The sequence below is a fragment of the Bacteroides faecalis genome (genome assembly GCF_003865075.1).
GTDB lineage: Bacteria > Bacteroidota > Bacteroidia > Bacteroidales > Bacteroidaceae > Bacteroides > Bacteroides faecalis.
The window spans coordinates 288357-403699 of sequence record NZ_BHWB01000004.1 but is presented as its reverse complement, the minus strand read 5'-3'; the positions used below and the strand labels follow the sequence as shown (position 1 = coordinate 403699).

Annotated in this window: 104 protein-coding genes and 10 pseudogenes (2 of these 114 cut by a window edge); 72 read left to right on the top strand and 42 right to left on the bottom strand. The window is 42.8% G+C overall.

Translation table 11 applies throughout. The features are described 5' to 3' along the window. From EJF25_RS09725 to EJF25_RS09710, 4 genes are all read right to left on the bottom strand, one after another. On the bottom strand, nucleotides 1-82 hold the 5' end (the start) of the coding sequence (locus EJF25_RS09725) for a TatD family hydrolase (protein ID WP_125041034.1). It extends 698 nt beyond the left edge of the window; 82 of the gene's 780 nt are visible here — the first part of the coding sequence; it begins with the start codon at nucleotides 80-82; its stop codon lies off the left edge, out of view. A 2-nt stretch (nucleotides 83-84) separates the two neighbouring features. After that, complete coding sequence (locus EJF25_RS09720; RefSeq protein ID WP_125041033.1) at nucleotides 85-795, bottom strand: hypothetical protein; 711 nt, start codon at nucleotides 793-795, stop codon at nucleotides 85-87. Nucleotides 796-809: 14 nt separating this feature from the next. After that, nucleotides 810-1784 carry a polyprenyl synthetase family protein gene (locus tag EJF25_RS09715; protein ID WP_125041032.1) on the bottom strand — a complete coding sequence of 325 codons (975 nt, stop codon included), beginning with the start codon at nucleotides 1782-1784 and terminating at the stop codon, nucleotides 810-812. Nucleotides 1785-1857: 73 nt separating this feature from the next. Continuing rightward, nucleotides 1858-2553: an energy transducer TonB gene (locus EJF25_RS09710; protein ID WP_125041031.1), complete on the bottom strand. Its 696-nt coding sequence runs from the start codon at nucleotides 2551-2553 to the stop codon at nucleotides 1858-1860. Between the two features lie 47 nt (nucleotides 2554-2600). Between EJF25_RS09710 and cmk the strand changes: the two genes are divergently transcribed. The 3 genes from cmk (at nucleotide 2601) to pfkA (ending at nucleotide 5479) form a co-directional block, all read left to right on the top strand. Continuing rightward, nucleotides 2601-3464 (top strand): (d)CMP kinase, encoded by an 864-nt coding sequence (gene cmk / locus EJF25_RS09705; protein WP_370685716.1) that lies wholly within the window; start codon nucleotides 2601-2603, stop codon nucleotides 3462-3464. Between the two features lie 16 nt (nucleotides 3465-3480). Beyond that, on the top strand, nucleotides 3481-4350 hold the full coding sequence (locus EJF25_RS09700; protein ID WP_125041029.1) for a 4-hydroxy-3-methylbut-2-enyl diphosphate reductase: 870 nt from the start codon (nucleotides 3481-3483) through the stop codon (nucleotides 4348-4350). 148 nt (nucleotides 4351-4498) lie between these two features. Further along, a complete protein-coding gene (gene pfkA, locus EJF25_RS09695; RefSeq protein WP_125041028.1) occupies nucleotides 4499-5479 on the top strand; it encodes a 6-phosphofructokinase in 981 nt (326 codons plus the stop codon). A gap of 89 nt (nucleotides 5480-5568) precedes the next feature. Here pfkA and EJF25_RS09690 read toward each other — a convergent pair whose 3' ends face one another. The 3 genes from EJF25_RS09690 to EJF25_RS09680 all read right to left on the bottom strand — a co-directional run bounded on the left by EJF25_RS09690 (nucleotide 5569) and on the right by EJF25_RS09680 (nucleotide 8531). After that, a complete protein-coding gene (locus tag EJF25_RS09690) occupies nucleotides 5569-6426 on the bottom strand; it encodes an SDR family oxidoreductase (RefSeq protein ID WP_125041027.1) in 858 nt (285 codons plus the stop codon). Further along, the gene (locus EJF25_RS09685; protein ID WP_370685713.1) at nucleotides 6423-7673 is read right to left on the bottom strand and encodes an NADH:flavin oxidoreductase; all 1251 of its coding nucleotides are present in this window, start codon (nucleotides 7671-7673) and stop codon (nucleotides 6423-6425) included. The genes EJF25_RS09690 and EJF25_RS09685 overlap by 4 nt, the downstream gene beginning before the upstream one ends. A gap of 96 nt (nucleotides 7674-7769) precedes the next feature. Beyond that, nucleotides 7770-8531 carry a DUF1295 domain-containing protein gene (locus EJF25_RS09680; RefSeq protein WP_125041026.1) on the bottom strand — a complete coding sequence of 254 codons (762 nt, stop codon included), beginning with the start codon at nucleotides 8529-8531 and terminating at the stop codon, nucleotides 7770-7772. 229 nt (nucleotides 8532-8760) lie between these two features. On the opposite strand from EJF25_RS09680, the gene EJF25_RS09675 reads away from it, so the two are divergent. Beyond that, complete coding sequence (locus tag EJF25_RS09675) at nucleotides 8761-11724, top strand: family 43 glycosylhydrolase (protein WP_125041025.1); 2964 nt, start codon at nucleotides 8761-8763, stop codon at nucleotides 11722-11724. Between the two features lie 366 nt (nucleotides 11725-12090). Here EJF25_RS09675 and EJF25_RS09670 read toward each other — a convergent pair whose 3' ends face one another. Further along, on the bottom strand, nucleotides 12091-13080 hold the full coding sequence (locus EJF25_RS09670) for a 6-bladed beta-propeller (protein WP_125041024.1): 990 nt from the start codon (nucleotides 13078-13080) through the stop codon (nucleotides 12091-12093). 12 nt (nucleotides 13081-13092) lie between these two features. Beyond that, nucleotides 13093-13404 carry an NVEALA domain-containing protein gene (locus tag EJF25_RS09665; protein ID WP_125041023.1) on the bottom strand — a complete coding sequence of 104 codons (312 nt, stop codon included), beginning with the start codon at nucleotides 13402-13404 and terminating at the stop codon, nucleotides 13093-13095. Nucleotides 13405-13763: 359 nt separating this feature from the next. On the opposite strand from EJF25_RS09665, the gene EJF25_RS09660 reads away from it, so the two are divergent. Both EJF25_RS09660 and EJF25_RS09655 read left to right on the top strand, forming a co-directional pair. Beyond that, nucleotides 13764-14999, top strand: coding sequence for a site-specific integrase (locus EJF25_RS09660; RefSeq protein ID WP_004308432.1), 1236 nt, complete (start codon nucleotides 13764-13766; stop codon nucleotides 14997-14999). 12 nt (nucleotides 15000-15011) lie between these two features. Next, nucleotides 15012-15374: a virulence RhuM family protein gene (locus EJF25_RS09655; protein WP_004308431.1), complete on the top strand. Its 363-nt coding sequence runs from the start codon at nucleotides 15012-15014 to the stop codon at nucleotides 15372-15374. 78 nt (nucleotides 15375-15452) lie between these two features. Here the strand turns inward: EJF25_RS09655 and EJF25_RS09650 are convergent, their stop codons facing one another. Beyond that, nucleotides 15453-15758, bottom strand: a complete 306-nt coding sequence (locus tag EJF25_RS09650; protein ID WP_032567530.1) for a helix-turn-helix domain-containing protein — start codon at nucleotides 15756-15758, stop codon at nucleotides 15453-15455. Nucleotides 15759-15790: 32 nt separating this feature from the next. Further along, nucleotides 15791-16084 (bottom strand): helix-turn-helix domain-containing protein, encoded by a 294-nt coding sequence (locus EJF25_RS09645; RefSeq protein ID WP_008645702.1) that lies wholly within the window; start codon nucleotides 16082-16084, stop codon nucleotides 15791-15793. Nucleotides 16085-16294: 210 nt separating this feature from the next. Here EJF25_RS09645 and EJF25_RS09635 point away from each other — a divergent pair, with 210 nt between their 5' ends. The 15 genes and pseudogenes from EJF25_RS09635 (at nucleotide 16295) to EJF25_RS09560 (ending at nucleotide 42166) form a co-directional block, all read left to right on the top strand. Beyond that, the gene (locus EJF25_RS09635; protein WP_005830221.1) at nucleotides 16295-16654 is read left to right on the top strand and encodes a helix-turn-helix domain-containing protein; all 360 of its coding nucleotides are present in this window, start codon (nucleotides 16295-16297) and stop codon (nucleotides 16652-16654) included. 3 nt (nucleotides 16655-16657) lie between these two features. Next, a complete protein-coding gene (locus EJF25_RS09630) occupies nucleotides 16658-17008 on the top strand; it encodes a helix-turn-helix domain-containing protein (protein WP_004308425.1) in 351 nt (116 codons plus the stop codon). A gap of 20 nt (nucleotides 17009-17028) precedes the next feature. Beyond that, nucleotides 17029-18621 (top strand): DUF3945 domain-containing protein, encoded by a 1593-nt coding sequence (locus tag EJF25_RS09625; protein WP_125041022.1) that lies wholly within the window; start codon nucleotides 17029-17031, stop codon nucleotides 18619-18621. 54 nt (nucleotides 18622-18675) lie between these two features. After that, a complete protein-coding gene (locus tag EJF25_RS09620; RefSeq protein ID WP_125041021.1) occupies nucleotides 18676-20787 on the top strand; it encodes a type IA DNA topoisomerase in 2112 nt (703 codons plus the stop codon). A 168-nt stretch (nucleotides 20788-20955) separates the two neighbouring features. Then, the gene (locus EJF25_RS09615) at nucleotides 20956-21408 is read left to right on the top strand and encodes a DUF1896 domain-containing protein (RefSeq protein WP_005830224.1); all 453 of its coding nucleotides are present in this window, start codon (nucleotides 20956-20958) and stop codon (nucleotides 21406-21408) included. Further along, nucleotides 21398-26092 (top strand): annotated as a pseudogene (locus EJF25_RS09610) (helicase-like domain-containing protein); the annotation flags it as partial. The gene EJF25_RS09615 and the pseudogene EJF25_RS09610, both read left to right, overlap by 11 nt. A 677-nt stretch (nucleotides 26093-26769) precedes the next feature. Beyond that, nucleotides 26770-28437: a group II intron reverse transcriptase/maturase gene (gene ltrA, locus EJF25_RS09600; RefSeq protein WP_004323414.1), complete on the top strand. Its 1668-nt coding sequence runs from the start codon at nucleotides 26770-26772 to the stop codon at nucleotides 28435-28437. A gap of 103 nt (nucleotides 28438-28540) precedes the next feature. Beyond that, a pseudogene (locus tag EJF25_RS09595) lies at nucleotides 28541-29703 on the top strand (DNA methylase); the annotation flags it as partial. Nucleotides 29704-30359: 656 nt separating this feature from the next. After that, nucleotides 30360-32285 (top strand): tetracycline resistance ribosomal protection protein Tet(Q), encoded by a 1926-nt coding sequence (tet(Q), locus tag EJF25_RS09590; protein ID WP_004291466.1) that lies wholly within the window; start codon nucleotides 30360-30362, stop codon nucleotides 32283-32285. After that, entirely contained in the window at nucleotides 32285-34603 is a 2319-nt protein-coding gene (locus tag EJF25_RS09585) for a hybrid sensor histidine kinase/response regulator (protein WP_094582190.1), read from the top strand. The genes tet(Q) and EJF25_RS09585 overlap by 1 nt, the downstream gene beginning before the upstream one ends. Then, nucleotides 34596-35918, top strand: coding sequence for a sigma-54-dependent transcriptional regulator (locus EJF25_RS09580; RefSeq protein ID WP_004291471.1), 1323 nt, complete (start codon nucleotides 34596-34598; stop codon nucleotides 35916-35918). The genes EJF25_RS09585 and EJF25_RS09580 overlap by 8 nt, the downstream gene beginning before the upstream one ends. A gap of 279 nt (nucleotides 35919-36197) precedes the next feature. Next, nucleotides 36198-36620: a dihydrofolate reductase family protein gene (locus EJF25_RS09575; RefSeq protein WP_004291474.1), complete on the top strand. Its 423-nt coding sequence runs from the start codon at nucleotides 36198-36200 to the stop codon at nucleotides 36618-36620. Between the two features lie 238 nt (nucleotides 36621-36858). Continuing rightward, nucleotides 36859-37464, top strand: coding sequence for an RteC domain-containing protein (locus tag EJF25_RS09570; RefSeq protein WP_004304269.1), 606 nt, complete (start codon nucleotides 36859-36861; stop codon nucleotides 37462-37464). Between the two features lie 301 nt (nucleotides 37465-37765). Continuing rightward, nucleotides 37766-38896, top strand: coding sequence for an ATP-binding protein (locus tag EJF25_RS09565; RefSeq protein ID WP_004291480.1), 1131 nt, complete (start codon nucleotides 37766-37768; stop codon nucleotides 38894-38896). Between the two features lie 16 nt (nucleotides 38897-38912). Further along, nucleotides 38913-42166: pseudogene (locus EJF25_RS09560) on the top strand (P-loop NTPase fold protein). 131 nt (nucleotides 42167-42297) lie between these two features. On the opposite strand, the gene mobC reads toward EJF25_RS09560, so the two are convergent. From mobC to EJF25_RS25600, 4 genes are all read right to left on the bottom strand, one after another. Next, the gene (gene mobC / locus EJF25_RS09555; protein ID WP_004291482.1) at nucleotides 42298-44316 is read right to left on the bottom strand and encodes a conjugal transfer protein MobC; all 2019 of its coding nucleotides are present in this window, start codon (nucleotides 44314-44316) and stop codon (nucleotides 42298-42300) included. 30 nt (nucleotides 44317-44346) lie between these two features. Continuing rightward, nucleotides 44347-45594 (bottom strand): conjugal transfer protein MobB, encoded by a 1248-nt coding sequence (gene mobB / locus EJF25_RS09550; protein ID WP_004291483.1) that lies wholly within the window; start codon nucleotides 45592-45594, stop codon nucleotides 44347-44349. Next, entirely contained in the window at nucleotides 45573-46001 is a 429-nt protein-coding gene (gene mobA / locus EJF25_RS09545) for a conjugal transfer protein MobA (protein WP_004291488.1), read from the bottom strand. The genes mobB and mobA overlap by 22 nt, the downstream gene beginning before the upstream one ends. Before the next feature lie 381 nt (nucleotides 46002-46382). Further along, on the bottom strand, nucleotides 46383-46547 hold the full coding sequence (locus EJF25_RS25600) for a hypothetical protein (RefSeq protein WP_196029218.1): 165 nt from the start codon (nucleotides 46545-46547) through the stop codon (nucleotides 46383-46385). Here EJF25_RS25600 and EJF25_RS09530 point away from each other — a divergent pair. From EJF25_RS09530 to EJF25_RS26330, 21 genes and pseudogenes are all read left to right on the top strand, one after another. Next, nucleotides 46546-47472 (top strand): ParA family protein, encoded by a 927-nt coding sequence (locus EJF25_RS09530; protein WP_005783105.1) that lies wholly within the window; start codon nucleotides 46546-46548, stop codon nucleotides 47470-47472. The two genes, EJF25_RS25600 and EJF25_RS09530, sit on opposite strands and share 2 nt — an antisense overlap. A gap of 2 nt (nucleotides 47473-47474) precedes the next feature. Continuing rightward, nucleotides 47475-47915 carry a DUF3408 domain-containing protein gene (locus tag EJF25_RS09525; protein WP_004291503.1) on the top strand — a complete coding sequence of 147 codons (441 nt, stop codon included), beginning with the start codon at nucleotides 47475-47477 and terminating at the stop codon, nucleotides 47913-47915. Between the two features lie 2 nt (nucleotides 47916-47917). After that, complete coding sequence (locus EJF25_RS09520; protein ID WP_004291505.1) at nucleotides 47918-48271, top strand: DUF3408 domain-containing protein; 354 nt, start codon at nucleotides 47918-47920, stop codon at nucleotides 48269-48271. A 16-nt stretch (nucleotides 48272-48287) separates the two neighbouring features. Beyond that, entirely contained in the window at nucleotides 48288-49016 is a 729-nt protein-coding gene (locus tag EJF25_RS09515; RefSeq protein WP_004304280.1) for a hypothetical protein, read from the top strand. A 201-nt stretch (nucleotides 49017-49217) separates the two neighbouring features. After that, on the top strand, nucleotides 49218-49535 hold the full coding sequence (locus EJF25_RS09510; protein WP_002560983.1) for a DUF4134 domain-containing protein: 318 nt from the start codon (nucleotides 49218-49220) through the stop codon (nucleotides 49533-49535). Between the two features lie 10 nt (nucleotides 49536-49545). Then, nucleotides 49546-49878, top strand: coding sequence for a DUF4133 domain-containing protein (locus EJF25_RS09505; protein WP_004291514.1), 333 nt, complete (start codon nucleotides 49546-49548; stop codon nucleotides 49876-49878). Next, complete coding sequence (locus EJF25_RS09500; protein WP_004291515.1) at nucleotides 49875-52379, top strand: TraG family conjugative transposon ATPase; 2505 nt, start codon at nucleotides 49875-49877, stop codon at nucleotides 52377-52379. Before EJF25_RS09505 ends, EJF25_RS09500 begins: the two co-directional genes overlap by 4 nt. Before the next feature lie 40 nt (nucleotides 52380-52419). Continuing rightward, nucleotides 52420-52800 carry a DUF3876 domain-containing protein gene (locus tag EJF25_RS09495; protein WP_004291516.1) on the top strand — a complete coding sequence of 127 codons (381 nt, stop codon included), beginning with the start codon at nucleotides 52420-52422 and terminating at the stop codon, nucleotides 52798-52800. A 23-nt stretch (nucleotides 52801-52823) separates the two neighbouring features. Beyond that, nucleotides 52824-53036: pseudogene (locus tag EJF25_RS09490) on the top strand (DUF4141 domain-containing protein); the annotation flags it as partial. Between the two features lie 565 nt (nucleotides 53037-53601). Continuing rightward, nucleotides 53602-55407 (top strand): reverse transcriptase/maturase family protein, encoded by a 1806-nt coding sequence (locus tag EJF25_RS09485; RefSeq protein WP_025066979.1) that lies wholly within the window; start codon nucleotides 53602-53604, stop codon nucleotides 55405-55407. 115 nt (nucleotides 55408-55522) lie between these two features. Next, nucleotides 55523-55936, top strand: a pseudogene (locus tag EJF25_RS09480) (DUF4141 domain-containing protein); the annotation flags it as partial. Between the two features lie 3 nt (nucleotides 55937-55939). Further along, entirely contained in the window at nucleotides 55940-56944 is a 1005-nt protein-coding gene (gene traJ, locus EJF25_RS09475) for a conjugative transposon protein TraJ (RefSeq protein WP_004291518.1), read from the top strand. Between the two features lie 31 nt (nucleotides 56945-56975). Next, entirely contained in the window at nucleotides 56976-57599 is a 624-nt protein-coding gene (traK, locus tag EJF25_RS09470; protein WP_004291519.1) for a conjugative transposon protein TraK, read from the top strand. Between the two features lie 27 nt (nucleotides 57600-57626). Continuing rightward, complete coding sequence (locus EJF25_RS25075) at nucleotides 57627-57914, top strand: TraL conjugative transposon family protein (protein ID WP_018697145.1); 288 nt, start codon at nucleotides 57627-57629, stop codon at nucleotides 57912-57914. Then, a complete protein-coding gene (gene traM / locus EJF25_RS09465) occupies nucleotides 57895-59247 on the top strand; it encodes a conjugative transposon protein TraM (RefSeq protein WP_004291521.1) in 1353 nt (450 codons plus the stop codon). Before EJF25_RS25075 ends, traM begins: the two co-directional genes overlap by 20 nt. A gap of 34 nt (nucleotides 59248-59281) precedes the next feature. Further along, a complete protein-coding gene (gene traN, locus EJF25_RS09460) occupies nucleotides 59282-60268 on the top strand; it encodes a conjugative transposon protein TraN (RefSeq protein WP_004291522.1) in 987 nt (328 codons plus the stop codon). Nucleotides 60269-60270: 2 nt separating this feature from the next. Continuing rightward, the gene (locus EJF25_RS09455) at nucleotides 60271-60846 is read left to right on the top strand and encodes a conjugal transfer protein TraO (RefSeq protein ID WP_004291523.1); all 576 of its coding nucleotides are present in this window, start codon (nucleotides 60271-60273) and stop codon (nucleotides 60844-60846) included. A 7-nt stretch (nucleotides 60847-60853) separates the two neighbouring features. Further along, nucleotides 60854-61756 (top strand): DUF8464 domain-containing protein, encoded by a 903-nt coding sequence (locus EJF25_RS09450; protein WP_004291524.1) that lies wholly within the window; start codon nucleotides 60854-60856, stop codon nucleotides 61754-61756. Then, complete coding sequence (locus EJF25_RS09445) at nucleotides 61753-62256, top strand: DUF3872 domain-containing protein (RefSeq protein ID WP_004291525.1); 504 nt, start codon at nucleotides 61753-61755, stop codon at nucleotides 62254-62256. The genes EJF25_RS09450 and EJF25_RS09445 overlap by 4 nt, the downstream gene beginning before the upstream one ends. Further along, a complete protein-coding gene (locus EJF25_RS09440) occupies nucleotides 62253-62780 on the top strand; it encodes a glycoside hydrolase family protein (RefSeq protein ID WP_004291526.1) in 528 nt (175 codons plus the stop codon). Before EJF25_RS09445 ends, EJF25_RS09440 begins: the two co-directional genes overlap by 4 nt. Nucleotides 62781-62844: 64 nt before the next feature. Further along, the gene (locus EJF25_RS26330) at nucleotides 62845-63234 is read left to right on the top strand and encodes a hypothetical protein (protein WP_004291527.1); all 390 of its coding nucleotides are present in this window, start codon (nucleotides 62845-62847) and stop codon (nucleotides 63232-63234) included. Nucleotides 63235-63267: 33 nt separating this feature from the next. Here EJF25_RS26330 and EJF25_RS09430 read toward each other — a convergent pair whose 3' ends face one another. The 8 genes from EJF25_RS09430 to EJF25_RS09395 are packed head-to-tail and all read right to left on the bottom strand — an operon-like array spanning nucleotide 63268 to nucleotide 66613. Further along, a complete protein-coding gene (locus tag EJF25_RS09430; protein ID WP_004304290.1) occupies nucleotides 63268-63576 on the bottom strand; it encodes a hypothetical protein in 309 nt (102 codons plus the stop codon). A gap of 53 nt (nucleotides 63577-63629) precedes the next feature. After that, on the bottom strand, nucleotides 63630-63875 hold the full coding sequence (locus EJF25_RS09425) for a DUF6956 domain-containing protein (protein ID WP_004291529.1): 246 nt from the start codon (nucleotides 63873-63875) through the stop codon (nucleotides 63630-63632). After that, nucleotides 63872-64105 (bottom strand): DUF3873 domain-containing protein, encoded by a 234-nt coding sequence (locus tag EJF25_RS09420; RefSeq protein WP_004304291.1) that lies wholly within the window; start codon nucleotides 64103-64105, stop codon nucleotides 63872-63874. The genes EJF25_RS09425 and EJF25_RS09420 overlap by 4 nt, the downstream gene beginning before the upstream one ends. A gap of 19 nt (nucleotides 64106-64124) precedes the next feature. Beyond that, complete coding sequence (locus tag EJF25_RS09415) at nucleotides 64125-64382, bottom strand: DUF8466 domain-containing protein (RefSeq protein ID WP_004291531.1); 258 nt, start codon at nucleotides 64380-64382, stop codon at nucleotides 64125-64127. 24 nt (nucleotides 64383-64406) lie between these two features. Next, entirely contained in the window at nucleotides 64407-65738 is a 1332-nt protein-coding gene (locus tag EJF25_RS09410) for a PcfJ domain-containing protein (RefSeq protein ID WP_004291532.1), read from the bottom strand. Further along, a complete protein-coding gene (locus EJF25_RS09405) occupies nucleotides 65735-66151 on the bottom strand; it encodes a PcfK-like family protein (RefSeq protein ID WP_004291533.1) in 417 nt (138 codons plus the stop codon). Before EJF25_RS09405 ends, EJF25_RS09410 begins: the two co-directional genes overlap by 4 nt. A gap of 13 nt (nucleotides 66152-66164) precedes the next feature. Beyond that, nucleotides 66165-66386, bottom strand: a complete 222-nt coding sequence (locus EJF25_RS09400; protein ID WP_004291534.1) for a hypothetical protein — start codon at nucleotides 66384-66386, stop codon at nucleotides 66165-66167. 11 nt (nucleotides 66387-66397) lie between these two features. Beyond that, nucleotides 66398-66613 carry a hypothetical protein gene (locus EJF25_RS09395; RefSeq protein WP_125041020.1) on the bottom strand — a complete coding sequence of 72 codons (216 nt, stop codon included), beginning with the start codon at nucleotides 66611-66613 and terminating at the stop codon, nucleotides 66398-66400. 296 nt (nucleotides 66614-66909) lie between these two features. Here EJF25_RS09395 and EJF25_RS26755 point away from each other — a divergent pair, with 296 nt between their 5' ends. The 7 genes from EJF25_RS26755 (at nucleotide 66910) to EJF25_RS09350 (ending at nucleotide 73861) form a co-directional block, all read left to right on the top strand. Further along, the gene (locus EJF25_RS26755) at nucleotides 66910-67173 is read left to right on the top strand and encodes a hypothetical protein (protein ID WP_005653600.1); all 264 of its coding nucleotides are present in this window, start codon (nucleotides 66910-66912) and stop codon (nucleotides 67171-67173) included. 403 nt (nucleotides 67174-67576) lie between these two features. After that, nucleotides 67577-68089 carry a BamJ family beta-barrel-assembly machinery protein gene (gene bamJ, locus EJF25_RS09375; RefSeq protein WP_502697243.1) on the top strand — a complete coding sequence of 171 codons (513 nt, stop codon included), beginning with the start codon at nucleotides 67577-67579 and terminating at the stop codon, nucleotides 68087-68089. 399 nt (nucleotides 68090-68488) lie between these two features. Continuing rightward, on the top strand, nucleotides 68489-69562 hold the full coding sequence (locus EJF25_RS09370) for a disaccharide 3-dehydrogenase (protein ID WP_125041018.1): 1074 nt from the start codon (nucleotides 68489-68491) through the stop codon (nucleotides 69560-69562). Between the two features lie 22 nt (nucleotides 69563-69584). Beyond that, nucleotides 69585-71054: a glycoside 3-dehydrogenase gene (locus EJF25_RS09365; protein WP_200832894.1), complete on the top strand. Its 1470-nt coding sequence runs from the start codon at nucleotides 69585-69587 to the stop codon at nucleotides 71052-71054. 40 nt (nucleotides 71055-71094) lie between these two features. Beyond that, a complete protein-coding gene (locus tag EJF25_RS09360; protein ID WP_125041017.1) occupies nucleotides 71095-71967 on the top strand; it encodes a 3-keto-disaccharide hydrolase in 873 nt (290 codons plus the stop codon). A 99-nt stretch (nucleotides 71968-72066) separates the two neighbouring features. Beyond that, entirely contained in the window at nucleotides 72067-72894 is an 828-nt protein-coding gene (locus EJF25_RS09355) for a 3-keto-disaccharide hydrolase (RefSeq protein ID WP_125041016.1), read from the top strand. Between the two features lie 91 nt (nucleotides 72895-72985). After that, entirely contained in the window at nucleotides 72986-73861 is an 876-nt protein-coding gene (locus tag EJF25_RS09350) for a sugar phosphate isomerase/epimerase family protein (RefSeq protein ID WP_125041015.1), read from the top strand. 67 nt (nucleotides 73862-73928) lie between these two features. Here the strand turns inward: EJF25_RS09350 and EJF25_RS09345 are convergent, their stop codons facing one another. From EJF25_RS09345 to EJF25_RS09290, 11 genes and pseudogenes are all read right to left on the bottom strand, one after another. Continuing rightward, nucleotides 73929-74288 (bottom strand): DUF1622 domain-containing protein, encoded by a 360-nt coding sequence (locus EJF25_RS09345; RefSeq protein WP_125041014.1) that lies wholly within the window; start codon nucleotides 74286-74288, stop codon nucleotides 73929-73931. 91 nt (nucleotides 74289-74379) lie between these two features. After that, nucleotides 74380-74595 carry an XRE family transcriptional regulator gene (locus EJF25_RS25595; RefSeq protein ID WP_125041013.1) on the bottom strand — a complete coding sequence of 72 codons (216 nt, stop codon included), beginning with the start codon at nucleotides 74593-74595 and terminating at the stop codon, nucleotides 74380-74382. Nucleotides 74596-74784: 189 nt separating this feature from the next. Continuing rightward, complete coding sequence (locus EJF25_RS09335; protein ID WP_125041012.1) at nucleotides 74785-75882, bottom strand: helix-turn-helix transcriptional regulator; 1098 nt, start codon at nucleotides 75880-75882, stop codon at nucleotides 74785-74787. 390 nt (nucleotides 75883-76272) lie between these two features. Further along, on the bottom strand, nucleotides 76273-77925 hold the full coding sequence (locus EJF25_RS09330) for an InlB B-repeat-containing protein (RefSeq protein ID WP_125041011.1): 1653 nt from the start codon (nucleotides 77923-77925) through the stop codon (nucleotides 76273-76275). 413 nt (nucleotides 77926-78338) lie between these two features. Beyond that, a pseudogene (locus tag EJF25_RS26320) lies at nucleotides 78339-78717 on the bottom strand (RteC domain-containing protein). Then, nucleotides 78692-78907: pseudogene (locus EJF25_RS09320) on the bottom strand (hypothetical protein); the annotation flags it as partial. The pseudogenes EJF25_RS26320 and EJF25_RS09320, both read right to left, overlap by 26 nt. 193 nt (nucleotides 78908-79100) lie before the next feature. Next, on the bottom strand, nucleotides 79101-79442 hold the full coding sequence (locus EJF25_RS09315; protein ID WP_125041010.1) for a cupin domain-containing protein: 342 nt from the start codon (nucleotides 79440-79442) through the stop codon (nucleotides 79101-79103). A 13-nt stretch (nucleotides 79443-79455) separates the two neighbouring features. Next, on the bottom strand, nucleotides 79456-80421 hold the full coding sequence (locus tag EJF25_RS09310; protein WP_125041009.1) for a bifunctional helix-turn-helix transcriptional regulator/GNAT family N-acetyltransferase: 966 nt from the start codon (nucleotides 80419-80421) through the stop codon (nucleotides 79456-79458). 123 nt (nucleotides 80422-80544) lie between these two features. Next, nucleotides 80545-81472, bottom strand: a pseudogene (locus tag EJF25_RS24880) (phage integrase SAM-like domain-containing protein); the annotation flags it as partial. A 368-nt stretch (nucleotides 81473-81840) separates the two neighbouring features. Beyond that, nucleotides 81841-82851: a GGGtGRT protein gene (locus EJF25_RS09295; RefSeq protein ID WP_125041007.1), complete on the bottom strand. Its 1011-nt coding sequence runs from the start codon at nucleotides 82849-82851 to the stop codon at nucleotides 81841-81843. A gap of 18 nt (nucleotides 82852-82869) precedes the next feature. Further along, on the bottom strand, nucleotides 82870-83571 hold the full coding sequence (locus tag EJF25_RS09290; RefSeq protein ID WP_005677723.1) for an iron-sulfur cluster assembly scaffold protein: 702 nt from the start codon (nucleotides 83569-83571) through the stop codon (nucleotides 82870-82872). 236 nt (nucleotides 83572-83807) lie between these two features. On the opposite strand from EJF25_RS09290, the gene EJF25_RS09285 reads away from it, so the two are divergent. From EJF25_RS09285 to EJF25_RS09250, 9 genes are all read left to right on the top strand, one after another. Then, a complete protein-coding gene (locus EJF25_RS09285) occupies nucleotides 83808-84212 on the top strand; it encodes an HsmA family protein (RefSeq protein WP_125041006.1) in 405 nt (134 codons plus the stop codon). A 117-nt stretch (nucleotides 84213-84329) separates the two neighbouring features. Further along, a complete protein-coding gene (locus EJF25_RS09280) occupies nucleotides 84330-84830 on the top strand; it encodes a DMP19 family protein (RefSeq protein WP_125041005.1) in 501 nt (166 codons plus the stop codon). A gap of 84 nt (nucleotides 84831-84914) precedes the next feature. Continuing rightward, nucleotides 84915-85685, top strand: a complete 771-nt coding sequence (locus EJF25_RS09275) for a hypothetical protein (RefSeq protein WP_125041004.1) — start codon at nucleotides 84915-84917, stop codon at nucleotides 85683-85685. A gap of 26 nt (nucleotides 85686-85711) precedes the next feature. Then, the gene (locus EJF25_RS09270; RefSeq protein ID WP_125041003.1) at nucleotides 85712-86257 is read left to right on the top strand and encodes a Yip1 family protein; all 546 of its coding nucleotides are present in this window, start codon (nucleotides 85712-85714) and stop codon (nucleotides 86255-86257) included. A 9-nt stretch (nucleotides 86258-86266) separates the two neighbouring features. Next, the gene (gene smpB, locus EJF25_RS09265; RefSeq protein ID WP_073350254.1) at nucleotides 86267-86719 is read left to right on the top strand and encodes an SsrA-binding protein; all 453 of its coding nucleotides are present in this window, start codon (nucleotides 86267-86269) and stop codon (nucleotides 86717-86719) included. A gap of 91 nt (nucleotides 86720-86810) precedes the next feature. Beyond that, nucleotides 86811-89558 carry a methionine synthase gene (gene metH / locus EJF25_RS09260; protein WP_125041002.1) on the top strand — a complete coding sequence of 916 codons (2748 nt, stop codon included), beginning with the start codon at nucleotides 86811-86813 and terminating at the stop codon, nucleotides 89556-89558. Nucleotides 89559-89571: 13 nt separating this feature from the next. Next, complete coding sequence (locus EJF25_RS09255) at nucleotides 89572-90171, top strand: nitroreductase family protein (RefSeq protein ID WP_125041001.1); 600 nt, start codon at nucleotides 89572-89574, stop codon at nucleotides 90169-90171. 67 nt (nucleotides 90172-90238) lie between these two features. Then, nucleotides 90239-90364 carry a symporter small accessory protein gene (locus EJF25_RS25590; RefSeq protein ID WP_235016769.1) on the top strand — a complete coding sequence of 42 codons (126 nt, stop codon included), beginning with the start codon at nucleotides 90239-90241 and terminating at the stop codon, nucleotides 90362-90364. Beyond that, nucleotides 90361-91908: a sodium:solute symporter family protein gene (locus tag EJF25_RS09250; protein WP_125041000.1), complete on the top strand. Its 1548-nt coding sequence runs from the start codon at nucleotides 90361-90363 to the stop codon at nucleotides 91906-91908. The genes EJF25_RS25590 and EJF25_RS09250 overlap by 4 nt, the downstream gene beginning before the upstream one ends. 50 nt (nucleotides 91909-91958) lie before the next feature. Here EJF25_RS09250 and EJF25_RS09245 read toward each other — a convergent pair whose 3' ends face one another. Continuing rightward, nucleotides 91959-93371 (bottom strand): MltF family protein, encoded by a 1413-nt coding sequence (locus tag EJF25_RS09245; RefSeq protein ID WP_125040999.1) that lies wholly within the window; start codon nucleotides 93369-93371, stop codon nucleotides 91959-91961. Then, nucleotides 93371-93985 carry a uridine kinase gene (udk, locus tag EJF25_RS09240; protein WP_077154706.1) on the bottom strand — a complete coding sequence of 205 codons (615 nt, stop codon included), beginning with the start codon at nucleotides 93983-93985 and terminating at the stop codon, nucleotides 93371-93373. The genes EJF25_RS09245 and udk overlap by 1 nt, the downstream gene beginning before the upstream one ends. A 101-nt stretch (nucleotides 93986-94086) precedes the next feature. Between udk and EJF25_RS09235 the strand changes: the two genes are divergently transcribed. From EJF25_RS09235 to EJF25_RS09190, 11 genes and pseudogenes are all read left to right on the top strand, one after another. Next, nucleotides 94087-94386 (top strand): Dabb family protein, encoded by a 300-nt coding sequence (locus EJF25_RS09235; protein WP_025075882.1) that lies wholly within the window; start codon nucleotides 94087-94089, stop codon nucleotides 94384-94386. A 19-nt stretch (nucleotides 94387-94405) separates the two neighbouring features. Then, nucleotides 94406-94895 (top strand): annotated as a pseudogene (locus EJF25_RS26565) (protein-disulfide reductase DsbD domain-containing protein); the annotation flags it as partial. A gap of 116 nt (nucleotides 94896-95011) precedes the next feature. Beyond that, a pseudogene (locus EJF25_RS09230) lies at nucleotides 95012-96448 on the top strand (protein-disulfide reductase DsbD family protein); the annotation flags it as partial. A 323-nt stretch (nucleotides 96449-96771) separates the two neighbouring features. Next, entirely contained in the window at nucleotides 96772-97422 is a 651-nt protein-coding gene (locus EJF25_RS09225) for a DUF2490 domain-containing protein (protein WP_125041060.1), read from the top strand. A gap of 307 nt (nucleotides 97423-97729) precedes the next feature. Beyond that, complete coding sequence (locus EJF25_RS09220) at nucleotides 97730-99622, top strand: fimbrillin family protein (RefSeq protein WP_125040998.1); 1893 nt, start codon at nucleotides 97730-97732, stop codon at nucleotides 99620-99622. A 72-nt stretch (nucleotides 99623-99694) separates the two neighbouring features. Further along, nucleotides 99695-100186, top strand: coding sequence for a PaaI family thioesterase (locus tag EJF25_RS09215; RefSeq protein ID WP_125040997.1), 492 nt, complete (start codon nucleotides 99695-99697; stop codon nucleotides 100184-100186). A 246-nt stretch (nucleotides 100187-100432) separates the two neighbouring features. Continuing rightward, a complete protein-coding gene (gene hisG, locus EJF25_RS09210) occupies nucleotides 100433-101284 on the top strand; it encodes an ATP phosphoribosyltransferase (RefSeq protein WP_125040996.1) in 852 nt (283 codons plus the stop codon). A gap of 2 nt (nucleotides 101285-101286) precedes the next feature. Then, nucleotides 101287-102570, top strand: coding sequence for a histidinol dehydrogenase (hisD, locus tag EJF25_RS09205; protein ID WP_125040995.1), 1284 nt, complete (start codon nucleotides 101287-101289; stop codon nucleotides 102568-102570). A gap of 48 nt (nucleotides 102571-102618) precedes the next feature. Then, nucleotides 102619-103659, top strand: coding sequence for a histidinol-phosphate transaminase (gene hisC, locus EJF25_RS09200; RefSeq protein WP_125040994.1), 1041 nt, complete (start codon nucleotides 102619-102621; stop codon nucleotides 103657-103659). Nucleotides 103660-103662: 3 nt separating this feature from the next. Then, nucleotides 103663-104787, top strand: a complete 1125-nt coding sequence (gene hisB, locus EJF25_RS09195; RefSeq protein ID WP_125040993.1) for a bifunctional histidinol-phosphatase/imidazoleglycerol-phosphate dehydratase HisB — start codon at nucleotides 103663-103665, stop codon at nucleotides 104785-104787. A gap of 22 nt (nucleotides 104788-104809) precedes the next feature. Then, the gene (locus EJF25_RS09190; protein ID WP_125040992.1) at nucleotides 104810-105361 is read left to right on the top strand and encodes a tyrosine-protein phosphatase; all 552 of its coding nucleotides are present in this window, start codon (nucleotides 104810-104812) and stop codon (nucleotides 105359-105361) included. A 126-nt stretch (nucleotides 105362-105487) separates the two neighbouring features. On the opposite strand, the gene EJF25_RS09185 is transcribed toward EJF25_RS09190, so the two are convergent. After that, on the bottom strand, nucleotides 105488-107413 hold the full coding sequence (locus EJF25_RS09185) for an NAD(+) synthase (protein ID WP_125040991.1): 1926 nt from the start codon (nucleotides 107411-107413) through the stop codon (nucleotides 105488-105490). A 210-nt stretch (nucleotides 107414-107623) separates the two neighbouring features. Between EJF25_RS09185 and EJF25_RS09180 the strand changes: the two genes are divergently transcribed. The 3 genes from EJF25_RS09180 to EJF25_RS09170 all read left to right on the top strand — a co-directional run bounded on the left by EJF25_RS09180 (nucleotide 107624) and on the right by EJF25_RS09170 (nucleotide 109361). Continuing rightward, entirely contained in the window at nucleotides 107624-108034 is a 411-nt protein-coding gene (locus EJF25_RS09180) for a Fur family transcriptional regulator (RefSeq protein ID WP_125040990.1), read from the top strand. A 38-nt stretch (nucleotides 108035-108072) separates the two neighbouring features. Further along, nucleotides 108073-108630: an NADH peroxidase gene (locus EJF25_RS09175; protein ID WP_025074650.1), complete on the top strand. Its 558-nt coding sequence runs from the start codon at nucleotides 108073-108075 to the stop codon at nucleotides 108628-108630. A gap of 95 nt (nucleotides 108631-108725) precedes the next feature. After that, entirely contained in the window at nucleotides 108726-109361 is a 636-nt protein-coding gene (locus EJF25_RS09170; protein WP_125040989.1) for a SagB/ThcOx family dehydrogenase, read from the top strand. Nucleotides 109362-109450: 89 nt separating this feature from the next. On the opposite strand, the gene EJF25_RS09165 is transcribed toward EJF25_RS09170, so the two are convergent. From EJF25_RS09165 to EJF25_RS09145, 5 genes are all read right to left on the bottom strand, one after another. After that, a complete protein-coding gene (locus EJF25_RS09165; protein ID WP_125040504.1) occupies nucleotides 109451-111112 on the bottom strand; it encodes an IS1182 family transposase in 1662 nt (553 codons plus the stop codon). Between the two features lie 165 nt (nucleotides 111113-111277). Then, complete coding sequence (locus EJF25_RS09160; RefSeq protein WP_125040988.1) at nucleotides 111278-111742, bottom strand: thioredoxin family protein; 465 nt, start codon at nucleotides 111740-111742, stop codon at nucleotides 111278-111280. Nucleotides 111743-111760: 18 nt separating this feature from the next. Then, the gene (trxA, locus tag EJF25_RS09155) at nucleotides 111761-112060 is read right to left on the bottom strand and encodes a thioredoxin (protein ID WP_125040987.1); all 300 of its coding nucleotides are present in this window, start codon (nucleotides 112058-112060) and stop codon (nucleotides 111761-111763) included. A gap of 162 nt (nucleotides 112061-112222) precedes the next feature. Then, on the bottom strand, nucleotides 112223-114382 hold the full coding sequence (locus EJF25_RS09150; RefSeq protein ID WP_125040986.1) for a S46 family peptidase: 2160 nt from the start codon (nucleotides 114380-114382) through the stop codon (nucleotides 112223-112225). Beyond that, nucleotides 114383-115343, bottom strand: partial view of a S46 family peptidase gene (locus EJF25_RS09145; RefSeq protein WP_200832892.1) — the 3' end only. The gene runs 1199 nt beyond the window's last position; the window shows 961 of its 2160 coding nt (coding positions 1200-2160); its start codon lies beyond the right edge, outside the window; the stop codon is at nucleotides 114383-114385.

Sequence of the window (115343 nt, the reverse complement as noted above, 5' to 3'; positions counted from 1 at the left end):
CTTGTCGGGCACGTTCCATCACTTGTGGTAAATCTTTGGAAAATTCTTCTAAAAAAAGATGAGAATGAGTATCTATCAACATATTCAATCGTTTTTTCCTAACTTTATTTTTTCACCAGAACGGTAATAATATACTAAACCATAATCTCGACATTTCTCCAAACGATCTTCATTAGGCATTACTTCCTGAAATTTATTTTCTACCTGATTCCATATATCACGAATCAGTTCATCGGCACGATCCCTCATAGAAGCAAGTTCCTCTAAACTACGATTAGTCAATGCCTGATAAGCTTTTTGACGTTCATAACTATCTAAAAAGATATCATAATGTACTTTAACACGAGCAATAGTCGGATTATAAATAGGTATTCCTCCCTGGGATACCCTTCGTTGTTCACCATCAATAATTTTTCGTCCCCACTCCACCAATGCAACTTCACTCAACAAGTCTGGTACAACATTTGCCTCAGGCAACTCGTATAATTGTTTATTTCCCACTTTTATTTCATCACGAAGCACCGCCAAATTTAGTACTTGAATAAAATGAGAAATATACAATCGTGCCATTTTCACATTTCCCTGATGTTTACGACTAGCCCTAGACTGGTTCTCATAACATTGCATATAATAATTTTGAGCAGCTTCAAATTTCTGCAAAAAATTACGAGCATCAAATAAAGTTTTCAAAGTAATAGCCAAATCACGTACATTATATACATCGCCCTTTCCGACCGCTGCTTTCAGCGCCCGAACCCTAGCTTGATCGGTATTTGGTAATCGTCTATAAGGCATCTCTTAAAACTCAGTTATATTTCACGATACATCAGTAATTTCACTAAATTTTTTAATTCTTTCTTCTTTTCTTCGGTAACTCCAACAGCTTCCAAGCTTTTCATTGCAAGCGTATAATATTCGCGCATTTTATTTTCACATATACCACGAATATTAAGTTCATTGTAGAGCGTAGTTACCGCATTAATTTTTTCATCGGGCTCATAAGCTTCAACATCCAACCATTGCTTCAACTCCTTATGCTGTTTTTCGTCAGCACGTTCCAACGCTTTTATCAGCATATATGTTTTCTTGTTACAAAGAATATCTCCACCTATTTTTTTCCCGAACACTTCCGGATTCCCATATACATCTAATAAATCATCCTGTAATTGAAATGCGACTCCCATCTGCATTCCAAAATTATATAAATTCGTAGCATCTTCTGCAGGCGCTCCTGCCAAAACAGCACCAATTTTAAGACTAGCAGCAAGCAATACAGCTGTTTTCAACCGGATCATTTCTATATATTCACTTTCTGTAACATCACTTCTCGATTCAAAATCCATATCTAACTGTTGTCCTTCACAAATTTCAAGTGCAGTCAGACTAAACAAATCCATTACTTCTTTTAAATACGAAGGTGCAGAAGCACTCATATATTGATAAGCCAATACCAACATAGCATCTCCCGACAAAATTGCACTATTATCATTCCAGACTTTATGTACAGTAGGTTTACCTCTACGTACATCTGCACGATCCATTACGTCATCATGCAACAGCGTATAATTATGATATACCTCAATCCCCGTAGCCGGATCATAAATTGAAGAAACGTCCTCACGATATAAATTATATGCCATCAACATCAATACCGGACGTATCCGCTTCCCTCCTAGAGAAAGGACATACTCTACCGGTGCATAAAGTCCTTTCGGACTCCGAGCGAATTGAATCTCAGAAATACGACTATTTATTTTATCAAGTAATTGAGAAGCTGTAAACATGATAGTAACAAAGATTTAGTGAATAAAAAGAGGCTGCCGAAAGCAGCCTCTTCATTTTATGATAGGATACAAATTATGTCAATCTAAACGCTACAGGAACAGTAAACTTAACGCGAACTGGTTTACCACGCTGTTTACCTGGTGTCCATTTTGGCATGGTATTGATCACACGAATAGCTTCCTTATCCAAATATGGATCTACACTACGTACAACTTGTGCATCTACAATACTACCATCCTTATTCACCACAAACTGTACAATAACACGGCCTTGTGTACCTTGTTCCTGTGCAATTACCGGATACTTAATGTTTTTATTCAAATATTGCATCAAAGCAGCAGTTCCACCCGGGAATTCTGGCATTTGTTCTACAACTTCAAAGATAGTCTGCTCCTCTGGTTCTGTTTCAACAACTTGTACCGGCACATACGTTACATTTGTCTTTGCTTGTGTAGGGAGATTATCTTCGGTAAGAATATCTGTTGATTCTTCAACATCTGAATTATCATCAACAATTTCCAACGTTTCAGCAACTTTCGGAGCTTCAGCGGGTGGCGGAGTATTCGGCTCTGGAGGGGTTTCTGTAATAGGAATAATTTCCTCCTCAAATACGACTTCAGTTACAGCTTGAGCGACATCGATTTTCACGTCACGTTTAGTCCATTCGAACGCTACGAACATGAAAGCCAATACGATCACGTAACCGATGAGCAACCAGGTAGACTTCTTGCCTTCCAGGTCTGCTTTGGGTGATTTTTTAACTTCCATAAGTTTAATTAATATAATTGATTAAAAAAAGTGTCTGCTAAAGGTTTCTGGGCAAATATAGCACATTTTCAAATAACCATCCCTCTCTTCCTATCTTTTTATCCAGCTTTTTAACTTTTTTAATTTTTCCAGCATCCCACTTTAATGCTTTTATAAGCAATTGTTGGGTTATTATTCAAAATTACCTGTATCTTTGGCGAACTAAATTAGAAGAATTTATCAAGATGAAAAAGATAACTATCGCAATTGACGGATTTTCCTCTTGCGGAAAAAGTACGATGGCCAAGGATCTTGCTAAAGAGGTGGGCTACATTTACATTGACAGCGGTGCAATGTATCGTGCAGTCACTCTATATAGTATAGAAAATGGAATCTTCAATGGAAATGCCATTGATACAGAGAAATTGAAACAAGATATTAAAAATATCCGGATTTCCTTTAAGCTGAACTCCGAAACAGGACGCCCGGATACTCATCTCAATGGGGTAAATGTAGAAAGCAAAATCCGTTCAATGGAAGTTTCATCTAAAGTTAGTCCAATCAGTGCCCTCGACTTTGTACGCGAGGCAATGGTTGCCCAGCAACAAGTTATGGGAAAAGAAAAAGGGATTGTAATGGATGGACGTGATATTGGTACTACTGTTTTTCCTGATGCTGAATTAAAAATCTTTGTTACAGCTTCACCGGAAATCCGTGCACAACGACGTTACGATGAGTTGAAAGCCAAAGGACAAGAAGCCAGTTTCGATGAGATTTTGGAAAACGTCAAGCAACGGGATTATATTGATCAACATCGTGCAGTGAGTCCGTTACGTAAAGCAGAAGATGCGTTATTATTGGATAATACAAATCTGACCATCGAACAACAGAAAAAATGGTTATTTGAACAGTTCAACAAAGTCACCGGATAGCTTATACATTAAATATATGATTAAGGTAGAAATCGATGAAGGTTCCGGATTCTGCTTTGGTGTAGTTACAGCCATCAATAAAGCAGAGGAAGAACTAACCAAAGGCGAGACTCTCTATTGTCTGGGAGATATTGTACATAATAGTAAGGAGGTGGAACGTCTCAAAGAAATGGGACTAATCACCATCAATCATGATGAATTCAAGCAATTACGAAATGCAAAAGTATTACTTCGTGCACATGGAGAGCCACCTGAAACTTATATGATCGCTCGCGAAAATAATATAGAAATTATTGATGCCACCTGCCCGGTAGTTTTACGCCTACAAAAACGTATCAAACAAGGTTTTCTGGAAGACAACCAGAAAGAGAAGCAGATCGTCATTTATGGGAAAAACGGACACGCTGAAGTATTGGGATTAGTGGGACAAACCGATGGTCAGGCTATTGTTATTGAGAAAGCAGAAGAAGTCAAAAAGCTGGATTTCAGTAAGAGTATCCGTCTTTTTTCACAGACAACAAAGTCGCTGGATGAATTTCAGGAAATTGTAGAATACATCAAACAGCATATTTCCTCTGAAGCCACCTTTGAGTATTATGATACCATTTGCCGTCAGGTTGCAAACCGAATGCCTAAGCTTCGGGAGTTCGCAGCTTCACATGACTTAATATTCTTTGTAAGTGGGAAAAAAAGTTCGAATGGAAAGATGTTGTTCGAAGAATGCTTAAAAGTGAATCCAAACTCCCATTTAATAGATAGCCAGGAAGAAATTGACGCTTCTTTGCTTAAAGATGTAACATCTATCGGTGTATGCGGAGCGACTTCCACTCCCAAATGGCTAATGGAAAAAATATCACGCTATATTCAAACACAAATTAAAGAATAGGTAACTCATCAGCAAAGAATAAATTGATTGAAGAAGAGTGTGATTTGAACAATTTTAATATTTTCTTCATATGAAAACGAAGTTCTAAAATAACGTTTTCAACTTTTTATTGTACTTTTGTCGCAGCAAATTAAATAAAAAGATTGTTATGGGAACAGTTAAGTGTATAGGCATATTAACCTCTGGGGGGGATGCTCCCGGAATGAACGCTGCTATTCGTGCGGTAACACGTGCAGCCATTTATAATGGATTACAAGTTAAAGGTATATATAGAGGCTACAAAGGTCTAGTTACAGGAGAGATCAAAGAGTTCAAAAGTCAGAATGTTAGTAACATCATCCAACTTGGTGGAACTATCCTGAAAACTGCACGTTGTCAAGAGTTCACTACACCTGAAGGGCGACAACTTGCTTATGACAACATGAAAAGAGAAGGAATCGACGCTTTGGTTGTTATCGGTGGTGACGGTTCTTTGACAGGTGCACGTATTTTTGCACAGGAATTTGATGTACCTTGTATCGGATTACCCGGTACAATTGACAATGACCTTTATGGTACTGATACTACGATCGGATATGATACAGCCCTGAATACAATATTAGATGCAGTAGACAAAATCCGTGATACTGCTACTTCACATGAACGTCTGTTCTTCGTTGAAGTAATGGGACGTGATGCCGGTTTTCTTGCATTAAATGGTGCAATCGCATCAGGAGCAGAAGCTGCTATTATCCCAGAATTCAGTACAGAAGTAGACCAATTGGAAGAATTCATAAAAAATGGATTCCGTAAATCAAAGAATAGTAGTATCGTGTTGGTGGCAGAAAGTGAACTCACCGGAGGTGCCATGCATTTCGCAGAACGCGTGAAGAACGAATATCCTCAATACGACGTACGCGTAACTATTTTAGGTCACTTACAACGAGGTGGTAGTCCAACAGCACACGATCGTATTTTAGCAAGTCGCTTAGGTGCGGCTGCCATTGATGCCATTATGGAAGATCAACGTAATGTTATGATTGGTATCGAACATGATGAAATCGTCTACGTACCCTTCAGCAAAGCTATCAAAAACGACAAGCCAATTAAAAAAGATCTTGTCAATGTATTAAAAGAACTCTCTATCTAAACGAGAAACAAGAATATATAACGAACGGCAAACGTCTGTAAAAACAGATTGTTTGCCGTTCGTTATTATCATTCAGTCTCCGCCAAAGATTAATACTTGTTCAGCCAACGTTGTAATAGATGCTCCGTTTCCTCCCAAAGTTGTTTCTTTTGCATATGTCGGATATATTTCTCAGACAATACTTTCCGACGGCTGCTAGCATAAAGCTGTCCAGTCACACCTGCTTCCTTCGCATTCAGCAACAATCCAATGGCTGTTTCCGCTCCTTGCCGAGGTGTACGGATAAACGGTCGGAATAAAATATCCGTCAAAGGGTCAAACCATTGATGCATGGTTATAATATTCGTAGAAACAATTCCAGGGTCAGCTGCATTCACAGTAATCTCTTTGTCTTTTAGACGGTCAGAAAGTTCAAGAGTAAATAACATCAAAGCCAGCTTTGTGTTACTGTAAACAGGAATTCTGAAAAAACGTCCTTTCTTCCCTCTCAAATAGAAATCCGGAAAATCAAGATGTCCGATAGCATATGTACAGGAAACCATATTGACAATACGTGCCCCTGGCACTAATATGGGTAGCAGTTTATGCGTGAGCAGGAAGGGTCCTAAATAATTAACGCTAACTGTACGTTCGAAACCATCAGTAGTAATATGAAGCCCCGTTTCCATTGTACCTGCATTATTCATCAACAATGAAACAGACAAATTGCGTTTTATCACTTCATTAGCAAAAGAAATGACCGAGTCCATAGAAGACAAATCAATAGCTAATACTTCTAAATGTGGATTTCCTGTTTCCTTAACTAGTTGTTGACGGATCCCTTCAGCCTTCTTAGGCTGATAACAAGCCATCAATACATGATAACCAGCTTCAGCAACAGCACGAGTAATTTCTGTCCCCATTCCCCCATCAGCACCGGTAATAATTGCCCATCTTACTTCCTTCATTGTTTCTCTAATTTTTCGATCTCCTTTTGTAAACAAAGGGGCAGTTTTTCTTTCAAATGTTGATGACAAGCCATTTCGATAGTATACATCCGTCCGATACAATAGTTACTGTGTCCACAAGTACAACGTGCTAACTCTTCTTGTCTCATCCGATTTACAAATCCCGGTTCATTCAATAATGCACGTGCCATTTGTACTGCATCAAATCCTAAATCCAGTACTTCTTCTATTTTTTCCCGGGAAACCAGACCACCCACATAAATTAATGAAGCATCCGGCAATGCTTCACGAAACTTCAAAGCATCTTCAAGAAAATAAGCTTCTTTAAAAGGAACAGTAGGTATCATCCATTTACCAAACATTCGAACGCCATATTTTAACCACCAACAATCCATATAATAAGACATAGAACGAATCGGCATTGCTCCTCGCATAACATACATCGGTGCCTTACTAACAAAACCTCCACTTAACACCAAAGCATGAGCCCCCAATTCCAATAAACGCTTAGCTACCGGAATCGTTTCATCCAATTCCATTCCTCCCTTAAATCCATCCCGCATATTCATTTTGACGATGACTGCCATATCATTACTTGCCACCTTCATCACTTCACCCATTACCAGATCCATAAATCGCATTCGATTTTCCAACGAACCGCCATACTCATCTTTTCTATGATTTGTAGATGGAGAAAGAAACTGACTGATCAAATACCCGTGACCAGCATGTACTTCGACTGCATCAAACCCAGCTTCTCTAGCCAAGTTCACGGCCTGTCCATATGCTTTAGCCATTTCAAGCAGTTCCTCTTTCTTCATTCCCCGCACAAAAGTAGGAGAATAAAGATTGAAACCGGAACAGGCTGATATCGGAGTTACTCCACAAATCTTTTTATGAGACATATTGCCACAATGTCCTATTTGGATTCCGGCAGCAGCGCCTTCAGCATGAATGGCATCCGTCACTTCTCGTAAACCGGGAATAATTTCCGGACGTAACCATAACTGACGATCGAATGAAAGCCCACTTTGTGTCACAGCAGCATAAGCAACTGTTGTCATTGCAACCCCTCCCGCAGCTACCGAACGATGATAATCAAGTAACATTTGAGAAGGAGCATTTCCCGGACACATACTTTCAAAAGCTGCCGAACGAATGGTACGATTTCGTAAAGTAAGAGGCCCGATTGTGACTGGAGAAAAAAGTAATTTCCGTTGTTCTTTCATATTATTAGTCGACTTCATAGATTCTTATTTACAGAAATTTAAGTGCAATATTCGCTAAAATTATTTATATGAACAAGCTTTTCAGTATTAAAATCAGATAGAATCAAGGGCAACTTAATACAGATACGGGAATACTCGTTTCCTTCGTCCAACCTTCTCTCCAAATTCTTCCCGATAACGGTGCCAGATAGCATTAGCTCGGGGAACAAGATTAGCAATTGTCCACCAAAAGAAAACAAGTCCGGAAAGGGAACAAGTCAATACGGCCCAACCTAACCATTCCACAATTTCACCAAAATAATTAGCAGAAGTAATATAACGATACATTCCTTTCTGAGGTAAATAATGACGTGTATCACCGGGTTTACGCAAATGACGAATCACATAATCGGCATGCCAATTCACAAACATTCCTGTAAAGAAAAGAAGTGTACCTACTATAAACCAAGGGGTAGAAAACCAATCAGATTGATACATATCTTTCGGAGCAAGATAAAAAATCCATTCTCCTTGCATATAACCATTCAACAAATTAAAAAGTATTCCCATTGACATGATAGCCAACGGCATTTTACTCTTTCCATTCAACAAGAAAGGAAATACAAAGGCGCGCTGAAAATAATGAGTTTGAAAGAATAGAAAAAATGTTAGAACGACCGGATCAAAACGACGTTCCGAATGTATCCACATCCAACACATCACTATAAAGACAGGGGCTTCCATAAATACCCAAGCCAACTTATTGGAAATAGCTACTCCCCACGAATTCGTACGGAACATTCCATACCCGGCTTTTACAAAGTAAAGTGCGATAAAAACGATCAAAGCAATCAGGCTCATACTACCCAAAAAGCAATAAAAAGAATCTATATTCATAGTAAACTTATTTTCAACATGCAAATATAATAAAATCACTGCAATATGCCAGAGCTTATATGAAATAAGAAGCAAGTATTATTCTTCATATCAAGACTATCATTTTTTTGGCAAACTTAAAACTATTAACTAATTTTGGCGTCATAAATAACTCTTTGATAGTAAATTCTTACTACGGAACAACACAACAATAAATTCGACTATTTTCGAAAACAACAGTACTAATAATATGAAGAAAAGAAAAAACAAAGATCTTGTAACAAGAATACTGGCTATCGCGTTAATGATATGCATCTCTTTAATGAACGGACAAGTTTCGGCAAAAGATATAAAAGGCAACTCCCCCACTCCTTTCTTAGAATTATCTTTTGATGAAACAGATGGATATATTGCACATAATAGCGGAAGCTCCGGAAAAAGACTAAATGCTCAGGTGAACGGAGGAACCATCACATGGGTACCGGGATTATTTAAAGGAGCATCCCAATTCAGTAATAACGGGTACTTCAAATTACCGGACGGGATAATGGAAAATATCACAAACTTCACTTTATCCGTATGGGTCTATATCAATGATCAGGTTCCTAATCAAACCGTATGCACATTTGCCAACGGAACGGAACAATACCTCATTTTAACCACTCAAAGAGGAAATGAAGAAAATGGAGTATCGTTAGTCATGACCAAAAAACATAGCGACCAAGAAGGACATACCAACAAAGAAGAAAGAATCTCATACACCAAACAAAAAGATAAATTATCTGCAAACGCATGGCATCATCTGGCTTTTACTCTGGAAGGTAACACCGGAATACTTTATGTAGATGGAGTTAAAGCAGAAGTAAAAAATGATTTTACTACTAATCCTTCTGTATTAGGGCACACCACAGATAACTATATCGGTAAACCAACTTGGCCCGATCCATACTTCAACGGAATGATGGACGATTTCAGAATATATGACTGTGCTTTAACCGAAAAACAAATCTCGGAACTTTCTTCAGCAGCAGACCCTTTATTAGTACAAGAGGATAAAGAGAAACTTTCATTAGGTGACTTATCAGCAGTAACTTCTGATATACTTCTTCCATTAGTAGGAGAAAGTGGAAGTAAAATCTCATGGAGTTCAAATAAGACTGAATATATAGGCAATCAAGGAACAGTTCACCGTCCGGATGCAGGGAGCAGTGATAAAAAGGTAATTCTTACAGCAACTTTACAAAAAGGAAAAACTTTATTAAAGAAGAATTTCACAGCCACAATAAAGGATATCTCCACAGCACCCGAAGACTTAAATGTATTCTCTATGCAAACGGGGAATCCTACCGTACCAGCATATCTGGCAGATGCATCCTTTTATTACGACCCAAAAACTGATTTATTCTATGCTTATGGTACGAATGATGGGGCCGGAGGAGGTAATGTTTACCCGACACAAGTATGGTATTCGAAAGACTGTAAGACATGGAAAAACAAACCTATAACTTTTCCTAAATCGTGGACTGATTATGCAGGTACAACTGCCGTATGGGCTCCCAGTATTGAATACAATCCCGATACGCGAAAATATTATCTGATGTATAGCATTGCGTCACATACTTTTGTTGGTATGTCCGATCATCCGTTGGGACCATGGGAAGACGCAAATAGCATTGCACCCGGAAAAATGCTCTTCCAAGGATACGATGGACAGTTTTTTATAGACGATGACCATACGATGTATATCACCACAGACTCATGGCATTTTAAGATCATGAAACTAAAGTTTGATAAAGTAGGGAAAATATACATCGATAATGAGGACCCCAAATATGAGCAAACAGCTTCCAACAAATTTATCGGAACCTACAAATATCATCAAGTCGATGAAATTAAGAATGCTTTCGAAGCATCCTACATCTATAAGAAGAATGATTTATACTACTTAATGTGGTCTTTCAATGGAAGTGAAAACTACAATGTAAGATATGCAGTATCAGAACACATAACGGGTCCCTATCGGGAGATCAACCAGTCAATGACTATTCCTATCTTGCAACGTGATGACACCAATCAGATCTTAGGCTCGGGACATCATTCAATGTTTGATTATAACGGACGTACATTTATTGCTTACCACCGACAACACTATCCTTTTGTCGATAGCAAACGGCAAACATGTATCGAGGAAGTATTTTTCAACACTGATGGAAGCATACAAAAGATTAAACCTACACACAAAGGAGTGACAGTAGTAAATACAAAGAAAGATTCTCGTAAAAACATAGCATTAGGCAAACAAACCAAAGTGTCATCTGCCAGAGAATATGACAGCTCAGCTTTTTCCGGTCGTTACCGTACCAATGACATTTCATTCCGTTATTCCGGTAACTTTGCTGTTGATGAGAATTACGGTACACATTGGGATGCTGGAATCGATGTCAAGAATCCATGGATCATCGTAGATTTGGGAAGTAACTGTCGGATAGATGAAATAGAAACTATTTTTGAATTTACAAGCCGTACTTATAAATACAAGATCGAATATTTACAGCAAGAAGAAGCAAGTAATCTGGATATTGCATCAGAGAGTAAAGCTTGGAAAGTTTTTGTAGACAGAACTATGAACGGAGTACCTCAATCTCCTGTCACAGATACTCTCCCAAATAAGTCCTCCGTACAAGGGCGATTCGTTCGTCTGACCATTCTCGATGGTATAAATATTCCGGAAACGGCAGACGGAATCGATCTCATCAATGCTAAGAATGCATTGAGTATCTTTGAATTAAAGATTTTCGGAGAAGACAAAGCAGATGATATTAACCGCACTCTTGAAGCTGAGAACTTCCATAATCTCTATGGATTAACCCTCGAAAAATGTACTCCTGATGGGCTGGATATTTGCAAAGGAGGAAACAACGATTATCTCCTATACGAAAACATCAATTTGGGAAATGGAGCTACTACTTTTTCAGCAAAAGTAGCTTCAGGAACAAAGGGAGGAGAACTTGAGATTTATCTTGATTCCATGCTTAGCAAACCTATTGGTATTTTAAAGATAAAGAATACAGGTGGAGAACAAAAATGGACTATTCAATCCACCGGATTAAGTAAAAACGCAAAAGGTTCTCATAAGAAGCTTTATCTAGTATTCAAAGGAAAGGCACAAGAGGATAATCTTTTTAAATTAGATTGGTTTAAATTTGAAAAATAAAGTAATTCAAAGAAATAAGACAAGCACAAATTATGATTTTGACTCCATTTAGATAGTCAGGAAATTTAGTAAATAAAGAATTCAACTGCTTTACAATAAAGATGTTGGATTCTTTGTATATTAACTAATACAGGAAACATAAAAACAATACAACTAGCACTTCAAATATAAAATTCTAATCATCTATTTTTATCCACCCTGATTTTATCAGAACCGCTTTTATCATTTCAAACTATTGCAACTTTAATCATCTATAGATAGACATTTTTGAATAAAACCTTTTAGTTCTTTTTTATCTTGTGATACTTCAAATATATATGTATCTTTTATTATCAATTCATTATCAACAATCAACATTATAGAATACTAGAAAAGTTTATTAATCTTATATATTTCCATAGCACACTGCTCATAATTCATTGCATAAATATAGTTTTTATTAGCACAAATTGTATTATATATTTTACCAGGTAAATGACAAACATAAAATGGAGTTAAATCCGAGTTTAAAATTAAGATAGTATTTACTCTATATCCTTTTTCCCAAGTAGCACACAACAGATACAATTTACCTTCATCCCAATAAGCATCACATAAATATGTGAAAAAGCTTCTAGGAGACGTACTCTTCTGTTTTATATAAGATAAATTATCTTTAATAATACCAATATCTGACAAATCGCATGAAGCAAGTAGTTTGTTTTTACGCAAATCATATTTTTCTACAACAGGATAACTTGGACATATAGCATACAAACAATCTTTACCTTTTACTAAATGACGCTGATTACGTAATATATTCATATCTGCATATTCTGTCATAGAAAATACATCTCCACAAAATTGTATATCATTATTATTCACACGATCCCAATTTCTTGCCGTCTTAACATAACATGAACTATCCGTCACCGTTGTTGCATAAACAGTATCATTATCTATAAAGAAACGGAACTCATTACATGTTGGGACTGACACAGATTCTATAAATCCTTTCCCATCATAAAGTTTCAAAGCCATTGCACCAGCATCTGAGATATAAACAGTGTCTTTATATACATAAAATCCTGTTGGTGACACCACTTCTTTAGGACCTTCTCCGAATTTACCAACAGTATAGAAAATATCTCTATCAATATCTAAAACAGCAACATCAGCCCTTGACGGATCAAACATATAAAGTTTATTTTTTTCAAAGAACAAGCATGATATTCCCTTAAAAAATGTTGAATCAGGATAAGTAGTAAAAGAAGAAAACAAAGAACATTTCAGCTCTTCAATATTCATTTCTTCTTTACAAGATATGATATTAAACACAGTCAAAATAACACAAATATATAATATTGACGTTCTCATTCCTTATTTTATTTAGCAATACGTTTTTAAGCCGTCACATTCAACCCACCGTTTTTCTTTAATTATAATAGTACCACTCTTATCAATTCCTCGGTGACATTTTACAGTTCCAGTACAACTAATATCCCCATCTCTCTGACCTGCTGAATTTATACAATCATAACTAATAGAACACGACCGAGTTTCAGTTTCAGGGTTTCCTAAAGCCTCAATATTTACTAAATCCATTAAACTAAAATGAGAATTAGTTGAATTTGTGTTATAATAAGCCCATGAATATACACTAACAACACAAATAGCCAATAATACATTAATTGTTTTCATAATCTTAAATTTTAAGATAAAAATTGCATCACAAAGTTACTACAAAAAAGTGAAATGCGGAAGAATATGGTAATGGATTTGATTTACAGGGGTTTCATTTACGCTGCCAATTATTCCGAGAGCCATTACAATCCACGCCGAAGCCAAATCAAGACGGAGCTACGTTACTTGTTCGTAACCACGCCCAATAGGTGACGAAATGGACACGAATAACGAAACAAGGCTTTAAGGATTAGTGAGTTACTGACAACTCACGCAAAAAATCCGGTAACGAAAAAAGATTGCGCCGTTCTTCCGCAATTTGCGTATCAGAGGAGGGCTCTTCACCAACTAATTTTGAACAAAAAAAATTAAGGACGATGAAGAGTACATTTTCAGTTATTTACTACCTCAAACGTCAGGTAGTGAAAAAAGACGGGACGGTTCCCGTCATGGGACGCATCACGGTGGACGGCAGCCAGACGCAATTCAGTTGCAAACTGACCATCGATCCCAAGTTGTGGGACACCAAAGGGGGACGTGTCACGGGCAGAAGCACGGCGGCACTCGAAACGAACCGCATGCTTGACAAGATGCGGGTGCGCATCAACAAGCACTATCAGGAAATCATGGAGCGTGACAATTTCGTCACGGCAGAGAAGGTGAAGAACGCCTTTCTCGGACTGGAACACCGCTATCACACGCTGATGCAGGTGTTCCAGCAACACAACGAGGACTATGCCAAGCAGGTGGAAGCAGGCATGAAAGCCAAAGGCACGCTTTTGAAGTACAAGACCGTTTACAAGCACCTGCAAGAGTTTCTCAACATCCGTTACCACGTGAAGGACATCGCGTTGAAAGAGCTTACCCCCGCTTTCATTTCCGACTTCGAGATGTTTCTGCGCACGGACAAACACTGCTGCACCAATACCGTGTGGCTGTATGTATGCCCACTTCGGACGATGGTGTTTATCGCCATCAACAACGAATGGCTCACACGCGACCCGTTCAGGGAGTATGAAATCAAGAAGGAGGAAACGACACGCAGTTTCCTGACCAAAGACGAAATCCGCCTGCTGATGGAAGGTAAACTGAAGAACGCCAAACAGGAACTATACCGCGACCTCTACCTGTTCTGCGCCTTCACGGGCTTGTCATTCGCCGATATGCGCAATTTGACGGAAGAGAACATCCGCACCTACTTCGATGAACACGAGTGGATAAACATCAACCGCCAGAAGACGGGCGTGGTGTCTAACATCCGCCTGCTTGACATTGCGAAACAAATCATCGACAAATACCGCGGGCTGTGCGAAAACGGCAGGATTTTCCCTGTTCCCCACTACAACACGTGCCTTGCCGGAATCCGTGCCGTCGCCAAGCGTTGCGGCATCACCAAGCATATCACGTGGCATCAGAGCCGCCATACGGCAGCCACGACGGTGTTCCTCTCCAACGGTGTACCCATCGAAACAGTCAGTTCCATGCTGGGACACAAGAGTATAAAGACAACGCAGATATACGCGAAGATAACCAAAGAGAAGCTCAACCAAGACATGGAGAACCTTGCCGCAAGATTGAACCAAATAGAGGAATTTGCAGGATGTACCATCTAAAACAGAGACGCCATGAAACGTGACATAATCATTATAGAGGACAAGACGGTCAGCGTAACCGGTAACGAGGTATGGATGACCGCCGGGGAAATCGCCGAAGAGTTCCATGCCACCGTCCCGGCAGTGAACGCCGCCATCAAAGCCGTCCGCAAGTCGGACGTGCTGAACGACTACGAGGTATGCCGCTACATACAGCTTGAAAACGGCCTGTACGCGGATGTTTACTCGCTTGAAATCATCATTCCAGTAGCCTTCCGGCTGAATACCTACTATACACACGTGTTCCGCATGTGGCTGGTGGAAAAGGCACTCTCAAAGGAAAAGAGGCAGGCATACGTGATGTTCATACAGAACGGGAAAACCGGATATTGCTGAACACGCATACAGATAACGAAAAAGGAAACGGACAACGCCATCGGGTGCCGTCCGTTTCCTTTTTTTCATGCAACCGCCTTATTCCTGCGGCTTGAGGTAATTCGCCTCCAACAGTTCACGCAGTCCCGATTCGGGATAAAGCACCTTACCTGCCAGAAGGATAAAGGGCAGCATCCTGTTGTTGCGATACTCCTGCAAGGTGCGGCGGCTTACCCGGAGCATTTCCGCCACCTCCTTGTCCGTCAGGTAATGTTCCCCGTCCAGTGGCGGACGGTAACTTTCCAAAAATGCGGAGAGCCATTTGGAGCCTTTGAGCATATTCTGTATCGCGGTGGCAACCGGCTCGTCCTCCATTGTGAAAACCTCGTTGTTCTCGTTCATCATAACATCGGATTAAGTGGTTAATAAAAACAGAGTCATTTTCCATCGGGATAGATCGTGCCGATAAGCGGAATCAGCCGCCTGACCTCCTCCGGCCTGTAATAGAACCTGCGGTTTATCTGCGAGTAGCCGATAAGCCGCCTGTCACGCAATGACTGCAACGTGCGCGGGCTGATTCTCAACTGCCCGCAGACCTCCTCGCCCGTGAGCCACCTTTCCAGCCGCCCGCCGTCGCTTTTGCGCCTGAGGGCGGCGACTTTCTCCGAGAGGGCGTTGAATGACGCCAGCATCATCTCGAAGGTCTTTTTCTCGATAGATACGATTTCCATATACCAAAACATTTAATGATTTACCGCAAAGGTAACGCAGTCGCCTTGAATGCGTGCCGTTTTCCGCTATACGGCAGCTTGTTGCGCCGGTTGTCCGGGTTACGGAGTCACTTTCAAAGAAAATCTTACGTGAGTCACGTAATGAGTTGTTAAAGCCCCTTTTGTTTATTGCCGAATTTTGCCGCAGAGAAACAAAAGAAAGGACAAAATATGAAAGTGATAACGATTGAAAGTTCCGCCTTCACCGCCCTGACGGAACAGATAGCCGAGATAGCGGTCTATGTGCGTGCCGTTTCCGGTGAAAGGAAGGGAGAGTCTTCCGACATGCTGCTCACCACCCGCGAGGCGGCGCACCTGCTGAACGTGAGTACCCGTACCCTCCAACGTATGCGCAGCGAACAGCGCATCGGCTATATCGTGCTGCGCGGCAAATGCCGCTACCGCCGGTCGGAAATAGACCGCCTGCTCGCAGACTGCACCGTGGCAGAAGATGCAGCGACACTGACGGAACTGAAACGCAACCACACGCTGCGCACGGGCGGCGGCAAACCCAAAGGAAGGAGGACATAAGATATGGAACTGCTTACACGAAACAATTTTGAGGACTGGATGCAGAAGCTGATGGAACGGCTCGACCGTCAGGACGAGCTGCTGCTCTCCCTGCGACCGTCCGGCAAAGCCCCGAACCCGATGGAAAGTATCAGGATGTTCGACAACCAAGACCTCTGCATGCTGCTCCAGATAAGCAAGCGTACCCTGCAGCGCTACCGCAGCATCGGTGCATTGCCCTACAAGACGCTCGGCAAAAAGACCTATTACAGCGAGGAGGACGTACTGACATTCCTCTCCGAACACGTAAAGGATTTCCGCAAGGAAGATATAGCCTTCTACAAGGCGCGTATCCATAATTTCTTTAATAAATAACCCATTAAAACATTTTTCAAATGGCAAAGAAAACAACAGAAAAAGACGTGCTGATAGTCCGCGACGAGAAGACGGGCGAGATCAGTGTGGTAGCCGGGCTTAATGCCGACGGCTCACCCAAGCGTACCCCCGCAAAGGCGGAGAACGCACAGAGTTTCCTGCAATTCGACCGCCACGGCGACGTGCTGGACAACTTCTTCAAAAACTTCTTCCGGCAGTGCAAGGAACCCAGCCGCTTCGGTTTCTACCGTTTCGCGGCAGACCAAGCCGACAAACTGATGGAGGTGATGAAAGATCTGCTGAAAGACCCCGAAGCCAACAAAGAACTGCTTGCGCCCCACAAGGTGGACACTTCCGGCTACGAAAAGCAGGTAAAGGAAGAACAGACCGCCGGGATGCCGGAACAAAAACAGGAAGGACAACCCAAAGAAACCCAAAAACAGGAAGAAATGGAAAAGAAGCAGGAACAGAATCAGGAAAGCCCGCAACAACAGGCGCAGGGAAGACGTGGCTACCAACCCATTGACGAGAGCAAAATCAACTGGCAGGAGCTGGAAGAGAAATGGGGCGTGAAACGTGACGACCTTGAAAAGTCCGGTGATCTGAACAAGATGCTCAACTACGGCAAGTCCGATTTGGTGAAAGTGTCGCCCAAGTTCGGCGGCGAGGCTTTTGAACTGGATGCCCGCCTTTCCTTCAAGAAGGACGGTGAAGGCAATGTCAGCCTCGTGCCGCACTTCATCCGCAAGGAGCAGAAACTCGACGAGTACAAGGAACACAAGTTCTCCGACGAAGACCGTAAGAACCTGCGTGAAACGGGCAATCTCGGCAGGGTCGTGGACATCGTGGACAAGGAAACGGGTGAAATCATCCCCTCGTTCATCAGCATAGACCGCAAGACGAATGAAATCACGGACATTCCTGCAAACAAGGTGCGCATACCGGAGCGCATCGGCAAGACGGAAATCACCAAGCAGGAACAGGATATGCTGCGTGCCGGGCTGCCCGTGCGCGACAAACTTATTGAGCGCAACGACGGCAGGAAATTCGTCACCACTCTTCAAGTGAATGTAGAGCAGCGAGGCGTGGAGTTCGTACCGGGAACCGGCAGGTCGCCCCGTACTGCCCAGACGCAGGAAGCCAAGAACAATCCCACACAAGGACAGGCTCAGAGCATGGAAAATTCCGCAGCTCCACAGAAAGAGCAACGCCGCAACACGTGGACGAACGCAGACGGCAGCATCCGCCCCATCAGCAAATGGAACGGCGTGAACTTCACCGACCAGCAGAAAGCCGATTACGCAGCGGGTAAGGCGATAAAGCTGGAGAACGTGACAGACAAACAGGGTTTCCATGCCACGATGTATATCAAGTTCAACCCGGAGAAGGGTCGTCCTTATCGCTACGACACCAATCCTGACAACGCACAGAAGGTAGCCCCCTCCAACGAAAGCCGCACACAGGTGGCGGTGAACAGCGAGGGCAAGACCAACGAGGCGACCAAGAACCTGAAAGAGCCGTTGCAGAAGGGACAGACCGCTCCGAAAGACGACAAACAGCAAAAGCAGCAGGAGAAGCCTCAGAAGAGAAACAATAAGGGCATGAAGATGTAACATCCCGTGTCCGCCACTAAATCCAAAGTAATAATTCATAAAAAAGTAATTAGCATGAAGACAATCATTGCAGAAAAGCCATCCGTGGCACGTGAAATTGCCCGCATCGTGGGCGCGACAAAAAGAGAGGAAGGGTATTTCGAGGGAGGCGGCTATGCCGTGACATGGGCATTCGGACACCTTGTCCAGCTTGCCATGCCCGACGGTTACGGCATACGCGGCTTCGTCCGTGACAACCTGCCCGTCATTCCCGAAACCTTCACGCTCATTCCCCGTCAGGAAAAGACAGAGAAGAGTTACAAACCCGACAGCGGCGTGGTGTTGCAGATAAAAATCATCAGCCGCCTGTTCAACGGCAGCGAACAGATCATCGTGGCGACCGATGCCGGTCGCGAGGGCGAACTTATCTTCCGATACCTCTACCATTACATAGGATGCGCCACCCCTTTCGTGCGCCTCTGGATAAGCTCGCTTACCGACAAGGCCATCCGCGATGGACTGCGCAACCTCGAAGCGGGGAGCAAGTATGACAACCTCTACCTCGCCGCCAAAGCGCGGAGCGAATCCGACTGGCTCGTGGGCATCAACGGCACGCAGGCTCTCTCCATCGCCGCCGGACACGGCACGTATTCCGTCGGACGGGTACAGACACCCACGCTGGCGATGGTGTGCGCACGCTACTGGGAAAACCGCCGCTTCACGGTGGAACCTTTCTGGCAACTCCATATTGCCGCTGACGGAGGCGATGGTGATACCGTGAAATTCTCTTCCACCGGGAAATGGAAGGAGATGGAGCCTGCCACAGTCTTATATAATAAGGTAAAGGAAACAGGCACAGCCACCGTCACGAAAGCCGAACGCAAGGAGAAGACGGAGGAAACACCGCTCCTGTACGACCTGACCACGCTCCAGAAGGAAGCCAACGCCAAGCATGGCTTCACGGCGGAACAGACGCTTGAAATCGCGCAGAAGCTCTACGAGAAGAAGCTCATCACCTATCCGCGAACCGGAAGCCGCTACATTCCCGAAGACGTGTTCGCGGAAATCCCCAAGCTGCTTGCCTTCATCGGCAGCCTGCCCGAATGGAATGGCAAGTTGCAGCCGAAAGCCGTGCCGACACGCCGCAGCCTGGACGGCGGCAAGGTGACAGACCACCATGCCCTGCTCGTCACGGGCGAGAAGCCGCTGTTCCTCTCCAAAGAGGACAGCACCGTCTATCACATGATAGCCGGGCGCATGCTTGAGGCTTTCTCCGAAAAATGCGTCAAGGACACTGCCACCGTCACGGCAGAGTGTGCCGGAGTGGAGTTCGTGGCAAAAGGCAGCATCATCAGGCAAGCCGGATGGCGTGCCGTCTATGGCAAGGAGAATGGAGAAGAGAACAACAGCCAAGAGGAAACCGCCGCCATTCCCTGTTGGCAGGAAGGCGACACGCTGGCACTGAAAGCCGCCTCCATCACGGAGGGAAAGACCAAACCCAAGCCGCTGCATACCGAAGCCACCCTGCTGTCCGCGATGGAAACGGCTGGCAAGGAGATAGAGGACGACGCATTGCGGCAGGCTATGAAGGATTGCGGCATCGGCACGCCCGCCACCCGTGCGTCCATCATCGAAACGCTTTTCAAGCGCGGCTATATGGAACGCTGCAAGAAGTCGCTTGTCCCCACCGAAAAAGGGCTTGCCCTCTACTCGGTCGTGAAGGCGATGCGTATTGCCGATGTCGCCATGACGGGCGAATGGGAAAAGGAATTGGCACGCATCGAGCGTGGGGAACTGCCCGCCGATGACTTCCGCAGGAAGATTGAGGCATATACACGGGAAATTACCTCCGAACTGCTGTCGTGCGACAAGCTGTTCGCCCGCAGGGATTCCGGCTGCAAGTGTCCCAAGTGCGGAGCGGGGACGATGCAGTTTTACGGCAAGGTCGTCCGCTGCGACAACGCGGAGTGCGGTCTGCCCGTGTTCCGCCTGAAAGCAAACCGCACCCTCTCTGATGATGAAATCAAAAACCTGCTCACCGACGGACACACGAAACTGCTCAAAGGATTCAAGAGCAAGCAGGGCAAGAGTTTTGATGCCGTAGTCGCCTTTGACGGGGACTATAACACGGTTTTCGTGTTCCCAGAAAGGAAAAGTAAAGCGACCTCTGCGAAAAGAAGAAAATAAATGTTTAACTTTGCCACTGGTTCAGAGTAATGAATTGTTCTTCGATACCGGATTACACTCATACTTTGGATTTAGTGGTGGCACTCGGAGGGATACCGGGTGCCTTTTTCTTCTCGTTTTCCAACGATTATCCCTATCATCATTATCAATCCACTAAATTCCAAAGAAATGAACAACAAGAAGAAAAACGAGGGTCGGACCGACTTTTCCTATTACGGTCTGTACCTGCTGGACTACCTCACCACGAACAAGTTCGAACAGGCAGCCGATGAAGCCTTCATCCGAGAAAGAACCGACCGTGCCGCCGAAGCGTATGAACGGGCAAGGCTCGAAGGCTATCCTGCCGACGGGGCGCAGGAACTGGCGATGAAGGTGCTGACGGAGGGCCTTCGCTACTCCAGGCACGCCATCCTGCGCGAAGTCGTGGAGAACGAATTTGCGGGTGAAGTACCGGGAGAAAAATGTGAAGCCTTTACCCAGAAGCTGCTGCCGCTTGTCGGAAACGTATTCTCCATCTATGACCTCTCGGACGACAATTTCGCCCTGTCGCCCGAATATGACCTGCTCTACACGGAGCTGACGGGAGCCGTCATCCTCTATATCGAAGAGTATGGCGTTTAACCGCAAACAGAGGCTGCGGGACAACATCGAGGCGATACGGACGGCATTCCTCCTTGACAGGGAACAGCGCACACCCACCGCACGCGAACGGCTCTTGTTAGAGCGTTATTGCGGTTTCGGGGGACTGAAGAGCATACTCAACCCTGCAAGGGAACTGACGGATGCCGTCCACTGGGCGAAGTCCGACCTCGAACTGTTTGCCCCTACCGTGGAACTGCACAGGTTGCTGCGGGAGAACACAAAAGACGAGACGGAGTACAAACGGTATATGGATGCCATGAAGCAGTCCGTGCTGACCGCCTTCTATACCCCGCCGGAGATAACCGGGACCATCGCGGACGTGCTGCATGAACACGGCATCCGTCCCGACCGGGTGCTGGAGCCGTCGGCAGGTGTCGGTGCATTCGTGGACGCCGTGCTGGAGAACAGACCGGACGCGGACATCATGGCTTTTGAGAAAGACCTGATGACGGGCAAGATACTGAAGCACCTGCATCCCGGACAGAAAGTAAGGGTACAGGGCTTCGAGAAGATAGAAAAGCCGTTCATGAACCATTTTGATTTGGCTGTCTCCAATATACCGTTTGGCGATGTGGCGGTGTTCGACCCGGAATTTTCGGGCAGCAAGGATCCTGCAAGGCACTCGGCGGCACGGACGATACACAATTACTTTTTCCTGAAAAGCCTTGACGCGGTGCGTGAAGGCGGAATCGTGGCGTTCATCACCTCGCAGGGGGTACTGGATGCCCCGACCAACGCGCCCATACGCGAGTATATGATGAACCATACCAATCTGGTGGGCGTAGCCCGCCTGCCGAACAACCTCTTTACGGATAACGCGGGAACGGAGGTGGGCAGCGACCTGATTATCCTGCAAAAGAACAGCGGAAAGAATGGTGAACTGTATTACAACGAAAAACTCTTCGTGCAGACCGAACAGACCCCTATCGGCACTTCCGTAAATGGGTATGTATGGAGCATCGGCTCGCTTTCACACACGGATTTGATCAGAAGTACCGACCCGTACGGGAAACCAGCCTATAAACTCCTGCACCGTGGGGACATCGCACAACTGGCGGAAGACTTGCGGGAGCATCTGAAAATAGAACTGCAACAACTTGACAGGAAACTGTATGAGAAACACAGCCTGCATCCGACAAAGGAGGAAAGCACGGCTGCGGAAGTGCAACCTGCTCCGAAAACAGAAAAGGTATCACCTTCTGTAATAGCCCCCGTTTCTGTAATTGAGCCTGTCAAGGGAGTGGAGAAGCCGCAGGCACAGCCCATAGAGGAAAAGCCGGAGATTGAGCCGCGCCAACCCAACCATTCGTCAGCCGTGCAGCTTACCCTGCTCGACCTTTGGGGTATGCCCATAGAGGAACCGGCAAAAAAGAAAAAGGCAGCGAAAAAGGAAAGCAAGCCGAAGCCTATGCCGTCCACGCCTAAACCGCAGGTCAAAGTTACTCCACCCGTTGAAGCCGCCAAGCCGGTAAACGGTAATAAGGAAGAAAAGCCGGAAAATGCCGAAAAGCCAAACGACCCGGACGACATTTACGCCACTCTGGATTGGGAAACCAATCCTCCCATCAACGGCTTCTATGAGACAATGATGAGTCTGACAGCGGAACGGCGCAAGGCCCTACGGCTTGAGGCAGAACGGCACAGGCAGGAACAACTGAAAAAGATGGGTATCAAAGACACGTTGAACCCTGCTTTTGCGCCTTCTTCGGACAATATGGATAAAAAGCCGGAACAAACGGAAGAAATAAAGCAACCTGAAACACCGGCAGAAGTTGTGCCTACTTCCGAAACGGTTGCCACTTCCCTGTTCCCGGAATTTGAAACGGAAAAGCCGAAAAAAGAAGCCCTCGACCTTACGCCGCGTCCCTATCACCGCACGCCGGAAATGCACCTGCGTGAAGGGTCGCTGGTGGCAAACAGGGCACGCGACATCGGTTATCTGAAGGACATTACTCCCTACGGTGCAACCTTCCAGCCGCTTGGACTAACCGGTTATCAGAAAGAGAAAGCGTTGCTGTATGTATCGCTCCGTGACGCATACGAGCGGTTGTACCGCTATGAATCGAACAGACGTGAGGAAAATGTACCTTGGCGTGAACACCTGAACACCTGTTACGACGAGTTTGTCATGCGTTATGGCAACCTCAACGCCAAACAGAACGTGAAACTGGTGATGATGGACGCCGGAGGGCGCGACATCCTTTCGCTGGAACGTGCGGAGGACGGCAAGTTCGTCAAAGCGGACATCTTCGACCGTCCCGTTTCCTTCTCGGTGGAGAACCATGCCAACGTCGGTTCTCCGGAAGAAGCCTTGTCTGCATCGCTCAACAAGTATGGTACGGTCAATCTCAACTATATGCGGGGGATAACAGACAGTACGGAAGAGGAGCTTCTCAATGCCCTCAAGGGGCGTATCTTCTACAATCCGCTCGTAACCGGTTACGAGATTAAAGACCGCTTCATCGCGGGAAACGTGATAGAGAAGGCGGAGCGTATAGAGGCATGGATGGAAAATAATCTGGAAAGCGAAAGATTGCCGGAAGTGAAACAGGCTTTGGAGGCTTTGAAGGAAGCCGAGCCGCAGCGTATCGCCTTTGAAGACCTCGACTTCAACTTCGGTGAACGCTGGATTCCCACGGGCGTGTATGCCGCCTACATGAGCCATCTTTTCGACACGGACGTGAAAATCGCCTATTCCGCCAACATGGACGAGTTTTCCGTGGCGTGCGGCTACCGCACCATGAAGATCACGGACGAGTTTCTGGTAAAGGGCTATTACCGGAACTATGACGGTATGCACCTGTTGAAACACGCTTTGCACAACACCTGTCCCGACATGATGAAAAGTATTGGCAAAGATGAGAACGGCAACGACATCAAGGTGCGTGACAGCGAGGGCATACAGCTCGCCAACGCCAAGATTGACGAAATCCGCAACGGGTTCTCGGAATGGTTGGAAGAGCAGTCGCCGCAGTTCAAGGAACGGCTCGTGACAATGTATAACCGCAAGTTCAACTGTTTCGTGCGCCCGAAGTATGACGGTTCGCACCAGACGTTTCCCGACCTCAATCTGAAAGGATTGGCAAGCCGGGGTATTCAAAGCGTTTATCCGTCGCAGAAGGATTGCGTCTGGATGATAAAACAGAATGGCGGCGGAATATGCGACCATGAAGTCGGAACAGGTAAAACACTGATAATGTGTATTGCAGCGCATGAAATGAAGCGTCTGAACTTGGCGCACAAGCCGATGATTATTGGTCTGAAAGCCAATGTCGCGGAGATTGCCGCCACTTATCAAGCTGCCTATCCGAATGCCCGCATCCTCTACGCTTCGGAAAAGGATTTCTCGACCGCCAACCGTGTGCGTTTCTTCAACAACATCAAAAACAATGACTATGATTGCGTCATCATGTCGCATGACCAGTTCGGCAAGATACCGCAGTCACCGGAGTTGCAGCAACGCATCCTGCAAGCGGAGCTTGACACGGTGGAGGAAAACCTCGAAGTCTTACGGCAGCAAGGCAAGAACGTGTCGCGGGCGATGCTGAAAGGATTGGAGAAGCGCAAGCACAACCTTGTGGCGAAGTTAGAGAAAGTGGAACACGCCATCAAGTCGCGCACAGATGACGTGGTGGACTTCAAACAGATGGGCATCGACCACATTTTCATAGACGAGAGCCACCAATTCAAGAACTTGACTTTCAACACCCGGCATGACCGTGTGGCGGGGTTGGGAAACTCGGAGGGGAGCCAGAAAGCCCTGAATATGCTTTTTGCCATACGAACTATACAGGAGCGTACGGGCAAAGACTTAGGGGCTACGTTCCTTTCGGGCACGACTATTTCCAACAGTCTGACGGAATTGTACCTGCTCTTTAAGTACCTGCGCCCGAAGGAACTGGAACGGCAGGACATCCGCTGTTTCGACGCATGGGCGGCTATCTTCGCCAAGAAGACGACCGACTTCGAGTTCAACGTGACAAACAACGTGGTGCAGAAGGAGCGTTTCCGCTACTTCATCAAAGTGCCGGAGCTTGCCGCCTTTTACAACGAAATCACCGACTACCGCACGGCGGAGGACGTGGGTGTGGATCGTCCGCACAAGAACGAGATACTGCACCACATACCGCCTACACCCGACCAAGAGTATTTCATCAAACAACTGATGGAATTTGCCAAGACAGGTGACGCGACGTTGTTGGGCAGGTTGCCGCTGTCTGAAACGGAAGAGAAGGCTAAGATGCTCATCGCTACCGACTACGCGCGGAAGATGGCTTTGGATATGCGCATGATAGACCCCAATTACGAAGACCACTCCGACAACAAGGCGAGCCACTGCGCCAAAATGATAGCGGAGTATTACCACAAATACGATGCGCACAAAGGAACGCAGTTCGTGTTCTCCGACTTGGGTACATATCAGCCGGGGGAAGGATGGAACGTGTACAGCGAGATAAAACGCAAGTTGGTGGAGGATTACGGCATACCGGCAAGTGAGGTGCGCTTCATTCAGGAGTGTAAGACGGATAAGGCTCGTAAGGCGGTGATAGATGCCATGAACGCAGGGACAGTGCGAGTGCTGTTCGGCTCCACAAGTATGCTCGGAACGGGCGTGAATGCGCAGAAAAGATGCGTCGCCATCCATCACCTTGATACACCGTGGGTGCGACATGAAGTCGCATAGATAATTGTTGGAATGATACTTACGGGTATCAGCTTTAACCCGCTGTTCCGTCAGCGGTAGCCTACCGACCGATGCACCTTAATGTTGTATTAAGCGGTCGGGACGAAGTACACTTTCGCAAGACAAGACAGAACCGTGAGGGGAAGTCAAGTACGGTTAGTATCATACCGTAGAGTGGCGAGGCTGGATAGTATGGTTAGCGCAAGCGAACTGTTAGTAAACTTCGTAATGTCACGAAAGAGTGTAAGATACTGGCACACTCTACCCAAAAGGGAAGCGGTCGGTTAATCCTCTCCATGGTAGGATTACACGGATATAAGCACCGCCGGAGGATGAGACAGAACCTAACCTATCCGTTAGTTATCTATGTGGAACATGGTAAGCCTGTATATCTCCTGTCATGTAAAAATGACAGGTAAGCTGACAGCAATGAAAGCCGAATGGTGTGCAGGTATAAGATAACAGAAAAAGCGAATGCCGTTCTGTAATGGAGCGGATACGGATTGAACCGACATCACGGGCTGATGTGGGCGACATCATCCGACACGAAAGTGGGCAGACTTCTGTGACGACATTAGGTAGGCAATCAAACCGAATGTTGTCAAATGGTGATTCTTTACAATTAACTTTTAGAACTTTCAAAAGGAGGAAAGCAAATGAACGAAAACAAGACATCGTGTGCGCCTGCTGACAATCAGCAAACACTTTGGGACAGAATAGACTGGACTAAAGCGGAGTTGGCTGTCAGAAAGCTACAAGCACGAATTGTAAAGGCTCAGAAGGAAGGCAGATACAACAAGGTGAAAGCCTTGCAGTGGACGCTGACCCACTCTTTTTACGCAAAAGCCTTAGCCGTAAAGAGAGTTACTTCTAACGGAGGTGGCAACACCCCCGGAGTGGACATGGAAACATGGGAGAAACCCGAAGCAAAAACACAAGCGATAAGCGAACTCAAACGCAGAGGCTACCAGCCGAAGCCATTGAGAAGAGTCCACATCAAAAAGAGTAATGGCAAACTGCGACCGTTGGGAATACCGACAATGAAAGACAGAGCCATGCAAGCACTCTACCTTATGGCATTAGAACCAGTGTCGGAAACAACAGCCGACTCACGTTCATACGGTTTCCGCAAGGAACGCCGCTGTATGGACGCGGTAATGCAATGCCATAACATTCTCCGAAAAGGCTATTCTCCCGAATGGATTCTGGAGGGTGACATAAAGGGGTGCTTCGACCATATCAGCCATGAATGGCTGCTTGCCAACATCCCTATGGACAAGGCAATACTCCGAAAATGGTTGAAATGCGGCTATATCTTCAACAAACAGATGTTCCCGACAGAGGAGGGAACGCCACAAGGTGGCATTATCTCTCCCACGCTTGCCAATATGACATTGGACGGATTGCAGAAAGTCCTTGCAGAGAAATATAAACGAGTTAGAATCAAAGGTAAGTTATATTCGCCAATGGTGAATCTTGTCCGTTACGCTGATGACTTTATAATTACCTGCGAGAACCGTGAAACACTTGAAAAGGAAATCAAGCCATTGGTAGCCGACTTTATGTCTGAAAGAGGTCTGACCTTATCAGAAGAAAAGACGGTGATAACCAATATCCGTGACGGTTTCGATTTTCTCGGTTTCAACATCCGCAAATTCGGCAATGAAATATTGACCAAGCCGACCAAGAAAGCCGAAAAACGCTTTATGGAGAATATCCGTAAGGTGACAAAAGGTCATAAGGGTTGCAAGCAGGAATCATTAATCAGGATGTTGAATGCTAAAATTCGAGGATGGGGAGCATATTATCAGCATGGGGCGACACGTGATTCTTTTCACAGAATCGACCATCAGATATTTCTCGCCTTGTGGCAATGGGCTAAACGCCGTCATTCCAAGAAAGGGAAACAGTGGATAAAAGACCGCTATTGGCACAATATCCGAGGGAACAGCTGGACTTTTGCGGCTAAGTTCAAGAAATCAAACGGCAAAGAAGACCAACTTACCTTGTTGAAACTGGCATCTTCGTTTCCTTTTCTGCAATATACGCAGATAAAGGGGGACATGAATCCGTTTGACGCAGACTGCCGCCTGTACTTCAATAAAAGAATGAAGTCAAAGATGCTTGTGACGCTGAAAGGACGTAAATCCCTGCTTTACCTATGGGAAAAGCAAGGTCGGAAATGTCCGATATGTGGTGAACCGATTGACACGCATAAGGCATGGAATGTAATGCCGACCGTACAAGACGGACGGAAATGCAATCTGTTGGTTCATGATGAATGTTTCAAATTATCCCGTAAAAACAATGGAAACAAGAAGTAGGATGAGCCGGTCTCTGCACACGAACAGAGACTTTGAAAAGCTTGAGCCGTATGAGGGGAAACCCTCACGTACGGTTCTGAGGGGGGAAGAGGGCAGTAATGCCCTTGACCTACCCGATCGACCGTCCGACTTGCAACAGCGTGACGGACGCGGAGTTAGGGCAGGTAATGAGATTGCCAAACATTTCGCCGGGAACAACGTGGATGTAATCATCTACGCGGTGGAGAAGTCACTGGACAGCTACAAGTTCAACCTCCTGCACTGCAAGCAGACTTTCATAAGCCAGCTCAAAAGCGGTGCGATGGGTGCGCGTACCATCGACGAGGGGCAATGGACGAAAAATCGGGCATGAATTTCTCGGAATACATGGCGTTGCTCTCCGGCAATACCGACCTGTTGGACAAGGCGAAACTGGAAAAGCGGATCGCATCGCTCGAAGGGGAACGCAAGTCGTTCAACAAGGGCAAGCGTGATTCGGAGTTCAAGCTGGAGTCAAAGACCGGCGAGTTGCGCAACAACACGGCTTTCATAGATGCCATGACGGAGGACTGGAACCGCTTCCTGTCGGTGGTGCAGACCGACAAGGAGGGCAACCGCCTTAATATAATAAAGGTGGACGGAGTGGATTCCGCCGATGAGAAGGTCATCGGAAAGCGTTTGCAGGAGATAGCCAAGAATGCCACGACCGGAGGGTTGTACACGCAGGTCGGTGAACTTTACGGTTTTCCGATAAAGGTGGTGAGCGAAAGGATACTCAAAGAGGGATTGGAGTTCACCGACAACCGCTTCGTGGTCGAGGGGAACTACAAGTACACCTACAACAACGGGCATCTGGCGATGGCTGACCCGTTGGCCGCCGCCCGCAACTTCCTCAACGCGATGGAGAGGATACCCTCCATCATCGACCAGTACAAGGCGAAGAACGAGGTGCTGGAGATGGAGATACCGCAGTTACAGGAGATAGCGGGTAAGGTGTGGAAGAAGGAGGACGAGCTGAAGCAGTTGAAGTCCGAACTTGCCGCCCTTGACCGAAAAATTCAGCTGGAGCTTGCGCCACCCACGCCCGAAGTCGCAGAAAAGGAGAATGAAGGGCAACAGCTCAAGCCGGAAGCGGAAGATGTGAGGAACAGGCAGGCGCAATATCCCGAAAATGCACCGCCGCAGATACGCAGTCCGGCGGATAGTATCGTTGCCAACCATGTCATAATCGGGCGTCCGGGACTGTATGCCAAGGAGGAAACCCGGTCCAAAGGATTGAAAATATAACCTAAGGAATTTTATCTGAAGTATTAATAAGGGCTATCCCAAAAGGTCTAAAAGTAAATTTTATCCTTTCTGCAAGTATCTATAGGATGGCAACTGCATTTTTTTCTTTTTGGGCAGCCCTTATTAAAATTTATTCTTATTTTAGGTTATATACATTCATGTCCATTTATGTAAAAAATTCCTGCTGACCTTGTTTATGTCTTGTCAGTCACCATTTGCAAAACCATATTTGACCCTCAAAGAGGCTGAATTTGATAAGTAACTTGCTACATACTCATAATAAGGAGCTAAATAGAACACGAATGGGAAATACACAAATGCTAAACTAAAGAAGATATTGGCCAAAATAAACGCTATACCGAGAGAGAAACTTGATTTTTCAACTTCCTAAAACGGTGTTGTTCAAACATTTCTACTTATTTGTACTTGCCAGTTGAACCTACGCTTCCCTAATAAAATGTCTATGGTAAAAAGTTAAAAAATCCTCCCACTTTTGTTAGATATATTTTTTGTGTAATTTTGTAATCGTTATGCGGCAGTAATAATATACATATTAATACGAGTTAGTAATCCTGTAGTTCTCATATGCTACGAGGAGGTATTAAAAGGTGCGTTTCGACAATGCATCTACTGTAGTATATTATTGCTTAATCCAAATGAATATTATAAATTTAGGAATTCTTGCTCACATTGATGCAGGAAAAACTTCCGTAACCGAGAATCTGCTGTTTGCCAGTGGAGCAACGGAAAAGTGCGGCCGTGTGGATAATGGTGACACCATAACGGACTCTATGGATATAGAGAAACGTAGAGGAATTACTGTCCGGGCTTCTACGACATCTATTATCTGGAATGGAGTGAAATGCAATATCATTGACACTCCGGGACACATGGATTTTATTGCGGAAGTGGAGCGGACATTCAAAATGCTTGATGGAGCAGTCCTCATCTTATCCGCAAAGGAAGGCATACAAGCGCAGACAAAGTTGCTGTTCAGTACTTTACAAAAGCTGCAAATCCCGACAATTATATTTATCAATAAGATTGACCGTGCCGGTGTGAATTTGGAGCGTTTGTATATGGATATAAAAACAAATCTGTCGCAAGATGTCCTGTTTATGCAAACTGTTGTCGATGGATCGGTTTATCCGGTTTGCTCCCAAACATATATAAAGGAAGAATACAAAGAATTTGTATGCAACCATGACGACGATATATTAGAACGATATTTGGCGGATAGCGAAATTTCACCGGCTGATTATTGGAATACGATAATCGCTCTTGTGGCAAAAGCCAAAGTCTATCCGGTGCTACATGGATCAGCAATGTTCAATATCGGTATCAATGAGTTGTTGGACGCCATTTCTTCTTTTATACTTCCTCCGGCATCAGTCTCAAACAGACTTTCAGCTTATCTCTATAAGATAGAGCATGACCCCAAAGGGCATAAAAGAAGTTTTCTTAAAATAATTGACGGAAGTCTGAGACTTCGAGACGTTGTAAGAATCAACGATTCGGAAAAATTCATCAAGATTAAAAATCTAAAGACTATTTATCAGGGCAGAGAGATAAATGTTGATGAAGTGGGTGCCAATGATATCGCGATTGTAGAAGATATAGAAGATTTTCGAATCGGAGATTATTTAGGTGCTAAACCTTGTTTGATTCAAGGATTATCTCATCAGCATCCCGCTCTCAAATCCTCCGTCCGGCCAAATAAGCCCGAAGAGAGAAGCAAGGTGATATCCGCTCTGAATACATTGTGGATTGAAGACCCGTCTTTGTCCTTTTCCATAAACTCATATAGTGATGAATTGGAAATCTCGTTATATGGTTTGACCCAAAAGGAAATCATACAGACATTGCTGGAAGAACGATTTTCCGTAAAGGTCCATTTTGATGAGATCAAGACTATCTACAAAGAACGACCTATAAAAAAGGTCAATAAGATTATTCAGATCGAAGTACCACCCAACCCTTACTGGGCCACAATAGGGCTGACTCTTGAACCCTTACCGTTAGGGGCAGGGTTGCAAATCGAAAGTGACATCTCCTATGGTTATCTGAACCATTCTTTTCAAAATGCCGTTTTTGAAGGGATTCGTATGTCTTGCCAATCTGGTTTACATGGATGGGAAGTGACAGATCTGAAAGTAACTTTTACTCAAGCCGAGTATTATAGCCCGGTAAGTACACCTGCTGATTTCAGACAGCTGACCCCTTATGTCTTCAGGCTGGCTTTGCAACAGTCAGGTGTGGACATTCTCGAACCGATGCTCTGTTTTGAGTTGCAGATACCCCAAGTAGCGAGTTCCAAAGCTATTACAGATTTGCAAAAACTGATGTCTGAGATTGAAGACATCAGTTGTAATAATGAGTGGTGTCATATTAAAGGGAAAGTTCCATTAAATACAAGTAAAGACTATGCCTCAGAAGTAAGTTCGTACACTAAGGGCTTAGGCATTTTTATGGTTAAGCCATGTGGGTATCAAATAACAAAAGACGGTTATTCTGATAATATCCGCATGAACGAAAAAGATAAACTTTTATTCATGTTCCAAAAATCAATGTCATTAAAATAATGGAGCGGTCAGGAAATTTCTATAAGGCAATACGGTTGGGATATATACTTATCTCCATTCTTATCGGATGTATGGCATATAATAGCCTCTATGAATGGCAGGAGATAGAAGCATTAGAACTTGGCAATAAAAAAATAGACGAGCTCCGAAAAGAAATAAACAATATCAATATTCAAATGATAAAATTTTCTCTATTGGGTGAAACAATACTGGAATGGAACGATAAAGATATCGAGCATTACCATGCACGGCGTATGGCAATGGACAGTATGCTCTGCCGTTTCAAGGCCACCTATCCAGCAGAGCGCATCGATAGTGTGCGCAGTCTTTTAGAGGATAAGGAACGACAGATGTTCCAGATAGTCCGGTTAATGGATGAACAACAATCTATTAACAAGAAGATAGCCAATCAAATTCCGGTTATTGTACAGAAAAGTGTGCAGGAACAGTCCAAAAAGCCAAAACGAAAAGGTTTCTTAGGCATATTCGGCAAAAAAAAGGAAGTAACTCCAGCAGTATCAACCACTATCCTTCATTCGGTCAATAGAAACGTAATCAGCGAACAGAAAGTGCAGGATCGCCAATTGTCGGAAGAAGCCGACAGCCTTGCAGCTCGTAATGCAGAACTTAACAGACAACTGCAAGAATTGATTTGCCAAATAGAAGAAAAGGTACAAACCGAACTGCAAAGCCGGGAAAACGAAATAGTTGCCATGCGTGAAAAGTCATTTATGCAAGTAGGCGGTTTAATGGGATTCGTTCTTCTATTGTTGTTAATTTCCTACATCATCATACATCGTGATGCAAAAAGCATTAAACAATACAAGCACAAGACAACTGATTTGATAAGGCAACTGGAACAATCCGTACAACGGAACGAGGCACTGATAACGTCAAGGAAGAAGGCGGTACATACTATCACCCATGAACTGCGCACACCGCTGACAGCAATAACAGGCTATGCCGGACTGATACGGAAAGAACAGTGTGAGGATAAGTCCGGGCAGTATATCCAAAACATACTGCAATCCTCCGACCGTATGCGGGATATGCTTAACACTTTGCTTGACTTCTTCCGCCTGGACAACGGCAAGGAACAGCCCCGTCTGTCACCCTGCCGGATTTCAGCAATCACGCACACACTTGAAACGGAGTTCATGCCTGTTGCCGTGAACAAAGGGCTGTCCTTGTCCGTGAAGACTGGACACGATGCCATTGTATTGACCGACAAAGAGCGAATAATACAAATCGGGAATAACCTGCTGTCAAACGCTGTCAAGTTCACAGAAGAAGGCGGTGTTTCTTTGATTACTGAATATGATAATGGAGTTCTGACACTGGTCGTTGAAGATACAGGTACAGGCATGACAGAAGAGGAACAGAAACAAGCGTTCGGTGCGTTTGAACGTCTATCAAATGCCGCCGCAAAGGAGGGTTTCGGGCTTGGGCTTGCCATAATGCGTAATATTGTGTCGATGCTTGGCGGAACAATCCGTTTAGACAGCAAGAAAGGGAAAGGCAGTCGTTTCACAGTTGAAATTTCTATGCAGGAAGCTGAAGAACAGCTTGGATATACAAGCAATACACCTGTTTATCATAACAATAAATTCCATGATGTTGTCGCCATTGACAATGATGAGGTATTACTTCTGATGCTGAAAGAGATGTATTCCCAAGAAGGAATACACTGCGACACTTGCACCGATGCTGCGGCACTGATGGAAATGATACGCCAGAAAGAATACAGCCTGTTGCTGACAGACTTGAATATGCCCGATATAAACGGTTTCGAATTGCTGGAACTGTTGCGTTCGTCCAACGTGGGCAATTCACCAACAATCCCGGTGGTTGTGGCAACCGCTTCGGGCAGTTGTAACAAAGGGGAACTATTGGCAAAAGGCTTTGCCGGATGCCTGTTCAAACCGTTCTCCATATCGGAACTGATGGAGGTTTCCGACAGGTGTGCCATAAAAGCGACACCGGACGGGAAACCGGACTTTTCCGCCTTATTGTCCTATGGCAATGAAGCCGTCATGCTGGAAAAGTTGATAACTGAAACAGAAAAGGAAATGCAGGCGGTACGGGATGCAGCAAAAGAAAAAGACCTGCAAAAGCTGGATTCCCTGATCCACCACCTGCGCAGTTCGTGGGAGGTGCTCCGTGCCGACCAACCGCTGAATGTACTTTACGGATTGCTTCGTGGCGATGCTCTCCCGGATGGTGAAGCGTTAAGCCATGCCGTGACTGCCGTGCTGGATAAGGGAGTGGAAATAATACGGTTGGCAGAAGAGGAAAGGAGAAAATACGAAGATGAATAAGACAAAAATAATTGTGGTGGAAGACAACATCGTGTATTGCGAATATGTCTGCAATATGCTGTCACGGGAGGGCTACCGCAATATGAAGGCTTACCACCTCTCAACCGCGAAGAAACATCTGCAACAGGCAACAGATAATGATATCGTGGTTGCCGACCTGCGTCTGCCTGACGGCAGTGGCATAGACCTTTTGTGCTGGATGCGAAAGGAGGGAAAGATGCAGCCCTTCATCATTATGACCGACTACGCCGAAGTTAATACCGCCGTGGAAAGCATGAAACTCGGCTCGATAGACTATATTCCCAAACAGCTTGTGGAGGATAAACTTGTCCCCCTGATCCGTTCCATACTGAAAGAACGTCAGGCAGGACAACGCCGTATGCCTATATTCGCCCGTGAAGGTTCCGCCTTTCAGAAAATCATGCACCGCATAAGGCTGGTAGCCGCCACCGATATGAGCGTGATGATATTTGGTGAGAACGGCACGGGCAAGGAGCATATTGCCCACCTGTTGCATGACAAGAGCAAACGTGCAGGCAAGCCATTTGTGGCGGTGGACTGCGGTTCACTCTCCAAAGAGCTTGCACCGTCGGCTTTCTTCGGACACGTCAAAGGTGCATTTACAGGTGCGGACAATGCCAAGAAAGGATATTTCCATGAGGCGGAAGGCGGCACGTTGTTTCTGGACGAGGTAGGAAACCTCGCGTTGGAAACCCAACAGATGTTGCTCCGTGCCATACAGGAGAGGCGGTATCGCCCGGTCGGAGACAAGGCAGACCGGAATTTCAATGTCCGCATCATCGCTGCTACCAATGAAGATTTGGAGGTATCGGTGAATGAAAAGCGTTTTCGGCAGGATCTTCTGTACCGCCTGCACGACTTCGGGATAACCGTTCCTCCGTTGCGTGACTGTCAAGAAGACATTATGCCGCTGGCAGAGTTCTTCCGTGATATGGCAAACAGAGAGCTGGAGTGTAGCGTGAGCGGGTTCAGTTCCGAAGCACGTAAAGCGTTGCTGACACACGCATGGCCGGGCAACGTGCGGGAACTTCGGCAGAAAGTTATGGGTGCTGTATTGCAGGCGCAGGAAGGTGTTGTCATGAAAGAGCATCTGGAACTTGCCGTGACGAAACCGACCTCTACTGTCAGCTTCGCCTTGCGCAATGACGCGGAGGATAAGGAGCGGATATTGCGTGCGTTGAAACAGGCAAACGGCAACCGGAGTGTCGCCGCAGAACTGCTCGGCATAGGCAGGACAACACTATACAGCAAACTTGAAGAGTATGGACTTAAATATAAATTCAAGCAATCATAGCCCGTAATTCACTGAATTTGGCTATCTTTGCATAACATTTGAGAAAAACGGCGATTGGCAGGAGCTTTTCGCCGCCAACATATAGGATAAGACCGCAAGGCGTTTCAAGCGAAAATCTGGTAAATTGGAACTACGGAGACGATTGCGTGATGCTTATGCTATGCTTACGCATAGCGTGCATTCACGTACTCTCCGTAAAGGCTTTACCAGAGCCATCGCTTGAAGGTAGTGTGAATTGCACGCTACTTTTTTACCCTTGCCTAACGAAAGGAAACGATTATGGGTAAAGTTCAGATTCTCGCCGTACTGACGATGGACGGATGTCTTTCTTCAGAGTTATATGATAAAGCACATCAGGATTTGTGCCTTGACCGTTGCGGTCTTGATGAAATCAGGAAGAAAGCCTTTTACCGTGTGACACCGGACTATTCCATTTCAATGCTGCACGAATGGAGAAAAGACTGCACAAACATCCGTTACCTCGCGGAAGCCACACCGGACACGGCAGACTATATAAACGGACTGCTGCGGATGCACGCTGTGGATGAAATCATACTATACACCGTTCCTTTCATATCCGGAAGCGGACGACATTTTTTTAAGTCGGCTCTGCCAGAGCAACACTGGACGCTTTCCTCTTTGAAAAGCTATCCCAACGGTGTATGTCGCATTATCTATATCCTTGATAAAAAAGCAAGATAGCCAAAATGTGCGGCAAGCATACATTTCTATTTTCAGGAATAGAATAAATGTTCCGATTACAAACAATTTAAGTCGGAGATAATTTGTCCTTGTGAAAAAATACTGAATTTTATACCTCTGAAATCCAGCACTTTGTAAAATTGAGTGTTGGATTTTTTATTTTCTGCCGCGTTTTTTGCCAATTATATTCATGTGCGCACGCAGAAAACAAAGTGTAATTTTCAAAATTGACAGAACCATGAATTATTTCTTGCTGGCGGAAACCGACTTTTTCCGCCTGATAAACGAAGCCGGCGACTGCAATATGGAAACGGCATACACGGCTTTCGCCACCCAAGTGATCGAACTGTGCAACGGCGGCATGGACATGAACCTTACCGTCATCGCGCTTGCCTACATCGAAATCGAGTTGCAGCACCATCCCGTACGTAATCTGTCAGAAGAAAAAAGAGAGATTGCCGCCTACGTCAGCAAGGCTCTGTCTTTCGTAAGAAAGATGCAGAAATTCCTTGCCACGCCCCAAGTGCCACCACTAATATCCGCCAACAACGCAACAGAAACCACCGCCAGCCTTCTTCAATGGACGGGCAATGCCATCGACCTCGTGGAACTTATCTACGGCATAGACGTGATGGGCTGCATCAACAACGGCAATATGCCGCTCAAACAGCTCGCCCCACTTCTCTATAAGATATTCGGGGTTGATTCTAAAGACTGCTACCGCTTCTACACTGATATCAAACGCCGGAAGAACGAAAGCCGCACCTATTTCATTGACAGGATGCAGGAAAAACTGAACGAGAGAATGTTGCGTGATGAGGAGTTGGAGCGGATGAGAAAATAAAAAAATATCCATTACATATGAGAAGACAGGAATACTCGTATCCTGTCTTTTTATTTTCATTTAATTATATATTAATTAGCACAATATATGTGAGTTTTTCATTCCTATAAGGACAAATTTCAGAAACGTATGTCTGGTAAATTATTGAGTCATCATAGTATGAACATATATCATTACTAAAAACAATGAAACAACTTCCATAAGATTGTGGTTGTAAAAATCGCCATTTAATAGCCCGTTTTTTTTGTAAAATTCGCCAATTAAAAAAATATGATTATCTTTGCATTATATTTTATAAGGTATGGAAACAGTAAATAGAATACTTCAAGAGAAGATTACAGCACGAATCGCGCCCAATAAAGCAGTACTGATTTTTGGTGCTCGCCGTGTTGGTAAAACGGTAATGATGCGTAAAATTGTGGACAACTATTCAGGTAGGACGATGATGCTCAACGGCGAAGACTACGACACATTAGCACTATTGGAGAATCGCTCAATAGCCAATTATCGGCATTTATTGGATGGTATTGATTTGCTGGCTATTGATGAGGCACAGAACATACCACAAATCGGTAGTATTCTGAAGTTGATAGTTGATGAAATACCGGGAATAAGTGTCTTGGCAAGTGGTTCTTCGTCATTCGATTTGCTGAATAAGACTGGTGAACCGTTGGTCGGCCGCAGTACGCAATTTCTCCTTACACCATTCTCGCAACGGGAAATCGCACAGACGGAAACGGCACTTGAAACCCGCCAGAACCTCGAAGCGCGCTTGATTTACGGTTCCTATCCCGAAGTAGTAATGATGGAGAACTATGAACGTAAAACAGACTACCTACGTGATATTGTCGGTGCATACCTGCTTAAAGATATCTTAGCAATTGACGGCTTAAAAAATTCGAGCAAGATGCGCGATCTACTGCGATTGATAGCTTTTCAGTTGGGCAGCGAAGTTTCTTACGAAGAGTTAGGTAAACAACTCGGCATGAGCAAGACGACCGTTGAAAAATACCTCGACCTATTGGAAAAGGTCTTCGTTATCTATCGTCTGGGGGCTTATTCGCGTAACCTACGCAAGGAGGTTACAAAAGCTGGCAAGTGGTACTTCTACGACAACGGCATTCGCAATGCCATTATCGGGGCTTTCTCACCGCTGGCCATTCGGCAGGATGTCGGTGCGCTGTGGGAGAACTACATCATCGGAGAGCGGCGCAAAGCGAACTTCAATGAGGGACTGCACAGGGAGTTCTATTTCTGGCGCACCTACGACAAACAGGAAATCGACCTGATTGAGGAGAGTGCCGACAGTCTTACCGCCTTGGAGTTCAAGTGGGGAAATAAAATGCCGGCCGCACCGAAAGCCTTCCAAGAAGCCTATCCCTATGCCGAGTTTCATGTGGTAAATCGGGAGAATTATTTGGAGTTCGTATAATCAATAAATTACGTATATGGAAACAAAACTACAATCCAAACAGCAATATCCGCGGTTTATCCAAAATAAACCGTGTGGTATTGACAAATTCGATGGAGGTTCGCAAGAAAGGTTGGCAAAAACTATTGCTCGCCATTTTTGTCAGAATGATTCATTGGATGAGGAATGTACTTTACCTCGAATTATCGGCATCGAAGGTATTTGGGGATCTGGAAAATCCAACGTGGTTAAAATGTTGGAACGTGAATTATCAGACGACTATTACTTTTTTGAGTATGACGCATGGGGACATCAAGAGGACTTGCAACGCCGCTCTATATTGGAATTGCTTACAAGCAAACTTATTGATGATGGTATCCTATCTGGAAATGCAACAATAAAAGTCAAAGGTGGAGGTACGAAAACCGTATCATGGTCTGAAAAGCTGAAATATTTATTAGCCCGTAAAACGGAGACCGTAACCGAAAAATATCCCCTTATCAGTAATGGTATGGTTGCGGCATTTTTGGTTGCAGTTTTAACTCCGATATTTACATTTATTGCGTATGCAGTAAAACCTACACCCACAACATGGTGGTTTTCTTTATTGTCTATTATCATAGCTGCACTGCCAGTTCTTATTGCATTGTGCGTTTGGAAATGGGCATATAGCAAAGATCATAAATATGGATGGAGTTATATGTTAGCTATTTATCAAGATAAAGTCGAAAAGGACGTTTGCTATGAGACTTTGAGCGAAGACGAACCAACGGTTTACGAGTTCAAAACATGGATGCAAGACATTTCTGATTTTATCAAGGAAAAAGGACAACGTAAATTAGTCCTTGTTTTTGACAACATGGATCGTCTCCCCGCTGAAAAAGTAAAAGAATTATGGTCTTCTATCCATACGTTCTTCGCCGATAGCGGTTTTGAAAATGTTTGGGCTGTTATTCCTTTCGATGAAACACATTTAGCTTGTGCATTCGGAGATGAGACCGACGAACAAACGAAACAACTGACCAAGTATTTTATCAATAAAACTTTCCCTATTGTTTATCGTGTTGCTCCTCCTGTTATTACCGACTATCGAAGTATATTCAACAAACTGTTTGTTGAAGCATTTGGAGAAACAGAAAATGAAGCGAAAGAAACTATAAATCGGATATTCAGATTGGTAAATCCTAATGCCAATGTTAGGGAAATTATATCATATATCAATGAGATGGTCGCTCTTAAACAAGAGTGGTGTAACGAAATTTTGATGATAAACATAGCATTGTTCTGTTTGAAGAAGACGGATATTCTGGCAAATCCAGTAGAACAAATATTGTCCGGCGACTATCTGAATGGCATTCAAACAATAATTAACAATGATCTGCAAACACAACGCGAAATTGCAGCTTTGGTATATGGTGTCGATGTTGAAGATGCTCGACAAATTCCATTGAAAAAATATATTGAAGGCTGCATCAACGGAGAAGAAGACCACGACATAAATCAATATGCAGAGACTAATAAACAATTTGACACTGTATTAGAAGAAGTTATACAATGTATGGACAATGCGCTTATCGATAAGATTATACATTGTTTGCATAAATTAACTCGAAAGAGCGATGTTATTCTGCGTGTATGGCAAAGAATAGCACAATTGAAATTAAAAGAATCCATAGAGAAGCAGGTGTTCCCTGTCGAATACCAAGAACTGCTGTTGCATTTAGACACGGAAAGCCAAAACCATGTGATTGCTCAATTATATAAGAAGATAGTTCGGTTCAATGACTTCAATGGCGGCGACTATTTCAAAACGTTAGATGCAATAGACAGGTTTATTGCGCAAAATAAGTTGGCGTGCGATTTTACGTCATTGATTGAAGCAAAAACAGTCAAGCCAAATACATTTATCGATTATATTCAAGCTGCAAATGCAACAGATGCTGCCTATCGGGATAACGCGACAACTAAAGCATATAAATATTATCAAGTAGCAACAAATTCGGAGGCGCTCGATAATTATTTGGCAAACTTACTACCCGATAATTTCGACCATGCAGATATTGTAAAACGTTAAAAGATAATTCTACCTATACGTTTCCAACGCTTTTGCAAGCGATCACGAATTGCATTGATGAACAGAATGTAAATAAAGATAATATAGGGGCTATATTTACAACCTATCGTTTATTGGCATCTGACGAAGAAAGACCTTTACCTGTAACGTTAGATTCAACCTACATAAATCAGTTGCATTCTGAATTAGAAACTGATGGCCGAAACATTAAAGAGTCTGGATATTACGATTTAGTCGCCATGCAATTGGCACATGGTCATTCCGTTTCCTTAATAGAGGGTGGAGATATAAAATATGTTGCAGAACTCATGGACTATTATGTGGATCATGGAGACTTATTAGTAAATAGTGTGGGATGGAATATACCGCTATTAAATGAAACACTACAATACATGGTAAATCATAAACTTGGCTATAAATTATTGCTCTCAGACATATTGCCCCAATTTGAAGATATTAAGAACAGAATAGGTGTAACGGATGAGGTATTTATCGAGCATTTAGCAGAGTGGAATACCGATTTGGATAAGTATATCACTAAGAACAATATTAAAGATGTAATTCCTGACGCATCTTTTTACGATTTGACCACTAAAATAAGCAATGTCCTGACCGATCATATCAATAAAATAGCGTTCGAAGCGTTGTCTGAAATAAGTGTTGATACATTATACGCCCAAAGAACAGCACATACATCATATTATTGGTTTGTCGCAATAAAACATTTACTGGCTAAAATCAAATCCTTGCCAGATAACTTGACTGAATTTGGCAAAAAGATTCTGATGGATATTGCTTCTGGAACTCAAAGTTTGAATCCTTTCCCTAATTGTTTCAAGAATATAGTTGAAAGATTGGATAAACGAAAAATTAAATCGACAGTTACCGATATAAGAAATGATTTCTGCATCGGTAAAAAGACTATCAATGCAATAAAGTTTCAATTTTTCGAAACATGGCTTAGATCGCATGGTAATTTGAAAAGTCAAGCTGGAGACGTTATTGATAAAATAGTGAAACCTGTAATTTCCGATGGGGCATGCCGTTCATTGATTCTGCAAAACAAAGATTTTTATATGGATTTAATAAATACAGCAGGGGATGATGCTTATGAATTGAAAAAGAGTCTCCGAAACCTCATACAAAAAGATTCAGATCCGCAATTGGTTAAATTTGTCAATTCGATAGATTCAGTACCTGAGGTTGAAACCGCGTAAGTATTTGTCTAACAAGTCCGAATTTTACGATTTTACCCGTCAGAACTGAAGTGCCCCCCAAAAAAATTGTATCCAACTTTTGGGGGTCACTTCAAACTTCGATAGGGATAATTTTCAATTTTGGGGACTTGTTAGACAGTCTCATTATCTGGTAGCAGTTTACACAGCACCGGATCGTTTTTGATACGCTCCAGTTCCTCCTGCACAATCTGCTTCACCTCTTCCTTGATGCGCCGGTAGTTCGCCTGCACCGTTTCCTTCATGCGGTCGTTGCCGTCCTCGTCCGTGAAGTTTGTAATGACGGGAATTTTCTTGTAGGCACTTTCTTCCCGTTTCACCTTTTCGGCATCCACCACAATCTCGCAATGAAAAATCTTCTGCTCGATACGCTCGTTGAAGTTGTCGGATACAGAACCGACAAACATTCCCTGCGTAAGCCCGGAAATCTTACTCGGTGGAATGAGCGCGTCCATCTGCGTGTTGATGGAGGTGGAAACATCCTGCCGGTTGATGGAGATGGACTGCCGTTTCTGCAACACCTTACCGAACCGCTCGGAGAGCGTCTTGGCTGTTTCCCCCACCACCTGACCGGAGAAAATATTGCCGACAGTGTTCATCACCACTTTCGCCTCTTTGTCCCCGTAGTCACGCACTAACTGGCTGAAATCCTGAAAGCCCAGACACACGGCAACCTTGTTGCTTCGGGCGGTAGCTATAAGATTGTCCAACCCTTTGAAGTATATTGTGGGCAACTCGTCGATGATGACCGATGACTTCAGCATCCCCTTCTTGTTGATGAGCTTCACGATACGGGAATTATACAGACCGAGTGCCGCACCGTAGATATTCTGACGGTCGGGATTGTTACCCACGCAGAGGATTTTCGGCTCTTCGGGATTGTTGATGTCCAGCGTAAACTCGCTGTCTGACATCACCCAGTAGAGCTGCGGTGAAATCATCCTCGAAAGCGGGATTTTTGCCGACGCTATCTGACCCATGAGCTGCTCCGCAGCCCCTCCAAGCCACGCATCCATGAACGGCGAAAGGTAGTTCTCCAGCTCCGGATAAGAGGTCAGTATCGGAAATATATCCTCGTAACGGCGGTTCAGAAACTCGATAGCATGGGGAAACGTGCAAAACTTCCCGTTCTGATAGATTTTGAGATACCAGATAATACTGGCAAACAGAATGATAGGTGACTCCACGAAGAAGTCGCCCTGCTTTTGCACCCACGTTTTATTGAGGTTGAGCATTATTGTGTAGGCACTCTCATAGGCATCCGTAATATCTTCCATAAAATCCGGGTGAATGGGATTGCACCGATGAGAGCGTCGCGGGTCGTCGAAGTTGATCACATAGAACTTCGGCTTTACCTTGTAGCCGTCCGGGTGGTTCAGCAAATGGTTGTAGGCAATAGTAGATAGGTCGGGATACTTGAAATCGTAGATGTATTGACTAAAGCCCTTTTCAATCTGTTGCTTGATAAAATTGTTTACCACGGCATAGGACTTGCCGCTGCCCGGCGTACCCAACACGATGGACGCACGGAAGGGATTAACTACATTGATCCAACCGTTGTTCCAGCGTTTCCTGTAATAGAAACGTGTCGGCAGATTGACCGAATACTCGCTTTCGATAAGCCTCGTTTCCTGCATGAAACTCTCGTTCTCGTTGTTGAAAACATCCTCCATCAAATTGTGTTTCAACAGGCGGCTCATCCACAGACCACCCATCAACAGGCAGACATAGCCCGTTCCAATGGTAAGGACATACAGTCCCGTCACCGCTTCAAGCGGCAGCGGCAGGGGCAGCAACCACCAGTTCAGGAAAAACAGCACGAACCCGACGGCAAATGCTGTCCAGATTCTCCCCCAAGTGATTTTCTCACCCTTGACACCCTTCGTACCCAGACAGGACAAGGCAAGCAAAAGGACGGAAAACAGCTTCGTGTAGAGAATGGAATGGAACAGCCCCGCCGTGCGGTCGAAGTTCAGAAGGATTTTGTCCACCACGCCGATGTTCACGCCCCACAGCCGGATGGCTTCGTAGCAGAACCAGTACACGTTCATGACCACTAAAATGATACTCACGGCACGCAGAAAATCCATGATTTTCGCCAATGCCCTCAAATCGTCTTCTTGTTGTGACATACATTGATTTTTTAATTGTTGATACTCTGATTACATACCCAAGCCCTTGCGTTTTTTCTTCTTTTTGCGCTTCATCGCCCGGATGAAAGCCTCTTCCTCGGCATCTACCGCCGGACCTTCGGGAGTGAGCAAGCCCATACCGCCCGATATATCTTCACTGTCGTAGGCGGTCTGCCCGTGTGCCTTGTCCGCAGCATCCACAGGGATGGATAGCGGTATCGGCGGTTGTCCGGCGTATGGCAGGGTGAAGTGTTCCTGCAAGGCATTCGCCGAAAGCTCCTTACCCATGCGCGAACCGTTCAGCACGCATCCCGTGCGGTGGTCGATGAAGGTAGCCCCATAGATGCGCCCTTCCTCTGTGTAGCGCAGTACGGTGTCGATGCCCTTCTCTTTGAGTTGGGATACAAATTTGTCCTTGTCATAAGTGCCTTGCAGCACGGAAAGGACGGTGCGTTTCGTCATGTCTGCCAGTTTCCTATCCTTGATTTCCGATTTGGAACGGACAAACTTCTTCTGTACGGCTTCATAGCCTGCGGACTTCCCGAAAAGCGAGGATTTGAACGGGTTGCCCACCTTGTTACCCTTGTCGTCCGTGACGGAATAGACCAGCCCGTGATACTCCCGTCCGCGCACGTTGCCCCTCGCTTCCTCCACCGTCATATTATATAAGGAAAGGAGCGCACGGTATTCGCCCATCGTCTGGAAACGGTACTGCCCATTCAGAGCCTTCACGGTGTTGCCTACCTGCTTCTTCACATCACCTGCCGATGCGGCCACCTTGCGCAACGGATTATCCAATCTCTGATTTTTACGTTCTGCCGGATGCAATCCGTACTTCTGTTCCAGTTCCCTGCGGATACGGTCGCTGCGGCGGTAGAGAAAATCCCGGTTGAGCCTTTTCCCGTTCTCGTCCACGTTGACCGTCACGATGTGCAGGTGGTGGCGGTCGATGTCCTCGTGCTTGAATACAAGATAAGGCTGGTTTCCGAAACCGAGTTTTTCCAGATACTCGCGGGCGATATTCTGCAACTCAATATCGGTCAGCACATCCTCCGGGTGCGGGTTGAGAGAGATATGCACCACCGGCTTCTCGATCTTCATCTGCGGTGGCAGGAAGGTGAGAAAACCCTCCATCGCCTTGCCTATGTCCACCGTTCCCGAACCGTCATTGTAGATGCGGTTGGTGGTGAGAAGCCGCCCCTGCGCCTCGTTAATCTTCTCCCCGTTGTAGGCAATCGCGCCGTACAACGAACTTCCTACACTGATTTTTGCGACCATTTTGCCTCCATTTCCCTTGAAAGTTCCACAATCCGGCGGCTCAGTTTCACGAGTTCGACGGTGTGTTGCTCTAATTTGTAGAGCAACGCCATCGCCTTTTTCTCTGAAAAATGCAGCCTCAGTTCCTTCACGACTTGGTTGTAATTCGTACCCACGGCACGGAATTGTGCATGAAAATCCGACAGTTTGGTGTAATAGTCCACCAACGTCTTGTCCACCTTCAGCACCTTGAACGGTTGCCCGAAGAAGTGCGCTTTGAGGAAAACAGACCGTGCATAGACACCCGATTTTCCGAACATGGCGAGGAAACGGTTGTGTTCCTCCTCGTTGAAACGGACGGTGTACCGGTACACCGCCGGATCAAGTTTGGGATTTCTCCCTGATTTGCTTTTCCTTTTCTCTTTCATATTACTTTGGATTTAGCGGATTGACGGCATAAGCCGCCGCTTCGGATTACAGCACCGCAGTTCTGAAAGGCTTCCCGACTTCGGAGGGAAAGCCCGCCCCCTGCAAGGGCAAGTGCTTTTCGTGGCTGCTCAAAATATTTTGAGCGGCTGAAAAGACATCTTGCTATGTTCAGGTGAACATAAAAATCCGTCAGGGGACGGATTGGGAAAATACCTTTCAGGACTCCGGGCCGCGCGTCATCGGCGAACCCTGCTGTCCGGGTGCAAAGTTACGCCCTTAAAGCGGTATCGGACAGATGCTTGACCCGGTCAATGACTGCCAACCGGCGCAACGTGCCGCCACTTGCCGGAGAAGTGATACAGGTTCCAAAATATACTTGTTTATTTGCAGCATGATTCAAGAAACGAACGATTTGAAGATATGATAAACGGAACATTCAAATACCCGGAAATCCGCTTCTTCGGATACTTGCCGAAACGGATACCCGAACCGTCGGAAACCCGGTTCTCCGACAATTCGGTGACGTATGGATTCAATGACTTCATGACGCAATGTCGTCAATCACCATTTGTCCGACGCACCGCTTCACCACAGAACCGGATACGCGACGACCCGCCTGCGTGTGTAGTCACGGAAGCGGATGGTGCGACAGCCAAATCCGTATGGAAACAGAAAAACAAATCATCAACAATTAAAATAAATGGAACTATGAGTAAGGAAATCTTCGTTGCATTCGCAACACAGAAAGGTGGCATCGGCAAATCCACTGTCACGGCACTTGCCGCCAGCTACCTGCACAACGTGAAAGGCTACAATGTCGCCGTCGTGGACTGCGACGACCCGCAGCACAGCATCCACGGGCTGCGCGAACACGAAATGGGGCTTATCGACAGCAGCACCTACTTCAAGGCTCTCGCTTGCGACCATTTCCGCCGGATCAAAAAGAACGCCTACACCATCGTCAAAAGCAATGCGGTGAACGCCCTCGACGATGCCGAGAGGATGATTGCCACTGAGGACGTGAAACCCGACGTGGTGTTCTTCGACATGCCCGGCACACTCCGAAGCAACGGCGTGATAAAGACGCTCTCGCAGATGGACTACATTTTCACTCCGCTGAGTGCCGACCGCTTTGTCGTGGAGAGTACCCTGAAATTCGTCACGATGTTCCGCGACAGGCTGATGACTACCGGACAGGCGAAAACAAAGGGGCTGCATCTGTTCTGGACGATGGTGGACGGCAGGGAGAGGAACGACTTGTACGGCATCTACGAGGAAGTGATAGCCGAAATGGGCTTTCCGGTACTTTCCACCCGCTTGCCCGACAGCAAGAAGTTCCGCCGTGACCTTTCGGAAGAGCGCAAGAGCGTTTTCCGCTCCACCATCTTCCCGATGGACACGGCACTGCTGAAAGGGAGTGGCATCCGGGAGTTTTCCGAAGAGATAAGCGACATCATCAGACCGCAGTGAGCATGGGCAGCAGGAAAGTGAACACGGAAGGCATCGACGAGGAACTGCTGTTAGCCTCCATCGGGCGGCGCACACAGGACGGGACACTGCGCCCCGCACAGGAAGTACCCGCAGCTGCACCGACCGAAGAGGACACCGCCGCACCGGAACCATCTCCTGTGCAACCCGTAACACGGGAAAAAGCGCAGAGGGAAAGTGGACGCCGGAAAAGGCAGGACGAGGACTACAACGAGCTATTCCTGCGCCGCAACGAGATAAAGACCCGCCAATGTGTCTATATCAGCCGTGACGTCCACGGCAAGATCCTCAGAATCGTGAACGACATCGCCGGAGGGGAAATCTCAGTAGGCGGATATGTGGATACCGTGCTGCGCCAGCATCTGGAACAGCACAAGGAGAGAATCAACGAACTGTACAAGAAACAACGTGAAGATCTGATTTGAAAATGGAAAAAGAAATGACACCGAATGAAAAAAGACCACAGCAAGACTGCGGAGGTATGTTTACCCAAGTGCAGGCGAGTGTGGAAATACTGTCGCCTGTCCCGGTAAGCGGCAAATGCAGTGAGAAGGACTATGAACGCCTGTTCATCCGCGACCCGGAAGTAAAGGCACGTGAGGGGAAGATGGCGTATGTGCGCCCGGAGTACCACGAGCGTATCATGCGTATCACCCGTGTAATCGGGCATGACCGGCTTACGCTGTCCGCTTACATCGACCATGTGCTGACGCACCACTTCAACCAGTGCGAAGATGCGATAAAGAGCCTTTATGCCCGAAATTACAATTCAGTATTCTAACCAAAAACGGAAGGATATGAATTACACAATCAGCATGACAGACATTCTGCTGGCGGTATCGGTCGGCTGCAACCTCTGGTTCCTGTTCCTGCTCCTTTACGAGCGCATCATGGACACGCGGATTGTCCGCTTCTTCAAGGGCATTGTCGGATTATGGCGGTCACTGGACGGGAATGAGGCTAAACGCATAGCGGCACACGAGGAAGTCCCTGCGGAAAAGGCGGACATCATCGGCAAGAGCCGTTTCAGGATGGCATCCACCCGGACAACCGCTGCCATACCGACGCAAGAAGCCGCCACTATTGAAAAAGGCATTGAGCTGTCGGAGGAAGAGGCTACTTTTGACGACGGAAAAACGGGAAACGCATCCCGCCCGGCACAAGTCCCGGAGGAAAAACTCGATGAGACCTTCACGAGCATACCGCCGGAGGAACTGGGATACGGGGACGACGAACCGGAAGAGGACGCCTCGGACACGCCACGGGCTTCGGGCAGCAGCTTTGACGAGATTGACGACGCCTGCAAGACCGCCAAAAACCCGGACGCGACACAGGCGGAACGTGAAAAGGCGGCTAAGGTGTTCACCGACATGGAGGGCACGGAGTTGTACGAGAAAATGATGGAAGGCTCTTCGGAGATAGGCATCCGCATCAAGGGGCTTATCGAGATTCGGCTGAAGAAATCTGAAAAGGAGTTCGTCGTGCCGGACAACATCGAGGAGTTCGACATTCGCAACTATGTATGACAACAATAAAAGAAATGAACATGAAAGAATGACATCAACCCACGCGGCGAGGAAACGCAAGGCGCATCCCCATCCGCAACGGACACGCCCACGTCCGTGGAAACAAACGGGCATCCACTAAAACCAAAGTAAAGAAACAAAGTATCAACCGCCCGACAAAGGACCATCCACCCTTTTGACGGCAAAAAACAAGAACAGTTTATGAACAAGAACATCTTGAAAAACAGAAAAGCAATCCTCTCCGCGGCACTTGTCATCGCCGCAACCGCCTCCGCTTTCGCGCAGGGAAACGGCATCGCGGGCATCAACGAAGCCACCTCTATGGTGAGTTCTTATTTCGACCCCGGAACTAAACTGATATACGCCATCGGTGCAGTCGTCGGGCTTATCGGGGGCGTAAAAGTGTACGGCAAGTTTTCATCGGGCGACCCCGACACCAGCAAGACAGCCGCCTCGTGGTTCGGCGCGTGCATCTTCCTGATTGTTGCCGCCACCATCCTGCGCTCATTCTTCCTTTAATAAATAATGTATGGCTGAATACCCAATCAACAAGGGTATCGGCCGTCCGGTAGAGTTCAAGGGCTTGAAGGCACAGTACCTCTTCATCTTCTGCGGAGGTCTGCTGGCTCTCTTCGTCCTGTTCGTCATCCTCTACATGGTCGGTATCGACCAGTGGATATGTATCGGCTTCGGCGCGGCATCGTCCTCCCTCCTTGTATGGCAGACCTTCGCGCTGAACGCCCGGTACGGTGAACACGGGCTGATGAAATTAGGAGCGGCACGGAGCCATCCCCGATACCTTATCAACCGGCGGCGGATAACCCGTCTGTTCAAACGACAACGAAAGGAAGAAAGACAATGAGGAATACATCGAAAATGACAACACTGGAAAACAGGTTCCCACTTTTAGCGGTGGAGCATGGCTGCATCATCTCAAAGGACGCCGACATCACGGTGGCTTTCGAGGTGGAACTACCGGAACTTTACACCGTGACGGGTGCGGAGTACGAGGCGATACACAGTTGCTGGTGCAAGGCTATCAAGGTGCTGCCGGACTACTCCGTCGTCCACAAACAGGACTGGTTCATCAAGGAACGCTACAAACCGGAGCTTCAGAAGGACGACATGAGCTTTTTAAGCCGCTCTTTCGAGCGTCACTTCAACGAGCGTCCGTACCTGAAACACACCTGCTACCTCTACCTGACCAAGACAACAAAGGAGCGTAACCGGATGCAGAGCAATTTCAGCACGCTGTGCCGGGGACATATCATCCCGAAGGAGCTGGACAGGGAAACCACGACCAAGTTCTTGGAAGCCTGCGAACAGTTCGAGCGCATCATGAACGACAGCGGGCTTGTCAGGCTGCGCCGCCTCTCCACCGATGAGATTGTGGGTACTGAGGGAAAGACGGGACTTATTGAACGCTACTTCTCGCTCATGCCGGAAGGTGACACCACCTTGCAGGACATCGAGCTTTCGGCAAGGGAGATGCGCATCGGCGACAACCGCCTGTGTCTGCACACCCTCTCCGACGCGGAAGACCTGCCGGGCAAGGTGGCTACCGACACCCGTTACGAGAAGCTCTCCACCGACCGGAGTGACTGCCGACTGTCATTCGCCTCCCCGGTGGGGCTTCTGCTCTCCTGCAACCATATCTACAACCAGTATGTGCTGATAGACAACAGTGAGGAAACCTTGCAGAAGTTCGAGAAGTCCGCCCGTAACATGCAGTCGCTATCTCGCTATTCAAGGAGCAACAGCATCAACCGCGAGTGGATAGACCAATACCTGAACGAAGCCCATTCCTACGGACTGACCTCGGTACGGGCACACTTCAACGTCATGGCGTGGAGCGACGATGCGGAGGAACTGAAGCATATCAAGAACGACGTGGGCAGCCAGTTGGCAAGCATGGAATGCGTGCCGCGCCACAACACCATCGACTGCCCGACACTCTACTGGGCGGCGATACCCGGCAATGCGGCGGACTTCCCGGCGGAAGAGAGTTTCCACACCTTCATCGAACAGGCGGTGTGCCTGTTCACAGAGGAAACCAACTACCGCAGCTCGCTCTCGCCCTTCGGCATCAAGATGGTGGACAGGCTCACGGGAAAACCGCTGCACCTTGACATCTCCGACCTGCCCATGAAGCGAGGTATCACGACCAACCGCAACAAGTTCGTGCTGGGTCCTTCGGGCAGCGGCAAGTCTTTCTTCATGAACCACCTCGTGCGCCAATATTATGAGCAAGGCGCACATGTGGTATTGGTGGACACGGGAAACTCCTATCAGGGCTTGTGCGGCATGATCCGACGCAAGACAGGCGGAGCGGACGGTGTGTATTTCACCTACACGGAAGATAAGCCCATCAGCTTCAACCCGTTCTACACCGACGATTACATCTTCGACGTGGAGAAGAAGGACAGCATCAAGACCCTGTTGCTGACGCTCTGGAAGTCGGAGGACGACAAGGTGACAAAGACGGAGAGCGGCGAGCTGGGCAGTGCCGTGAGTGCCTATATTGAGCGCATCCAATCCGACCGTAGCATCGTGCCGTCGTTCAACACCTTCTACGAGTATATGCGTGACGACTACCGCAAGGAACTGGCACAGCGTGACATCAAGGTGGAGAAGTCCGACTTCAACATCGACAACATGCTCACCACCATGCGGCAGTATTACCGGGGCGGGCGTTACGATTTCCTGCTCAACTCCACGGAGAACATCGACCTGCTCGGCAAGCGGTTCATCGTCTTCGAGATAGATTCGATTAAAGAAAACCGCGAACTGTTCCCCGTCGTGACCATCATCATCATGGAAGCCTTCATCAACAAGATGCGGCGGCTGAAAGGCGTGCGGAAACAGCTTATCGTGGAAGAGGCTTGGAAGGCCCTCTCATCGGCGAACATGGCTGAATATCTGCGCTATATGTATAAGACGGTCAGAAAATATTACGGCGAGGCAATCGTGGTGACGCAGGAGGTGGACGACATTATCAGTTCTCCGGTGGTCAAAGAGAGCATTATCAACAACTCGGATTGTAAAATCCTGCTTGACCAAAGGAAATATATGAACAAGTTCGACCAGATACAGGCGTTGCTCGGACTGACGGAAAAGGAGAAGTCGCAGATACTCTCCATCAACATGGCGAACAACCCTTCACGGCTCTACAAGGAGGTGTGGATAGGCTTGGGCGGCACGCAGTCGGCGGTCTATGCCACGGAGGTCAGCGCGGAAGAGTATCTGGCGTACACCACCGAGGAAACGGAAAAAGTGGAGGTTTACCGTCTGGCGGAGAAGCTGGGCGACGACATCGAAGCCGCCATCCGGCAGCTTGCCGAAAGGCGGAGAAACAAGGAATAACTAAAAAACAGAATGTATCAACCAAAAAAGAAAAACGCGTATGAATTTACCAAAAGTGAAAATGCTGCAAGTCAGCAAGTGCCTTATCGGATTGGCGGTCATGATGCTGCAATCCTGCGACGTGGCCGACAACCGCCGCGACATGCTGTGCGGGAACTGGGAGAGCGTGGAGGGAAAACCTGACGTGCTTATCTACAAGGAGGGCGAAGCCTACAAAGTGACGGTGTTCCGTCGTAGCGGTCTGCGCCGCAAGCTCAAGCCGGAAACCTATCTCTTGCAGGAGGAGAACGGCAACCTGTTCATGAACACCGGCTTCCGCATCGACGTGTCCTACAACGAGGCCACGGATGTGCTGACTTTCTCGCCAAACGGGGACTATGTGCGGGTGAAGCCGCAGCCGGGACATCCGACCGAAGAATAACAACCACTAAAATCCAAAGTAACATGAGAACAAGAATAACAATGATTATCTGCCTGTGCCTGCTTTTCGCGGGCAGGGCAAGCGCACAGTGGGTCGTAAGCGATCCGGGCAATCTAGCGCAGGGCATCATCAATGCCTCCAAAAACATCATCCATACCTCCAAGACCGCCACGAACATGGTGAGCAACTTTCAGGAGACGGTGAAAATCTATCAGCAGGGCAAGAAGTATTACGATGGTGCGCCCGTATAGGCGATATAATAAATATAGCATTGGCAAGCTATTAGGTAAGTGTTCCAATATTTACCTATCATCACCAGCTTATCTGCCCACGAAAGGACGGCAGGGAGTATAGCACGCTGGAAAGCCATAAGTCAATTAGTTATCAAATTGCAACTGAATGGTGAGATGAAACAGATAGATACGAGGATAAAATCCAAACTGATTGAATGATAGTCCAAGTGAACCCAGTATGTTTTATAGTGAAAGATAACTTAACTCGCTATACCGTAATACCTCTGTTGCGAGCGTCGTGTAGTAGAGGCAGGAACAAATTACGGCACAACCGCAGTAAGCGGTAACGGGCGGAAGTCATATCCGATAATCTATCATAGCCATGTTATTATATCGTAAACGGGGATTGCCTAAATCGGAACGCCGCAAGGCTATTAGGTACAGACCTATGAAAATCCGACAAGGCAACGGAGCTTCCGTAGTAGTCTGAGCAGGGGAAAGCCCTGTACATGGCGAAGGGAAGCAGCTAATAATTTTAATGCAAATAACGGAAAATGTGAGAGACATTATGAGAAGTCCAGAGTATGTATTAAACAGTCTAACGGAACACAGTGAAAATTTGAATTACAAGTTCGAACGCTTGTACCGTATCTTTTTCAATGAGGAAATGTATTACGTTGCCTACCAACGCATATATGCGAAACCGGGCAATATGACAGCAGGTGCAGATGGGAAAACCATTGACCAAATGAGCCTGAACCGAATTGAACAACTGATAACATCGTTGAAAGATGAGAGTTATCAGCCCCAACCCTCAAAACGGGTGTATATCCCAAAGAAAAATGGGAAAATGCGTCCATTAGGTGTACCAGCTTTTAACGATAAATTATTGCAGGAAGTGGTCAGAATGATATTGGAAGCCATCTATGAAAGACAGTTTGAAAAAACGTCGCATGGCTTCCGACCCCTAAGAAGCTGCCACACTGCCTTGTCTGATATTCAGAAGACATTTTCGGGCGTGAAATGGTTCGTAGAAGGTGATATTAAGGGATTTTTCGACAATATCAATCATGAGATACTGATAGGTATTCTGAAAGAACGTATCGCTGACGAAAGATTTATTCGCTTGATTAGAAAATTTCTGAATGCAGGATATATCGAAGACTGGAACTTTCATAACTCCTACAGCGGAACACCGCAAGGCGGAATTGTCAGCCCTATCTTGGCAAACATATACCTTGATAAGTTGGATAAATTCATGAAGGAATACACTGAAAAATTTGATAAGGGGAAAGAACGGAAAAGAACCAAACAGGCAGTATCACTTGAAGGCAAACGACACCGTATTCTGAAAAAGTTGAAAGTGGTAAAAGACAAAAATGAAAGGTCAGAATTGATAAGACAATATAAGGCTTATCAAAAAGAAGGTTTGCAGTATTCTGATGGTGACGAAATGGATATGAACTACAGAAAACTCAAATACGTGAGATATGCGGATGATTTTCTAATTGGAATCATTGGCAGTAAACAAGATGCTATCATCATCAAAGAGGACATAAAGAACTTCCTCTATGAAAAGTTGGCTCTTACACTGTCCGATGAGAAAACACTTATCACCCATGCTGAAAACGCTGCAAAATTTCTCGGATATGAGATTTTTGTAAGGAAATCCAATGACACCAAAAGAAGCAAATACGGAGTACTAAGACGTGTCTTCAATAAGAGGATACAATTGGCACTTGGAAAGGATACGTTTAAGAAAAAGTTGCTCGAATATCGTGTTTTAGAAATAAAGATACACAACGGCAAGGAGTATTGGAAAGCAAAATCCCGTCCCAAACTTTCAAACAACAATGACTTTGAGATACTTGACAGGTACAACAAGGAAATAAAGGGCATTTACAATTACTATTGTTTGGCTAATAATTGTAGTAGTCTGTCAAAACTTGGGTATATCATGAAATATAGTATGTACAAAACATTTGCGCAGAAATATCGGACAACGATGTCGCAAATCCGAAAAAAGTACACCAAGAATGGACTTTTTTCAGTTAGATACTATTTAAAGAACGGTACTGCCAAAGACTTGACCTTTTATCATGGTGGGTTCAAAAAGAAAAATCCAATGAACATTAAGGATTTAGACAACTTGCCCAAATTCACATATCATCCTACAAACACAAGTCTTATAGATAGGCTGAAAGCGGAAAAATGTGAATTATGTGGAGTAGTCGATAAGTTAGTGATGCACCATGTGAGAAAATTAAAAAATCTTCAAGGGAAAACTACCTGCGAAAAACAAATGATGGCTCGCAAACGAAAGACTATTGCCATATGTGGTAAGTGTTACAAAAAACTCAGTAACAATGAATAGATTGATATTATTAGTAGAAAGCCGGATACGCGGAGACGTGTACGTCCGGTTTGGGGGCGAGCTTCCGAAAACCCACCGTAGTAATACGGCAGGGCGTTGGATGCTTAGCCTACCCCTCAAATCGGTGAACAATCTGGTCAAGGACGCCCGCAAGGTGCAGCAGACCATCCTGATGGTGGGCGACATCACAGACATCTATGTGAACAGTTTCCAACGGATGCTCCGTGACGGGAATTTCAGACCCGAAGAGCTTTCCGCAATCGCTTTCGGCTACACGAAACTGCTGGAGGAAAGCAACGAAGTGTTGACGGAACTCAGGAACGTGGTGAACATCACCACGCTCTCCATGACCGACAAGGAGCGCATGGACGTGGTGGAACGCTGCCACTCGAAGATGAAGCGTTACCGCAACCTCGTGAGCTACTACACGAACAAGAACATCTCCGTGAGTTACCTGCGTGCGAAAAAGAAGAACGACCTCGACCGCATCATGGGGCTGTACGGGAACATGAACGAAAGATACTGGTAGCCTATGAAGTTCGACAACCTTCATCAGATTTTACGTTCACTTTATGAGCAGATGATGCCGCTGTGTGGGGACATGGCTGGTGTGGCGAAAGGCATCGCCGGGCTGGGTGCGCTGTTCTACGTCGCCTACCGGGTATGGCAGTCGCTGGCGAGAGCTGAACCGATAGACGTATTCCCGATGCTCCGTCCTTTTGCCATCGGTCTGTGCATCATGTTCTTCCCGACTGTGGTGCTGGGCACGATAAACAGCATCCTCTCACCCGTCGTACAGGGCACGGCAAAGATGCTGGAGGCGGAAACGCTGGACATGAACCGATACCGGGAGCAGAAGGACAAACTGGAATACGAGGCGATGGTACGCAACCCCGAAACCGCCTACCTCGTGTCCAACGAGGAATTTGACAAGCAACTGGAGGAACTCGGCTGGTCGCCCTCCGACATGGTGACGATGGCGGGAATGTATATCGACCGGGGAATGTACAACATGAAGAAGAGCATCCGCGACTTCTTCCGCGAGATACTCGAACTGCTGTTCCAAGCCGCCGCCCTCGTGATAGACACCGTCCGCACCTTCTTTCTCGTGGTGCTGGCGATTCTCGGTCCGATAGCCTTCGCCCTGTCGGTATGGGACGGTTTCCAAAACACGCTCACGCAGTGGATATGCCGCTATATACAGGTCTATCTGTGGCTACCGGTATCGGACATGTTCAGCACCATACTGGCGAAGATACAGGTTCTGATGCTGCAAAACGACATCGAGCGGATGCAGGCAGACCCGAACTTCTCGCTGGATTCGAGCGACGGGGTGTATATCGTATTCCTCTGCATCGGCATCATCGGCTACTTTACCATTCCCACCGTTGCGGGCTGGATTATCCAAGCCGGAGGCATGGGCGGTTACGGTCGCAACGTGAACCAGATGGCGGGACGAGCCGGAAGCATGGCGGGCAGCGTGGCGGGTGCAGCCGCAGGAAACGCAGTCGGACGTGTCGGCAAATTGCTGAAATAATCAATGTGCAATCATAAATTGGAAAATATAAATGGAATTCAAATCACTTAGAAACATCGAATCGTCGTTCAGGCAGATACGCCTGTTCGGTATCGTCTTCCTCTCGCTGTGCGCCGTGGTGACGGTGTGGAGCGTGTGGAACTCCTACCGTTTCGCAGAGAAGCAACGGGAGAAAATCTATGTGCTGGACAACGGCAAGAGCCTGATGCTCGCCTTGTCTCAGGATTTGTCGCAGAACCGCCCGGCGGAGGCACGGGAACATGTGCGCCGTTTCCACGAGATGTTCTTCACGCTATCACCTGAAAAAAGCGCGATTGAACACAACGTGAAACGTGCCTTGCTGCTGGCGGACAAGAGCGTGTACCACTATTATTCGGACTTCGCGGAGAAGGGGTACTACAACCGCATCATCGCCGGGAACATCAACCAAGTGCTGAAGGTGGACAGCGTGGTGTGCGACTTCAACGCCTATCCCTACCGTGCCGTGACCTACGCCACACAGAAAATCATCCGGCAGAGCAACGTCACCGAGCGCAGCCTCGTGACCACCTGCCGCCTGCTGAACGCATCGCGGTCGGATGACAACCCGAACGGTTTTACCATCGAGGGTTTCACCATCATTGAGAACAAGGATTTACAGACTATCAAACGGTAACAGGACATGAAAAGTATCAGAAAATCAATGTGGGGCATGTATTGGAAACTCCACGACAAACGGAAACGCTTGGCGGCAAGTCTCAAAGGGTATCTGGACGGCTTGCCGCCGGAAACACGCCGCCGCATCGTGCTGGGGATGTTCGCCGCCTTCGCGGTGCTTGCCCTTTACACCTTCGGCAGAGCCGTCTATGACATCGGCAGGAACGACGGCTCACATATGGAAACGGGACACGCCGGACGGGTGGAACTGCCGACCCCGGCGGAAACAGGCAATCACTTAACACCTTATTTATATGGAACAGACAAAGAATGAACCGACGAAAGAGAACAAAGCTGCTCCCGAAACGGGGAAACCGAAAAAGGAGCGCGAACCGCTGACAGAGGCGCAACGGCTGAAACGGCAGAAGATGATCGTGCTGCCCGCTATGGTGTTGGTGTTCATCGGGGCGATGTGGCTGATATTCGCCCCGTCCTCCGGCAAGGAGCAACCGCCGGGAACGGACGGATACAACACCGAGATGCCCGACGCTGACAAGGCGAACCGGCAGATTATCGGCGACAAGCTGAAAGCCTACGAGCATGGGGAGATGGAAGAGCGTCAGGAGAGCCGCAACCGTGCCATCGGGCAGCTGGGCGACATGTTCGACCGCGAGATAGCGGGAACGGAGAACGGAGTGGACTTCGACCTCGCCAATCCGGGCGGCAAGGAAGAAAGGGCAAAGCCAGCCACGCCGCAGACCATCCAGTCCTCCGCAGCCGCCTACCGTGACCTGAACGCCACGCTCGGAAACTTCTACGACCAGCCGAAAAACGACAATGCGGAGATGGACGAATTGTTGGAGCGCATCGCATCGCTGGAGTCGGAACTGGAAAGCGAGAGGGGCAAGGCTTCCTCTATGGACGAGCAGGTGGCTCTTATGGAGAAGTCCTACGAGCTGGCGGCAAAGTACATGGGCGGTCAGAACGGAGGACAGCCATCGGCGGAACAGAGGGCAGAGCCAACTACCGTGCAGAAAGGGAAGAAGAACAAGGCAATGCCTATCAGACAGGTGGAGCATCAAGTAGTTTCTTCACTCTCACAGCCTATGAGTAACGCGGAGTTTGTCGCCGCCTTATCGCAGGAACGCAACCGGGGTTTCAACACGGCTGTCGGCACGGCGGAGGTATTGGACAGGAACACCATACCGGCGTGCGTGCATGGGGCGCAGAGCGTGACGGACGGGCAGACGGTAAGGCTGCGCCTGCTGGAGCCTATGGCGGTGGCAGGCAGGACAATACCCCGGGGTGCGGTGGTGGTCGGCACGGGCAAGATACAGGGTGAGCGGCTCGACATCGAGATTACCTCGCTGGAATACGACGGCACGATTATCCCCGTGGAGCTTGCGGTCTATGACACGGACGGACAGCCCGGCATCTTCATCCCGAACTCGATGGAGATGAACGCCGTCCGGGAGGTCGCCGCCAACATGGGCGGCTCGCTGGGAAGCAGCATCAACATCTCCACCAATGCCGGGGCGCAGCTCGCCTCCGACTTGGGCAAGGGGCTGATACAAGGCACGAGCCAGTACATCGCCAAAAAGATGCGAACCGTCAAGGTGCATCTGAAAGCCGGGTACAGGGTCATGCTTTACCAAGAAAAATATTGAAAACAATAAAAATTACCACTAAAATCCAAAAGTAATGAGAAAAGTAATCATCATGTTTGCCCTCGCTATGGGCATCATAACTGCCAACGCGCAGGAGAATGTAACCGTTGAAACGACCAACGGAAGTGAACAACCGACCTTGACGAAGGAGGTCTATCCGCAGAAGGAGGCGGACGGCGACCTATATCACGGGCTGTCACGCAAGCTGACCTTCGACCGCATGATACCGCCGCACGGTCTGGAAGTGACCTACGACAAGACCGTCCACGTCATTTTTCCGGCGGAGGTGCGCTATGTCGATTTAGGCTCGCCCGACCTGATTGCCGGGAAAGCCGACGGAGCGGAGAACATCATCCGTGTGAAGGCTACCGTAAGGAATTTTCCCAACGAAACGAATATGTCCGTCATCACGGAGGACGGCAGTTTCTACACCTTCAACGTGAAGTACGCCGCCGAACCGCTGTTGCTCAACGTGGAGATGTGCGACTTCATCCATGACGGCAGCACGGTGAACCGCCCGAACAACGCGCAGGAAATCTATCTGAAAGAGCTGGGCAGCGAAAGCCCGATGCTGGTGCGCCTTATCATGAAGTCCATCCACAAACAGAACAAGCGCGAGGTGAAGCATATCGGCTGCAAGCGTTTCGGCATCCAATACCTGTTGAAAGGCATCTACACGCACAACGGCTTGCTTTATTTCCACACGGAGATAAAGAACCAGAGCAACGTGCCTTTCGATGTGGACTACATCACTTGGAAAATCGTGGACAAGAAGGTTGCGAAGCGTACTGCCGTGCAGGAGCAGATTATTCTGCCGCTCCGCGCGCAGAACTACGCCACCCTCGTGCCGGGCAAAAAGAGCGAGCGCACGGTCTTCACGATGGCGAAGTTCACCATCCCCGATGACAAGTGCCTCGTGGTGGAATTGAACGAGAAGAACGGCGGCCGTCACCAGTCCTTCGTGATTGAGAACGAGGATTTGGTACGCGCGGGTACCATCAACGAACTTCAAGTACGCTGACCATGAGAAAGTACATCGCAATAATCATCGCGTCGCTTGCCCTTTTTACAGGGCAGGCGCACGCCCAGCGGTGTCTGCCGAAGATGCAGGGCATCGAGGTGAGGGCGGACATGGCGGACGGCTTCAATCTCGGCGGCAAGGACGGCGGGTACAGCTTCGGGGCGGCTCTCTCCACCTACACGAAGAAGGGGAACAAGTGGGTGTTCGGTGGCGAATACCTGTTGAAGAACAATCCCTACAAGGACACCAAGATACCCGTGGCGCAGTTCACGGCGGAGGGCGGCTATTACTTCAAGATACTGTCGGACGCCCGAAAGATTGTTTTCGTCTATGCCGGGGCTTCGGCTCTCGCCGGATATGAGGCGGTAAATTGGGGGAAGAAGGTGCTGCATGACGGCTCCACGCTGCACGACCGGGACGCCTTCATCTACGGCGGTGCGCTGACGCTCGATGTGGAGTGTTACGTGGCAGACCGTATCGCCCTGCTTGCCAACCTGCGGGAGCGTTGCCTTTGGGGTGGCGACACACGGAAGTTCCACACGCAGTTCGGGGTCGGTATCAAGTTCATCATCAACTGACACGGGCATGGAAAGGACGGAAATAGATGCTGTCAGAAGGATGCCGCTTGCGGATTTTCTCGCACGGCTGGGGCATGAGCCTGTCAGAAGGAGCGGTAACGAGCTGTGGTATCTTGCCCCGTACAGGGGCGAGCGCACATCCTCTTTCCGTGTGAACGTGGCGAAACAGCTCTGGTACGACTTCGGTTTGGGCAAGGGCGGCGACATCTTCACGCTTGCCGGGGAGTTTCTGCAAAGCGATGACTTCATGAAGCAAGCGAAGTTCATAGCGGAAGCCGCCAATATGACGGTTGCCGGATGGGAAAAGCCCGTCTATCTCTCGAAGCCGACCGAATCCGTTTTTGAGGATGTGGAGGTCGCTCCGCTGCTCCGCTCACTGCTGACGGAGTATTTAGAGGAACGGGGCATCCCTTACGCCATCGCATCCCGTCACTGCTGCCGCTTGAACTACGGTGTGCGTGGGAAACGGTATTTTGCCGTTGGCTTTCCGAACATGGCAGGTGGCTATGAAGTCAGAAGCCGATATTTCAAGGGTTGCATACCTCCGAAGTCTGTATCACTGGTAAAGGCGAATGACATCCCGGCTGACGAGTGCCTCGTGTTCGAGGGCTTCATGGACTTTCTCTCTGCCGTGACGCTTGGTGTAACCGGTAACGCTGACTGTCTTGTGCTGAACTCAGTCGCCAACGTGGAGAAGGCGGCGGGATTGCTGGACGGATACGGGCGCATCGGCTGCTTCCTCGACCGTGACGAAGCCGGACGGCGGACGCTTGCCGCACTTACCATGCGATACGGGGAACGTGTCACCGACCGTTCCTCCCTCTATGACGGTTGCAAGGACTTGAACGAGTACCTGCAACTGACAACGAAAAAACAGAAAAACAACCATCTAAAAATCGAAGAACAATGAACATACTGAACAACAGAAACAAGAGAACATCAATATTCAAGGCAGTGGCGTTATGCCTGATAGCCGCCATGTCATTCACCCTCGTGTCATGTGACGATGACATGGACATCCAGCAGTCCTATCCCTTCACGGTGGAGGTCATGCCCGTGCCGAACAAGGTAGTAAAGGGGCAGACAGTGGAAATCCGCTGTGAACTGAAAAAGGAGGGCGACTTTTCGGGTACGCTCTATACCATCCGCTATTTCCAGTTCGAGGGGGAAGGCTCGCTCAAAATGGATAACGGCATCACCTTCCTGCCTAACGACCGCTACCTGCTGGAGAACGAAAAATTCCGCCTGTACTACACGGCGGCGGGTGATGAGGCGCATAATTTCATCGTGGTGGTGGAGGATAACTTTAGCAACTCCTACGAACTGGAATTTGACTTCAACAACAGGAATGTAAAGGACGACGATCTTACCATCGTTCCCATCGGCAACTTCAGCCCCTTGTTGAAATGATGCGTGTATTCATGACAATGCTCTGTTCACTTCTGACGGTCTGTTCTGTGTCCGCGCAGATCAGCCGCCAAGAGGGAACGGACGGGCAGGCGGCAATCTACCGACTGCCGCTTATGGAACGTGCTTTTTTATGCTGCCGCTACTTTGAAGGCTGGCACTCAGAAAAACACTACCCATACGTCGGTTGGGGTCACAAACTTTTGCCAAACGAGAAGTATTCGGCACGAACCATGACAAAACGGGATGCGGATGAACTTTTGCGGAAAGACCTGCGCAAATTTGTCGCCATGTTCCGTAAATTCGGGGTTGATTCGATTTTGCTTGGCACGTTAGCTTACAATGTGGGACCGGCGAAGCTGTTAGGCAGCAAAACAATCCCCAAAAGCACCTTAATCAAGAAGCTGGAAGCTGGTGACAGGAACATCTACCGTGAGTATATAGCCTTCTGCAACTACAAAGGAAAACGCCACGCCATGCTGCTCAAACGGAGAAAGGCGGAGTTTGCGCTGTTGTATATCCCATAAAAGGACTGACAAAACTGGCAAAAGACGTGCCATATTTAACTTGGCACGTCTTTTGCTCTATCACTTGATAGATTATCGTAGGATTTTCTCGTTAATTGACATCGTTGAGCCATTTTTGCCTATCGGTTTCCAAATAACACTTCAAGTTGTAAGTGTTGTGAGAGCAATACAAAACATAGTTATTAACCATAAAAAGTATAGCGAAATTATGAAGAAAGTATTTAGGAAAATTCAGAAAGGAACAACAAAAATGATTGAACGTATCAAATCGTTGGGGGAAATGGAGACGAAGCAGAAATGTGTAGTTCAACGGTTCGAGATTATCATTCCCCTCCACCAAAAAATAACGACCCAATATATAGCCTCCGCAAGTTTTACTTGCGGATTTTTTAGTTATCGCAGATTGGACAAAGGTTTCTTTGCTACTTTCTTTGTCCGCCATCATGCTCACTGAAAGAAAGTAGGGCGGCTCTCGCCGCCCCGCCACTCAAAAGCGTGTGTAAAGTCCCGTCACCATCGTGAACATTTCCTCCAGCATATCAAAATAGATACCCTCGTGTACGGCAATGTCCTTTGTCTTGCACTCAAAGGTCTTTTTGCTGAACGTCCTGCGGTAGAAGCGCATATTGTAGAGGTCTGCCCCTTCGTCATAGATGATGTCAAGGCGGTTGGCACTTGTTTTGTTCCTTGCAAGGCTCATCCGTAAGCCGTTGCCCATATCTATGAAATCACGGCTACCTGTCATGGCGGTGAAGCGTTTTCCGCCTATCTGCTGTAATATCGTCTTGGCTATCATATCTTTTGTTTTTAGGGTTTTAAGTATTGGCGGTGCGGACACCGCCATCCCGTTCAAAATTCTCGCATTTCGGAAATGGGGGTCTGCCGTTGTAGCCACTCTTTCACACATTCCATATTGTACTCGCTCGTGATGACTGCCGTATGGCTGTCGGTGGCGGTGAAACGTGTGCTTTCGTAATCATCTATCCACCCCTTGAGGGTGTCCGTTCCCCACGCTCCGGTATCGTCAAAGATACCGTCCAATGCCGTGATAGGTTCGCTGAACTTGACTATCAGCGTTTGATAGGTCGTGTTCATAGTCTGTCCTCCTTTCCCTTCTTTGCGTTCAGCCACTTGTCCCGTGCGGCTCGGCACTCGTCCAACGTGGGTTTGACACAAGAGAACAATTCTCTGTCTATGGGGTGGCGGTAGTCGTACTGCACAAGTGTCCGCCTGCGTCTTCCGATACCCGATTGGAAACGCTCGTATTTCTCCGTACCTGCTTCCGCGCAGGTGCTTACTCCGTTGATGGTCATTCGTGTTGTCATAATGTTGCTTTTTAGATGGTTAAAAATGTACTGACAGAACTCTGTTCTTCATCACCATTTCGGGGTTGCTTGTGTAGCGTTGGTGCAGGTAGAAATGGTGTGAGCCGAAGCCGTAAAGGAAAAACTTGTCAAGTTCGTGCTTCTCGGCAAACTCCTTTACGCTCTTTCTCAATTCCCCCTCACTCGTTGTGAGAGTGAGGAGGTTCACAAATTCAAGGAACATCGTGGGGATTGCATCATCCCACACACAAATCATACTTTCAATTCTTACTTCCATATCAATGTTGTTTTAGGGGTTATGCTATGCCGCTTTCATCCGCTCACGGATAAGGTTGGCGTTCTTGTTCACAAGGTCTATGATGCGCTCGTGATATTCGGTGTCCTGGTTGTGCTTGCCGTGGCACTGCACCACTTCGAGGGTTCGCAAGTCCACCTCTACGGTTTCAATAATCTCATCGCCAATCCTTGCCGATAGTATGAGGGTGTCGGCTTTCTTGTAGTATCCACTGCCAAACACGCAGATGCCCTGCGTCTTGCCCTCGTTGTAATACTCGTCTATGCTTTCAAGCACCTTGACGATTATTTCCTCGTCCGTGATTACCAAGCCGAAGAATTTGGATTTGTTGGCGATGAAATCCTCCGCATCTTTCTTTCGTTGGAGTTGTCGCTGTTGCTCACGCTCACGCCTTTCAATCTCCCAACGGCGTTGCTCTGCGGCTCTTTCCTTCTCGTGTATGGCTTCAATTTTTCGGGTTGCGTTGTCGTGTGCCGCCATGAAATCTTCGGGACAGATGTTCTTCGGGTTACGGAGGTCTTGACCGAGTTTTTTGAGCATACGCAGATAGTCGCACCACATTGAGAGGTTGTCTATCTGATACTTGTGACGCTTGGCAATCAGATATGATGCCCAACATTCATCGGCAGTACGGGTATTGAAAAGAAAGTGTTTCATGACCTCAATCTCACCGCCTTTCATAAGGGTTTCAATTCTTGGGTCTGAAAGCAAGGCTTTGAAAAGACGCACGGGGGAGATGCCGTGGAAATCGCCCTTGAAGCCGTTACGTCTGAGTTGGGGCAATATCCTCATCTTTGGATATGCACAGCTTCTTGCCACCACATCATCGTATAGGCTGTTGTGCGGTCTTACCTCCATATCGCTGCCTAATGCCCACACATCGCAATAGCAGAAAAGGAAGCCACGGAGCAACGCCATGTCCGTAACCTTGCCGTCGGGTGAAATCCAACGCTGCACGACCTCGTGGCAGTAGAAACGCATCGGTTCGCCTTTCCTGCTCTCGCATCTGACCTGCGCCACGCGGATTACCTGATACCCTTTGCAGGTGGTTATCACGCTGAAATTCTGCGTTTCCTTGTAGATGCGTCTGCGTGTGTCCTGCACTTTGAGTTCGGCATGGCATTTGGGGCAGGTGCAGCCTTCAAGGGTGTCGCATAGTCCGCTGTCGCTGTGCCACTCGTGACCGCAGTCGGAACAGGTGATGTTCCCTTTCTTGGTGCGGTAGCCGATATGCTCAACGCAGTGGCGGTATGCCCAATCTATTTGTGTCGCTGATATGGGGCGAAGGTTGGCGGAAAGTCTTGCCACCTCTTTCTGTATCTTGGTCTTCGGTTTCATAAGCCTAAATCAAATAATGAGGGTTGGGGTTGGTTTTCTTTTCTCGCTGACGGTCTGTGGCGGTTCTGCAACTTGCGGAGTTCCTCCTCTTGGTATTTGCGGACAGCGTTCTGACGTGCCTCCGCCTTTTCCTCTGCCGTGAGTTTCACAACGTGGTTCACAACCACTTGGCAGTCCATCGGTTTGCCCACCTCTATCTCGTTTTCCTCATAGTAGTGGATGGCTTGCCCGAATATCTCTCCGTCCGTGAAACCGTTGCAACCGCTTTTCTGCACATAGTTCAGAATGTGGGTCACGCACTCGTCCATGTTCTTGGCAGGGTTGCGGTACTTCTTTGCAAATAGCGCATCTTCCTCCGCACGCTGTTCCAAGTACATATATATCGTTCTCTTGAAATGGTCTGTTCCTTTCATATCGCTGTCATTTTTAGATTATCTGTTTCAGTATCTCTCTCCAATAGGTCGGCTCTACCTCGCTGAGAAGGAAGTCCATGAAATCCCTCCGTGCGTCCTTGTTCAGTTCGTGGTACAATCTTCGGAAAGTTTCAAAATTGCCGTTGATGTACGTTTCCACCATATACACGAAGATGTTGTCCACCTCGTAATATCTGCACTGCTGCGCTGCCGTCTTGCTGTTTCTTTTTGCCATGTCGGTAAGGGTTAAAGGGTGAATAACCAAAGGATGAAGCCAAAGAAGGCAATGGTGGAAAGGATAACCACGATTACACCTATCGCCACTCGGAACACTCCGTTTACAATCTCTCTGATGATGCCCCAAAGGATGCCGAACACCCCGAAGGCGGTGCGCATCATCAAGCCGCATATCGCCAACCCGATGTGTTGCGCCATTTGTCTGAAATTTGCCGTTGCCGTCATATCTTCGCTGTTTTTGATTTTTTTGTTTTTAATGCGGATTCAAGAGCTGAGGGAGTTGAGTTTCAAACTATCTTATCTGCCTCTCGTTTATCCGACATTTTTTTTATGCGTCTTTCTGTCGCATCGGTCGTTTTCGTTTCGGGTGCTTGAAAAGGTAGGGATTAGGGAATGCAAGGTTTTTCGGTCAAAATACTACCCGCAGGGCTGGAGATTTTTACCGAAAACAGGAGGCTTGACCTTGCTTTCCCGTCCAATCCCGGAATTACCTTTGCGCCCAGAACGAAAATGACTGACTGATGCGGCTTACTGAAAGGCGCAAAATGGAGGTAAACGAAAACAGAGGCAGATTGTGTAGAAAAAAACTTCAGGGGAAAATCCGTAAAAAAAAGAATCACCAAAAGGAAAAAGACATCACCGGAAGCGTGAAAAGGGCAAACCACAACAAAGGAAGTATGATTGTTTCCGATCCGACGGAACTTGTTCAGCCGGGTGGCAACAATCATTCTTCCCGGTTTGTCCGGCTGTGTGTGGGCGCCTGTTTCATTCATGGGGCAGGCTGACACACTCTGCATTCACTTTCCGCTTCCGGCAAAAGAGACAGCGAAAAAAGAAAAATCATTTGAAAACCCGTAAAAGCACCTCTTGGCATAGGCGCAAAAGAAAGGGGCATTGCTTCATCTGTCTAAACATCGTTTAGGCGTGAGGCAATGCCCTTTTCTCCAGCTATGCGGTAGTCGGCACACGTTTGTTCCAAACTCGTTTTGGGCAATGGTGTGCCGACGGACAATACCGCTTTTACGGAAAATTCTTATGAATGAGGGGATAAAAAACGGGAGTTTATATCAAAATCTCGAATTAAATAGCTACTTTTGCATACGAAGAGTTCTTTGAAGGTTACGCAACGCGCAGAAGGATAATGCAGTAGATAACTAACTAAATCGTAACCTATTACTATCAAGAGCAATTAACCTACGCTCATTTCCAATAAATTACACTCTTTTCGTAACTTCATACTGCAAATATACAGATTTTATGGAAGTTTCTTCTTATTTTTGTATAAAAATAAATTCTGTAATGGGAAGAAAAGAAGAGTATAAAGAAAAGAATCTACAGTTTCTTAGTGAACTTTCCCGGCAAGAGGGAATTTGCTCATTGCCGTGTAATATATATTATAAAGTATTGGAGAGTGGTACGGCAAATATTTCACCTAGTGTACATAATATTGTAACAGTACATTATAAAGGCTGTTTGATAAATGGTAGAGAATTTGATAATTCTTATGAACGTGGTTGTCCGGAGGCTTTTCGTCTTAGTGATGTGATAGAAGGCTGGCAATTAGCTCTTCAGCAAATGCACATAGGGGATAAATGGGTTATTTATATTCCGTATATGATGGGATATGGTTCGCGTACTTCTGGTCCGATTCCCGCTTTTTCAACATTGATATTTGAGGTTGAATTGTTGGGGATTGCTTGATATGATAGGCAATAGATATTTTAAAGTCTTGGAGTATTTTAATTGTAAATAGTACTTTTGGCTGAACTTTGGTTGTTGATTAATTAAAATCAGGAGTTGGTAATATGAAGAAATGGTCTGTTTTTTATTAAATATTAAGTAAATGGTTTCATTTCAGTGATAATAATAAGATATTAATGCTTTTTTGTATTATTTTTATATTTCTTTGTATAAGTATGCTTTCATTTTCTTACCAATTGCCGTACATTTGTTGCGTAGCTACTAATAGACATAAAAATATGAAACACGAATCTGCTAAGATATTTAAAAAAGACCACATATTTCTAGGATTGTCTGGAAGTTCAATATTGACTTTTATACCTTATTATATAATACTTTGAATAAATAAACAGAAGTAATATGAAAATTAAAGTTGGACTGATCGGTTTCGGTCGCATGGGACGATTTTATTTAGAAGAAATGCAAAAGAGTGGTCGATGGGAAGTTGCGTACATTTGTGATGTAAGTGCTGATTGTCGTGAACTAGCTAAAGTACTTTCACCGAAATCTAAAGTTGTAGCTGATGAACAAGTTATATTTGATGATGAAAGTGTGCAAGTAGTTGGACTTTTTGCATTAGCAGATTCTCGTAAGAAACAGATTGAACGTGCTATTCGTAGCGGAAAACACATTATTTCAGAGAAACCAGTTGCAGACACGGTTGATAGAGAATGGGAGGTTGTAGAACTTACGGAAAATAGTGACCGCCTTTCTACCGTTAATTTATATCTTCGAAATTCTTGGTATCATCGGGAAATCAAACAATTTATAGACAAAGGTGAAATCGGTGAATTAGCAATTTTGCGTATTTGCCACATGACTCCCGGATTAGCACCGGGTGAGGGACACGAATATGAAGGTCCTGCTTTCCACGATTGTGGAATGCATTATGTAGACATCGCTCGCTGGTATGCTGGTTGTGATTATAAAACGTGGCATGCTCAAGGTATCAATATGTGGAATTATAAAGATCCTTGGTGGGTACAGTGTCATGGAACTTTTCAGAATGGAGTAGTTTTTGATATCACACAAGGATTTGTATATGGGCAGTTGTCTAAAGATCAAACCCATAATTCATATGTGGATATCATCGGAACAAAAGGTATTGCCCATATGACTCATGATTTTCAAATGGCAAAAGTAGATCTTCATGGGGTTCATGAGACTATTCATTTGGAGAAACCTTTCGGTGGGAAAAACATCGATGCTTTATGTGATTTATTTGCAGATTCTATAGAAACAGGAATACGTAACCCTCGGTTGCCGTCTATGCGTGATTCTGCCATTGCTTCGGAATATGCCTGGACCTTTTTGGAAGATGCTCAAACACATGACTTGCCTTCTATTGGTAATTTGAGGACACTGGAAAAAATTCGCGAACGTAGAAAAAATATGAAAAATGGATATGGATTATTGCAGAATAATAATCTATAATTAATCCTTAATACTATAAATTATGTCAAACATTTCGAGGAGACAATTTATCAAAACGGGAGCTGCAGCGTTAGCAGGTATTTCTATTGCTCCTAACACAATTTTAGGTAAAAGCCATGGTCATGTGTCGCCAAGTGACAAAATAAACATTTTAGGTGTCGGGATCGGAGGCCGTGGTGCTAGTGTACTGAATGGTTTGTCAAGTCAAAACATTATTGGGCTTTGTGATGTAGATTGGAACTATAGCGATCATGTATTCAAGAAATACCCGAAAGCAAAACGATTTCGTGACTATCGTATTATGTTCGATAAGTTAGGAAAATCTGCAGATGCTGTAATGATAGCAACGCCTGATCATACTCATGCTATAATTGCGTCGGAAGCTATTATGATGGGGAAGAACGTTTATTGTGAGAAGCCACTAACTCATACGGTATATGAATCACGCTTATTGACAAAATTGGCTGAAAAATATAATGTAGCTACACAGATGGGTAATCAGGGGTCTTCGGCACCGGGTGTTCGTAAAGTCTGTGAATGGATATGGAATGGTGAAATTGGAGAAGTCACTAAAGTGGAAGCGTTTACAGACCGTCCTATTTGGCCACAGGGACTTAATCGTCCGGAAATAAGTGAAGCAATTCCTGAATCATTGGATTGGGATTTATTCCTTGGCCCAGCTCAATATCGTGATTATAATTCATGTTATACTCCATGGAACTGGCGTGGTTGGTGGGATTTTGGAACAGGCGCATTAGGTGATATGGCTTGCCATATCCTTCATCCTGTATTCAAAGGATTAAAATTAACTTATCCTACTAAAGTACAAGGTAGTTCTACATTATTGTTATCTGACTGTGCACCAAGTGCTCAGATGGTGAAATATACTTTTCCTGCTCGTGAAAATATGCCGAAGGTAGCAATGCCGGAGGTTGAAGTTATTTGGTATGATGGAGGTTTAAAACCAATGCGTCCTGAAGGATTGCCTGCACATAAAGATCTGAATGATCATGGTGGTGGTGTCATTTTCCATGGAACAAAAGATACTCTTATCTGTGGTAGCTATGGTATTAATCCATGGTTATTGTCAGGAAGAAATCCGGATTCTCCAAAAGTGCTACGTGAAATTCAGGAATCTCACGAAATGGATTTCGTACGTGCATGTAAGGAAAAACCGTCTAGTCGTATACAGACTGCATCTTCGTTCAGCGAAGCAGGTCCTTTCAATGAAATGGTAGTAATGGGTGTACTTGCTATCAGATTGCAATCGCTCAACCAAGAGTTGCTGTGGGACGGACCGAATATGACGTTTACCAATATTGATCCGAATGCTACTGTTCGTTCTGTCATCAAGGATGGTTTTACTATTAAGAATGGTCATCCAACCTTTGATAAAACTTGGACAGAACCAGTTAATGCACAGGCTTTTGCTCAGGAACTGATCAAACATACATATCGTGAAGGATGGAAATTACCTGATATGCCTAAATAATAAAAAACTAACTCAAATATTAATTTAATAAATTGAATTCATGAAAAATCTGTTTTATCCTTTAGCTTGCTGCGTAATTGCCGGTGCGTTGACATCTTGTGGCGGTGGCAAGAAAAATGCTAATACTCAAGAAGAGCAATCATCTGATATGGTTACCCTTGGGTATTCAAAATCATTAAAAGCTGCCGATACTGACAGTCTACAATTGCCGATAGACAAAGATGGTTATATTACTATTTTTGATGGAAAAACTTTTAATGGTTGGCGTGGTTATGGTAAAGATAGAGTTCCATCTAAATGGGTTATCGAAGATGGCTGTATTAAGTTCAACGGTTCTGGTGGTGGAGAAGCTCAGGATGGTGATGGTGGAGATCTTATCTTCGCTCACAAATTTAAAAATTTTGAACTGGAAGTAGAATGGAAAGTTTCTAAAGGTGGTAACTCTGGTATCTTCTATCTGGCTCAGGAAGTTACTTCTACTGATAAGGATGGTAATGAGAATTTGGAGCCTATTTACATTTCAGCTCCTGAATATCAGGTGTTAGATAATGCAAATCATCCGGATGCAAAACTTGGTAAAGACAACAACAGACAATCAGCTTCTTTGTATGATATGATTCCTGCTGTTCCTCAAAATCAAAACCCATTTGGTGAATGGAATAAGGCTAAGATTATGGTATTCAAAGGAACTGTAGTTCACGGTCAGAATGATCAAAACGTTCTTGAATATCATTTATGGACACCGAAATGGACTGAAATGCTTCAAGCAAGTAAGTTTAGTGAAGAAAAATGGCCTTTGGCATTCCAATTGCTGAATAATTGCGGCGGTGATAATAGAGAAGGATTTATTGGATTCCAAGATCATGGTGATGATGTTTGGTTCCGTAACATTCGCGTTAAAGTTCTTGATTAATAAGAATACTTACTCTATAGGATAACTTCATTGAAGGATATATTTTGATATTTCTTCAATGAAGTTATTAATATGGAGTAATGATTAAGTATTTCACTAATGAAATTTAGATATTTACTTATATTATTGGCTTTTTTGATCGCATTGCCTCAAGCACTGGATGCAAAGAAAAAGAAGGAGGTTACTCTTACTTATTCTAAGTCGTTGAAAGCTGCCGATACTGGAAAACTGCGATTGCCGATAGACAAGGATGGTTATATCACTATTTTTGATGGTAAAACTTTTAATGGCTGGCGTGGCTATGGTAAGGATCGAGTTCCATCTAAATGGATTATCGAAGATGGTTGTATTAAGTTCAACACTTCTGGTGACGGTGATGGTGGTGATCTTATCTTTGCCCACAAATTTAAAAACTTTGAATTGGAAGTAGAATGGAAAATTTCAAAAGGAGGAAACTCCGGTATTTTCTATTTGGCTCAGGAATTAACTACTACCGATAAGAATGGCAATGAGGTTTTGGAACCTATTTACATTTCTGCTCCTGAATATCAGGTGTTGGATAATGCAAATCATCCGGATGCGAAACTTGGTAAAGACAACAACAGAAAATCAGCTTCTCTGTATGATATGATTCCTGCTGTTCCTCAGAACCAAAAACCATTTGGTGAATGGAATAAAGCTAAAATTATGGTACACAATGGAACCGTAGTTCATGGTCAGAATGATCAAAACGTTCTTGAGTATCATTTATGGACACCACAATGGACTGAAATGCTTCAGGAAAGTAAGTTCAGTGAAAAAAGATGGCCTTTGGCATTTCAAATGCTGAATAATTGTGGTGGTGATAATAAAGAAGGATTTATTGGATTCCAAGATCATGGTAATGATGTTTGGTTTCGTAGTATCCGCATAAAAATTCTTGATTAATAAAGATAATTAATTAACAACTTCGTTGAATATCATATATAGATAGTTATTCAATAGAGTTATATCGTTTTATAATTAAACATTTTAAACCATGAAATTTAGATATTTGCTTATATTATTTGCTTTTTTGATCGCTTTACCACAAGCAGCAGATGCAAAGAAGAAAAAAGATGTTACTATCCAACTTTATTCAGTTAGAGATTTAATAAAAGAAGGATCTGATTTTAATGCTTTATTAAAGAAATTGGCTCAGATGGGATATTCAAGCGTAGAAGCTGCCAACTATAACGATGGTAAGTTTTACGGTTTAACTCCAGAAGACTTTAAGAAAGCCGTTGAAGATGCAGGTATGACTGTTTTGTCTTCACATTGTTCAAGAGGTTTGTCAGATCAAGAATTGGCTTCCGGTGATTTTACTGAATCACTGAAATGGTGGGATCAATGTATTGCTGCTCACAAGGCTGCTGGAATGAAATATATTGTAACTCCTTGGTTAGGAGTGCCTAAAACAGTCAAAGATTTGCAGACTTATTGTAATTATTTTAACGAAATAGGAAAGAGATGCAAGGAGAATGGCATGTTATATGGATACCACAACCATGCTCATGAATTTGAGAAAGTAGAAGGTAAAGAAGTAATGTATAACTACATGCTCGAAAATACTAATCCAGATTATGTCTTTTTCCAAATGGATGTATATTGGGTAGTAAGAGGCCAGAATAGTCCGGTTGATTATTTCAAAAAATATCCGGGACGTTTTAAAATATTGCACATCAAAGATGATCGTGAACTTGGTCAAAGTGGTATGGTAGGATTTGATGCTATCTTTAAGAATGCAGCAACTGCTGGTGTTCAGAATATTGTAGCTGAAATTGAAAGATATAGCTGCCCTGTGGAAGAAAGCGTCAAAGAAAGTATTGACTATCTGTTAGATGCTCCTTTTGTAAAGGCTTCGTATCGTAAGTAATATTAATGATATAAAATGAAAAATCCCTGTAGTTGAAAGACTATAGGGATTTTTTATTGGTAATAGATTAAGCCTTTGTTTTTTTTGAACGCTCGTTTTGATCTAGTTCCTTAATTTCTTTATTTAGAAAAACAGAAAGTATTGTTCTCACAATAACCACTCCACCTAAGATGGCTAATTCGTCTAAAGTTGGATCTACTACAGTTTTTAAAATATCTGAAGCAATAAGAAATTCTAGTCCAAGTAGAAGATAACTGCCAAAGTCAGTACGTAATTCCCGGATGTTATTAAGGGAGTATGTACCGTTGAATCGTTTTATTTCATTGCGTAAAAAAGCAATGAAGCCGACAAATACTCCATAGGTGACGATCAGTAAACTGATAACACTGATAATCGTAGCTAACGTATTTAAGAAAGTGAGTAGCATCGTTCATGATGTTTAGTTATGATATATCAACAAATGATGGACTACAATAGTTCTTATTTTCTTTTATACTTATTTTCTACCCAGTACAATCTTATAAGTCAGTAGAATCTAGCTCTGAAATATAATAGCTGAAAAAGTCATGATTTAGTATTTGGCTTATTCGTAATAAAAGTTCCGTATCTATACTTTTTCTTTTAAATATAGAATATACATTCGTCCTATCACAATAGAGTTTGTTTGCAAACCATGTGACAGGGCGTTCTTGACGATGAAGCTCTGTTTCAATTATTTTACCAATGTGTATCATTTGCGTAGTATTGTGTTCTATATAATTTTATTCCCCAATTTTAGACTTTATATACTCATTTTTGGGCTCACCCTTTTGATTTCTTCACCAAAAATAATGTATTAGTTTAGAGCATAAAAATAAAAAGTGTCTCATTTTTAAAATGAGACACTTTTCTATATACTTGTAAAAAGAGATATGTGAGATGATTTACTGTTTAATTGAATGATTTTCAATGTATTTTGATGGTGATACACCATATTTTTCCGAAAAGTTACGATAGAAAGTGGCACGTGAGGTGAAGCCACATAAATACATTAATTCCTTCACGTTTTTATTGGAGTTTTCTGTTGCCAGTTGCTTAAAATATTCTAATCGTCTATAATTGATATATTCTCTAAAACCTGTAAAACCTCCACTCTTGATTGCTTCTGAAATGGAATATTTTTTTTCACCCAAAAATTTAGCCAAACATTCTATATTATAATTCTGATCTGTATATGGGTGTTCTTCTTTAAAGTATGTTTCGATTGTTGTGAAAAGTGGTAATGTTTGAGGTAACTTTGTATATGATTCTTCTTTGCTCATTTCACAAATCATATCTATATGGTCAGAAAATGGATTCTCGTAGCGTAAATATTGTATGGAAAATAAGATAGTGAATATAATGGAAATAATTCCGAATAAATTGAATATAAATTCATTGATATTCAAGGTAAACAGTATGTATATACCCAGAAAAAGAAATAGGAATGCAATGAATGCATACATGTTATTGTTAATCTTGCGGTAGGTTTTATTGCTGATTATTGGATAGACTAGAAAAGTCAGTGGAATGAAAATTGAAAGCAGGAATATGGTTAGTCTTAATTTTATATCCAGTTCTCCAATATTGGGAATAATTTCATTTAAAGAATTAATAGGAGTGATTTTTCCATTGAAAAAAAGATAGCATAATCCTACGGTTATAATAATGATGGGTGGAAGTAAGAAAGTAAATATTCTTAAATAGTTAAAGTATCCGGGGGATAATGATATGATCGGAAAAAGACATACAATACTGGCTAATGAATACCATTTAAGCATTTTCTCGATGTTGAGGAGGTCTGTGAATTCATATGTGGGAGTATCTGTGACTATCATTAGCCATCCAATATTTTCCCATGACATCACTGCGCCAATGGCAAATGCTATTATTCCCCAATAAAGTCTTTGATAGTTGTCTTTTGCTCGAAAAATGAGTATTACTCCCATTGCAAGAGCAATTAGGTCAAATGTAAGTTCAATAGATAAATATGTTATTCCCATAAATAAAAAAATAGGAGAGTACTTTTATGAAAGAAAGTACTTTCCTCTACGGATTTATACCAAATATGTTAAAGAATTTATCTCTAAATTTTTAAATAATGTTTCTGAATAAGCCGTATTGTTAAGAAATATTCAGAATCTTAATTTCTTGGCAAAGATAGTGAATTTATATTTCTCTTAATCTGAATGGCATATCAATAATTTATAAATTGTTGTTTTTACCATAAGGATGAATTAATCAAAAACTGAAATTTGACGCAATTACTATTATGTTGATGCATAATTGGAAATAAGAAGTGCATCTCAAAAGTATTCTTATATAGCTTTTGAGATACACTTTATTTTGATACAATTTCTTCTTTTATTATAGTATCAATTCTTCGTTCAGTCTTATCTGTTTGAAGAATGTTGTATTGTTTTAAACTTACTATCTTTTCTTATTGATTTTACAGAACGATAATCATAGTCTTCATTGTATTCGTAAGTCATATAGATAGTGCCTCCGTTGGCTTTGTTTCCAGTGTAGGAATAAGTACCTCTTTCTTCCTCTTCATCCCATGCAGATGGATTCTTACCGTCTGCACTTGCAGAAGTTCTATAATACAATTGAAATGTTTTGTCTGCTTTGAGTTCAATTTTGTTGTTATAATATTTGTTGCCGTCTTTTTCCCAATCAGACATAACATAGGCTCCTACAGGAAATTCCCCTTTCGATTCATAATCACAATAAAAAGTCTCGTCATAAGCTATAAATTCACAACGGTTTCCGGTGAACGAATAAGTAAATTTTGCAATGTTTTCTGTAGCTCTAGAACATGCCTGTAATTTATTAAATGCGGCTATAACATCGAATTCTTGCATCACTTCATATGGTAAATTATTGTATAATCTATATGTTTCATCCACTATTTTAATCACTTCATCGTAATTTTCTGAACTAATTTGATTTGGATTAGGTAATGTGTTGGCTTTTTGTATAAATTTCGCCTTCAATTCATCGATACTGATGACTTTTAGTGTTACAACCTGAGAGATTGAAGGGAATTCTGCAGATGAAATGCTAATATTGATTGTGCTACCTGCTGTGAGCGCAGGATTGATCATGAATGTTATGTTATGTTTATCTTTAGTAATTTCACCTTGTGCCCAAGTCTCGAGATTGTCATATGTAAAGTTTACATCACTATTGGTAGCTTCTTCACCATTGGCGTCTAATCCAATAGCATATAAGTAAAATGGATTCTCAGAATTTGTAGTAACATAAATTAATCCGTCGACTGGCATAGGATCAAATCCTAATTTAGAGGTTGCACGATAAGGTTTGGCTATTAATTGATTGATGGCATTAATTAACGCTTGGTATGCGTTATAAATTTCTGTGGGAGTTGGATTCTGAGAGATAGCAACTACTTTAGCAGCTTGTAGTTTGCTGTACATAACTTCGTAAGATTCATCTTCGTAATTATTATCATTCAACTGAGTAGCTTCTTTAATTAACTCATTTAATGATGTGAGAGTTATTTCTGTCCATTTGGCATAGAGAGTAAGATCCTTTGTGATTGGAGTACTGAAATCATATGCATTTGTCAAAGCAGCATCCGTATACCATCCTTCAAAAGCGGCTCCTTCTTTTGTTGGGGTGAGTGGTTTTACTGCAAATCCGCCTTCTGCTACCCCCTGAGGGTCTATAGCATTACCTCCATTAACGTTGAAAGTAACTGTGTAATCGACTTGTTGCCATTTAGCATAAAGAGTGATATCTTTCACTACTATATCACTTTCGAATTTCCATATATTAGTATAATTTGATTCTTTATACCAACCAACAAAAATTGATTTGTCTTTAGTAGGAGCAGTAGGCTCTTTTATTTTTGCCCCATCGTTTACAGTTTGTGGACTTACATTACTTCCTCCTTGTGAGTCAAATGTAACAGTGAATTGTTCGGGTAGTTTATTGTCATCATCACTTCCACAGCTTATTATAATAACTGTAAGTAAGGCAATGGCGCATACTTTTGAAAAATAATGTTTAATAGTTTTCATTTTCTTTTATTTTAGTAGTTAATAAAAATCTTTGTTCAAGAAGGGGATTATTGTATATATACAGAATAGCTATTTTAAATGTGGATAGATGACTTTGATCATATAAAACACTTAGCTTGCTTGTTCTTTTTTGTGCCACAAAGGTAGTCGGTATGAGAAGAGAAATGTAGAATTACCGTAGCGAAAATTTAAACATACTTGTAGAATATAATTCACGTCTTCTATGGGATACTTTAATTGCCTCTTTGGGAGCTTGGGGCATCTTTTTGGACTTATGATTGGTGTTTTGAAGAATTTATAATTTAATATCGGCAGGATAATTCTTTTTGATATATTTAAGAATTTTAGAGATACATAATAGTAGCTCAGTATCAATACTTTGTCGATTGAATATTTTATAAATATTTGTTCGGTCACAATATAGTTTTTGAGCGAATCAAGATATTGGTCGGTTTACACTTAATGACATCCATATACTTTTGGTGATAATCTCTTTGATATTAAAAAGCCATTCAAAGGCTTTCCCTAAATCCGTCAAATGAACAGGTTTTCCATTCTGATATATTATGCGTTTGGAAAGAAATAAGCCACTAACTATTCCCATGATGTCAATAAGGCTTGTCTTATTTGCTAAGTGGAGAGAGGAAATAAAGAGCCTATTTGTATGTTGCTGAAACTGTTCTGGATATTTTATGTGCAGTTTGATAATACGCATTTTATTGTTTAGCAATTCTATTGCTTCATCAATCAAATGTAAATAGAGTATTTTTTCTTGCTCAAACCGTAAACGATACGATTTAAGACGGGGTAAACCAAAGGAAAAACAATGTAATAAAACGCTATAATCCTGTTCGTTGATACTGAAATCGGCTACATGAGTAGCTAATTCCTCAATAGCTTCTGTTAATTCATTCGCAGAAACTTCACGCTGTGAGTATTCCGACAATAGCCGAGAAAATTTCAAGTTTAACAACTCTTTCATTATGTAAATGGTAAATGTTAGGGACTTTATATTTTTAAAGTCCCTACTGAGTATTTTGTAATTACATTCTTGTAATGGGGATAATCATCGTTTAAGCACACTAATAAAAATAGTTTTGCATTCTTTATTGTGTGAAGTGAAAAATATTGATTTTCCCTTGTGGTGGTTTAAATACTATGCGTCTTTATGGAGTTTACAAATAATCTTCTCTATGCGGAGTAAAAACATCAACAACTTCTCCACCTGTTATAACTTCAAAGGAATGAGGCGTCTTGCCCGGTATAGCGTAACTGTCACCCGGATTTAGAACAATATCTATATTTTCAGGACTTTCTATCTTTAATCTATACTGACCTGACACCACATATCCGCATTGTTCATGTGGATGCTGGTGAGTAGTGACAAGATTACCTTTAGCATAGTTCATCTTGGTTACCATTGACTTTTCACCAATTGCCAAGACATCAAACAACACACCTTTGAATGTTTTTTGTTTGACTTCATTCTTCTTTACTACTGTTTTTTTTACAAACATAATACATTTAATTTTATTGTTGATTTAAAACTAATTCCATTTGGATATCACCTCTTGCATAAGATGGATGATATTCTCTAAGTTCTTTAAAACCTAATTTGCGATAAAGGCTAATTGCAGGTTTTAAAATTGTGTTACTTTCCAAAAATAGTTTGGTTGCGCCAAGTTCTTTCGCTTTGTTTATAGCCGCATCACATAAAATACGTCCTATACCTTTCTTTTGAACATCGGAAGCTACTGCCAACTTGGCTAATTCATAATCATAAGTTGGATGGTCCAATTTACATAAAGCACATACACCTACAGGTTCATTCTTGTAAAGAGCCACGAAGATATACCCCCCCTTATCTAAAATATACTCTTGTGGATGATTTAAAGCCTTAGAATCCGCATCTTCTATTTTCCAATGAGCAGTTATCCATTCTTCATTTAGAGAACGGAAGGCAGATTGATAGCGATGTTCATAAGGTATTACTTTTATGTTTTTACTCTCTCGTATTTTCTTTTCTTCTTTTACTCGTTGCAATAATGATTTTTCTGATAACAGATTTTCCCATTCCTCAATAGCCCTCCATAAATCATTTTGAGTTTGTTGGGTTATCCGCTCAACAGCTGCCGTAACATCTGCACATTGTTCCGCAAATAAGTCAGACATTTTTTTCCCTTTAACAGATAACAGTACCCTGTTTTTTCTTCCATCAGACTTATCTTTTGTTTCTTTCACAAGCCCTTTTGCAACCATTTCTTTAATGATGTTGCTCACCGAGGGATGAGAATGTCCTATTTCTTTTGCAATCGAAGTAATTGTCATCGCCTCTCCCTGTGATAAAACAAAAAAGACAGGAAACCATTTCGGTTTGAGGTCTACTCCGAACATTTCATAAATTAACGCCGCGTCTGCTGTTATTTTATCAGTCAGCATGCGCAGTCTACTACCAATAGCCAATTTGCCAGTCTTATAAAAAAAGTCTGCATTCATAATATATGTTATTAGATACGTAATTGATTACGCAAATGTAGAGAGCATTTTTTATATGTGCAAACTTTTGGGGTAAATTTTTCGCTGAATGATATTTTGCTTATATTCAGGGAGCTACCTCCCCCCCCCCTTGTACTTGTCTAGTATTAGCTTGGTAATGGGAAGTAAAGGGATTCTTGATAGCACACCTGTTTTTACTCTACGTTTCTTAATCCAAATTCTATCTTTAACACCCTTCTCAAAGTGTTCTGCTGTTAGAGTTTTGATGTCAATGTAGCTAAGACCAGTGAAACATCCAAAGAGGAACATGTCTTTTGCTCTTTCAAAGCGTGGAATAGGGGTATTAAAGTTGATAATCTTCCTCAATTCTTCTTCATCTAAGAAATCTATCTCTACGGATTCACGTTCTACTTTATAGGTAGAGAATGGATTGAATGCCATGTAGGAATTGGCTACTGATAGATTGATAATCTTCTTTAGTAGCTTTAAATGTTTGGTGGATGAGTTCTGTGCCATTTCCTTTATTTATTCTTGGAAATGAATGAAAGGATTGGATGAAGTTTAGATTCAGTTCACGTAAGTATAAATCTTCTCGTTTGTACTTCTGTTGAATAAACTCCTTTAGTAATCTGATGGTATAAACAGGTACCCAGTAAGTAGCTTTAGAAACTCCATTATCTATGTTCTTTATTATGCTCTGTAAAAACATCAAATAGACTTCTTTCTTTAATGGATTCTGCCTTGTCATAAGCATCACGCAATAGCTCTGCTGTGATAATAAAACCTCTATTTAATAATTCAGCTTCTTTCTGGTAAGTTTGGTTTTGATAGCTTTTAGATATTAGATAATTGTTGAGGCTTTGAGCTTCTTCGTCTCTACCTTTAACCTGCTGTTTTGCTTTTTCCCATTTATTAATGGCTACTTGTTTGCCTGTTGAAATGGACACCTGTTACCGTTTACTGTAATTGTAGTCTCAATAGGAGCTTTACCGCTCTTTCTTGTTTTACTTTCTCTTATAGTAAAGAGAATAGAGAATGAACTTCTTACCATAGTTTAATTATTTAAAATTAGACATAGGAAAGTTCTTTAAATACGATGTATCTATTTGTCTATTAGTATTATACGACTGAATTTGAGACCACTTGTTTAGATTTTGTAAAATGGTCGCAATTTGGTCGTAAGCATAGCTTTAATTTAGCTCCATTTTAAGGATAATCAGCCACACTTTATACTTGTCAAGAGAACTGATTTTGAGCTATCATTTGCCTCAATCGCATCACTCAATCATAGTCATTTATAAAAAGGATAGTAAATGAGAAGGAATGTCAGAATAGGGGAGAAGTAGCGTAGTATAGTTCCAATAAAAATCCCCATAACTCATAGAATTACAGGGATTTATTGTGTTGTAATTATCTAAATTACTTAGCTAAAGCCTGAGCTACGTCTACAGCACAAGCCACAGTACAACCTACCATAGGATTGTTACCAATACCTAGGAATCCCATCATCTCTACGTGAGCAGGAACTGATGAAGAACCGGCGAACTGAGCGTCAGAGTGCATACGACCCATTGTGTCTGTCATACCATAAGATGCAGGACCAGCAGCCATATTATCTGGGTGAAGAGTACGACCTGTACCACCACCTGAAGCAACTGAGAAATATGGTTTACCTGCAAGAACGCGTTCTTTCTTGTAAGTACCAGCAACCGGATGTTGGAAACGAGTCGGGTTAGTAGAGTTACCAGTGATAGATACATCTACACCTTCTTTCCACATGATAGCTACACCTTCGCGAACATCATCAGCACCGTAGCATTTTACTTTTGCACGAGGACCGTCAGAGTAAGCGATTTCGCGAACAACTTTCAGTTCACCTGTGAAATAATCAAACTGAGTCTGAACATAAGTAAAGCCGTTGATACGAGAGATAATCTGAGCAGCGTCTTTTCCAAGACCGTTCAGGATACAACGCAATGGTTCTTTACGTACTTTGTCTGCTTTTGCAGCGATTTTGATAGCACCTTCAGCTGCAGCGAAAGACTCGTGACCTGCTAAGAATGCGAAACATTTAGTTTCTTCGCGCAGCAACATAGCAGCTAAGTTACCATGACCGATACCAACCTTACGGTCGTCGGCTACAGAACCCGGAATACAGAATGCTTGCAAACCGATACCGATAGCTTCTGCAGCTTCAGCAGCGTTTGTACAATGTTTTTTCAGTGCAATTGCAGTACCTACTACATACGCCCATTTTGCATTTTCAAAACAGATAGGCTGAGTTTCTTCACAAGTTTTATAAGGATCAAGTCCGGCAGCTTCGCAGATTGCGTTAGCTTCTTCGATGTCTTTGATGCCGTTAGCGTTCAAGGCAGCAATAATACCCTTGATACGACGGTCTTGGCTTTCGAATTTTACTTCTCTAATCATAGTTTTTTCCTCCTTATATTATTCGTGACGTGGATCAATATGTTTAACTGCTCCCTGTTCTGCTGTTACACGTCCGTAAGTACCGGTAACTTTCTTCAATGCTTCGTTAGCATCGGTTCCTTTCTTGATTTCATCCATGAATTTACCCATGTGAACGAATTCATATCCACAGATTTCATCATTCTTATCCAAGAAGATATTTTTGATGTAACCTTCAGCCATTTCAAGGTAACGGGGACCTTTAGCCAAAGTACCGTAAAGAGTACCTACTTGGCTACGCAGACCTTTACCCAAATCTTCCAGACCGGCACCGATGATCAAACCACCTTCAGAGAAAGCTGACTGAGTACGTCCGTAAACGATCTGCAAGAATAGTTCACGCATAGCAGTATTGATAGCATCGCAAACTAAGTCTGTGTTCAATGCTTCAAGGATAGTTTTACCCGGAAGGATTTCAGCAGCCATAGCAGCTGAGTGAGTCATACCAGAACATCCGATAGTCTCCACTAAAGCTTCCTGGATGACACCTTCTTTAACGTTCAGTGTTAGTTTGCAAGCACCCTGTTGAGGAGCACACCAACCAATACCGTGTGTCAACCCTGAAATATCAACAATTTCTTTTGATTTTACCCATTTGCCTTCTTCGGGTATGGGAGCCGGTCCGTGATTAGGACCCTTCTTTACAACACACATGTGTTCCACTTCGTGTGAATAAGTCATAATTAGCTCTTTTTTAAATGATATAATTAAAAATACGTAGTCGTGATTCTCTAAATCGCCCACAAAGTTAGTCGATTTATTTGTTTCTGCAAATTGCCATTTATTACTTTTTTGTGAAAAGCAAGAAATAGGTTTACGTTTCTCTTTCGTTTGCAAAGTCGGGATTGCATTTCTGAAAGATTGAAACATATTGAACTATCTGTTTACGAGGTTGTTGTTATCTGAAACTAAATCTTATGGAACTAAATCAGGTAGACATACATTATTTAATAGCAGCGATTTGCGTAATTTCATCCGCATTGATTTTTTATACGATTGGTGTCTGGGGAGAACGTCTTCAAAAGAAATTAAAATTTTGGCATATTGTTTTTTTTCTATTGGGATTGGTTGCCGATACGGTTGGAACTAGTCTGATGGAGCACATCGCAGAATTGACTCACTTGCATGATGAAATTCATATGGTGACGGGGACAATTGCTATCCTTTTGATGTTTGTGCATGCTTCGTGGGCGATATGGACTTATGCGAAGGGGTCTGCTAAAGCTAAACAGCATTTCAATCGCTTTAGTATTGTTGTGTGGTGTATTTGGCTTATACCTTATTTAATAGGAGTGTATTTGGGAATGCATTTGCATGAATAAACGATTTTCTTCAGACGTACATCTGGGGAAAATCGTTTTAGTAAGATTATAGAAGTATCGTTATAGTAAATAGAATAAAAATTCGTAGCTTTGTTGCGAAACTTATAGGACAGAGCTATGATAGAGATTACAGATGGGGCTTTACAGGCTGCCGCAGGTGAAGGCATGGATGAATTTATCCAAGTATTCACAGATAAATATAAAGAAGTGATTGGCGGTGAATTGGCTGCTGAAACAATGTCTTTGCTGACGGGAGAGCAACATTCGTTGTTGGCTTATCAGATTTTTCGTGATGAAATAATGGTTGGTGGATTCTGCCAGTTGATTCAAAATGGTTATGGAGGATATATTTTTGATAATCCATTTGCAAAGGTGATGCGTTTATGGGGAGCTGATGATTTTTCTAAATTAATATATAAAGCCAAGAAAGTATTTGATGCCAATCGTAAGGACTTAGAGAGGGAACGGACCGATGATGAATTTATGGCAATGTATGAGCAATTTGAGGCTTTTGATGATCTGGAAGAAGAATATCTGGACATGGAAGAACGGGTAACTGCAACGATTGCTAGTTATGTAGATGATCATTTGGAACTTTTTGCAAAAATAATAAAGTAGTGGATGCAGTATTTTTTAAGTGATAGCATTTATTAATTGTGAATTAGAATTTATATCTTTGCAAAATCTAAAAATATGTTGTTTATGAAACAAATGAAATTTTTCTTGGTGACCTTAATGGTTGTTTTAATGGGGGTATCTGTTACTTCTTGTTTGAAGGGTGATGATAATACTGAGGTACAGGCTTATACCGTAGCAAAAGTAACGGATAATATGTTTGCCTATGTATCATTTCTGGATATCAGTGGATATAAAATGATTTCAAAAAATATTGTGACAGAACTATCCAATGTAAATTCAGGTGATTTTATATATATGTTGTATACTTATGATAGGAAGACTGATGTGGATCCGAATTCTCAGACTATCAATATAACAGTCAATGCAGCTCAAAAGATTTCAGGGAATAGTGTTAACGGTATTACAGAGGAAATGGATGCTGATGAAACCTATGCATCTGATAAACCTGTTATAGAGATTTCGGATGAATACTCTAAGCCGCTAATGTTTGATAATTATAATTTGGTTATACCTATTCAGTATTATGCTAAAGAAAATATTGATAAACATAAGTTTAGTTTGGTATATTATACTGATAAATTGAAGGGTAAGGAAGAGAACGCAGGCTTGACTTTGTATTTGCGTCATCAATCGGAAGAAACAGGAGAAAGCCTTAGATATTTTTCTTATAGAACTTTTGATTTAAAAGAGGTTCTGTCTGCATATAAAGAAGAATATGGAAGTTTTCCGGCAAATATCATTATTCAAATAGAGAAAAATTCTCTTTCAAATGGAGAAATTCCGACAAAAACAACTCCAGTTTCATTTGAATATAAATATAACGACAAACTTTGAATTACAAAGAATTATTTAACATCGCAATGAAATTGATTTCCTCTCCGGTCAAAGCTTGGGAGGGAATTTTTATGGAAAAGGATAGGCGAAAAGTATTTATTACCTTTGTCTATCCTATGATAGGTTTATGTGGCTTGTCTGTTTTCATTGGCTCTTTGCTGACCAATGGATGGGGAGGACCTCAAAGTTTTCAGATAGCTATGACTAATTGTTGTGCCGTAGCTGTGGCCTTGTTCGGTGGTTACTTTTTGGCTGCTTATGCTATTAATGAGATGGGGATTAGAATGTTTGGCTTGTCGGCAAATCTTTCATTGGCACAGCAGTTTGCCGGATATGCGCTTGTTGTACCTTTCTTATTGCAAATCGTAACTGGACTTTTGCCTGATTTTAGAATTATTGCCTGGTTATTGCAGTTCTACATCGTTTATGTGGTGTGGGAAGGTGTTCCCATAATGATGAGAGTGGAAGAAAAACAACGATTGAAATACACCCTTTTGTCGTCTCTATTGTTAATACTATGTCCGGCAGTGATTCAATTTGTGTTCAACAAACTGACGGCTATACTTAATTAATATGCAAAGATGAAACAACCTCCTGTAAATATAAAGAATAAACGTGCTACATTTGATTATGAATTGGTAGATACCTATACAGCAGGTATTGTACTGACAGGTACAGAAATCAAATCTATTCGTTTGGGCAAAGCTAGCCTAGTAGATACATTTTGTTATTTTGTGAAAGGCGAACTGTGGGTGAAAAATATGCACGTCGCCGAGTATTTCTATGGGTCGTATAACAATCATACGGCACGTAGAGAGAGGAAGTTGTTGTTGAATAAAAAAGAAATAGAGAAACTTCAGAGAGGAACTAAAGATCCCGGATTCACTATTGTCCCTGTACGCCTGTTTATCAATGAAAAAGGTTTGGCGAAACTGGTTGTAGCCTTAGCGAAAGGTAAGAAAGAATATGATAAACGCGAATCAATAAAAGAAAAAGATGACCGTCGGGACATGGCAAGAATGTTTAAGCGGTAAGATATATAAGGTTGTAGTCTAGGATAGGCTATTCTTGGTCTGTGAGCAATAAATGGCAGAGTGCTAATAGGTATTAAGTGAAAAGGTAATAATGAAAAAGACAATTTCTCAGATTGCACCTGAGCGTATCCTTATTTTGGATGGAGCGATGGGTACAATGATTCAACAATATAATCTCAAAGAAGAAGATTTTCGTAGTGAACGTTTTGCACATATTCCCGGCTTGTTGAAAGGGAATAATGATTTATTGTGCTTGACCCGTCCTGATGTTATTCAAGATATTCATCGTAAATATTTAGAAGCCGGTGCGGATATTATTGAAACCAATACATTTAGTTCTACTACAGTATCTATGGCTGATTATCACGTAGAAGAATATGTGCGTGAGATGAACTTGGCAGCAGTGAAACTGGCTCGTGATTTGGCTGATGAATATACGGTAAAGACTCCGGATAAACCTCGTTTTGTGGCAGGTTCTGTGGGACCTACTAATAAAACTTGTTCCATGAGTCCGGATGTGAATAATCCGGCTTTTCGCGCTTTGACTTACGATGATTTGGCTGCATCCTATCAACAGCAAATGGAAGCAATGCTCGAAGGGGGTGTTGATACAATCCTGATTGAAACGATCTTTGATACGTTAAATGCTAAAGCCGCTATATTTGCTGCCGAACAGGCTATGAAAACGATGGGAATAGAAGTGCCTATCATGCTTTCTGTTACTGTATCCGATATTGGTGGGCGAACATTGTCCGGACAAACTTTGGAAGCCTTTTTGGCTTCGGTACAACATGCCAATATTTTCTCCATCGGTCTGAACTGTTCTTTTGGAGCTCGTCAGTTGAAACCTTTTTTGAAACAGCTGGCTGCGCGTGCACCTTATTATATTAGTGCATATCCGAATGCCGGACTTCCAAATAGTCTGGGGAAATATGACCAGACTCCTGAGGAAATGGCTCATGAAGTGAAAGAATATATTCAGGAAGGACTGGTTAATATCATAGGTGGATGTTGTGGTACAACAGATGCTTATATTGCTGAATATTCAGCTTTAATAAAAGGCGCCAAACCTCATATACCTGCTGCTGCACCCGATTGTATGTGGCTCTCTGGACTAGAACTGTTGGAGGTAAAACCTGAAATAAACTTTGTGAATGTAGGTGAACGTTGCAATGTTGCCGGTTCGCGTAAGTTCCTTCGTCTCATTACTGAAAAAAAATATGAAGAATCTCTTACCATTGCTCGTCAGCAAGTAGAAGATGGAGCTTTGGTAATTGACGTTAATATGGATGACGGCTTATTGGATGCTAAGGCGGAAATGGTAACTTTTCTAAACCTAATTATGTCTGAGCCGGAAATAGCTCGTGTTCCTGTAATGATCGATTCTTCTAAATGGGATGTTATTGAAGCCGGATTAAAATGTCTGCAAGGTAAATCAATCGTTAATTCGATTTCTTTAAAAGAAGGGGAGGGAAAATTTCTGGAACATGCACGTATCATCAAACAATATGGTGCTGCGGCTGTAGTGATGGCCTTTGACGAAAAAGGACAGGCTGATACAGCAGCGCGTAAGATAGAAGTTTGTGAACGGGCTTATCGCCTTTTAGTAGATAAAATAAATTTTAATCCCCACGATATTATATTCGATCCAAATGTCCTTGCTGTTGCTACGGGTATTGAGGAGCATAACAATTATGCTGTAGATTTTATTGAGGCAACTGAATGGATAAAGAAAAACCTTCCGGGAGCACATATTAGTGGTGGAGTAAGTAATCTTTCTTTTTCGTTCCGGGGTAATAATTATATTCGTGAGGCAATGCATGCTGTATTCCTTTATCATGCTATTCAAAAAGGTATGGATATGGGAATTGTAAATCCTGGAACATCCGTTCTTTATAGTGATATTCCGGCTGATATCTTAGAAAAGATAGAAGATGTTGTATTGAATCGTCGTCCCGATGCAGCGGAGCATCTTATTGAATTGGCTGAATCTTTGAAGGAAAGTATGTTAGGAACTTCGGGACAAGCAGTTGTTAAACAGGATGCATGGAGGAAAGAAACTGTGCAAGAACGTTTGAAATATGCTTTGATGAAAGGAATTGGTGATTACTTGGAACAAGATTTAGCAGAGGCATTGTCCCTTTACGATAAGGCGGTTGATGTAATCGAAGGACCGTTGATGGATGGAATGAATTACGTCGGTGAACTTTTTGGAGCTGGTAAAATGTTTCTGCCTCAGGTTGTAAAGACTGCTCGTACAATGAAGAAAGCTGTTGCTATCTTACAACCAATTATCGAAATGGAGAAAGTAGAAGGTACTAATTCTGCCGGAAAGGTATTGCTTGCAACCGTGAAAGGTGACGTACATGATATTGGAAAAAATATTGTGGGAGTAGTCATGGCTTGTAATGGTTATGAGATTGTGGATTTAGGAGTGATGGTTCCCGCTGAGACAATCATTCAACGAGCGATCGAAGAAAAAGTGGATATGATTGGACTGAGTGGTTTGATTACTCCTTCTTTGGAGGAAATGGCACATGTAGCTGCCGAATTAGAGAAAGCTGGTTTGGATATTCCTCTTCTTATTGGAGGAGCCACTACTTCTAAGATGCATACAGCATTGAAGATTGCTCCGGTTTATCACGCTCCGGTAGTTCATCTGAAAGATGCTTCTCAGAATGCTGGCATAGCTGCCCGATTGTTGAATCAGCAGGCAAAAGTAGAATTGGTTAGTGAGCTGGAGAAAGAATATCAGCACCTTCGTGAAAAGAGCGGTATGTTACGTCGTGAAACCGTATCATTAGAAGAAGCACAGAAAAATAAGTTGAATTTGTTTTAGTGTATAAACAGTAATGAAAAAGATTTTTTCTTTCCTATATATTATGATGGTATTAGCTGCTGTGATCTCTTGCTCTTCATCCAAAGAACGTAAAGAGGGAGCAGTTACTGGAAATCCTACCTTAGATAATATCTTTGCTCGAAAAAGTGTTCGCATTTATCTGGATAAGGGGGTAGAGAAAGAAAAAATAGATTTAATGCTTCGTGCTGGTATGGCTGGACCTTCAGGAAAAGACACTCGTCCCTGGGAATTTATTGTAGTGTCCGATCGTGCTATACTCGATTCGATGGCTGCTGCCCTTCCGTATGCCAAAATGCTGACACAGGCACGTAATGCGATTATTGTTTGTGGAGATTCTACACGTTCGTTCTATTGGTATCTTGATTGTTCGGCTGCTGCCCAAAATATATTGTTGGCAGCTGAAAGTATGGGATTAGGTGCTGTTTGGACTGCTGCCTATCCTTATGAGGATCGGATGCAGGTTGTTCGAAAATACACAGCATTACCTGAAAATATTCTTCCTCTTTGTGTCATACCTTTTGGCTATCCTGCTACAAAAGAGCAGCCGAAACAGAAGTATGATGAGAGAAAGATACATTATAATCTGTATTAGTGAACAAAAGTTTTGTTTTTTCAATAAATTCCTTACATTTGCGCTCTAATTAATATCTGATATGCAAATGTTTGGAATAGACGACCCTTTGATTATTTTACCCTACTTCCTTTCAGTAGTATGTGTGATTTTTGCTGCCTGGTTCGGGCTGAAATATTGGAATAAAGACGACGAAAAAGACAAAACACGATGAATACATTTACACTTGGCTTGATTGTGATAGCCTATCTGCTGTCACTAGCTTATCTCGGCTTTTTGGGGTATAAGAAAACTACCAATGCCAGTGACTATCTGGTAGGAGGAAGACAGATGAATCCGATTGTGATGGCGCTTTCGTATGGAGCGACATTTATTTCAGCTTCCGCTATTGTTGGCTTTGGTGGTGTTGCTGCTGCATTTGGAATGGGGATTCAGTGGCTTTGTTTTCTGAATATGTTTGTTGGGGTGATTATCGCTTTTATCTTTTTTGGTTTACGAACCCGGCGTATGGGAGCTAAACTAAATGTAAGTACTTTCCCTCAATTGTTAGGACGTCATTTTCGTTCGCGTAATATACAGGTATTTATTGCTGCCGTTATCTTTTTGGGAATGCCGCTTTATGCTGCTGTGGTCATGAAAGGAGGAGCTGTATTCATAGAACAAATTTTTCAGATCGATTTTAACGTATCATTATTGATATTTACATTAGTCATTGCTGCCTATGTGATAGCAGGAGGTATGAAAGGGGTAATGTATACCGATGCATTGCAAGGGGTTATTATGTTTGCCTGTATGTTGTTCTTGTTGTTTTCTTTATATCAGATACTTGACATGAATTTTGCTCAGGCAAACAAAGAATTGGGTAATATATCACATTTGGTACCAGAAAAGTTTAAGGCGTTGGGACATCAGGGATGGACAGCTATGCCGGTGGTGGGATCTCCTCAATGGTATTCGTTGGTTACTTCTTTAATTTTGGGAGTTGGAATCGGTTGTTTGGCTCAGCCGCAATTAGTAGTCCGTTTTATGACTGTGGAGAGTAGCAAACAGTTAAATCGTGGAGTTTTTATTGGCTGTTTCTTTTTGATTATTACAGTAGGTGCTATTTACCATGCGGGAGCATTGAGCAATCTTTTTTTTCTAAAGACTGAAGGTGTAGTTGCAACTGAAGTAGTGAAAGATATAGATAAAATTATTCCTTATTTTATTAATAAAGCAATGCCGGATTGGTTTGCAGCACTTTTTATGTTGTGCATTCTTTCGGCAAGTATGTCTACCCTTAGTTCTCAGTTTCATACAATGGGAGCCTCGGTAGGGTCCGATATTTATGGTATTTACAAACCACGTTCACGTGGTAAACTGACGAATGTCATTCGTTTAGGAGTGCTTTTTTCTATTTTGGTAAGCTATATCATTTGCTATATGTTGCCGAATGATATCATAGCTCGCGGCACTTCTATCTTTATGGGAATCTGTGCCGCTGCTTTCCTCCCTGCCTACTTTTGTGCACTCTATTGGAAGCGTACAACAAAACAAGGAGTGATGGCAAGTTTATGGGTCGGAACTATTGGGAGTCTTTTAGCTCTTGTATTCCTGCATCAAAAAGAATCTGCTGCATTAGGTATCTGTAAAGCAATATTTGGTCGTGATGTATTGATTGAAACTTATCCGTTTCCTGTGATCGACCCAATATTATTTGCATTGCCATTATCTATAATAGTAATTATTCTGGTTAGTTTGCTGACTTCTAAAAAATAAATGATGTATCAATAATTTTGAAAACTTTATTCTTGATGCCTTAATTGATCTTACAACTTAATTTTTTTCTTATAAGATTCAAATCGTGACATTATATCACGCACGAAGTTGTAAGTCTCAATGCCGCGGAAATATCCGTTTTTACAGACAGGATCGGTGAAGTATTCCTCATTACTTTTAAGAAGGATGAAGTTTTCAACATTATCTTTCCAGACTAATTTGTTCTTACCATATTTCTCAGCTAATGCCATTGCGTCATAGATATGTCCCAAACCAGCATTGTAAGAAGCTAAAATGAAGTTCAATCGTTCCTGTTTATCAGGAATCATACTGAAACTGCGGTCAGTAGCCATGATATACTTAATAGCAGCTTTAATACTTTCTTCCGGATTTTGTTCTTTACCGGGAGGTACTCCCATAGCGCGTGCGGTAGCAGGCATTAATTGCATCAATCCTTTTGCACCGGCCCAAGATACTACAGTCGTATCAAAATTAGATTCTGTATAAGCAAGTGATGCAAGCATACGCCAATCCCATCCGATTTCTTTGGAGTATTTTTTAAATAAGGGATCAAAATGAGAAATCTTTCCTTCTTTTAATGAAAGAATAGGAGAGTGGGGCATCATTTTACTATTTTCGAAATAACGTTTCATACTCGCCGTATAAGCAGGAGAAGTCATGTTTTCTTTGTGCCATTTATTAGCTGCTGCTGCTAGTTCAGGACTATCCTTTCTTACTGCCCATGAGGAACGTTGGTCAAAACTGATAGAAAGATTGATATTGAGGTTGGGATAATAAGTCTTGTTTAATTTTGCCAAATCATTATCTGATACAGTGTATGGAATTTTTCCTTGGGCAACTTGGGTGATCAAGTCTTCTGTAGTAATACTGTCATTGGTTACTTTATGAATCAAGATTCCACCGCCTAGTTCATTATTTAGATTAACTAATCGGTCGTAATATTTTCCGGGTTTAACATAGATGTTTTTTCCTATAAGCTCTGTTACGTCTTTTAGAGGTCCTTCCTTTCCATTTCCTTGTTGCACAATGACTTGATGAGTAATCACATCTTCACCACAATAGATTAGACTATCCTTCCATTCTTTGGTTATTGGTAAATTATAAGCGATCATATCACCTTCACCTGCCAATAGTTTTTGTATTAATTCGTGAACATTATTAGCAACTTCGATTCTGAGCTTTACTCCCAGACTTTTGGCAAACTGTTCGCTAAGTTCATATTGGAATCCCATCTCTTGACCACGATAAATGAAATAGGAAGTAGAACTGTAAAGTGTCAATACTACCAACTCTCCACTATCTTTTATTTGAGTAAGGTCACGATCGTTCCCTTCTTCTTTGCTATGATGATTCTTCCTACATCCGGAGATGCAACAAATAAAGATGAGAAACAGTGGCAAGATGAGCGACTTGGCACTTAGTTTGAGTTCCTTTACTTTCATTATTCGTTTTTCAAATGTTTCTGGATATACATGGTCAATATATCAATAGCGACTTGATTGCTGCCACCTTCCGGGACAATCAAATCTGCATAACGTTTGCAAGGCTCGATAAATTGCAAATGCATTGGTTTTAAAACTCTTGTATAACGTTCCATAACAGCTTCTGCTGTGCGACCCCGTTCGATGACGTCTCTTTGGATTACACGAATCAGTCGCTCATCAGGATCGGCATCTACAAATATCTTAAGGTCCATCATATTGCGTAGTCTCTTATCACAGAGCGCAAGTATACCTTCAACAATTACGACTTCTCTTGGTTCAATATGAATCGTTTCAGATTGACGGGTACAAGTCAGATAGGAGTAAGTGGGCTGTTCTATGCTTTTACCCTCCTTTAACATCATGATATGTTTGGAAAGCAAACTCCATTCGAAAGCATCCGGGTGATCGAAGTTGATATTCTGACGCTCTTCGACGGGAACATGGCTACTGTCTTTGTAGTATGAGTCTTGTGGTAACAGTACTACTTCTCCTACGGGAAGACTCTCAATAATTTTCTTTACGACGGTGGTCTTTCCAGAGCCAGTTCCACCTGCTATTCCGATAATTAACATCTCTTTATAGTATTATTTGAACTAAAAAAAGTAATTTTGCATTATTAATGCGACTCTTTAATAAGACAAATATAGAAACAATTCATTAAAATAACAACGTAATGGTAAAGCACATTGTATTATTTAAGTTAAAAGATAATGTTTCTGAGGCAGAGAAACTAGTCGTAATGAAAAAATTTAAGGCGGCTATTGAAGCTCTCCCTGCTAAAATCTCTGTGATTCGTAAAATTGAAGTTGGATTGAATATCAATCCAGATGAAACCTGGAACATAGCTCTCAACAGTGAATTTGATACACTGGAAGACGTTAAGTTCTATGCAACGCATCCTGATCATGTTGCTGCCGGAAAAATACTGGCGGAAACAAAGGAAAGTCGTGCATGCGTGGATTATGAATTCTAACCTTTTTATAAAGATAAAAATGAAAAAACTATTTTCTCTACTGTTCCTCTGTTTGGTAATGGGAATGGTACAGGCTCAGATACAGGAACCTGTAAAGTTTAAGACAGAGTTGAAAACTTTGTCTGGTACAGATGCGGAGATTGTCTTTACAGCGGTAATTGATAAAGGATGGCATGTTTATTCTACGGATTTAGGTGACGGTGGCCCTATTTCTGCAACATTTAATGTTGATAGTAAATCGGGTATTGAAGTTGTAGGTAAACTGAAACCCGTAGGTAAAGAAGTTGCAGTTTTTGATAAGCTTTTTGAAATGAATGTGCGTTATTTTGAGAATACAGCACAGTTTGTTCAGAAAATAAAATTAACAGGTGGAGCATATTCTATTGAGGGATATATGCAATATGGGGCTTGTAATGATGAAAATTGTTTGCCTCCTACTGATGTTCCGTTTAAGTTTTCTGGTGAATCAAAAGCTTCTGAGACTCCTGCTGTAGAACCTGTAAAGCAGGAAAAAAAAAATGATGTAACAACTAAAGAAAAAGTTGAAGATACCGTTGCAATGATGGAATTGGTATCGGCAACTGTTGATTCAATAGCTACCGTATCATCTGCCGTTGCAGTTTCTGATTGGTGGAAACCGGTAATCAGTGAATTGCAAGCTTTAGGTGAGAAGCATAACCAGAAAGACTCTTCATGGATTTATATTTTCATAACTGGTTTTTTGGGTGGATTATTGGCTTTGCTTACTCCTTGTGTGTGGCCAATCATTCCAATGACTGTTAGTTTTTTCCTGAAACGGAACAAAGATAAGAAGAAAGGTATTCGTGATGCGTGGACGTACGGTGCATCAATTGTAGTGATTTATGTAGCATTAGGTGTAGCTATAACGCTGCTCTTTGGTGCTAGTGCTTTGAATGCTTTGTCCACAAATGCGGTATTTAATATATTCTTCTTCCTGATGTTGGTGGTTTTTGCTGCTTCATTTTTTGGAGCTTTTGAAATTACCTTGCCATCAAAGTGGAGTACTGCGGTAGATAGTAAAGCGGAGTCAACAACTGGGCTATTGAGTATCTTCCTGATGGCTTTTACTTTGTCATTAGTATCTTTCTCTTGTACTGGTCCGATTATTGGCTTTTTGCTGGTAGAGGTTTCTACGACGGGTAGTGTTGTTGCTCCTGCTATTGGAATGTTGGGTTTTGCCATTGCATTGGCCTTACCGTTTACGTTGTTTGCTCTTTTCCCGTCTTGGTTGAAGTCAATGCCTAAATCGGGTGGATGGATGAATGTTATTAAAGTAACTTTAGGTTTTTTAGAATTGGCTTTTGCTTTAAAATTCTTGTCTGTTGCCGATCTGGCATACGGTTGGAGAATACTTGACCGTGAAACCTTCTTAGCTTTGTGGATTGTGATTTTTGCATTGCTCGGTTTTTATTTGCTTGGCAAAATCAAATTCCCACATGACGATGATGACAATAAGGTTGGTGTAAGCCGTTTCTTCATGGCTCTTGTTTCTTTGGCTTTTGCTATGTATATGGTACCGGGATTGTGGGGAGCACCTTTAAAAGCAGTAAGTGCTTTCGCACCTCCTATGCATACGCAGGACTTTAATTTATATGAAAATGAAGTGCATCCTAAGTTCAAGGATTATGAGAAAGGTATGGAGTATGCCCTTCAACATGGTAAGCCGGTTATGATTGATTTTACTGGAAACGGTTGTGTTAATTGTCGTAAGATGGAAGCTGCCGTATGGACAGATTCTAAAGTGAGCGACATCATTAATGACGATTATGTATTGATTTCATTGTATGTGGATGAAAAAGAAGCATTACCGGAACCAATTAAAGTTGTAGAAAATGGTAAAGAGCGTACATTGCGTACTGTTGGAGATAAATGGAGTTATCTGCAACGTGTGAAGTTTGGTGCTAATGCTCAACCTTTCTATGTTTTGCTGGATAATGAAGGTAAGCCGTTGAATAAATCATATGCTTATGATGAAGATATTTCCCAGTATATCAATTTCTTGAAAACAGGTCTGGATAACTATAAAAAAGAAAAGAAATAATATTCTTGATATATTTATTAAAAAACGAGACTTCTTACGGTCTCGTTTTTTAATGTATAAGGTAAAAGTGAAATCTGTAATCATTTTGCCTTGAATGACAGAATAATAGACTTATCAGACTTTTGACATACTTCTTATTTTATTGGGTGAATACTTAGAAGCTTATCATATCTGTTTCAAAGCATAGATGCTTCAATTACCCAGAAGTTGAGTTCCATATCTGATTTCATAGTAAATTCCTTTTTTCAGATTTATTTCAGAATTATGTTTTTTCTTTGTCGAATATAAATTTATTATCTTTACACTTTCTAATCTGATAAATGATGAGTAAAATATTTACGTTTAGAATATTGATAATTGTATACTTTGTTGGAATTGTTTCTACAGCGTGGGCTCAAAAAGATGATTTTACTACATGGACAAAGTTAAAGTTAAATCATAAAATAGATTCTCGATTTTCAGTTTTAGGTGCTCTTGAACTTCGGACAAAAGATGATATAGGGATGATTGATCGTTGGGGAATTGCTGCGGGAGGGGAATATAAAGTTTCTTCTTTTTTGAAAATGGATCTAGGATACGAACTTCATCATCGAAATTTAGGTGACTCGGATTGGAAATTCAGGCATCGTTATTATATGGGTGCTACAGTCAGTTTTCGCTACCAATGGTTAGCTGTCTCTTTAAGAGAAAGATTTCAACAGACTTTTGATCGTGGTAATACAGAATCCCGCTTACGTTCTCGTTTAAAACTTGCTTATGCTCCCTCAAAAGGAATTGTTTCTCCTTATTTCTCTATTGAAGTCTACCAAAGTTTAAATGATGCTCCTTTTTGGCGAGCAGCTCGTACTCGTTATCGTCCTGGCTTTGAGATTGATTTGGCTAAACGTTGGGTGCTGGATACTTTTTATTGTTATCAATATGAATCTCCGAAAGGTAAACATATTGTTGGAGTCGAAGTAGGTTATTCCTTTTAAAATATTAAGACTGCTTATATAATAATGTGTAGTTCTTATTCATCTATCTTTTTATATTAATTATTAATGAATTGATTTTTTGTTAGTTACATATAAATAATAACTTTTTTAAGGATAATGCATTTATTATTAAAATAATAATACTTACTTTTGTTACAGCATTTCATACTGATGTGCTGATCTTTTATGATTCAACAGATACAACAGACGTGTTGTATGATATCTCATGACCGAAGCGAATACTTCCTTTTATGTCTTACCTTCTGCTTAATCAGGAATTTCGAATTAATAATTAAATGATAAAAATATGAAGGTATTGTACAGCCGGAAATGGGGAATCGGCTTAATTTTAATTCTTCCTTTTTTCATAATGGCTTGTGTAAATCATTTTTCAGAAGATGGAGAAAATACGACGGATGCTGGTAACATTCCATTGAGATTTACGGCTGATATTCATAAAATAGTTAAAACGCGTATTTCAGATAATACTTTTGATAAGGATGATGCAGTTGGATTGTTTGCATTGGCAGGTTCTACGACCTTAACTGAAGAGAGATATGCGGATAATCTACTTTTTAAACGATCAGAAAATGATATTTTTGAGACAGAAGAGACTGTGTATTATCCTGATGACGGAGTTGCAGTTAATTTAATCAGTTATTATCCATATAATGAAGAGGGAATAGATATGGGAAAAACGACTATGCAAGTATCTGTGGCGACAGAACAGGAGCTTCCTGAAAATTATTCTTATTCAGATTTTTTAGTTGCAACTTCTGGTGATTTGATAGCAACTTCCGAACCGGTTGCTTTATTTTATAATCATAAATTTTTTCGATTAAATATAGTTCTTGTTCCGGGCAAAGGGATTACTATTGAAGAATTGCGAGATGTTAATCCGCAACTTACTATAGAAGGTTTCTTTACGAAAGCCGTTTATGATTTTCAGAATGATTCTTATGCAGAATATGCTGATGAAAAAAGCATAATTCCTATGGGCGAATGGACAATAAAAGAAAATCGTCTGATTGGTAAAGAGGTTATACTGATTCCACAGAAAACCAAAGATGATTACCAGTATATAACATTGAAAGCCGATGGAAAAGAGTATCGTTGTTTGTTATCTTCTGCTTTGGAAATGGAAAGTGGGAAACAGCGAGAACTTGAAATAACCTTTGTTCCTGTACAGGATATCTTGATTGGTAGTGTAAATGGGGAAATCGGTAATTGGGATGAAACAGGTACAGATCAGTCAGAAGCAGGAATTGTATATGGTTGTGTGGATATATCGAAATTGACTTTCGAAGAATCCAGTGTATATAAGGTCATGAAAGGCGGGCAACAAATTGCAGAGATTTGCAAAGAATACATCTCAACTTCAGATTTTGCTTCTCCTGCGATTGTAGCCTATCCTATGAAATCTGATTATACGGTTGATTTGACAAAGGGAATTGTTTTACAACTATTGGGACATACGGGAAATGTACATGGAGGAGCTATGGTATGGAATATGGAAAATCATTCATTGTCATATAAGCCTGGTACATTGGAGTTAAGAAATTATCTTTTTGTATTGTCTGGTGGACAAAATTATATGTCTGTAACTCCTGCTGAGAATTTATTATCAGTTTCTCCGGATTTATTTTGTGATGTTCGTGGAGAAACGATTCATAAATATCCCATTGTGAAAATTGGAACACAATATTGGATGAGAAGTAATTTGGAAGCTATACTATATACCGATGGAGATGCTATTCTAGAATTAATGAATATGGTGGAGGATGCAACTGGATATTTATCGAATAATGGAAATTATTTTTATACTTCTAATGCAGTTCTGACCAATAAGTTATTGCCTGCAGATTGGAGGATTCCTACTTGGAATGATTGGAATTTGCTAAATACATATTTGGGAGAAGATGCTTCTTTGTTGAAATCAGGAGAGTGGAAACTTATAAAAGATGAAACTGTCTTAGGAGAAGCATCTAATTTATCTGGTTTCAATGCACTACCAGTAGGTTTGTGGTGGACTAAAGGTAAGATTGCCGATTATGAAGGAAGATATTTGGGATATTGGACTTTGGATAATACTGGATTATCGGTAGATGAGGCGTTCTTACTGAAAAGTAATAGCAACACGTCTTCTCCTGGAAGTATTAGTACGGAAAAAGCCTATGCTCTTCGTGCTCTCCGAAAGTAAATTGATAAGAAATTATTTTCATTTTTATATTTTGCTTATATTTGAAAGATAAAACCTAAATGAAGTAAGAGTATGAAGAAAATAATAAATCCTTGGAAAGGTTTGAAGGGATACAATTGTTTTGGGTGCGCTCCAAATAATGAGTCCGGAGTGAAAATGGAATTTTATGAAGATGGCGATGAGATAGTAAGTATCTGGAAGCCGCGTCCTGATTATCAAGGCTGGATTAATACATTGCATGGTGGTATTCAAGCCGTATTATTAGATGAGATCTGCGCTTGGGCAGTGCTTCGTAAATTACAGACAACAGGTGTTACTTCGAAAATGGAAACGCGTTATCGGAAACCAATTGATACACAGGATTCTCATATAGTATTGCGTGCATCCATAAAAGAAGTAAAGCGGAATATTGTAATAATTGAAGCGAAACTATATAATAAGGATGGAGAACTTTGTACAGAAGCTGTTTGTACTTACTTTACTTTTTCCCAAGAAAAGGCTAAAAATGAAATGCACTTTTTGCAATGTGATGTAGAGCCGGAAGAGATACTTCCTTTAATTTGAAATGAAAAACGAACTTTTTGTGATAATTGTTTGGAAGTATCGAACAAATGCTATACTTTTGTCGCAGTAACTAAAGAATATGAAATATACAGCTACACATCATCATCATCATTTTCCTAACGAATAACTCGGTGGGCGTGGGAGATATTGTGTATAACTTTATAACGATAACGAAGGCTTGCCGAATACGGTAAGCCTTTTTTTATTTCTCAAATGCAATTTATAAATTCATAATAAAATAAAGTCATGTTAAGAATCGCAGTACAAGCCAAAGGACGTCTCTTCGAAGAGACTATGGCACTTTTAGAAGAGTCGGATATTAAATTGAGTACAACCAAGCGTACCTTATTGGTGCAATCTTCCAATTTTCCTATCGAAGTTTTGTTTCTTCGTGATGATGATATTCCTCAAACAGTAGCTACAGGAGTAGCCGATTTAGGCATTGTAGGTGAAAATGAGTTTATGGAAAAAGAAGAAGATGCTACAATTGTAAAACGATTGGGATTCAGCAAATGCCGTTTATCACTAGCTATGCCGAAAGATATTGAATATCCAGGTTTATCATGGTTCAATGGTAAGAAAATAGCAACCTCTTATCCGGTTATATTGAAGAACTTTTTGAAAAATAATGGAGTAAATGCAGAAATACATGTAATTACCGGTTCGGTAGAAGTATCTCCGGGTATTGGATTAGCAGATGCAATCTTTGATATTGTAAGCTCCGGATCAACATTGGTTAGCAATCGTTTGAAAGAAGTTGAAGTTGTGATGAAGTCCGAAGCATTGCTAATTGGCAATAAAAATATGAGCGACGAAAAGAAAGAAGTATTGGAAGAATTACTATTTCGTATGAATGCAGTGAAGACTGCTGAGGACAAGAAGTATGTATTGATGAATGCACCGAAAGATAAGCTGGAAGAAATTATAGCTGTTTTACCTGGTATGAAAAGTCCTACTATTATGCCTTTGGCACAAGAAGGCTGGTGTTCTGTCCACACAGTATTGGATGAAAAACGTTTCTGGGAAATTATCGGGAAGCTGAAAGGACTGGGAGCAGAAGGTATTTTGGTATTGCCAATTGAGAAAATGATAGTATAAGAATGAAGTTAATAAAATATCCCTCAAAGGAACAATGGTCGGAGCTTCTGAAACGTCCGACATTGAATACGGAGAACTTGTTCGATACAGTTCGTACTATTATTAATAAGGTAAGATTTGAAGGTGATAAGGCAGTTCTGGAATATGAAGCTACTTTTGATAAAGCTGTTTTATCTACATTGCCTGTAACTTCAGAAGAGATAAAAGAGGCAGAAGGCAAGATTAGTAATGAACTAAAGGCAGCTATCTCTTTGGCAAAGCAAAACATCGAAACGTTTCATGCTTCCCAGCGTTTTGTTGGAAAGAAGGTAGAGACAATGAATGGAGTTACCTGTTGGCAAAAAGCAGTAGGCATTGAGAAAGTCGGACTTTATATTCCCGGAGGAACAGCACCGCTTTTTTCTACTGTGTTGATGTTGGCTGTTCCTGCTAAAATTGCGGGGTGTAAAGAGATCGTGCTTTGTACTCCTCCTGATAAGAATGGAAATATTCATCCAGCCATACTTTTTGCGGCTCAATTAGCGGGGGTAAGTAAAATATTCAAGGCAGGTGGAGTTCAGGCTATTGCCGCCATGGCCTATGGAACTGAGAGTATCCCTAAAGTTTATAAGATCTTCGGTCCGGGTAATCAGTATGTGACAGCTGCTAAGCAGTTGGTGAGCTTACGTGATGTAGCAATTGATATGCCTGCCGGCCCTTCCGAAGTAGAGGTATTGGCAGATGCTTCTGCCAGTCCTGTTTTTGTTGCAGCAGATCTTCTTTCGCAAGCAGAACATGGAGTAGATAGCCAAGCAATGCTGATAACTACTTCTGAAAAACTTCAGGCGGAGGTTGTTCTTGAGGTTGAACGTCAATTAGCGAAACTTCCTCGTAAAGAAATAGCTGAGAAATCATTAGAAAATAGTAAATTGATTCTTGTCCGTGATCTGGAAGAAGCATTGGAATTAACAAATGCTTATGCACCGGAACATTTGATTATAGAAACTGAAAACTACCTGGAAGTAGCTGAGCGTATAACAAATGCAGGTTCAGTTTTCCTGGGATCTTTGACTCCTGAGAGTGCCGGTGATTACGCTTCCGGTACCAATCATACGTTGCCAACTAATGGTTATGCAAAAGCATACAGTGGAGTAAGTCTCGATAGTTTTATTCGTAAAATAACCTTTCAGGAGATTATCTCGGATGGGATACAAGCAATCGGTCCTGCTATTGAGGAGATGGCAGCCAACGAACATCTGGATGCACATAAAAATGCAGTAACAGTTCGTTTGGATTCTTTGAAATAAAATTTTAGTGATTGGTAAAGTAGATTCAGCAATTAAAAGAATAATAAAGTGAAAACGTTACAAGAACTAACCCGACCGAATATATGGAAGTTGAAACCTTATTCTTCGGCACGGGATGAATATAAAGGAGTTACGGCTTCCGTCTTCTTGGATGCAAATGAGAATCCGTATAATTTGCCTCATAACCGCTATCCGGACCCGATGCAGTGGGAGCTGAAAACTCAATTGTCGAAGATTAAGAAAGTATCTCCGGAACATATTTTCTTGGGAAATGGTAGTGACGAAGCCATTGATTTGGTATTTCGGGCTTTCTGTGAACCTGGTAAGGATAATGTGGTAGCCATTGATCCTACTTATGGTATGTATCAGGTCTGCGCAGATGTGAATGATGTAGAATACCGCAAAGTACTGTTGGATGGTAATTTTCAGTTTTCAGCAGATAAATTGTTGGCGGCTACTGACGAACATACCAAACTGATTTTCCTTTGTTCACCCAACAATCCGACAGGGAATGATCTGCTCCGTGCTGAAATAGAAAAACTGATTCGTGAATTTGAAGGTTTGGTCATTTTGGACGAAGCATATAGCGATTTTTCGGAGGCTCCTTCTTTTCTGGAGGAATTAGATCAATATCCTAACTTGATCGTTTTACAGACATTCTCCAAGGCATGGGGATGTGCTGCTATTCGTTTGGGAATGGCTTTTGCTTCCGTAGAAATTATTGGTATTTTGAACAAAATCAAATATCCGTATAATGTTAATCAGCTCACTCAACAACAGGCAATTTCTATGTTACACAAATATTATGAAATAGAATGTTGGGTAAGAACCTTAAAAGAAGAACGGGATTATTTGGAAAAGGAGTTTGAGCAACTTTCTTGTACGGTTAAAATATATCCTTCTGATGCAAACTTCTTTCTGGCTAAAGTTACAGATGCTGTGAAAATCTATAATTATTTAGTTGGTGAAGGAATCATTGTGCGTAATCGAAATTCCATCGCATTATGCGGCAATTGCTTACGGGTAACAGTTGGTACACGAGTAGAAAATAATACATTGTTGGATGCTCTCAAGAAATATCAAGGATAATTTATGAAAAAGAAAGTACTATTTATAGATAGAGACGGAACGTTGGTAATCGAACCGCCTGTTGATTATCAACTCGACTCTTTAGAGAAATTGGAATTTTATCCTAAAGTATTCCGAAACTTGGGATTTATCCGTAGCAAACTTGATTTTGAGTTTGTGATGGTAACTAATCAGGATGGCTTAGGTACCTCTTCTTTTCCGGAAGAGACTTTTTGGCCTGCTCACAATTTAATGATGAAAACTTTGGAAGGAGAGGGAATCACTTTTGATGAAATTCTGATTGATCGTAGCTTTCCTGAGGATAATGCTCCAACACGTAAACCGCGCACCGGAATGTTGAAAAAGTACATTGACACTCCGGAGTACGATCTGACAGGAAGCTTTGTAATAGGTGATCGTCCTACTGATGTGGAGCTGGCAAAGAACTTAGGTTGTAAAGCTATTTATTTACAAGATTCTGTTGAATTATTGAAAGAAAAAGGATTGGAAGAAGTCTGTGTATTGGCAACAAAGGATTGGGATAAGATTGCAGAATTTCTATTTGCAGGAGAGCGAAAAGCTGAAGTGAGCCGTACGACAAAAGAGACAGATATTTATGTAGCTTTGGATTTAGACGGAAACGGTACCTGTAAGATTTCTACCGGTTTAGGATTCTTCGATCATATGCTTGAGCAGATAGGAAAACATTCCGGTATGGATTTAACTATACAAGTGAAAGGTGATTTAGAAGTGGATGAGCACCATACAATCGAAGATACGGCTATCGCTTTAGGTGAATGTATTTATCAGGCATTAGGAAATAAGCGAGGTATTGAGCGATATGGTTATGCTCTCCCCATGGATGATTGTCTTTGTCAGGTCTGCTTAGATTTTGGAGGACGTCCTTGGTTAGTTTGGGATGCAGAATTCAAGCGTGAGAAAATAGGGGATATGCCAACTGAAATGTTTCTTCATTTTTTCAAATCGTTGAGTGATGCTGCGAAAATGAATCTGAATATCAAAGCGGAAGGACAAAATGAACATCATAAAATAGAAGGGATTTTTAAAGCCCTTGCCCGAGCTTTGAAAATGGCGTTGAAACGAGATATTTATCATTTTGAACTACCTTCCAGTAAGGGAGTACTTTAATTTGAATCCGGTGCGTTGATTTATGCAGAAACATCTTTTATTATGCTTTTGGGGATTTATATTATCACTGGCTATTTATGGTCAGAATGTCAAAGCTGAAAAAATTATTGTTCCCGGTAGTAATCTGATCAATATGTATAAGATTGATACAGATATATATCGTTCGGAACAACCTACAGAAATAGATTTTAAAGCTTTGCAGAAATATGGGATTCATGAAGTTTTGAATCTCCGCAGATGGCATAGTGATGATGATGAAGCGAGAGGTACAACGTTGCAACTACATCGTTTAAAGATGAGGGCTGGTTCTGTCAATGAAAAGCAGTTGATAGAAACATTACGCATTATTTATAATCGTAAAGGACCTATATTGATTCACTGTCACCACGGTTCCGATCGTACAGGTGTTGTTTGTGCGCTTTATCGTGTCATTTTTCAGGAAGTTTCTAAGGAGGATGCAATCAATGAAATGACTGGAGAAAAGTATGGCTTTCATGGAATTTATAAGAACCTTATACGGATAATCCAAGCAGCTGATATCGAACGGATTAAAAAGGCTGTAATGTCGAAATAAAAATGATGAGTGCCACGATTGTCTCCTTGTGTTGGCACAACTGTGTCATCTTGGTGGAACAGTTGTACCAATGTAAAGACACAGTTGTGCCATCATAGTGGCACGAACTCAAGCTATAATAGAATACTATAAATTCTCTATTTCCTTCAACCACATTGCTGAACTGGCATCACTTGGCATTCGCCAGTCACCACGTGGACTGATGGAAATACTTCCTACTTTAGGGCCGTCAGGCAAACAAGAGCGCTTAAACTGTTGATTGAAGAAACGGCGGAAGAAGGTAGACAACCACTTTTTAATTGTCTCTTCGTCATAAACTCCTTTGAATACAAGATCAGCCAGAAAATAAATTTTAGAAGGACGGAAGCCATAACGCAAAAAATAATAAAGGAAGAAATCATGTAGCTCATAAGGCCCTACCAAGTCTTCCGTTTTTTGTTTTATTTCTCCGTTCTCATCAGCAGGAATAAGTTCCGGGCTGATAGGGGTATCTACAATATCTAATAAAGTTGTTTTTGATTCTTCATCCATTCCATTTTCGGCTACCCATTGTACCAAGTATTTTACCAAAGTCTTTGGAATACTTGTATTGACACCGTACATAGACATATGGTCTCCGTTATAGGTTGCCCATCCTAACGCAAGTTCAGACAAATCGCCTGTGCCTATAACCATACCACAAGTTTGGTTGGCAATGTCCATCAGTATCTGAGTCCGTTCACGTGCTTGTGAATTTTCATATGTAACGTCATGTACATTGATATCATGATCAATATCCTTGAAATGTTGGATACAAGCCTCTTTTATACTGACTTCACGAATTGATATTCCTAACGATTTCATAAGATCGATGGCATTGTTATAGGTGCGGTCAGTGGTTCCGAAACCAGGCATTGTAATTCCCAGAATTCCTTTTCGTGATAATTTGAGTTTATCGAATGTCTTTACACACACTAATAGAGCCAAAGTAGAATCCAATCCTCCGGAAATGCCTACTACTGCCGTTTTTGCTTCTGTATGTAATAGCCGTTGTGCTAATCCGGCTACCTGAATGGAAAATATCTCTTCACAACGTTCATCCAGTTCAGCTCCTTGCGGGACAAAAGGATGAGGATTAAAACTACGTGTGAGCGTCAGTTCTTTGCTATTGACAAATTCTGTAGTGATAGATATTGCTTTCTTGTCTCCTAAATTAGCTTGGTTGGCGGCAAAAGTGGTGTTAATCCTTCGTTCTGCACGTATGCGCTCTACGTCGATTTCACTGATAATCAACTGTTCCTCCATGCTGAAACGTTTACTACGTGCCAGCAGTGAACCATTTTCATAAATCAGTCCATTTCCGGCAAAAACTACATCTGTAGTAGATTCTCCGAAGCCACAGGATGAAAATACATATCCGGCAATGCATCGTGCAGATTGCTGGCTGATCAAAGAACATAGATAATTGTTTTTTCCGATACCTTCATTATCAGCAGATATATTGAACAAGATTTCTGCTCCTTGTAGAGCGAGTGAAGAACTGGGAGGAATTGTAGACCAGAGGTCTTCACATATCTCAATTCCAAACGTTGTATCCGAAGTCTCAAAAAGCAGGTTAGCACCTATGGGAACCATTTGTCCGCATAAACGTACATTATTAGTTGTCAATTGGAGAGCAGATGTAAACCAACGTTGTTCGTAAAACTCCTTATAATTAGGTAAATAAGTTTTAGCTGTGACGCCTAATACTTTCCCTTTTTGAATCACTACAGCAGCATTGATTACTGTTGAATTAACAACAACGGGCATACCTACAATAGAAATAATATCCAATTGGCGGGTATTATTCAGAATTTGCATGAGCCCCATTTCAGCTTCTTCAAGCAAAAGCTGCTGTCCAAACAAGTCACCACATGTATATCCGGTGATACTCATTTCGGGGAATGCAATGATTTGTACCCCTTTGCCCTCCGCTATTGCAATCAGACCTTCTATCTTCTCTGCATTGAATTTACAGTCGGCCACCTTAACGTGCGGCACAGCTGCTGCTACTTTTACGAATCCGTAGTTCATCTTATACCTTATTTATATATAGTGGTTGCAAAATTAGGAAATAGTTTTGAATTTCTATCTTTTCGACTGCAAATCCTCAAAATGTGGCGATAAAGGGAGATAAAACTTATTGAAAAAAAACTCGATTTTATTTGCAAATAAAATAAAGGCTTTTTATCTTTGCATCAAATTTATAATTGTAATGAGTACAAATTTGGAAAGAAGAAGATAATGGGTGCATACGAACAATTATTAGAGTACAACATAAAACCTTCCATGCAACGTATTGCCGTAATGGAGTATTTGATGAAACATCGTACGCATCCGTCGGCTGATGAAATATATACGGCTTTGTCTCCTTCTATGCCTACATTGTCAAAGACTACCGTCTATAATACCCTGAAACTTTTTGCAGAACAGGGGGCAGCGTTGATGCTTACCATTGATGAAAAGAATGCCAACTTTGATGGAGATACTTCAGCACATGCCCATTTTCTCTGTAAATGTTGCGGACATATTTATGATTTGAAATGTCTGGGAGCAATTAAATCGGCAGAAGATCAGGAAATTGATGGTCATCATGTATCAGAAATACATTATTATTATAAAGGAATTTGTAAGAACTGTTTAAACGAACAATAATATACGTATTTGACTAATTAATTTAAAATTGAGAAGAAATGAAAAAATTTAGATGTACTGTTTGCGGTTACGTTTATGAAGGTGACGCAGCTCCTGAGAAATGTCCTTTGTGTAAAGCTCCTGCTAGCAAATTCGTTGAAGTTGTTGAAACCGAAGGTGCTGCTTTGGCTTTTGCTGACGAACATGTTATTGGCGTAGCTAAAGGTTGTGACGAAGAAATGATCAAAGATCTGAACAATCACTTCATGGGTGAATGTACTGAAGTAGGTATGTATTTGGCAATGAGCCGTCAGGCAGACCGCGAAGGTTATCCTGAAGTAGCTGAAGCTTTCAAACGTTATGCTTGGGAAGAAGCAGAACATGCAGCTAAATTTGCAGAATTGTTGGGTGACTGCGTATGGGATACTAAGACTAACCTGCAAAAACGTAAAGATGCAGAACAAGGCGCATGCGAAGACAAGAAACGTATTGCAACTCGTGCTAAAGCATTGAATTTGGATGCTATCCACGATACTGTACACGAAATGTGTAAAGACGAAGCCCGTCACGGTAAAGGTTTCGAAGGATTGTACAACCGCTATTTTGGTGATAAGTAACAAACCTTATAAATAACTCTAAAAAGGTCTGCATCCCGTTGCGAATGCAGGCCTTTTTTCGTTTATTTGTTCATCAACTTTTAAATGTCACAGATATGAAAAAAGTACAACTAATTTTGATGTGTTTATTGTTTACAGTTGCAGTTTCTGCTGCTGACAAGGTAATTAAGTTACCGAAACCTGATTTGAACCGTAAAGGTGGTACAGTGATGAAGGCTTTGTCTGAACGACATTCTACTCGTGAATATGCTTCGAAAGCATTGAGCTTATCCGATTTGTCGGATTTATTGTGGGCGGCAAATGGAATCAATCGTCCTGACGGCAAACGAACGGCTCCTTCTGCATTGAACAAGCAAGATGTGGATATTTATGTGATTCTACCTGAAGGCAGTTATTTGTATGATGCAAGAACTCACCAACTAAATTTAATAAGCGAGGGAGATCATCGTGACGCTGTGGCAGGAGGTCAAGCGTTTGTGAAGGGAGCTCCGGTAGCTTTGGTGTTGATTAGCGATGTTTCCCGTTTCGGTGATACTAAGAATACGCGAAATCAATTGATGGGAGCTGTCGATGTAGGTGCTGTTTCTCAAAATATCTCTTTGTTTTGTTCTACAGCTCATTTAGCCACAGTTCCGCGAGCTTCAATGGATATTGATAAACTGAAAACTGTATTACAGCTGAAGGATAGTCAGATTCCGATGATGAACCATCCGGTAGGGTATTTTAGATAAATATTGTTAGATATATAAAAAGGAGGTTGTGTCAAAACGTTGGCACAACCTTTTTCTAAAATTTATAGTCCTGTTATCTTTTCTTTTGGCTATGCCGCTTTTTTCTCATTCATTTGGTAACAAGTTACTATATTCCCGTTGTATCGAGTTATAAATAGCCCAATAAATATAGATTTAGCAAGTGTAATGAACTCCTTTCCTGCCTTTCTCAGTTTTGCACACATCTTTTTGATATTAAAAGCTATGGCAAAGAAGGCAAAGTCCATTGTCACCTTGTCTTCTCCCATATGCCGGAACCTTCTGTATGCCATGTTGTATTTCATTTGTCCAAAAACGGCTTCCGGTTCTATACACCGCCTGCCCCTATGCCTGATTCCTTCTTCTGAGAGCAACCTTTCCCGTGCCTGCCTTTTGTATTGGTTTAACCGGTGGTTGACTTCTATAATACGGTTCCCCCGGGCTTTAAAGCAACTGCCACGCAAAGGACAGCCTTCGCATCTTTGTGCTTTATACCGGGCACTTTCGGAGATGTATCCGCTCGCTGTTTTGTCACGTCTGGTTCCTATACGGTTCATGTGCTGCCCCATAGGACAAACGTAGTAATCCTCCCCCGCATTGTAATGGAGACTCTCCGCATGGAATGGGTTGGGGGTATAACGGGGACGCTGTTCTTTATGGAAGTAGTTGTACTTGACAAAGGCTTCTATCCCATTATCTTGCATGAACCGGTAATTTTCTTCCGAGCCGTAACCGGAGTCTGCCACACCGATACCCGGTAAGCGGTTATAGCGGTGCTGGAAGGAGTGGAAGAAAGGGATCAGGGTCAGCGTATCGGTGGGGTTGGGAAACAGCCGGAAGTCTATGATGAACTGGTTTTCAGTACCTGTTTGTAAATTATACCCGGGCTTGGTCTGCCCGTTCTTCATGGCGTCTTCTTTCATACGCATGAATGTAGCATCAGGATCGGTCTTAGAATAGGAATTACGTTCTCCAAGGACTTCAAGGTGATTGTCGTATTCCATCAGCTTGTCACGGTACTCCTCAAGTTCCCGGACCTGTTTCTTCTTTTCCCGGATGACTTTCTTTTGTTCCTTGTCCTTTGTTACAGGCTGGTGTTCCAGCACCTCTTTAAGTTCATTCACTATATCTGAGAGCATGGCAGGAGTGAACTCTACGGATGTGTCTTTGGAGGAGTTCTCTTGGGCTATGGCTTCATCTACCTGCTCCAGGAGAATGCGGATCTTATCCATCAGCTTTGTACGGTTCTTTTCGACTGTCTTGCGCCAGACAAAAGTATATTTGTTGGCCATGGACTCAATCTTGGTACCGTCGATATACTCTACGTCAAGGCTGATAAAACCTTTGTCGGCAAGGACAAGAACCAACTGCGTAAATACGGTATTTATTTCTTCTTTTACACGGTTTCGAAAACGGTTGATGGTAATAAAATCCGGATGTTCATTACCGGAAAGCCAGATATAATGGATGTCACGTAGGAGAAGCTTCTCTATTTTGCGGCACGAATAGATATTGTTCATGTAGGCGTAGATAATTACCTTGAGCATCATTTTAGGATGATAAGGACAACGACCGGTTGCTTTATAAAGCTTCTTGAAATTGTCAAGATTGAGATTATCAACAACTGTATTAACGATGCGAACCGGATCGTTCGATGCTATGTTCTCATCAATTCTTCCGGGAAAAAGAACTGTTTGGTTGGGAATGTAAGGACGAAAATGTAACTTTGCCATAACGAAAAACTTTATGCCTAAAGTTACAAAAATTTTGGGTAATAACAAAGCCCGGGCTTGCGAAAGTCTGGGCTTTGCGCATAAAAAAAGGTTGTGCCAGCATTTTGACACAACCTCGTATCATTACGATAGTGTAAGTATCCTAAGAGGATAGCTACATTCTTTTTACTTTAAAAGAAATTCATCGATAGCCTTCTTATAAGTCGCCTTATCTGCCGCTCCACGAAATAGTTGCGGATCTCCTTTCATAGGAATGAATACGAACAACGGGATGCTCGTTGCATTGAAAAGGGCAGCCAATTCTTTTTGTTTATCTACATTTACTTTATAAATAACAATTTTTCCGGCATATTCCTTAGCCAATTCTTTCATGATAGGAGCAGTTTGACGGCAAGGACCACACCAATCGGCATATAAATCGATGATGGCAGGTTTAGTGCCTTTGTACTTCCATTCTTTTGATTTCTCAAAATCGAAGACATCTTTTATGAACATTGCTTTGTCCATGACGATGACTTCACCGTTACCTGTTACTTCTTTTTTACCTTGATTGTTTTCTTCTCTGTCATTGAAAGCATAAACGATTACGCTTATCATAACGAGAGCCACCATTAATAATACCTTTTTCATTCGTTCTTTTTTCTTGTTTTATGAGTAATGTTTTTCAATTACTCCTTTCAATTCACTACTGTGGATTACTCCGGAATGTCTCCATACCGCCTCTCCGTTCTTAAATAAAATAAAAGTCGGCACTGCCTGTATGCGATACTGAGTGGCTAAATCTTGATGTTGGTCCACGTCAATTTTGACAATACGGGCTTTATCACCAACGATTAATTTTAATTCTTCCAGAACAGGTTTCATTGCCTTACAGGGCCCACACCATTCTGCAAAGAAATCAACTAAAACAGGGGTAGGGGATTGTATTAAATCAGCAAACTTTTCCATAATCTTTTCCTTTCTTAATGATAATACTCAGCCTCTGAAGACTGGCAAATATAGATTCTTTTTTCTTATATAACGGCAAAATCCAGTTTTTGTTCATGAAATAGCCAATGATAGAAGTTATGAATGAAATAATAGAAAAAATGTAAATGGTAGAGGAATTTTTTATTCTTCTACCGTCAGTTCATCGATGATATGTGAAGCACCCGCAAATTTATCAATGATAAATAGTGTATAACGGATATCTACACAAGCAGCACGCTGTGAAGAAGGGCGGAAGGCAATGTCACCTGTCAGACCTTCGTAATTACGGTCAAAAGCGGTTCCGATTAATTGACCTTTACTGTTGAATACAGGACTACCTGAATTTCCGCCGGTATTATCTGTATTTACTATAAAACATACGGGCATTTCACCGTCTTTACCATAACGTCCGTAATCTTTGGCGTTATATAAATCCTTTAATTTCTGGGGAACTACAAACTCCCAATTTTGGGGATCTTCCTTTTCCATCACACCTTTGAGAGTGGTATAGGTATTATAGACCACACCATCGGCAGGTTCATAAGGGAGTACCTGACCGTAAGTTAGTCTCAGGGTTGAGTTTGCATCCGGATAGATTGGAATACCTTTTTCCTGTTTCATGTCCATCATGCCTTTTACCCATACTTTATGAGCCGCATCATAATTTTGATTTACGTCTTTCATGGCGATGGCTGTCTTCAGAATCCCGTCAGTAATGGAATATTTGAATAAGATCATCCAGTCATGTCCAATCTTATATAAACTTGGCTTTGCAATGAACTTAGCAAAGTTTTCCGGATTGCCAAAGATCGAGTACTTAAAACAAGCATCCACAAATGCATCTGTATCTCCTTTAAAACGAGAATTAATGATTTCGAATATGTTGATACGCTGTTCTTCCGGGATATATCCTGCATACGTTTTCAACATTTCTTTTGCAACCATCCGCTCTACTTCAGGGAAAGGGACCGATGCAAAGTATTTTTCGCCTTCCAGTTTCAGTTTTAAAGTAGCTTTGTTGATTCTTTCTTTATCTTTGGATTTGAGAGCGGATACTATTTCTGTAGTAGAGGGAAGTCTCATAAAGTCGAGTGCAGTGACCAGTGCTTCATTAATAGCTTGTTGGTGATAGATAGCGTCACGTCGGTGAGCTACTATCGAGCGTATTTCATCGAATGCTTTCTGGTAAGAATCATCTCCTTTTTCACGTCCACGAGCAAGAAGTTCCTCTTGTTGTGCACGTTTCGTATCCAATACTTTCAAACGGACCAAACCTTCGTTCATCCCAATCGCATTTTTCCAATAGTTAGCGGAAGAAGCATATTTACTAGCATAATGAATACGTACAGTAGGATCTTTCAGCATTTGTTCCATAAGAACTTTTTGACGTGCTCCGCGTACATGCTGACGCATGAAATTCGTTGTCTGCATACGTTCTTCCACTTCGTCGGAGATCATGTATCGCCAGTTACGTCCCGGGAATCCCATTGCAAAGGTGAAATCACCTTCTTGTACTCCGGCAAGGCTGATAGTCAGGTGTTTTTTTACTTGTAGGGGTACATTATCTTTAGAGTATGCTGCCGGTTTTCCGTTTTTATCTGCATAAATACGGAAGAGTGAGAAGTCACCGGTATGACGCGGCCACATCCAATTATCAGTATCTGCTCCGAATTTACCAATAGAAGAGGGTGGGGCGCCTACCATACGTATATCATTATACACAGTTTTAATAAACAAGTAATATTTATTGCCACCGTAGAAAGCTTTAAGCTCAAGTTTGGTTGCAGGAGTGATTTCGATATTCTCATCTTTGGCAAAACGCCCTGCTACGATAGTCAGGTAGCTAGGAGACAAATAGTTTGTTCCTTGAGGGTCTTTATCTTTCTTTAATTGTTCCTGGACATAACTCGTGACATCAAGAATACGGTCAATAAAAGTGACAGTTAGTCCCGGAGTAGGAAGTTCGGCGTCGCGGTTCATAGCCCAGAAACCGTCAGTCAGATAATCATGTTCCACATTACTATGCTGTTGGATAGCTCCATAGCCACAGTGATGGTTAGTAAGAACTAGTCCTTGTGAAGAGATGACTTCTCCCGTACATCCTCCACCGAAATGCACGACAGCATCTTTCAGAGAAAGTCCGTTAGTATTGTATACTTCTTCTATAGGGATCTCAAGACCAAGCTCCCGCATGGCAACTGCGTTTTGTTCTTTTAGATCAGTTAGCATCCACATGCCTTCGTCGGCGTGGATGCTGAGAGTTGCCAATGAAAAAAGGGCAAATAATAATTGTTTCTTCATTTATTCTACGATAGTCATTTCATTAATCAGATGACCGCAGTTTCCTAATTTTTCAAGAATGAATAGGACGTAGCGGATATCCAAGTTGATACAACGTTGCAACTTATTGTCGAAGTTGATATCACCACTCAAAGATTCCCAGTTACCATCGAAAGCACATCCGATTAATTCACCGTTTTTGTTCAAAATCGGACTACCGGAGTTACCACCGGTGATATCGTTGGTTGATAAGAAGCAAACAGGCATATCACCATTCGGTAATGCGTAACGACCATAATCTTGTTTTTCAATCAGTTCTTTCAGTTTGGCAGGTACTACGAATTCACGATCTTCCGGATTTTCTTTCTCAAGAATACCTTTGGTCGTTGTGTAATAGTTATAATGTACACCATCTTTCGGGTCATATGGTTTCACGTTACCATAAGTGAGACGGAGTGTAAAGTTTGCATCCGGGTAAGAAGGAACAGGCAGTTTCATTTCACCCAGTCCGCGGATATATGTTTTGTGCAATAAAGCCAATTCTGTTTGAAGTGAACTTATCTGTGAAGCTAATTTCTCAAAAGCTTCATATTTGGACTTGGTATATTGCATTGACAAATCCTGATCGATGGCTTTAACTGTTGGTTTTTTGAGGAATTTTTCAAAATTCGTCCGGTTGGCAAAGATGGAACTGTTATACATATCATCCACAAACTTGTTATAATCGCCTTTGTATTTTTGTTCGATCACTTGATAGATAGACGGACGTTGTTCGGTTGGAATCATTTCAGCATAAAGAGGTAATAGAGCTTTGGCCACTTTACGGTCTACTTCATGATCGTAATCTTTATTGTGGATTCTTTGGTAACTCTGTTCTAGACCTTTCAAGCGAATTTTGATCAGAGAATCATTCTTTTCTTCAAGTGCTTCGCGTGTTTTGTCCAATTGGATATTGCCAAATTCAATCCCTCCGAAGAACACT

Coding starts and splice junctions, on each gene's coding strand:
- EJF25_RS09175 (WP_025074650.1), top strand. CDS start 108,073: ATGAAAAAATTTAGATGTACTGTTTGCGGTTACGTTTATGAAGGTGAC.
- traN (WP_004291522.1), top strand. CDS start 59,282: ATGAGAAAAGTAATCATCATGTTTGCCCTCGCTATGGGCATCATAACT.
- EJF25_RS09510 (WP_002560983.1), top strand. CDS start 49,218: ATGAACAAGAACATCTTGAAAAACAGAAAAGCAATCCTCTCCGCGGCA.
- EJF25_RS09225 (WP_125041060.1), top strand. CDS start 96,772: ATGAGTAAAATATTTACGTTTAGAATATTGATAATTGTATACTTTGTT.
- EJF25_RS09290 (WP_005677723.1), bottom strand. CDS start 83,571: ATGACTTATTCACACGAAGTGGAACACATGTGTGTTGTAAAGAAGGGT.
- EJF25_RS09520 (WP_004291505.1), top strand. CDS start 47,918: ATGGAAAAAGAAATGACACCGAATGAAAAAAGACCACAGCAAGACTGC.
- EJF25_RS09415 (WP_004291531.1), bottom strand. CDS start 64,382: ATGGAAGTAAGAATTGAAAGTATGATTTGTGTGTGGGATGATGCAATC.
- EJF25_RS09165 (WP_125040504.1), bottom strand. CDS start 111,112: ATGGCAAAGTTACATTTTCGTCCTTACATTCCCAACCAAACAGTTCTT.
- EJF25_RS09655 (WP_004308431.1), top strand. CDS start 15,012: ATGAAACGTGACATAATCATTATAGAGGACAAGACGGTCAGCGTAACC.
- EJF25_RS09650 (WP_032567530.1), bottom strand. CDS start 15,758: ATGATGAACGAGAACAACGAGGTTTTCACAATGGAGGACGAGCCGGTT.
- EJF25_RS09345 (WP_125041014.1), bottom strand. CDS start 74,288: ATGCTACTCACTTTCTTAAATACGTTAGCTACGATTATCAGTGTTATC.
- EJF25_RS09335 (WP_125041012.1), bottom strand. CDS start 75,882: ATGGGAATAACATATTTATCTATTGAACTTACATTTGACCTAATTGCT.
- EJF25_RS09245 (WP_125040999.1), bottom strand. CDS start 93,371: ATGAAAGTAAAGGAACTCAAACTAAGTGCCAAGTCGCTCATCTTGCCA.
- EJF25_RS25595 (WP_125041013.1), bottom strand. CDS start 74,595: ATGATACACATTGGTAAAATAATTGAAACAGAGCTTCATCGTCAAGAA.
- EJF25_RS09715 (WP_125041032.1), bottom strand. CDS start 1,784: ATGTTTACAGCTTCTCAATTACTTGATAAAATAAATAGTCGTATTTCT.
- EJF25_RS26755 (WP_005653600.1), top strand. CDS start 66,910: ATGCGGCTTACTGAAAGGCGCAAAATGGAGGTAAACGAAAACAGAGGC.
- EJF25_RS09570 (WP_004304269.1), top strand. CDS start 36,859: ATGAATTATTTCTTGCTGGCGGAAACCGACTTTTTCCGCCTGATAAAC.
- udk (WP_077154706.1), bottom strand. CDS start 93,985: ATGTTAATTATCGGAATAGCAGGTGGAACTGGCTCTGGAAAGACCACC.
- EJF25_RS25600 (WP_196029218.1), bottom strand. CDS start 46,547: ATGAAGTCATTGAATCCATACGTCACCGAATTGTCGGAGAACCGGGTT.
- EJF25_RS09405 (WP_004291533.1), bottom strand. CDS start 66,151: ATGAAAGGAACAGACCATTTCAAGAGAACGATATATATGTACTTGGAA.
- EJF25_RS09485 (WP_025066979.1), top strand. CDS start 53,602: ATGAGAAGTCCAGAGTATGTATTAAACAGTCTAACGGAACACAGTGAA.
- EJF25_RS09675 (WP_125041025.1), top strand. CDS start 8,761: ATGAAGAAAAGAAAAAACAAAGATCTTGTAACAAGAATACTGGCTATC.
- EJF25_RS09565 (WP_004291480.1), top strand. CDS start 37,766: ATGGAAACAGTAAATAGAATACTTCAAGAGAAGATTACAGCACGAATC.
- EJF25_RS09185 (WP_125040991.1), bottom strand. CDS start 107,413: ATGAACTACGGATTCGTAAAAGTAGCAGCAGCTGTGCCGCACGTTAAG.
- EJF25_RS09410 (WP_004291532.1), bottom strand. CDS start 65,738: ATGAAACCGAAGACCAAGATACAGAAAGAGGTGGCAAGACTTTCCGCC.
- ltrA (WP_004323414.1), top strand. CDS start 26,770: ATGAACGAAAACAAGACATCGTGTGCGCCTGCTGACAATCAGCAAACA.
- EJF25_RS09275 (WP_125041004.1), top strand. CDS start 84,915: ATGAAACAAATGAAATTTTTCTTGGTGACCTTAATGGTTGTTTTAATG.
- EJF25_RS09440 (WP_004291526.1), top strand. CDS start 62,253: ATGATGCGTGTATTCATGACAATGCTCTGTTCACTTCTGACGGTCTGT.
- traJ (WP_004291518.1), top strand. CDS start 55,940: ATGAAGTTCGACAACCTTCATCAGATTTTACGTTCACTTTATGAGCAG.
- hisG (WP_125040996.1), top strand. CDS start 100,433: ATGTTAAGAATCGCAGTACAAGCCAAAGGACGTCTCTTCGAAGAGACT.
- EJF25_RS09445 (WP_004291525.1), top strand. CDS start 61,753: ATGAACATACTGAACAACAGAAACAAGAGAACATCAATATTCAAGGCA.
- EJF25_RS09370 (WP_125041018.1), top strand. CDS start 68,489: ATGAAAATTAAAGTTGGACTGATCGGTTTCGGTCGCATGGGACGATTT.
- EJF25_RS09365 (WP_200832894.1), top strand. CDS start 69,585: ATGTCAAACATTTCGAGGAGACAATTTATCAAAACGGGAGCTGCAGCG.
- EJF25_RS09250 (WP_125041000.1), top strand. CDS start 90,361: ATGAATACATTTACACTTGGCTTGATTGTGATAGCCTATCTGCTGTCA.
- traM (WP_004291521.1), top strand. CDS start 57,895: ATGGAACAGACAAAGAATGAACCGACGAAAGAGAACAAAGCTGCTCCC.
- EJF25_RS09360 (WP_125041017.1), top strand. CDS start 71,095: ATGAAAAATCTGTTTTATCCTTTAGCTTGCTGCGTAATTGCCGGTGCG.
- EJF25_RS09395 (WP_125041020.1), bottom strand. CDS start 66,613: ATGACGGCAACGGCAAATTTCAGACAAATGGCGCAACACATCGGGTTG.
- EJF25_RS09580 (WP_004291471.1), top strand. CDS start 34,596: ATGAATAAGACAAAAATAATTGTGGTGGAAGACAACATCGTGTATTGC.
- hisB (WP_125040993.1), top strand. CDS start 103,663: ATGAAAAAGAAAGTACTATTTATAGATAGAGACGGAACGTTGGTAATC.
- EJF25_RS09190 (WP_125040992.1), top strand. CDS start 104,810: ATGCAGAAACATCTTTTATTATGCTTTTGGGGATTTATATTATCACTG.
- EJF25_RS09180 (WP_125040990.1), top strand. CDS start 107,624: ATGGGTGCATACGAACAATTATTAGAGTACAACATAAAACCTTCCATG.
- traK (WP_004291519.1), top strand. CDS start 56,976: ATGGAATTCAAATCACTTAGAAACATCGAATCGTCGTTCAGGCAGATA.
- EJF25_RS09355 (WP_125041016.1), top strand. CDS start 72,067: ATGAAATTTAGATATTTACTTATATTATTGGCTTTTTTGATCGCATTG.
- EJF25_RS09280 (WP_125041005.1), top strand. CDS start 84,330: ATGATAGAGATTACAGATGGGGCTTTACAGGCTGCCGCAGGTGAAGGC.
- EJF25_RS09530 (WP_005783105.1), top strand. CDS start 46,546: ATGACGCAATGTCGTCAATCACCATTTGTCCGACGCACCGCTTCACCA.
- EJF25_RS09400 (WP_004291534.1), bottom strand. CDS start 66,386: ATGGCAAAAAGAAACAGCAAGACGGCAGCGCAGCAGTGCAGATATTAC.
- EJF25_RS09350 (WP_125041015.1), top strand. CDS start 72,986: ATGAAATTTAGATATTTGCTTATATTATTTGCTTTTTTGATCGCTTTA.
- EJF25_RS09700 (WP_125041029.1), top strand. CDS start 3,481: ATGATTAAGGTAGAAATCGATGAAGGTTCCGGATTCTGCTTTGGTGTA.
- EJF25_RS09315 (WP_125041010.1), bottom strand. CDS start 79,442: ATGTTTGTAAAAAAAACAGTAGTAAAGAAGAATGAAGTCAAACAAAAA.
- EJF25_RS09495 (WP_004291516.1), top strand. CDS start 52,420: ATGAATTTACCAAAAGTGAAAATGCTGCAAGTCAGCAAGTGCCTTATC.
- EJF25_RS09685 (WP_370685713.1), bottom strand. CDS start 7,673: ATGAAGTCGACTAATAATATGAAAGAACAACGGAAATTACTTTTTTCT.
- EJF25_RS09575 (WP_004291474.1), top strand. CDS start 36,198: ATGGGTAAAGTTCAGATTCTCGCCGTACTGACGATGGACGGATGTCTT.
- EJF25_RS09615 (WP_005830224.1), top strand. CDS start 20,956: ATGAACAACAAGAAGAAAAACGAGGGTCGGACCGACTTTTCCTATTAC.
- EJF25_RS09295 (WP_125041007.1), bottom strand. CDS start 82,851: ATGATTAGAGAAGTAAAATTCGAAAGCCAAGACCGTCGTATCAAGGGT.
- metH (WP_125041002.1), top strand. CDS start 86,811: ATGAAAAAGACAATTTCTCAGATTGCACCTGAGCGTATCCTTATTTTG.
- EJF25_RS09330 (WP_125041011.1), bottom strand. CDS start 77,925: ATGAAAACTATTAAACATTATTTTTCAAAAGTATGCGCCATTGCCTTA.
- EJF25_RS09515 (WP_004304280.1), top strand. CDS start 48,288: ATGAATTACACAATCAGCATGACAGACATTCTGCTGGCGGTATCGGTC.
- EJF25_RS09170 (WP_125040989.1), top strand. CDS start 108,726: ATGAAAAAAGTACAACTAATTTTGATGTGTTTATTGTTTACAGTTGCA.
- EJF25_RS09720 (WP_125041033.1), bottom strand. CDS start 795: ATGCCTTATAGACGATTACCAAATACCGATCAAGCTAGGGTTCGGGCG.
- EJF25_RS09450 (WP_004291524.1), top strand. CDS start 60,854: ATGGAAAGGACGGAAATAGATGCTGTCAGAAGGATGCCGCTTGCGGAT.
- EJF25_RS09525 (WP_004291503.1), top strand. CDS start 47,475: ATGGGCAGCAGGAAAGTGAACACGGAAGGCATCGACGAGGAACTGCTG.
- EJF25_RS09635 (WP_005830221.1), top strand. CDS start 16,295: ATGAAAGTGATAACGATTGAAAGTTCCGCCTTCACCGCCCTGACGGAA.
- mobC (WP_004291482.1), bottom strand. CDS start 44,316: ATGTCACAACAAGAAGACGATTTGAGGGCATTGGCGAAAATCATGGAT.
- EJF25_RS09220 (WP_125040998.1), top strand. CDS start 97,730: ATGAAGGTATTGTACAGCCGGAAATGGGGAATCGGCTTAATTTTAATT.
- EJF25_RS09160 (WP_125040988.1), bottom strand. CDS start 111,742: ATGAAAAAGGTATTATTAATGGTGGCTCTCGTTATGATAAGCGTAATC.
- EJF25_RS09645 (WP_008645702.1), bottom strand. CDS start 16,084: ATGGAAATCGTATCTATCGAGAAAAAGACCTTCGAGATGATGCTGGCG.
- EJF25_RS09505 (WP_004291514.1), top strand. CDS start 49,546: ATGGCTGAATACCCAATCAACAAGGGTATCGGCCGTCCGGTAGAGTTC.
- EJF25_RS09255 (WP_125041001.1), top strand. CDS start 89,572: ATGAAAAAGATTTTTTCTTTCCTATATATTATGATGGTATTAGCTGCT.
- EJF25_RS09425 (WP_004291529.1), bottom strand. CDS start 63,875: ATGAACACGACCTATCAAACGCTGATAGTCAAGTTCAGCGAACCTATC.
- EJF25_RS09430 (WP_004304290.1), bottom strand. CDS start 63,576: ATGATAGCCAAGACGATATTACAGCAGATAGGCGGAAAACGCTTCACC.
- EJF25_RS09500 (WP_004291515.1), top strand. CDS start 49,875: ATGAGGAATACATCGAAAATGACAACACTGGAAAACAGGTTCCCACTT.
- EJF25_RS09310 (WP_125041009.1), bottom strand. CDS start 80,421: ATGAATGCAGACTTTTTTTATAAGACTGGCAAATTGGCTATTGGTAGT.
- EJF25_RS09690 (WP_125041027.1), bottom strand. CDS start 6,426: ATGAAGGAAGTAAGATGGGCAATTATTACCGGTGCTGATGGGGGAATG.
- EJF25_RS09215 (WP_125040997.1), top strand. CDS start 99,695: ATGAAGAAAATAATAAATCCTTGGAAAGGTTTGAAGGGATACAATTGT.
- EJF25_RS09585 (WP_094582190.1), top strand. CDS start 32,285: ATGGAGCGGTCAGGAAATTTCTATAAGGCAATACGGTTGGGATATATA.
- pfkA (WP_125041028.1), top strand. CDS start 4,499: ATGGGAACAGTTAAGTGTATAGGCATATTAACCTCTGGGGGGGATGCT.
- EJF25_RS09665 (WP_125041023.1), bottom strand. CDS start 13,404: ATGAAAACAATTAATGTATTATTGGCTATTTGTGTTGTTAGTGTATAT.
- EJF25_RS25590 (WP_235016769.1), top strand. CDS start 90,239: ATGTTTGGAATAGACGACCCTTTGATTATTTTACCCTACTTCCTTTCA.
- trxA (WP_125040987.1), bottom strand. CDS start 112,060: ATGGAAAAGTTTGCTGATTTAATACAATCCCCTACCCCTGTTTTAGTT.
- EJF25_RS09150 (WP_125040986.1), bottom strand. CDS start 114,382: ATGAAGAAACAATTATTATTTGCCCTTTTTTCATTGGCAACTCTCAGC.
- EJF25_RS09630 (WP_004308425.1), top strand. CDS start 16,658: ATGGAACTGCTTACACGAAACAATTTTGAGGACTGGATGCAGAAGCTG.
- mobB (WP_004291483.1), bottom strand. CDS start 45,594: ATGGTCGCAAAAATCAGTGTAGGAAGTTCGTTGTACGGCGCGATTGCC.
- EJF25_RS09670 (WP_125041024.1), bottom strand. CDS start 13,080: ATGAGAACGTCAATATTATATATTTGTGTTATTTTGACTGTGTTTAAT.
- mobA (WP_004291488.1), bottom strand. CDS start 46,001: ATGAAAGAGAAAAGGAAAAGCAAATCAGGGAGAAATCCCAAACTTGAT.
- EJF25_RS09680 (WP_125041026.1), bottom strand. CDS start 8,531: ATGAATATAGATTCTTTTTATTGCTTTTTGGGTAGTATGAGCCTGATT.
- EJF25_RS09455 (WP_004291523.1), top strand. CDS start 60,271: ATGAGAAAGTACATCGCAATAATCATCGCGTCGCTTGCCCTTTTTACA.
- EJF25_RS09710 (WP_125041031.1), bottom strand. CDS start 2,553: ATGGAAGTTAAAAAATCACCCAAAGCAGACCTGGAAGGCAAGAAGTCT.
- EJF25_RS09285 (WP_125041006.1), top strand. CDS start 83,808: ATGGAACTAAATCAGGTAGACATACATTATTTAATAGCAGCGATTTGC.
- EJF25_RS09420 (WP_004304291.1), bottom strand. CDS start 64,105: ATGACAACACGAATGACCATCAACGGAGTAAGCACCTGCGCGGAAGCA.
- smpB (WP_073350254.1), top strand. CDS start 86,267: ATGAAACAACCTCCTGTAAATATAAAGAATAAACGTGCTACATTTGAT.
- EJF25_RS09235 (WP_025075882.1), top strand. CDS start 94,087: ATGGTAAAGCACATTGTATTATTTAAGTTAAAAGATAATGTTTCTGAG.
- EJF25_RS09660 (WP_004308432.1), top strand. CDS start 13,764: ATGAAGAGTACATTTTCAGTTATTTACTACCTCAAACGTCAGGTAGTG.
- EJF25_RS09625 (WP_125041022.1), top strand. CDS start 17,029: ATGGCAAAGAAAACAACAGAAAAAGACGTGCTGATAGTCCGCGACGAG.
- hisD (WP_125040995.1), top strand. CDS start 101,287: ATGAAGTTAATAAAATATCCCTCAAAGGAACAATGGTCGGAGCTTCTG.
- EJF25_RS09270 (WP_125041003.1), top strand. CDS start 85,712: ATGAAATTGATTTCCTCTCCGGTCAAAGCTTGGGAGGGAATTTTTATG.
- EJF25_RS09620 (WP_125041021.1), top strand. CDS start 18,676: ATGAAGACAATCATTGCAGAAAAGCCATCCGTGGCACGTGAAATTGCC.
- EJF25_RS25075 (WP_018697145.1), top strand. CDS start 57,627: ATGTGGGGCATGTATTGGAAACTCCACGACAAACGGAAACGCTTGGCG.